The organism is Telmatospirillum siberiense (genome assembly GCF_002845745.1).
Taxonomy (GTDB): Bacteria; Pseudomonadota; Alphaproteobacteria; order Rhodospirillales; family Magnetospirillaceae; genus Telmatospirillum; species Telmatospirillum siberiense.
In genome coordinates this window covers 57672-173014 of sequence record NZ_PIUM01000003.1, presented here as the reverse complement: position 1 = coordinate 173014, position 115343 = coordinate 57672, and the positions used below count along the sequence as shown (strand labels likewise).

Genomic DNA, 115343 nt, shown 5'->3' with positions numbered 1-115343 from the left:
CCGCCGTCGCCGAATTGATCACCGGGTCGATCAGCAGGGCCTGCAGGGCCAGTTCCTTCGAGGCGTGGATGGCGGCCTCGACGGCCAATTGCTGGACGCCGGCCTGTATCGACAGCAGGTTGGCGATGGGCTGGGGCAACGGCCCCAGGGAGATGGGGTGGATGCCGGCGGCGTCGGCCATGACGGGGACCTCCACCGCCACGTCGGCCGGCAGGTTGGGGATCACTCCCTGATTGCGCACGATGCCGGCTTCGATGAAACGCTTCCGGTTGTGCAGGATCGCTTCGATGACGGCGACCGCGCGCTCGCCCCAGGACGGCGTCAGCCAATCCTCGGGGATGGTCCGGCTGCCGTCGATGACGCCGTCCATCAGATCCTTCAGGATACCGCGTCCGCGTTCGTCCTCGGTGAAATCGAAACCATGTTCGCCGGCTTCCCAGCCATAGGGCAGGAATTCGCCGGTATGGTCGTCGCTGCAGCTCGGCCACAGGCCGAAGGCGCGGAATAGTTTGCGGACCAGGGGCGTGAAGGACGGATCGTGGGTCTTTTCCCTCTCGCGCAGCAGTGGATAAAGGTCCCGGCCGCTTTGGCGGTCGCGGAGGTGCATCACCCACTGGAAATGGTTCAGTCCCGCCCCCCACAGATCGACGTCGGCTTCCGTCATCCCCAGGATCTGGCAGATGAACCAGCGGGCCAGGAACAGGCCGTGGCACAGGCCCAGCGGCCTCACCCGGCTGTATCGGCTCAATCCCAGGACGATGCGGCTTTCGGGATTGGACAGATTGATGAACAGGGCGTCCGGGCACAACGCCTCGACATCGCGGGCGATGTCGAAGATCAGCGGCATGGTGCGGAGCGTGAAGAACAGTCCGCCCGGTCCGCCATTTTCGCCCAGGGTGTGGCGGATGCCGTGCTTTTTGGGAACCTCGAAATCCAGCTTCCACAGGCGGTTGCGCTCGATGGCCACGGAATTGACGACGAAGCCCGCCCCGTCGAGGGCGCTCCGGCGATCGGTGGTCCGTTCGATGATGATGCCCGCTCCGCCGCGCCTGTTCAGCGCCTCGGCCAGATCGCCCGACCGGCGCAGGGCCTCGGCATTGGTGTCGACCAGCGTCAAGGTGCTGCCGGCCAGGTCCCTGGAGGTGAACAGGTCGCGGTACATGCTGAGGCTGAAAGCCGCGCTGCCGGCGCCGATGAAGACGATCTTGGTGACGTTGGGCATGGCGGGTCCTCCTTACGATTTGATGGCCGGCATTGATCCCGCCGCCGCGATGAGGCATGCTCCGGCCTTTCATCGAATGGGCGGTCATGAGCGGCAAAAGAGTATATCTCTACGACAGCACCTTGCGCGACGGGGCGCAGACTCAGGGCGTGGATTTCAGCACTGCCGACAAGACCGCCATCGCCCATGAACTGGACCGCCTGGGCATCGATTATATCGAAGGCGGCTGGCCGGGGGCCAATCCCACCGACGACGCCTTTTTCGCCGAGGCGCCGGTCCTGACCCGGGCCAGGCTGACCGCCTTCGGCATGACGCGCCGCGCCGGCCGCTCGGCGGCGAACGATCCGGGATTGCAGGCCCTGCTGGTGCCTTCGGCCAGGGTCGTCACCATGGTCGGCAAGACCTGGGATTTCCAGGTATCCGTGGCGCTCGGCATCACCTTGCCGGAAAATTTGAAAATGATCGCCGATTCGGTGGCGCATATCCGCCCCCGCGTGGACGAGGTGATCTTCGACGCCGAACATTTCTTCGATGGCTACAAGGCCAATCCGGATTACGCGCTGTCCTGCGTCCGGACGGCCTATGAGGCCGGCGTCCGCTGGGTGGTGTTGTGCGACACCAACGGCGGCATTCTGCCCCACGAGGTCGAGGCGATCGTCGAGGCCGTTACCCTGGTCGTGCCGGGCAGCCATCTCGGTATTCATTGCCACAACGATTCCGACAATGCCGTGGCCAATTCCCTGGCCGCCGTGCGGGCCGGGGTCCGGCAGGTGCAGGGAACCCTGAACGGTCTCGGCGAACGTTGCGGCAACGCCAATCTGGTTTCCATCATTCCCAATCTGATTCTCAAGATGGGATTCGAGACCGGTGTCTCGGCCAGCGATCTCACCACGCTGACCCATGTCTCCCGCGCGCTCGACGAGCGTCTGAACCGGGCACCCGACCGTCATGCCCCTTACGTCGGAGAATCTGCTTTCGCCCACAAGGGCGGCCTGCATGTCTCGGCGGTGGAGAAGGATCCCCGCTGCTACGAGCACATCGCTCCCGAACTGGTCGGCAACCGCCGCCATATCGTGGTTTCCGATCAGGCCGGCCGCTCCAACATCCTGGCCCGTTTCCGCGAGATCGGTTTCGACATCGACCCCGACGACGCCAAGATCGGCGGCCTGATCGAGGAGGTGAAGCGGCGCGAGTACAACGGCTATGCCTATGACGGGGCCGAGGCCAGCTTCGAGCTGCTGGCCCGCCGGGTGCTGGAGGGGTTGCCCGAACGCTTCCGCGTGCACAGTTTCCGCGTCATCGACGAGCGCCGCTGGAACAGCCGGAACGAACTGATCACCTTGTCCGAGGCGACCATCAAGGTCGAGGTGGACGGTGAAAGCCTGATGACGGTGGCCGAGGGGAATGGCCCGGTCAGCGCCCTGGATGCGGCGCTGCGCAAGGTTCTGATCCCGGTTTTTCCGCAACTGGCCGATCTGCGGCTGGTCGACTACAAGGTGCGCATCCTGGATCCCAAGGCGGCCACCGCCGCGGTGACCCGGGTGATGATCGAAAGCGCCGACGGCCATGGCGAGCGTTGGGCGACGGTCGGCGTTTCCGCCAACGTCATCGACGCCTCCTTCAACGCCTTGCATGACAGCATCACTTATAAACTGCTGCGCGACGGCGCCCGGCAGGGATGAAAAGATGAAATTGACAGAGGTTCAGCCGACGGCCGAGAAGCCGGCGGTCATTCTGGTACGCCCGCAACTGGCCGAGAATGTCGGCACCACCACCCGGGCCATGTTGAATTGCGGCCTGACCGAGTTGCGCCTGGTGGCGCCCAGGGAAAATTGGTTGGACGAACGGGCCATCGCCGCGTCCTCGGGCGCCGATGCCCTTTTGCGCGCGGCACGGCGGTTCGACACTACCGCCGAGGCGATCGCCGATCTGCACCGCGTCTATGCCACGACGGGGCGCAACCGGTTCATGGTCAAGCCGGTGGTCACGCCGCGCCAGGCCGCGCAGGAACTGCGCGGGCATATCGCGGAGGGCTTGCGGTGCGGCGTGCTGTTCGGTCCGGAACGCACCGGACTGGAAAACGACGATGTCGCGCTGGCCGACACGGTGATCACCGTGCCGCTCAATCCGGATTATTGCTCCCTCAACCTCGCCCAATCGGTGCTGGTGATCGCCTATGAATGGTTCCAGGCCGGCTCTCCGGCCGAGCCGAAGGGCATGACCAAGGGGGCGACGCCGGTGGCGTTGAAGGAGGATCTGGTCGGCGTCTTCGAGCATCTGGAACGCGAGCTCGACGATTGCGGTTTCTTCCGCGTCGCCGAAAAACGGCCGGTGATGGTGCGCAATATCCGCAATATGCTGGGTCGCGCCGACCTGACCCAGCAGGAAGTGCGAACGCTGCACGGCATCATCCACGAACTGGTGACGTGGCGCGGAAAAAAGGGCGAGGAACAGTCATCATGAGCGTGCCGCCGATCCAGCCACCCAAGTTCGACGCTTATTTCCAGCAATGTTTCGAACAATTGCTGGTCTGGCGCCGCGATGTCCGGCATTTCCGGCGCGATCCCGTGGACGGGGCGCTGATCGAGCGTCTGATCGCCATGGCCTGTCTGGCGCCGTCGGTCGGCAACAGTCAGCCCTGGCGTTTCGTCCGGGTGACCGAGGCGGAGCGGCGGGTGGCGGTGCGCGCCGACTTCGCCGCCTGCAATTCCGAAGCGCTTTACAATTACCATGGCGAACGGGCGAAACTTTACGCCAGCCTCAAACTGGCCGGTCTGGACGATGCCCCGGAGCATCTGGCGGTGTTTTGCGATCACGGGGCGGAGACCGGACACGGGCTGGGCAGCCGGACCATGCCGGAAACCAAGAATTTCTCGGTGGTGGCCGCCGTCTATACGCTGTGGCTGGCCGCGCGGATCCACGGGCTCGGCGTCGGCTGGGTCTCCATTCTGGATCCCGAGCGGATCAGGGCCATTCTCGACGTTCCCGCCGAGTGGTCGCTGGTCGCCTATCTGTGCATCGGCAAGCCGGTCGAGGAAAGCGACGAGCCGGAATTGGTGCGTCTCGGTTGGCAGGAGCGCGAAGCCTTCGAGAAGGTGATGTTCAGGCGCTAGGGGTAAAATAGTGGCACCGGCCTCCGTGCCCATAAGCGCTAGCTTAACCCTCGCCCGCTTTGCGGGAGAGGGTGGCCGCTCTAGCGGCCGGGTGAGGGGGGCTTAGCGTCTGCGCGACATAAAGACCTGTTTGTTTCCGCACGCTTTTTCCGCGCTCCCGCGCGTAAGTCCCCTCACCCAGCTCGCTTCGCTCGTCCCCTCTCCCGCAAAGCGGGCGAGGGGATATTTTTCTTAATCCGAGCGCTTATGGGCCTCCGTGCCGGTGTTCCGGCGAAAGGCGGACCCTTTCCGGCTCCCGCCGGAACACCGGCACGGAGGCCGGTGCCACCGAAGGATTGCTTGGTCCTTGGTTAAACCGCCCGGGGGTGAACGCCCCGGCAGGTTTCCTTGGCCGCCAATTCCCGGGCGGTGGCCGCCAGGGCCCGGCCGGCATCCTCCATCTGGGTGATGGCCATGTCCATCATCGATGCCGCCAGGGGGGCCTGATCGTGAAGCGCCCGGCGCCACCGGCGGAGTTCCGCGACATGCCGGTCGTTGTGTTCGATCCAGTGGGGAAGAAGAACCTTCAATTTGTCTGCGACGCCGGGTTCGTTCATCGCGCACCTCTCGTCCTTTTTTGTTTTTTTCCACGCCGGGGCGGCGGCCAAGCGGTTTCCCGGCGGCCGTCGGCGACGGCCAGCGGGGGGATTCCAACCCACGGTTTAACCCAGAGTAGCACTCTCGTCCGTTCGGGGTGCGTTATTCAGGCGGGCTTTGTTCGTTTTTCTTTGACTCCTCGCCCGCAGTTTGCATAATCCGCCCCTTCTTCCGAGAATGCGGGCCGGTAGCCAATCCGTTCCCCGCCCCGATGCCTTGCGGCGATCTTCGGGGACTATCGGGACAACAATGATGGACATGATCGAACCATGAGCAAGCGTATCGAAGCCAAATTCAAGATCAACCGCCGTCTCGGCGTCAATCTGTGGGGCCGTTCCAAGAGCCCGCTCAACAAGGGTCACGAGAACCCTCCCGGCCAGCATGGCCAGCGCCGCAAGAAGCCGTCCGACTTCGGCACCCAGCTGATGGCCAAGCAGAAGCTGAAGGGCTATTACGGCAACATCGGCGAGAAGCAGTTCCGCAAGCTCTATGACGAGGCCGTGCGCCGCCGTGGCGACACCTCGGAGAACCTGATCGAACTGCTGGAGCGTCGCCTGGACGCCGTCGTCTATCGCATGAAATTCGCGCCCACCCCCTTCGCCGCCCGGCAGATCGTCAATCACGGGCATGTGCGGGTCAATGGCAAGAAGGTCAACATCGCCTCCTACCAGATCAAGGACAACGACATCGTCTCGGTGCGTGAAAAGTCCCGGGACATGGCTTTGATCCTTGAGGCCGCCCAGTCCGGCGAGCGCGATATTCCCGAATATCTGAACGTCGACCACAAAGAGATGAAGGGGACTTTCGTCCGCGCCCCCAAGCTGGCCGATGTGCCTTATCCGGTGCAGATGGAACCCAATCTGGTGATCGAGTTCTACTCCCGCTGATCCTCTTCCCGGAGGTCAGGACCAAACGAAAAGCCCGGCGGGTCTCCCGCCGGGCTTTTTGCTGGTTTAAGGCGACAGACCCCGGGATCTGTGGACAATTGGCGATTGGCCGGATGTCGTTCGTCCTCTTGATCGTTCCGGTACGCTCCGGCTTTTGATGAACCACCAAGACACCAAGTCACCAAGGCGTCTTTCGGATCCACCGACGGCGGCCAATCCGCGCCGCAGGCATTCGCCCGACAGCCGATGACGGGACGGGAAAATGCCAGTGGCACACTCCGCCACCTTGGTGTCTTGGTGCCTTGGTGGTTCTTCAAAATATCAGGGGGTTCCTTTCATGCCATTGGGGAACCAGAGGCAACGAGAGTAGCCTCAAGGCGCCCCCCATCAAGGGGCATGACCACAATTCAATGGGTTGGAGCCCTAGTAAATCATCGATTCGATGGCGAGCAGGTCGTCGTCGAGATCGCGGGCCTTTCTCCGCCCGATCAGCCTGGAGGCAGCGACGTCGGCAGACGCATAGGCCTCCTGCGAGGCGAATTGAGTGGCCGAGATGCTGCGATGGGCGGCCCGGACGGCGATTTCGACCGCCGACGGGATCATCTCGTCGCCCACATAACGGACCGACTCCTCGACCTCCTGGACGGCCGCCAACGAAATTTTACGTCCCTGGTCGCGAATGGTCTGGGTGACGGCGGTTACCGCCCGTTCGGTCAATCGTTCGGCGACGCCGTCGATCATCGCGGATAAATCCATTTGCGCGACGGCTTCCGCCGCCGATCTGGCCACCACCGTCGTCATTTTTTCGATGATCATTTCGACGGCTGCCCTTGCTGCGATTTCCGTCGCCATTCGGACGGCTTTTCGCATTCCGGCCTCGGTCGCCAGCTTGGCCCCGGCGGCGGTTCGCCGGGTGGCTTTCGCCGAGACCTTCGCGGTGATTTCAGTGGCGGCTTTGGTGACGATTTGGGCTGACGTCCGGGCGGATGTTTCCGCCGCTATGTGAGTTGCTACGCGCATTGACGTCATATCGTCATCTCCCCCCAGCAAGATCGATGGATACAAGAAGGAGAGCCTAGCATCGATCAAATCAACTTGTCGATATGGTGCTTGGAGTTGTTTTAAAAAGTAATTTTTCTAGGTGCTCTTGGGTTTATTTTCATATTTATGCATAAACAGTCAATTTTATACTATATATAGATGTCTTTCGACTGGTTCTCTTCGGCTTGACACATAATATGGTATGTTTTGATTCGGTGGGGACTGGCCTGCGGAGGGCGTGCGGCTTTGTAAGCTCCAAACGAATCGCCCCGGGCACAATATCTTTGGCCCGGGGCGAGGGATGGTGCCGTTCCGGCGAGGCGATCGCCGGCAGACCGGTTGTTTAGGACAGAAGGCCTTTGTCCTTGAGCAGGGTGGACAATTCGCCCGAGGCCGCCATTTCACGGACGATGTCACAGCCGCCGACGAATTCGCCCTTGACGTAGAGCTGCGGAATGGTTGGCCAATTGGTGAACTGTTTGACGCCTTCGCGGAGGCTGGGATCGACGAGGATGTCGATGCCTTTGAACTTCACGCCGATGTCGCTCAGGATCTGCACGACGGCGGCGGAAAAACCGCATTGGGGGAACATCGGGGTTCCCTTCATATAGAGCACGACGGGATTTTCATCGAGGTCCTGCTGGATACGATCGAAGACTGGATTTCCGCTCATGTCAGGTCAATTCCTTGGGATGGGTATTTAGAAACGAATGCATCTGCCTTGGCCATATGGCGCCGCTTCCGCCGCTTGTCAACGGTTGGCGGCGCCTCCAATGGGAAGGGTGTAGAGCGCCAGACCGGCCCAGATGAAGGCGAAGGTCACGGCGTGAATGCGGGTGAAGGTTTCTCCGAACGCGAGGACGGCGACGGCCATCTGAATGGTCGGATTGAGATATTGCAGCACCCCGAGCGTCGAAAACTTCAAACGACGGGCTCCGTAGGCGAAGAGCACCAGGGGGACGGCGGTGAGCGGTCCGGCGAAGGCGAGAAGCAGGGTAATCGGGGCGGGGCCGGAGAAGAAGGCGCCGCCGTCGGGGCGCAGCGCCAGATAGGCCAGGCAGAAGGGGGTCAGGAGCAGCGTTTCGACGGCAAGGCCCACGAGGGCGTCGACCGCGACGACCTTGCGCAGCAGGGCGTAGCCGACGAACGACAGGGGAAAGGCGATGACCAGCCAGGGGATCTTGCCGATGCCGGAGGCGAGGACGGCGACGCCGGCGCAGACTAAGGCGATGGCCATGCCTTGCCGGCGGTTCAAGCGTTCCTTCAAGACGACCGCGCCGAGGAAGACCGCACACAGGGGATAGAGGAAATTGCCGAGGCTGCTGTCCAACGTATGGCCGTTGCTCACCGCCCAGATGAAACAGGCCCAATTGAAGGAAATGCACAAGGCGGATGCGGCGAGCCCTCCCAAGCGCCTGGGATCGAGGAAAACCTGTGCGAGTTCCTTGCCCTTGCCGCTGGAAAACACCAGGGCGAGGGTCAGCAACGCGCTCCAACTGATCCGATGGGCGAGGACCTCAAGGGGGGGGACGGCTGAAAGAATCTTGAAATAGAGCGGAAAGAGGCCCCAGGCCGTATAGGCGATGGCGGCCGCCAAGCCGCCTTTCCGGCTTTCGGTCCAGGGATGGGCTAGAATGTCGGCGCATCCTCCGGGGCCGCCGTCTGCAGGGCGAGGGCGTGCAGATCTCCGCCCATCTTGCCGCGCAGGGCCGCATAGACCATCTGATGCTGCTGGACGCGGCTTTTGCCACGGAATGCGGGGGAGACCACCAGCGCGGCGTAATGGTCGCCATCACCGCGCAGATCCTCGATGGTGACCTCCGCGTCGGGCAGGCCGTCCTTGATCAGAGCGGTGATTTCAGCGGCGTCCATGGCCATGGTGGTCATCCCCTTCGCAAATGTCGCGTTACGCTTCCCCGCCGCTCTCCGCCGTCGCCGCCATGAAGTCCGGCAGCCAGGCCTCGTTCAGCCGTTTCAGCTCTGCAACGGAGATGGCGCCCGAGCCGTTCAGAGTCAAGTCTCCGCCACCGGTCGTTCCGATGACGCGGGCGGAAATCTCGGCGCGCTGGGCGGCCTCCAGAATGGCGGCCACCAGGGAGGAGGGGGCCGTCAACACGTAGCGGCCCTGGTCTTCGCCAAAGCACCAGGCGTGCAGCGGCACGCCTTGCGGCGCGGTGACGGTGGCGCCGATCCCGGAGGCCATGGCCATCTCGGCGACGGCCACCAGAAGCCCGCCATCCGACACATCATGAACGGCGGTAACCTCGCCTTCGCCGATCAGCCGGCGGACGAATTCGCCTTCCCGCTTTTCACGGTGCAGGGCCACCGGCGGCGGAGCGCCATCCTCGCGGCCGCACAGTTCGCGCAGATAGAGCGAGGAGCCCAGCCATCCCTTGGTCTCGCCGAGGACGAAAATGCTCTCACCGGCTTCCTTGAAGGGTAGCGAGGCGATCTTCGCCACATCCTCGATCAGGCCGACGGCGCCGATGGCGGGGGTCGGCAGAATGGCCACGCCATTGGTCTCGTTGTAGAGCGAGACATTGCCCGAAACGACCGGGAAATCCAGGGAACGGCAGGCCTCGCCCATGCCTTGGATGGCTTCGACGATCTGGCCCATGATCTCCGGTTTTTCGGGGTTGCCGAAATTCAGATTGTCGGTGACGGCGAGCGGCCGGGCGCCGACCGCCGACAGATTGCGATAGGCTTCGGCCACCGCTTGGCGTCCCCCCTCGCGCGGGTCGGCCAGGCAGTAGCGCGGCGTGCAGTCGGTGACCAGCGCCAGTGCCTTTTTCGTGCCATGCACGCGCACCACTCCGGCGTCGCCGCCCGGCCGCTGCACGGTGTCGTTCATCACCATGTGGTCGTATTGCTCGTAGATCCAGCGCTTGGAAGCCAGATCGGGGCTTGAAAGCAGAACCTTGAGGGCGTCGATCGGCGGATGGGCCGGGACGCTCGCCGGATCGAGAACCGGGCGTTTGGTCCCCGGCACCCAGGGCCGGTCATATTCGGGGCTGGCCTTGGCCAGCGGGTCGATCGGCAGGTCCGCGACCACCTCGCCATGATGTTTCAGCACCATGCGCCCGTTGTCGGTCAAATGGCCGATGACGGCGAAATCCAGCTCCCATTTCTCGAAGATGGCCCGCGCCTTGCCCTCAAGTCCGGGTTTGAGGACCATCAGCATGCGCTCCTGGCTTTCGGAGAGCATGATCTCGTAGGGCGTCATCCCGACTTCGCGGATCGGCACGGCGTCGAGATCCATCTCGATGCCGAGCCCACCCTTCGATGCCATCTCGAAGGAAGAGGAGGTAAGGCCGGCGGCGCCCATGTCCTGGATGGCGACGATCGAATCGGTGGCCATCAGTTCCAGGCAGGCTTCGATCAGCAGTTTTTCGGTGAAGGGGTCGCCGACCTGGACGGTGGGACGCTTTTCTTCCGAATCCTCGGAGAATTCGGCCGAGGCCATGGTGGCCCCATGGATGCCGTCGCGCCCGGTCTTCGATCCGACATAGACCACCGGATTGCCGATGCCGGCAGCCGCGGAATAGAAAATGCGGTCGGTCTGGGCCAGGCCCACGGTCATCGCATTGACCAGGATATTGCCGTTGTAGGAGGCGTGGAAATTGGTCTCTCCGCCCACCGTCGGGACGCCCACGCAATTGCCGTAGCCGCCGACGCCGGCAACCACGCCCGACACCAGATGCCGGGTCTTCGGATGGCTGGGATCGCCGAAGCGGAGCGCGTTCAGATTGGCGATGGGCCGGGCACCCATGGTGAAGACGTCGCGCAGAATTCCGCCGACGCCGGTAGCCGCGCCCTGATAGGGCTCGATGAAGCTCGGATGATTGTGGCTTTCCATCTTGAAGATGGCGGCCTGTCCGTCGCCGATGTCGATGACGCCGGCGTTCTCGCCGGGACCGCAGATCACCCAGGGGGCCGTGGTCGGCAGCGTCTTCAGCCACTTCTTCGAGCTTTTATAGGAACAGTGCTCGGACCACATCACCGAGAAAATGCCGAGTTCGGTGATGTTGGGGTCGCGTCCCATGATATCTTGCACCTGCCGATATTCATCGTCGGTCAGGCCGTGGGCTTTGATCACATCCGGTGTGATGGGCGATAGGGTGCTGCTGCTCACGACAATGCCTCCACCAGGCCTTCGAACATCGGTTTTCCGTCGGTACCGCCCAACAGGTCTTCGGCCAGGCGTTCGGGGTGCGGCATCAGGCCCAGCACCCGCCGGTTCTCGTTGAAGATGCCGGCGATGTTGCGGGCCGCGCCGTTGGGGTTGGCGTCCAGGCTCGCTCCGCCGCCCTGCGTCACATAGCGGAAGGCGACGCGTCCCTCGCCCTCCAGGCGATCGAGGGTGGCGGTGTCGGCGAAATAGTTTCCCTCGGCATGGGCGATGGGGAGCCGCACGACGGAGCCGGTTTCATATTTCCGGGTGAAGGGGCTGTCCGACGTTTCGACGCGCAGAAAAACGTCCTTGCAGATGAATTTCAGTCCGGCGTTGCGGATCAGCGCCCCCGGGAGCAAGCCGGTTTCGGTCAGGATCTGAAAGCCGTTGCAGATGCCCAGCACCGGTGTGCCGCTCTCCGCCTTGGCTTTGACCTCCCGCATGATCGGCGAATGCGCCGCCATGGCCCCGCAGCGCAGATAGTCTCCGTAGGAGAACCCGCCCGGCACCACCACCAGATCGACCGGGGGCAGTTCGGTGTCGCGGTGCCAGACCATGATGGGGGGATGATTCATTGCGGCTTCAAGGGCCACCGCGACATCGCGGTCGCAGTTGGAGCCGGGGAAGACGATGACGGCGGCTTTCAAGGACTTCATCCTTCCGATGAGGAGGTGAGGGGCATTGTTTAATACGATAGCTCGAATCTTGCCAGGGGGATTGAGTGTTGTGGAAGTGTCGAATCTTCTCTTCAATCCCGCAAGCGGCGGACGGATGTCCGCCGCCCGGCGTCTGAGGGGCAAGAATTTAAACCAGGGCAAGCGGGTTCACCCGATTGCCCTGCTGCGGACGGGGCCCGCGCAATGCGCCGGCCCGGCAATCATCACATTTGTACCGAAGGCGATTGCGGAGGCGCGCTTCCTTCCCTAAAGTCACCAGCCATCATTTAAATCAGCCTGAGGACGTAATGCGTCTGTCCGCCTATTTCCTGCCGACCCTTAAAGAGAACCCCACCGAAGCCCAGATCGTGTCGCATCGGCTGATGCTGCGCGCGGGCATGATTCGCCAGACGGCGGCCGGCATCTACACATGGCTGCCGCTGGGCTGGCGCGTGTTGCAGAAGGTCGAGCAGATCGTCCGCGAGGAACAGGATCGCGCCGGCGCGCAGGAATTGCTGATGCCGACCATCCAGGCCGCCGAGCTGTGGAAGGAATCGGGGCGTTACGACGACTACGGCAAGGAGATGCTGCGCATCACCGACCGCCATGATCGCGAGATGCTTTTCGGTCCGACCAACGAAGAAATGATCACCGCCATCTTCCGCGACAATGTGAAGAGCTATCGCGAGCTGCCGAAGATCCTTTACCATATTCAATGGAAGTTCCGCGACGAGGTGCGTCCGCGTTTCGGCGTCATGCGCGGCCGCGAATTCCTGATGAAGGATGCTTATTCCTTCGATCTCGATCCGGCCGCGGCGCGCCGTTCCTATAATCGGATGTTCATCGCCTATATGAAGACCTTCGCCCGCATGGGCCTGAAGGCGATTCCGATGCGAGCCGATACCGGCCCGATCGGCGGCGATCTCTCCCACGAATTCCATATCCTGGCCGAGACCGGCGAGAGCGCGGTGTTCGTTCACCGGGACTTCATCGAAAGCGACTGGCAGAACCGCGACGTCGATTACGATGGCGACCTCCAGCCGCTGGTCGACGAACTGACCGGAAAATACGCGGTGACCGAGGAGAAGCACGATCCGGCCGCCGCCGCGGCCCTGGGCGATGCCCTGGTCAGCGCGCGCGGCATCGAGGTCGGCCATATCTTCAATTTCGGCACCAAATATTCCAAGGCGATGAACGCCGTGGTGGTCGGTCCCGGCGGCGAGCCGGTTACCGTCGAAATGGGGTCCTACGGTGTCGGCGTCTCGCGTCTGGTCGGTGCGCTGATCGAGGCCTTCCACGACGACGCCGGCATCATCTGGCCGGAGGCGGTGGCGCCGTTCAAGGTGGGGCTGATCAATCTCAAGAAGAACGAGCCGCACTGTGACGCGGCCTGCGAAACCCTCTACAGGGCCCTGGGCGGCGAGGTGCTCTACGATGATCGTGACGAGCGGGCCGGCGTGAAGTTCGCCGACATGGATCTGATCGGTCTGCCCTGGCAGATCATCGTCGGTCCCAAGGGCATCGCCCGGGGCATCGTCGAGCTGAAGAGCCGCAAGACCGGCGAGCGGCAGGAACTTCCCCTGGAGGCGGTGATCGAGCGTTTCCGTGCGTAAGGGCCATTCGTCATGATTTTCGGCGCATTCGAACGGATGGTGGCGGCGCGTTATCTGCGCGCCCGTCGCCGCGAGGGTTTCATCTCGATCATCGCCTGGTTTTCCCTGTTGGGCATCGCGCTGGGCGTCGCCACGCTGATCATCGTGATGTCGGTGATGAACGGTTTCCGTGCCGAATTGATGGGGCGGATCCTCGGTCTCAACGGGCATGTCGGGGTTTACGCGCCGGTCGGCGGGATGACCGGCTTCGACGATCTGGCCGCGAAGATTCGTGAAATTCCCGGGGTTACCGCCGTCACGCCGATGATCGAGGGACAGGTGATGGTCACCTCGCCGGCCGGAGGCGCCGCCGGCGCCCTGGTTCGGGGCGTGCGCCCCGCCGATCTTCTGGCGAAGGGCGCCGTCATCAACGGTATCCGATCGGGCGATCCGAAGGCTTTCGGGGGCGACAATGCGGTGATCATCGGCACCCGGCTGGCGGAAAAACTGGGCCTTAATGTCGGTGACGCCATTACCGTGATCTCGCCGAAAGGCAATGTGACGGCCTTTGGAACCGTGCCCCGCCTCAGGGCCTACAAGATCGTCGCCACCTTTAACGTCGGCATGTACGAATATGATTCGAGTTTCGTCTTCATGCCCCTGGAGGCGGCCCAGATCTATTTCATGCAGCCCGATCGGGTCAGCGACCTGCAGGTGATGCTCAACAACCCCGATCAGGTGCGCGATGTGGTCGACGTCATCGGCAACGTTACCGGCGGGCGCCTGCGCGTCTATGACTGGCAGCAGGCCAACGCCGGATTTTTCAACGCCATCCAGGTCGAACGGAACGTGATGTTCCTGATCCTGACGCTGATCATTCTGGTGGCCGCCTTCAACATCATTTCCAGCCTGATCATGCTGGTCAAGGACAAGGGCCGTGACATCGCCATCCTGCGAACCATGGGGGCGACGCGCGGAATGATCATGCGCATCTTTTTCATTTCCGGCGCCAGCGTCGGCGTCATCGGGACCTTGGGCGGCGTCGCCCTGGGGTTGGCTTTCGCCCTCAATATCGAGAAAATCCGGCAATTTCTGCAAACCTTGACCGGCCGCGAGCTGTTTTCGGCGGAAATCTATTTTTTGAGCCAACTGCCGGCCAAGGTTGATTTCGCCGAAGTCCTGACCGTGGTGGGGATGGCGCTCCTTCTATCTTTTGCCGCCACCATCTATCCCTCCTGGCGGGCGGCCCGGCTCGATCCGGTGGAGGCGTTGCGTTATGAGTGAGCCCGTCCTCGCTCTCCAGGGGCTGACCCGCAGTTTCCGCCAGGGGCGTGACGCGTTGAAGGTCCTCGACGATGCCGGCCTGGTTTTGGGGGCCGGCGAAATCATCGCCCTGGTCGGGCCGTCGGGCGCCGGAAAATCGACCCTGTTGCAGATCGCCGGCCTGCTGGAATATCCGGATGCCGGCGAGGTTCGCATCGACGGCGAGGATTGCGGCAAGTTGTCTGACGACCGGCGTACGGCCATCCGCCGGCGGAAGGTGGGCTTCGTTTATCAATACCACCATCTGTTGCCGGAGTTCTCGGCCCTGGAGAACATCGTGCTGCCGCAGATGATCGCCGGAACGCCGCGCGCCAAGGCGGCCGTACGCGGGCGGGAACTGCTCGACCGCATGGGGCTTCTGCCCCGTGCCGACCATCGCCCCGGTCAATTGTCGGGGGGCGAGCAGCAGCGTGTCGCCATCGCCCGCGCCCTGGCCAACGCGCCCAGTCTGCTGCTGGCCGACGAACCCACCGGCAATCTCGACCCGAATACCGCCGAGATCGTTTTCGACGAGCTGCTGCGTCTGGTCCGCGGCGCCGGTCTCGGCGCCCTTATCGCCACGCACAATCCGGAACTGGCGCGGCGGATGGATCGCATGGTGACCCTGCGCGCCGGCCGCATCGAAACCGCCTGAGGGGTGGCTTTAATCAGCATCATCGTCATCTTCCCGCTTTCGCGGGAATGACGATGATGCTGATTTAACGTTTTCTGCTCTAAAAATCCGGAATTACCTCCGCTTCGGCATTTCGCAGGGACGCTTCCGCCACTTTCACCGGCTCGGCGAAGGAAAAGATCTTCCGCAGGTTTTGCAGCCGAATGATTTGTCCGCGGGATAATTCCGTATGGGCCGGGAAAATCACATGGCCGTTGGCGAGGCGGATATCGGAAAGGATCAGATGGCCTGCGCGTAGCGAGGCCAAGGGAAGCTCCACGAGCGCCGGGGCCTGTCCCGAGGCCAGGGCTTTCAGACAGCTTCTTACCCTGATGAGCAGCGCCGGATCATATTGGGCTTTGCGTTTGTCGAGACTGGCGAGGACTTCCGCGGTCAGCGGGCCTCCATCGGCGGCGACGGCCAGATCCTTGAGAATTTTCAGAATGCGCGCGTCGAGGGGAATGGCGTCGCCCTTCGGGCCGTCCGACGGAAAGCCGCTGCCGTCATAGCCGCGGTCCTGCAAGAGGACGATTTCAGCCACTTTCGACAAGCGGGGAATGTTTCTCAGGAGATCGCGGGCGATTTCCGGGGCCCTCTCGATGATCGATTCCTCCACTTCGCTCAAGACACCCCGCTGGCGCTTCTTGGTGACCAGGTCGGGGGGCAGCGCGACATGGCCGATGGCCACCAGGGAGGCGGCCACCTCCAACTGCCAGCGCTGTGGCATGTTGAAGTTCTTTTGCAGCGTGCGAATCCACTCCCGCAGCCGAGTGGCCAGTCCATAGGCGATCGGATCATTGAGGGACATCAGGTCGGTCAGCATCTTGATGCTTCCCGTGACCGTCTTTTCCAGCAGTTCCCGTTCGGCGATGACCAGGCGGTATTGGTCTCTGGCCGCTTCGAGCCCGTCGCCCAGTTGGTCGAGTGGATAGGGTTTGGTGTAGAAGCGGAAAATCTGTCCGCGATTGATCGAATCGATGGCGGTTTGCTGGTCGGCATTGCCGGTCAGCATCAGGCGGACCGTATCGGGAGAAAGCTCGCGGATACGCTCCAACGTCTCGATACCGTCGATTCCCGGCATGCGCATGTCGCAGATGACCACCGCGAAAGGTGTGTGCTGGTCGAGAGAATCCTGCACCGCGGCGATGGCGTCCTTGCCGTTCTGCGCCGTCGTAATGTCGAAACGGTCACCCAATTGGCGGCGAAACGCCGAGAGCAGGTGATGATCGTCATCAACCACGAGGATGGGTTCGTTCATCATTTCGCCTCTCCATTGGTGCGGGTCGAAAGTTCCTGCCAGATGGCGATACGATCGAGTTTCCGGCAGGATTGCAGGTAATCGGCATCAGGTTTTGCGACGTCGCGCACTCCCGGTGCCAGCCAGGGCAGGGGGGGGCCGAGCGCGCGCGCCGCGTGCAAGGCGGTCAGCAGCGGGTTTTCCCGGTCTCCGCTGGTTTTCGGGCGTCCCGACAGGGCGATGGCCTCGACGACCGTTTCGGAAAATCCCCAGAGCCCTAGCAGATAGGCCCCCATCAGTGTATGGCTTGCCCCGAAGGCCTCTTGTTCGAGATCCTCAAGGGGCGTCTCCGGACCGGTTTTCGCCATCAGGGCGCGGTAGGGTTCGGTGTGGGCGTCGAGCAGTATCAGCATGCCGAGACAGCTCAGCATGCCCGCGCAATAGGCCATTTTGGCCGTCGGCGGATCGGCTCCCTCCGTTTCGGCGATCGCCTCGCATAGCCGGGCCAACCTGAGACTGTGACTGTTCAGGCTCGCCATCATGGAGTTCGTGCGCGGATCGGCGGCGCCGAACTGCCGGAAGATGCCGATGCGCAGGACAAGGGCCTGCACCGTTTCCAGGCCAAGGGTACGGACCGCCTGCAAGGGCGTGGTGATCCTGGCGCCGACGGAAAAAAAGGCGGAGTTCGTCAATTTCAGAAGTTCGGCGGTCATGGCGATATCCTGGGCGACGATATCGGCCACCGCGCGGATCGAGGAATTGGGCGAACGCAGTTCCTCGGCGATCTTTACATAGGGTTCCGGCAAGCTGGGCAGATTGGTGATGCCGCCCAGCGCCTTGTGCAATCCCTCGGACGTCATGATCCGGCGCAAAGTCAAGGGGCGGGCGATGGCCGCGGCCAGAGTCTGGGAATCGCAGGGCTTGGCGAGATAGGCGTGGGCCGGTCCCACGGTGCGCAGGACCGAACTCGCGTCGGCATAACCTGAGAGGATGATGCGGACCGTCTCCGGATGCCGTTGGCGGACGATTTCCAGAAGCTGGGCGCCGTCCATTTCCGGCATGCGCATGTCGGAGACGATGACATCGGCGGGATGTTCCGTCATCAGGGCGACGGCCTCTTCTCCGCTGGCGCAGAAGGTCATCTCCCAATCGTGGGGGGCGCCGCTCATGGCCCGTCGCAAGCCGTTGAGGACGTGTGGTTCGTCATCGACGAAAATGATCCGGATCGTTTCGCTCATTCCGTCTCGTCCTCCGGCTGCGGATCCTCCCCGCCGATCGGCAGGGAAACGACGAATTCGGCGCCGCCTTCGGCCCTGTTGACGACGCTGATGGTGCCGCCATGTTTGGCGACCACCACATCGCGGCAGATGGCCAGTCCCTGGCCGGTGCCCTTTCCCACCTCCTTGGTGGTGAAGAAGGGATCGAAAATCTTGTCGCGGATGTTCTCCGGGATGCCCGTGCCGTTGTCCGCCACGCGAATTTCGATGTGGTCTTCGGTATGGCTGGTGCTGATGGTGATGCGGCCGGGCAGCGGTTTGCCCGAAGCCTCGATGGCATGGGCCGCGTTGACGATGAGATTGAGAAAGACCTGATTCATCTCACCGGCATGGCAAACCACCATGGGCAGTGACGAATCGAGATTTCGTTCGATCTCGGCCGCATGTTTCCATTCGTTACGCGAGACGATCATGGTGCTCTCCAGAGCCTTGTTGATGTCCGTCGTCGTCTTCGTGCTGGTTCCGGGGTGGGAAAATTCCTTCATCGACAACACGATGCGGGCGATCTGGGCCACGCCTTCCAGGGATTCCCGGATGGCGTCCTGAGTCTCGGCCGTCAGGGAAGGGATCTTCGCGGAAGAGAAGGTCTTGTCGAAACGTGATGCGGCGTCCGCGGCGTCGTTATTGTTGCGGACTTGTTCGGCGAGTTCCCTGCCCGTTTCGGCAAGGTCGGCGAATTTGGCAAAGGATTTTCCCACATAGCGCAGATTGTCGCCGACATATTGAACCGGAGTATTGATCTCGTGGGCGATTCCGGCGGCCAGTTGGCCGACGCTGGCCATGCGGGAGGATTGGATGGCTTCGCGTTGCGCCTGCTTCAGGGCTTCGATGTCCCGGAAGGATATGATGGCGGCATGCTTTCCTTCGGCGTAAGGCAGAAGTGAACAGGCATAAGCGACCGAGAGACCGTGTCCGGAACTGGTGACGAACTGGGCGTCGTCGTCACGGAGCATGATGTTTTCGGAGATCACCTTCTGCCAGGGTGAGCCTTCGAAGGCAATGTCCCGGCTCCGTTCGCGCAGGTGGAAGATTTCGTCCAGGGGGTAGCCCTCGATGTCACCCTCCGCCGTTTCCCACTGCAGGAGGCGCAAAGCCGAGGGATTGGCGAAAATGACATGGCCGTTGCGGTCGACGCCGATCACGCCTTCGAAGAGACTGTCGGTGATCCGTTTGTGCCGTTCGCGCGATGCCCGCAAGGCTTCCTCAAATCGGCGGCGGACCTCCATTTCCTGTGTCAGTTCGGCTGTCCGCTCGGCCACCTGGCGTTCCAGTTCGTGCTGCTGCTCCGCCAGGCTGCGTTCATATTGGATGCGCAATGTCGCGTCGCGGAACAACATGACCGCACCGACATGCGAACTGCCTTCCATGATCGGAGCCACGAGATAATCGACGGGCAGGGAGCTGCCATCGGGGCGGAAGAAGGTGTCGGCTCCGACTTGCCGCGAAGTCCCCTCGCGGCAGGCGGTGATGATCGGCGTGTTTTCGATCTGGCAGAGGAGGGAGCCGTTTTCCGGGGGCAGGACCAGGGTATCGAACGGGCGGCCGTTCATGGCGTCGGGATCTATGCCGAGAATCGTTCCCGCCGTTCGATTGGCGAAGGTTACGCTGCCCAGACGGTCGAGGCCGACGATGCCTTCGCCGGCCGAATCGAGGATCAGTTCATAGCGCCGCCTCAGATCCTCCAGTTCCTCCTCCCGGCGTTTGAGATCGGTAATGTCCGTGCGCACGCCGATGGTGCCGCCGTCGCTGGTCCGGTATTCCCGATTTTGAATCCATCGGCCATTGCTCATATGAACGACGGCGGGCGTGCCCGACGCTTCGCGATGCTGCTTGAGACGGTCCTTTTTCCATTCGGTGAAGGAAAGGCCGTCGGTATCGAAAATCTGAGATTGGCCGCCGGCGTCGAGAAGCCTTTCATAGGTCATGCCTGGAACGGGGGGCATGTTCGGCTTGCCGAAGACCCGCTTATATTCCTTGTTGCAGATGACCAGTTGATCCTCCGCGTCGAAAACGGCGATGGCGTCGACGACGCTCTCAATGGCATCGGCCATCTGCTGATAGGCGAGATTGGCCCGGCGTTCGGCCAGCATTTCCCGCGTGATGTCGGCGCCGATTCCGCGATATCCCAGGAACAGGCCTTCGTCTCCGAAGATGGGGATGCCGCTCAGGCGGATAAATTTCGAATCCCTGGCTTCGCCTTCCGGGCCGACATGAAAGATCAGGTCGCGGAAAGGTTTGCGTTCCGCCACATCGCGCCGGTGCGCCTTGGCGATTTCCTCGTGATCGTCGAGGCCCAGGTCGAAATAACTGAGACCGACGACTTCGGCGGCCTTGACGCCCAGGATGACGCCGATGCGTTCCGAGACGAAAGTGAGTTGGTAGTCGGCGTCGGTTTCCCAGAACCAGTCCGAGGCCGAGCCGGCGAGATCGCGGAACCGCCGCTCGCTGTCCCGGAGATCCCGTTCTATTTTCTTGCGATCGGTGATATCGCGCAGAAAGGCGACATAACGGATCCGTTCGTCCTCGGACGCTTCTCCGACGGTCAATTCCGCCGAGAAAACTTCTCCATTCTTGCGTTTCGCGGTTATTTCCCGAGGGCGTTCAGCCAGTTTCTGGGCGGTTTTAGGCAGAAGATGCTCCAGGTGGAGAGCCATGCGCGGAGCATCCTCATCCGTCATCAGGAGGCTGATCTCCCGGCCCAGAACCTCTTCGGCGGCATAACCGAATGTCTGTTCCGCCGCCTTGTTGAAGGTTTCGACGCGTCCCCGCTCGTCGACGATGATGATGGCTTCGCCGACGGTGCCGACGATGACATTGAACCGGGATTCGGCTTCCTGGCGGATCCGTTCGTTCAGGTTTCCGATTTCCTTCAACGCCGCGGCGCGCTCTTCCGCCGTTCGTAACAGAGCCCGCTCCCTGCCGGTACCGATCAGAACGGAGGCACTGATCAGACTCGTGAAGAGAATGCCGGCCAAGAGCACGTACCAGGCCATGTTTTCCCGATATTGCACGAAAAAGGCCTCGGTGGGCGCTATCTGCAATAGCCAGTGGCGTTCTCCGACGTGGAGCGGCTTCTGCGCGACGAGAGCGACGGTGTTATGGAGGAGGCCGAAGGAGGGAAGCCGATAAGGGGCCGGCTGGCTTTCGCTATTGGTCCCGAGGATACTTGGGCTGTCCGGTCCGGCCTCGTCGTCGAGGAGCCAATAATTCACGCGCGACGTTTCGATATTGCCGAAGGCGTTGGCGATCAGATCCGAGGCCCGGAAGACGCCGAACGCAACTCCCCGGAGGGCTTCGCGTCGTTCCTCCACCGTTTCAGTGGGAGAGCCGTTGCGATAGACTGGCAGGAAAGCCAGAATTCCATCGCTTCCGGTGACCAGGGCAATTCGTTCGGTGAAAACCAGGTTTCCGGTATCCCTGGCCTTTTCCAGCGCGGCGCGCCGACTGGGATTGGAGACGAGATCAAATCCTATCGCCGCTTTGTTCTGAGCCTCGGGGACGGTGAAGGTGACGGGAAAATATTCGGTCCGCCGGGGCGCCGGGATCCACTTGCCATCGGCCATTTGTTTGATGGCGACGGTATCGGCGCGGCCGTTGGCGCCCGTTTCGTATCGTTCGCGTTCGTCTTCGGCGATCCGTGGTGCCCAATTCAGCGCCTGAATACCGGGCACGCGCTGGCGGATCAGCAGGGTGAAGTCGGTAAATGCGCTTCGGTCGAGTTGGGGATTGACGGCGGCCAATCCCTGGGCCGACGCCACCGCATCGGCATAAAGGGAGACGCTTTTTTCCAAACCTCCCGTCAAATTCCTGGCCAGGTCATCCAGGTCCTGCCGATAGCTTTCCCGTTCGCGAATGGTGGCATATCCCACCAACAGGAGAGTGGCCGTGAAGGCTATCCCGAGACTGAGGCTGATGGGCCTCCGCCTGCCCATCCAATGGGTGCACTCCGGGCTGCGCCAGGCGAGGATGAGAGGGGTGAACAGCACGACGCCCAGCGTGCCGCCCGCCCAACTGCTCAAGGCATGAAAAACCAACCCTTCCTTGACCGCCGCATCGCCTATCATGAGCGGTAGGCAGGCCACCGTCGTGCCGGCCAATGCCGCGACGGCGCCGCCCAGTCCGAAAAAAGCGAGAACGTTTTTCTCGGTGTCGAGGGCATTGGGAAAATGGCCGAACCGCCTTACCAGAAATGCGCCCAGATAGCCTTGCAGCAATATCGCTCCCGCATCGGCCAGGAGTGTCCCCTGAAAACCGATGGAGGACCTTTCGGGCCCGAGGGTCGGCGAGGTGCAAAGATCGAGGAGGATGGAGCCCAGCGCGATACCGGGCCAGGCTTTCCGGCCAAAGAGCAGGGCGCCGGCCAGGGCGATGCCCGACGGCGGCCATATCAGGGGCGCATCCGTCGGCAATGCGGTCAAGGCGTGTCCGAGATAACCCGTGACGACGAAAAGAGCGGCGATCATCAGGCTGTCGCCGAACCAGGAGTCCCATGCCGATCTTCGCGCCTTATCGACGGAAACAGCGGATTTTGAAGTGCATACTTCGGCCATGGCGAGGTCCAAGCCGTTGAAACGCTATGCTGTGGGCGGCGACCTCCACCTTGGTTTTGGGATGGGGAAGGCCGATATTTTATTCAACCTTAGATACCATAAGAGCCATTGGAGAAACCGTGTATCCCTATTTGGGGACTTCGTGCCTTTCGGGTGAGGGAAAAGTCGATCATTCTGGGGTATGATGAATCGTTGGGAGTGCCTGTGGGTATCGCTTTTCGCGCCGCGCGGGCCGCAGCGGTGAGTTGCTGCGGGATTTCCGGCGTTTCGAATAGTCTTTTATCAGGTTTGGCCCAGGCTTGACCGGAGGGCGAAGGGGGGCCGTTTGAGTCTGTCTGCGAGGCTGCCGCTCAAAGATTTAAGGCCATTCCGCTCGGGTGGCGTTCCCTCGTCCAGCCGGTGGGTATTGATCATCGGTTGTGTATTCATTGCCCTGTTGCTTGGGGTGGCCGGTTCCATCATCTATATCCAGCGCCAGCAAGCCATTGAGGAATGGCGGGTCAATATGCTGAACCTGTCGCATCTGATGGCGGAACACGCCGAACAGACTGTCAGGGCGGCCGATCTGGTGCTGAAGTCTGTGTCCGATCGCCTGGCCGGTCTTGGTGTCGAGGACGACGCCGGGTTGCGCAAGGTGTTGGCCACTCGTTCCAGCTACGACATGCTGCGGGACAGCATCAGCGGCGTGCCGCAGATCGATGTGTTGTCGATCGCCGCCGCCAATGGCGATCTGATCAATTTCACACGCTTCTTTCCGCCTCCCTCCGTCAATTTCACCGACCGGGATTACTTCCATGTGCTGACCTCCGAACCGGAGCGTCTAGTTTATTTGAGTAGTGCAGTTAAAAATAAAGTAACAAACCAATGGTCTTTTTATCTTACAAAAAGAATAACTTCCAAAAATGGAAGGATGATAGGGATAATAATTATTGGATTTTCGAGTGATTTTTTTAGAAATTATTACGAATCTATTAATATAAGTGATTTCAGCGCGGCCGCTCTTTACCGGCAGGATGGTGCTCTGTTGGCCCGTTTTCCCGAGATTGACGGCGTGTTGGGAACCATCATTCCGAACCATCCGGCGTTGGTCGCGTTACGAAGCGGTTATCAGACGCGAATCACCTCCGAGCCGCGTCCCGTCGACCAGTCCGACCGCCGTTGGCGGATCGTCGCCGCCAGCGCGGTGCCGGGCTATCCGTTGGCCATTGTGACGGGCGCCACCTCCGACCTGGTTCTCGCCTCCTGGAAGAGCCGCGCGATGACCTTGGCCGTCGGCGCTCTTCTGCTGTCCGCGGCCTCGGCTGGCTTGATGATGTGGATCGCCTGGCTCGTTGCCAGGCGCGACGTGGTGGCGGCCGAACTCCGGCTCGCCCGTGATGCCGCTGAGCATGCCAACCGGGTGAAGTCCGAATTCCTGGCCATGATGAGCCATGAAATCCGAACCCCGATGAATGGTATTCTGGGGATGAGCGGTTTGCTGCTCGATACGGAATTGTCGGGCGAGCAGCGTCACCTCGCCGAGACGGTGAGGATATCGTCCGAAGCCTTGTTGACCATTTTGAACGATGTTCTCGACTTTTCCCGGCTGGAGGCCGGCCGGATGGAGCTTGAACGCTTTCCATTCGAAATCGAGCCGATGATATCGGGTGTCATCGATATTTTTCGCCCTCGCCTGGTGGAAAAGGACGTGGTTCTCAGATACCGGGTCGGCCCGGGGGCATCCGGCTTTTTCATGGGTGATCCGAACCGTTTGCGGCAGGTGTTGCTCAATCTGATCAGTAACGCGGTGAAGTTCACCGAGCGGGGATCCGTCGAGGTGACGGCCGACGTGACGGCCCGGAACGGAGAAGTGTGGTTCGAGGCCTGCGTGGAGGATTCCGGCATTGGAATTCCGGAAGCCGTGCTCCCCCTGTTGTTCAACAAGTTCACCCAGGCCGATTCGTCGACGGCTCGCCGCTACGGCGGTAGCGGTCTGGGGCTGGCGATCAGTCAGCACATTGTCGAATTGATGGGGGGCGGGATCGGGGTCGATAGCGTGGAGGGGCGGGGAAGCCGTTTCCGCTTCGAGGTGCCGCTTTCCTACTGTCCCGAGGAGGTCGCGGCGGCGCTCGGTCGGCAGGCTTCGCCGGCGGCGGAAGGTCTCGTCTCCGAACATAAACCATCACGTCGCCTGCGCATTCTTTTGATCGAGGATAACAAGATCAATCAGCAGGTCGCCGTCGGCTTTCTGACCAAGCTGGGGCAGGAGGTCGATGTCGCCGACGATGGTTCGCGCGGCATTTCGATGCTGAAGGACCAGCATTACGATCTGATCTTCATGGACTTGCAGATGCCCGGGATGGACGGTTTGGCCGCCACTCGGGAAATCAGGCGGTTACCCGCACCGTTCGGTCAGGTTCCCATCATCGCCATGACGGCGGACGCCATGGTCGGCGATCGCGCCAAATGTCTGGCGGGGGGCATGAACGATTACATTTCCAAACCTTTGAAATACGGCGGTCTGGCGGCGCTGCTCGATGGCTGGATCTCGCGGCTCGGGGGGCAGAGGACGTGGTTCGCGGGGGAGGGGGCCTCTCCGCCGCCGGTAGATGACGCCGGTGGTGGAATGGCGGACGTGGCTCTGATCGATCGGGAGGCCGGTGCCGTTCTGGTCGACGCCCTTGGGCGGGATGGGCTCCTGGCCATGCTCGATCTTTTCGGCAAGGACATGAAGGGGCGGTTTGCCGAGATCGATGCGGCACTCGCCGTCGGCGATGCGTCCGGCGCGGCGAGGGGAGGGCATTATTTGAAGGGCGCCGCCGCCAATCTCGGCTTGCTCCGGCTCGCCGGGATGTTGTCGGTCTTTGAAACCACTCTGCGGAACGGCGGTGCCGGTGCCGCCGAGGCGCGCAGGTCCCTGGAAGAGGTGGCGGCGCAAAGCCTGGCCGCGGCGCGGACGTTCCTGTCCTGATCGCTGCGGGAGGGGCGGCCCATGCGCCTCCTCCCGGGGTTTATCTGCGGAAATTTCAACGCGGCTGGGGCGGCGCTTCGAGACGGGCTCCGTCCGGTTGAGGGTGAAGCTCGACCTTTCTGTCATGATGTTCGGCGATGCCCGGACGGTGGCCGATGCTGACGATGGTGAGGTCGGGCAGCCTCTGGCGCAACCGGGTGTAGAGCATCTGTTCCAACGTCGTGTCGAGGGAGGCCGTCGCCTCGTCGAGGAACACCCAATCGGGGCGCTTCAGCAAGATACGGGCGAAGGCGACCCGTTGCTGTTCGCCCGGCGACAGGACGAGGGACCAGTTCTGGTCCTCGTCCAGCCGTTCGGTGAACGGCTCCAGGCCGCAATCGATCAGTGCCTGTCGCTTGCTCTCGTCGCTGCTGTCCGTGGTCGGTTCCGGATAGCTGAGGACGTCGGCGAAGGTGCCCTGCGGCATATAGGGCTTTTGGGGCAGGAACATCAGTTTGGCACCGGCCGGAACATGGATCGTCCCCGATCCGAAAGGCCATAAGCCGGCCAGGGCGCGGAACAGCGTGGACTTGCCGCTGCCCGACGGGCCGGTGATCAGGACCGCCTCGCCGGCCTTCACCGTCAGGGAGGCGCTGGTGATCAATGGTTTGCCGTTCGGCAGTTGGAGGCCCAGCTTGTCGACGTCCAATGCCGCCACCCGTCCCTCCGTCCGGGTGATCGTGGGCGATTCCTCGGCGGCGATGGCGGTGTGCATGGCGTGATGGAAGGTGACCAGACGATCGACCACGGCGCGCCATTCGGCAATGTTGGAGTAGGAGGTGATGATGAAGGAAAGGGCGTCCTGCACCTGGCCGAAGGCCGAGGCGATCTGCATCAGTCCGCCCAGGGTGATGGCCTTGCTGAAATAGCGGGGCGCCGCCACGACGAAGGGGAAGATGATGGCGATCTGGGCATAACCGGACGTCCACCATGTCAGGGTCTTCTGGCGGCGCATCAAGGCCCACCAATTCTTGATCACCGGGACGAAGGTCTTGTGGAAATTGTCGTGCTCTCTCGCCTCGCCGCCGTAAAGCGCCACGGCTTCGGCGTTTTCACGGAAGCGCACCAGGCTGAAACGGAAGTCGGCTTCGAAACGCTGCTGGCTGAAATTGAGCCCGACCAGGGGCAGGCCGATGCGGTTGATCAGCCAGGTGCCGACCAGGGCATAGAGGATGGCGGCCCAAAGCATGTAGCCGGGGATATTGATCTGATGGCCGGACAACATGAAGCTCAAGGGGCCGGACAGTTGCCACAGAATGGCGAGGAAGGAGAACAGGGTCACCACCGAGCTCAGCAGTCCGAGGGCCAGGCTCAAGGTCAGTTGGACGAACAACGCGAGATCCTGGGCGATGCGCTGATCGGGGTTGTCGGTGGCGCTGCCGGTCAACTGCAGGCGGAAATAGGCGTGATGGTCCAGCCAGCGGGTGACGAAACGCTCGGTCAGCCAGCTTCTCCAGCGGATCTGGAGCATCTGGTTGAGATAGAGCCGGTAGACGGCGACGGCGATGAAGATGGCGGCCAGCCAACTGAAGCGGAAAAGCTGGTGGAGGGCCTCCTGCTCGTTGAGGTCCTGTAAGGCCGTGTAGAACAGGTTGTTCCATTCGTTGAAGACGACATTGATATAAACGGCGCCGAGGTTGAGGGCGATGATCGCCGCCAGCAGGCCGCGCGCCGCCCATCGTTCCTCCGAGGACCAGTAGGGGCGGGTCAGCGCCCAGAAGTCGCGCCAGGGGAAACGCTTCTTTTCGGTCATGGATGGCTCCGGGTTGGAATGGCGGCGGGGTGAGGGATCATCAAAACTGTCGAGTCCGATTGATAGCAGGCCCTGCGCGGTATCGCGAGTTAAGGAAAGTTAATACCGGTTGTTTTTTGCATTTGTAGCTGCTTCCGGTGATCTGAACGGATCTCAATCACCGGGCGGGGTGCCCCTGCATCCCATGGCTGACGTCGAGCCTTAAAAAAAGCCGGGATTCGGAAATATTTCATGGCGCCTTGGCGTCCGGGCGGTTTTCTGAAATCCTGATCTCACGGGAGCGATGGGGATAAGCCTCATCGTCCGAATTCGACCTTCGACGAGAGTTCCTTAGTCCATGCCCCATGCCGATTTTGTTCATCTCCGCGTCCATACCGCCTATTCGCTGGCCGAGGGGGCGATCAAGATCAAGCCTCTGGTGAAGCTCTGCGAGAAGATGCATATGCCGGCGGTGGCCATGACCGATACCGGCAATCTGTTCGGCGCGATGGAATTCTCCAATTACTGCGCCGACGCCGGCATTCAACCGATCATCGGCGTGCAACTGCATGTCCGGCGCGAGAGCGAGGTGGCGAAAGGGTTCGGCGGCGGGCGGGACCAGGGGCGGACGCCGGAGCCTGATCAGCTTGTCCTGCTGGTGCAGAATGAAACCGGCTATGCCAATGTGCTGAAGCTCGTCTCCAAGGCGTTTCTGGAAACCGACGGCGGTGAGACGCCGCAGGTCGATATGACTGACGTGACGGCGCATGCCGAAGGATTGCTGGCGCTGTCGGGCGGACCGCGCGGCGCCGTCGGCCGGTTGCTCGGGGAAGGCCAGCCGGACAAGGCCGAGGCGGCCCTGGTCCGTCTCGAGGCGGCGTTTCCCGGCCGTCTCTATATCGAATTGCAGCGCCACGGCCTGGCGCTGGAGGAGGCCATCGAGCCGGGCCTTATCGGTCTGGCGGACAGTCACGAACTTCCGCTGGTCGCCACCAACGAGCCGTTTTTCACCGATGGCGGCATGTATGAGGCGCATGATGCGCTGCTTTGCATCGCCGAGGGCGCTTACGTCAGTCAGGACGAGCGGCGGCGCCTGACGGTGGAGCACCGCTTCAAGTCGGCCGAGGAAATGCGGACCCTGTTCGCCGATCTTCCCGAAGCCGTCGATAACACCGTGGTGGTGGCCAGGCGTTGCGCCTTCATGGTGAAGAAGCGCAAGCCTCTGCTTCCGCCGTTCCATATCCCCGGCATGACCGAGGTCGAGGTGCTTCGCAAGATGAGCACCGAGGGGCTCGAACGTCGTCTGGAAGCCCACGTCTTCACCCCGGACATGGATGAGCAGGAACGCGAGCGGGTCGCCAAGCCCTATCACGAGCGCATGGAATATGAACTGGGCATCATCATTCAGATGGGGTTCCCCGGTTACTTCCTGATCGTGGCCGATTTCATTCAGTGGTCGAAGGCCAACGGCGTGCCGGTCGGACCGGGCCGCGGTTCGGGCGCCGGTTCGGTGGTCGCCTGGGCGTTGACCATCACCGATCTCGATCCCTTGCGCTGGGGACTGCTGTTCGAGCGCTTCCTCAATCCCGAACGCGTCTCCATGCCCGACTTCGACGTCGATTTTTGCCAGGATAATCGCGAAAAGACGATCCACTACGTCCAGAACAAGTACGGCTACGACCATGTCGCGCAGATCATCACCTTTGGTAAGCTGCAGGCGCGCGCGGTTCTGCGCGACGTCGGCCGCGTGCTACAGATGCCCTATGGTCAGGTCGACCGGCTTTGCAAGCTGGTGCCCAACAATCCCGCCGATCCGGTGACCCTGGAAGAGGCCATCGAGAGGGAACCGCTGCTGAAGGAGATGCAGCAAAGCGACGAGCAGGTGGCCCATCTGCTCGATATCGGCATGAAGCTGGAAGGGCTCTACCGTCACGCCTCGACCCATGCCGCCGGCGTGGTGATCGGCGACCGGCCGCTCGATCAACTGGTGCCTCTCTATCGAGATCCGCGTTCCGACATGCCGGTGACCCAGTACAACATGAAATGGGTCGAATCCACCGGGTTGATCAAGTTCGACTTCCTGGGGCTGAAGACCCTGACCGTGCTGCATCGCTGCGTCGACATCATCCGCCGGACGACAGGCGACGAGATCGACCTCACGGCCATTCCCCTGGACGATACCTCGACCTACGAGATGCTGGCCCGTGGCGAGACGGTGGGCGTGTTCCAGTTGGAAAGTTCGGGCATGCGCGACGTGCTGCGCAAAATGAAGGCCGACCGTTTCGAGGACATCATCGCCGTGGTGGCGCTCTACCGTCCGGGGCCGATGGACAACATTCCCCACTACATCGCGGTCAAACAGGGCCTGGAGCCGCCCGATTACCTGCATCCCCGCCTGGAAAAGATCCTCAAGGAAACCCACGGGATCATGATCTACCAGGAACAGGTCATGCAGATCGCCCAGGAATTGTCCGGTTATACCCTGGGCGGCGCCGACCTTCTGCGCCGCGCCATGGGTAAGAAGATCCAGGCTGAGATGGATGCCCAGCGCAAACTGTTCGTCGACGGCGCCATGGCCCGGGAGGTCGACAAGACCAAGGCGTCCGAGATTTTCGACCAGGTCAACAAATTCGCCGGCTACGGCTTCAACAAGTCGCATGCCGCCGCCTACGCTTTGGTGGCCTATCAGACGGCTTGGCTGAAAGCCAATTATCCGGTGGCCTTCATCGCCGCCTCGATGACCTACGACATGCACAACACGGACAAGCTCAACGTTTTCCGCCAAGAGCTGGACCGTTTGAAGATCAAATTATTGCCGCCCGACATTAACAAATCCGGACCCGATTTCTGGGCCGAGACCGTCGGCGAGGGCGAATGGGCGGTGCGTTATGCCCTGGCCGCGCTGAAAAACGTCGGCACCGCCGCCATGGAGGCCCTGGCGGCGGAACGCAAGGCGCACGGTCCCTTCCGCGACCTTGGCGATTTCGCGCGGCGGATCGACGCCAAGGCGATCAACAAGCGCCAGATGGAAAATCTCGTGAAAGCCGGGGCCCTGGACAGTTTGAGCCGCAACCGCGGCCAGTTGTTCGAGGGCATCGAGGTGGTGCTGCGCGAAGCCCAATCCGCCGCCGGGGACAGGGAGACCGGCCAATCGAGCCTGTTCGGCGGCGCCGCCACGCCGACCAAGCTGGTTCTGCCCAATCGGCCGGATTGGGCGCCCGTCGATAAGCTTCAGCAGGAGTTCGACGCCATCGGCTTTTATCTTTCGGCCCATCCGATGGACGCTTATGGCAAAAGTCTGACGCGTCTCGGCGTGCTGAAGTCCAACGAGCTCGTGCGTCATCTGTCGGCGGGGGGCAAAAGCCGCGTCAAGCTGGCCGGGACCCTGAACGCCAAGCAGGAGCGCGTTTCCAGCCGGGGCAGCCGTTATGCGTTCCTGAGCCTGTCCGATGCCGCGGGCCTTTTCGAGGTGATGGTGTTTTCCGAATTGCTGGCCACCACCCGCGATCTTTTGGAAAACAACACGCCGCTTCTGGTGACCGTCGAGGCCCGGTTGGAGGATGAACAATTGCGGATGACCGCCCAGCAGATCGAAAGCCTCGATCAGGCGGCGGCGAAGGCCGCGGCCGGTCTCAAGATCTTCATCCGGGACGAGGCGCCGCTCGATACGTTGAAAACCCTGGTTGCCAAGGAGGCGCGGGGGCGCGGGCGCATCGTTCTGGTGGCACAGACCGAGGAGCGCGAGGTGGAGGCTTGGTTGAGCGGCTCTTACGCCCTGTCGCCGTCGTTGATCGGCGCGGTCAAGACGATTCCGGGCGTTGTCGAGGTGCAGGAGCTTTAGGACCCGTCGCGAAGGCGGTCTATCCGTCTACTACTCGAACATGTGATTTTAAATGACATGTTCGAGTAGGTTTTTTGTGACGCCTTCGCCTCCGGCTTCGGCCATGCTCTAAGCCCGAGCGGCCATTGAGGCCGCGGCCAAGAACGCGGATGCGTGCGCTAAGGCCAAGGGCTTAAACAAATCTTAGCGTGATGCAGATTTAAGGCACATCTAGTGGCACCTTTCATTTGAAACGCGCCACTACCCAATCAGCAGGGTATGGTGATCGTCTTGACCCGCCCCTCTCTGCTGGGTGGTCTGATAGGCGGTGGCCGCATGGGTGGAAATGTCCTGTCGGGCGGTCGGGCTGGAGGAGGCGTTGGCATTCTGGTCGGGCGGGGTGGCGGATGTTGTCCCTCCAACCGTCGATGCGGCATCGCTGTTTCCCGTGGTGTCCGCCGAGGACGATGCTGCCGGTGACGTGATGACCGTGGCCGGGCTGGCCGTGGTGCTGACGCCGGTGGAAGCGGGATCGGCTGACGTATCGGTGTTCGAGCTGTCGGCTGTTCCGCCGTCGCCCGGCATAACCAGGGTTTGCACGAACGAGGCTGCGGACTGCGCTTGGCCGGGAAGGGGCGTGCCAAAATAGTCGATCGGCGGAAAGCTGTCGTTCGCGTCGCTGATCGGCAGGGTCACCACCTGCGAGGTCGGCGGAACGGTTTGTCCCGGAAGGACCTGGACCACCGTCCGCAAACCGCCTGGGGTGGGTATGAGCGTGCCCACGTTGGCCATTTGCTGATAAATAGGGCCTTCGCCCCTCCTTCGCCACGGCTGGCTGACGGGATGAACAAAACCTACGCTTTTATACTACACCTTTTCCCTTTCCATTTGGTTAATTGCGGAGGCCGTCGCGGCTGGAGCGTTTAAGGGAAAACTCAGATCGAAGCGGGTTCCGCTGCCTGGTTTGGTGGTGACGCGCAAGGTGCCGTCCGCCAGCCCGGTAACCAGATTAAAGCCCAAGGCCTGATGCCCCTTGCAAAATGGCGCGCCAGGGGATATGTACCGCCCACAAATCCGCACGCGGGAAGCGCGGATGGCCTTGCGGCCGTTCGCTCCGGTGCTGGTCCAGCTTAACATACGATAAGCCGGCCCGGCGATGTCCCGCGGAGGTTTAACCGGAGAAGCAAAGGAATTCTCTCATGGCACTGCCGACGTACTCCATGCGTCAGCTCATCGAAGCTGGCGTTCATTTCGGTCATAACACCCGCCGCTGGAACCCGAAGATGTCGTCCTATCTCTTCGGCATTCGCAATGGCATTCACATCATCGATCTGCAGCAGACCGTTCCCTTGTTGCATCGTGGCATGCAGGCCGTGCGCGACGTCGTCGCCGGCGGCGGCCGCGTTCTGTTCGTCGGAACCAAGCGCGCCGCCGCGGAGATCGTCGCGGAGTCGGCCAAGCGTTGCGGCCAGTATTATGTGAACCATCGTTGGCTGGGCGGCATGCTGACCAACTGGAAGACCATCTCCCAGTCGATCAAGCGTCTGCGCGAGATCGAAGAGCAGATGGCTTCGGGCAATGTGCAGGGCCTGACCAAGAAGGAGCAGCTCAACCTCTCCCGCGAGCAGGACAAGCTTGAGCGCGCGCTGGGCGGCATCAAGGAAATGGGTGGCCTGCCGGACATTCTGTTCATCATCGACACCAACAAGGAAGGTCTGGCGGTTCAGGAAGCCAACAAACTGGGCATTCCGGTGGTGGCGATCCTCGATTCCAATTCCGATCCCCATGGCATCACCTATCCGATCCCCGGCAACGACGATGCGCTGCGGGCCATCCAGACCTACTGCGACATGATTGGCGGCGCCGTCCTGGACGGCATCCAGGCCGAAATGTCCCGGTCCGGCGTCGATCTCGGCGCATCTGCGGAAGCTCCGGTCGAAGAGATCGCCGAGGTGGTCGAGGAAGCTCCGGTGGTTGTGGAATCCGCGCCCGCGCCGGTCGAGGAACAGCCCGGCGCCTGAGGCCCTGGTCGCCGGACGATGCCGGCGGCTTGATCACTTTTGCGAATGGCGGCGGCAGCAGTCGCCGCCATTTGTTTCGTTTTGTCGTTTAGATTCAGATGGAAGAGGATACCATGGCCGAGATTTCCGCCTCGCTTGTGAAGGAACTGCGCGAGAAGACTGGCGCCGGCATGATGGACTGCAAGAAGGCCTTGACCGAGACCGCCGCAGATATTGAGGCCGCTGTCGATTGGTTGCGTAAAAAGGGTTTGGCCGCCGCGGCCAAAAAGGCTGGTCGCATTGCCGCCGAAGGTTTGGTGGCCGTGGTCTCCGAGGGCTCCAAGGGTGCCCTGGTCGAGGTCAATGCCGAGACCGATTTCGTCGCCCGCAACGAGCAGTTCCGGGGATTTGTAAAGTCCGTGGCCGACCTCGCCCTGTCGACCGGCGACGACGTCGATGCTTTGAAGGCCGGCAAACTGCCGGACGGAAAGACCATCGAGGAAGAACTGACGGCCCTCATCGCCACTGTCGGCGAAAACATGAATTTCCGTCGCGCCAAGACCTTGTCCGTGAGCCATGGCGTGGTCGCCAGCTATATGCACAGCGCCACCGTTCCGGGCCTGGGCAAGATCGGCGTGCTGGTGGCTCTCGAATCGTCGGGCGACGCCGCGAAGCTGACCGAGGTCGGCAAGCAGATCGCCATGCATGTGGCTGCTGCCAATCCGCAGTTCCTGTCCGTCGACGCGGTGGATTCCGCTTCGCTGGAGCGCGAGCGCGCCGTGTTGAGCGAGCAGGCCGCTGCGTCGGGTAAGCCCCCGGCCGTCATCGAGAAGATGGTCGATGGCCGCATTCGCAAATACTACGAAGAGGTCGTCCTGCTGGAGCAGGTCTTCGTCATCGACGGCGAAACCAAGATCAGCAAGGTGGTTGAGAACGCCGCCAAGAGCCTGGGCGTTCCCGTCAAACTGGCCGGTTTCGCCCGTTTCGCCCTGGGCGAGGGAATCGAGAAGGAGCAGAAGGACTTCGCGGCCGAAGTCGCGGCCCAACTCGGTCACTGAGCTTATACTTCCTATGGCGCAAGCGGCGCCGGGAGAGCCTGTCGCGTCCAGAAAGGACGCGACAGCGGCGGGGAATGGTGTATCATCCCTGCCTGCTGGTGGCCTGCCCACCTGCATCCGGCGCTGTTCGTCACCCCTTTTCAAAATTCCTGGATCAGAGGCTCAACAATGCCTGATGCGCCCAAGTTTCGCCGTGTGCTAATCAAGCTTTCGGGCGAAGGTCTCATGGGCGATCGTGAATATGGTCTCGACGGAGTCACGTTGAGCCGTATCGCCGGTGAAATTCGCAGTGTCGTCGATCACGGCGTGCAAGTCTGCCTGGTGATCGGCGGAGGCAACATTTTCCGCGGCGTCTCCGGCGCCTCCAAGGGAATGGAACGGACCAGCGCCGACTACATGGGCATGCTGGCCACCGTCATCAACTCTCTAGCGATGCAGAACGCCCTGGAGCGTGTCGGTTTGCAGACGCGCGTGCAGTCGGCCATTCCCATGGCCATGATCTGCGAGCCCTATATTCGCCGCCGCGCCATCCGGCACATGGAGAAGGGCCGCGTCGTCATTTTCGCGGCCGGTACCGGTAATCCGTTCTTTACCACCGATACCGCCGCGGCGCTCCGCGCCGTCGAGATGAACTGCGATGTGCTGGTGAAGGCTACGCAAGTCGATGGCGTCTATTCCGCCGACCCCCACAAGGTCAAGGACGCGGTCCGCTATGATCGTCTGACTTTCATGGATGTGCTGGCCAACGAGCTCCAGGTGATGGATGCGACCGCCATTGCGCTGTGTCGCGAAAACGACCTGCCCATTCTCGTCTTCAATCTGCATGAAGGCGGAGCATTCGCCAAAGTGGTGGCCGGCGACGGACGGTTTACCATTATCGAAGAAGGAAACTGACTCGTGTCCGTAACTAGCTATGCCGAACTTAAAAGTGACATCAAGCGCCGCATGGACAGCGCGGTCGAGGTTCTGAAGAAGGAATTCGGCGGTCTCCGGACGGGGCGCGCGTCGACCAGTCTGCTCGATCCCATCGTTGTCGATGCCTATGGCAGCTCCATGCCGCTCAATCAGGTCGGCAACATCAATGTGCCGGAGCCCCGCATGATCACCGTGCAGGTCTGGGACAAGGGCATGGTGAAGGCCGTCGAGAAGGCCATCCGTGATGCCGGCTTGGGCCTCAATCCGCAGGCTGACGGGCAGTCCGTCCGCGTGCCGATTCCTCCGCTCAACGAGGAGCGCCGCGTCGAGTTGCAGAAGATTGCCGGCAAATACGCCGAACAGGCCCGGGTTTCCGTGCGCAATGTGCGTCGCGACGGAATGGATGCCCTAAAAAAGCTCGAAAAGGACGGTGTCATCTCGCAAGACGAGCAGCGCTCCCACGAGAAGGAAGTCCAGTCGATCACGGACGAGACCATCAAACGGATCGACGAGGCGCTGGCTCATAAGGAAAAAGAAATCATTCAGGTTTGATCTTGATGGAAGCCCTTCAGACCCAGTCCGGTTCCCCTGTGCCGCCATTGCATGTCGCCATTATCATGGACGGCAATGGTCGCTGGGCCAAATCGCGCGGTCTACCGCGCACCGCCGGCCACCGCCGTGGCGCCGAAGCGGTGCGCGAGGCGGTGAAGGCCGCCGCCGATTTGGGCGTCTCCTATCTCACCTTGTTTGGTTTCTCATCGGAGAACTGGAAGCGGCCGCAAGGCGAGGTCAGTGATCTAATGGGCCTTCTGCGCATTTATTTGCGCAGCGAAATCAAGGAGCTGCATGCAAGTGGCGTTCGCCTTTGCGTGGTCGGAGAACGCCAGCAATTCGCTCCCGATATCGTGCGCCTGATCGAGGACGCCGAAAAAAAGACGGCGGCCAATACGAAATTCACCCTGGTCCTGGCGCTCAATTACGGCGGCCGTCAGGAACTCGTGCGAGCGGCGCGCCGGTTTGCCGAGGACGTGGCCGCCGGACGGTGTGATCCCGCCGAACTTGATGAGCAAGCCTTCGCTGGCAAGCTTTTCACTGCCGGCATCCCCGACCCCGATCTTCTGATCCGCACCAGCGGTGAAAAACGTATCAGCAATTTTCTGCTGTGGCAGTCGGCCTACGCCGAAATGGTTTTTCTTGATGTCCTGTGGCCCGATTTCTCGCGAACGGACCTCGAAGCGGCGATGCAGGAATACCAAAGGCGTGAGCGCCGCTACGGCACCGTAGGCTGAGAGCTCTTGCTGCGCCAACGCATTCTCTCCGCCCTGGTCATGGCGCCGATTGCCATCGCCGCCGTCTGGTTCGGCTCATGGGCCTTCGCCGCTCTGGCGGCGTTGGCCGGCGGATTGCTGGCATGGGAGTGGGCGCGTCTTTGCCGTGGCTATTTCGGCGTGGCCGGCGTATTGCTGGCGGTGATGGCCGTTCTGGTCGCTGTACTGGGGCGGTCCCATCCTTTTGACGCCCTGGCGGTGATTGCTGTTGCTCTGTTCGCTGTGCCTCTGGCCGATCGGACGAAAGGCCGGATGAGAATTTGGATGATCGCGGGCGTCCTTTACATCGGTTTTCCTTGTCTCGCCTTGGTCTGGCTGCGTGAGCAGGGGCGTGAGACATTGTTTTGGCTGCTGTTTCTGGTTTGGGCGACGGATATCGGCGCCTACGCGGCCGGACGAGCCATCGGCGGTCCCAAACTGTTGCCGCGTGTCAGTCCGAAAAAGACATGGGCGGGATTGTTCGGCGGTATGCTCTCGGCCGCTCTCGTCGGTGCCGTAACCGGCTTGGGTGTGGGTGATTCTCCGGTAGTGCTGGCGGGTCTCTCGGGGGGGCTGGCCATCGTCGCACAGGCCGGCGACCTGGCGGAGTCATGGGTTAAAAGGCGTTTCGGGGTCAAGGACTCGAGTGCCATCATCCCCGGACATGGTGGCGTGCTCGATCGCCTGGACGGATTGCTGACCACCGCTCCCGTGGTGGCCGTGATCTGCTTGACGTTCGGCGGAGGACTCCCCCTATGGCGGTGAGAATGAAATGAGCAGTGAAAAAAGAAGTGTCACCATCCTGGGCTCCACCGGTTCGGTGGGCTGCAATACGGTGGATTTGATCGAGCGCGAGCCCGATCGTTTCGTCGTCGAGGCACTGGTCGCCAATCGCAATGTGGCGAAGTTGGCCGAGCAAGCCAAGCTGCTGCGGCCTCGTCTGGTCGTGGTAGCCCAGGAAAACGCCTATCTTCCCTTGAAGGAAGCCCTGGCCGGCAGCAACATCGAAGTCGCGGCCGGTCGTGCTGCCGTGGTGGAGGCTGCCGCCCGTCCCGCCGATTGGGTGATGTCGGCGATCGTCGGGGCCGCCGGTCTGGAGCCCACCCTGGCCGCCATTCGGCGAGGAGCCATGGTGGGGTTGGCCAACAAGGAAACCCTGGTTTGCGCCGGGACGCTGGTAATGGGCGAGGTCGAGCGCCATGGCGCCACCCTGATTCCCGTCGATTCCGAGCATTCGGCGATTTTCCAGGTGCTCGACACCACACAACGTGATCGCATCGACAAGATCATCCTGACGGCTTCGGGCGGACCATTCCGCCGGTTCAGCTCCGAGCAGATGGCGTCGGTCACGCCGGAACAGGCCGTAGCCCATCCAAACTGGGATATGGGCGCCAAGATCTCGGTGGATTCGGCGTCGATGATGAATAAGGGGCTCGAACTGATCGAGGCCTATCATTTGTTCGGATTGCCGGAGGATCGCATCGATATTCTGGTGCATCCCCAGTCGGTGGTCCACAGCATGGTGTCCTATATCGACGGCTCGGTTCTCGCTCAGTTGGGAACCCCCGACATGCGGACGCCGATCTCGCTCGCCCTGGGGTGGCCGAAGCGCATGGCCACGCCCGGAAAGAGGCTTGACCTGGGGCAGGTGGGGACCTTGACGTTCGAGGCTCCGGATCCAGAACGGTTTCCCGCTCTGCGTCTGGCTCGTGACGTGTTGCGCAAGGGCGGTGCCGCCCCCACCATTCTGAACGCCGCCAATGAAGTGGCGGTGCAGGCGTTCCTGGATCGCAAGATCGGTTTTCTCGACATCGTCCGGCTGGTCGAGCAGGCTGTTTCCGCCCTGGGCGACGCTCCGCTGAACGTGCTCGCCGATGTGCTCGCCTGCGATGCGCAGGCGAGGGAGGTCGCCAGGGGTTTGGTGGCCGGACTTTCGCGATAGGCCTCGAATATATGATGCATCTGCTCACCGGCCTTTGGGACTACGTCGTCATCTTCCTGGTGATTTTGACGGTCGTCGTCTTTGTTCATGAACTGGGGCACTTCCTGGTCGCCCGTTGGAATGGCGTCAAGGTCGAGGTGTTCTCCATCGGTTTCGGCCCCGAGTTGTTCGGCTTCACCGCCAAGTCGGGGACGCGTTGGAAGTTCAGTCTTCTGCCGCTCGGCGGTTATGTGAAGATGTTCGGCGATGCCGACGCTGCCAGCACACCCGATCTCGCGACCTATTTGCCCCCCGAGGAACAGGCTTACGCGTTCCGCTACAAGAAGGTCTATCAGCGGGCCGCGATCGTCGTCGCCGGGCCTTTGTCCAATTTCGTCTTCGGTATCGTGGTGTTGGCCGGCATGTTCATGATCTATGGCCAGCCGCGGACCGCGCCGGTCATCGGTCAGGTGCAGGCCGACAGTGCCGCCGCGGAGGCCGGTCTGTTGGCCGGGGATCGCGTGCGGGAAGCCAATGGCCAAAGCGTCGAACGGTTTCAGGATCTGCAGCGTATCGTTCGTCTGACCGTCGGTGAGCCCGTTGCGCTGGTGATCGAGCGCGCCGGACAAAGCATGATGATCACCGCGCGTCCACGGGTAACCGAGGTGAAGGACGTTTTCGGAAATGCCCACAAAACTCCGGTTTTGGGGATCGTCGCCGATCAGAACAGCACCGAAGTGGTTCACTATAATCCTCCTCAAGCATTGTGGGCGGCGACCCGGGAGACGGGGGAAATGGTCTCCTCGACCTTGATCGGGTTGGGGCAGATGGTTTCCGGCCAGCGGGAAACCGATGAGTTGGGCGGGCCTTTGCGAATTGCGAAAGGTGCCGGCCAGGCAGCTCAGCTTGGGGTTGGAAGTGTCGTCTTCTACACGATCTTGTTGTCGATCAATCTCGGCTTGATCAATTTGTTCCCCGTTCCTCTGCTCGACGGCGGGCATCTGTTGTTCTATGGTATCGAGGCCCTGCAGGGTCGGCCGCTCGGGCCGAGGGCGCAAGAATATGGTTTCCGCATTGGCTTGATTCTGGTATTCGCCTTGATGTTGTTTGCTACCCGCAACGATTTGATCGATTTGCGGGTGTGGGAATTCATTAAAGGTCTCGTATCCTGACGGCCGTTGGTCTCTGAGAGGGTATTTTGCGCGGTTTGCTACGCTTTTTGATTAACTGTGCGGTTGTTATCGTCCTCCTCACCGCCGGTTCGTCGGCATATGCCCAGGCTGGCGGATCCGTCCACCAGATCATGGTGCAGGGCAACCAACGTGTCGAAGAGGAAACGGTCCGCTCCTATATGGCGCTGGCGGCAGGTGACAGCTTCGACGAAACGAAGATCGATAAATCCTTGAAAAGCCTGTTCGCCACCGGTCTGTTTGCCGATGTGTCGATCCGGCGCGAGGGTGACGGGCTGGTGGTGAGGGTGGTCGAAAATCCGATCATCAACCGCTTGGCCTTCGAGGGAAACAAGCGCGTCAAAAGCGAACAGCTGCAAACGGAAGTGCAGTTGAAAACGCGAAGCGTCTACACCCGAACCAAGGTGCAGGCCGACGTCAAGCGCATCCTCGACATCTATCGCCGCAATGGCCGGTTCGCCGCGACGGTCGATCCGAAGATCATCGAGTTGCCGCAGAACCGCGTCGATCTGGTTTTCGAGATCAACGAAGGGCCGCCGACTTATGTTCGCCGCATCAATTTCGTCGGCAACAAGATCTATACGGATAATGCGCTGCGCGAGAATTTGCAGACGAAGGAGGAACGCTGGTATCGTTTCCTCACGTCCGACGATACCTATGATCCGGACCGGGTGAACTACGACCGCGAACTGCTGCGCCGTTTCTATTTGAAGAATGGCTATGCCGATTTCCGGGTGGTCTCGACCGTGGCGGAACTGAGCCCCGACCGCGAGAGCTTCTTCATCACCTATACGTTGGAGGAGGGGCTGCGCTATAAGCTGGGTAAGATCAGCGTCAAGAGCGCCATCAAGGATCTGAAGGCAGAGGAACTCGAACCGGTGGTCCAGAATCTGGAGACCGGGGACTGGTACAATGCCGACGAGGTCGAATCGACCATCCAGGCCCTGACCGACGCCGTCGGAACCAAGGGCTATGCCTTCGTCGATGTCAGGCCGGTGCTCAATCGTCATCGCGAAGACCACACCATTGATATTCTGTTCGATGTGCAGGAAGGTCCGCGCGTGTTCGTCGAGCGCGTCGACATCCAGGGCAACGTGCGCACCTTGGATAAGGTGATACGCCGCGAGTTCCGTCTGGTCGAGGGTGACGCCTTCAACACGGCGAAGCTGCGCCGGTCGCGCGAACGCATCAAGGATCTCAACTTCTTCGACAAGGCCGAGGTGACCAACGTTCCGTCGGATACGGCTCCTGACAGGACGGTGATCAAGGTGGATGTCACCGAGAAATCGACCGGTGAGCTGTCCTTCGGTGTCGGTTGGTCAAGCGCGGTCGGAGCCTTGCTCAATGTGGGCGCCACCGAACGCAATCTTCTGGGACGCGGTCAGACTCTCAGCATCAACGCCCAATTGGCGCAAAAGCAGACGTCGGTCAGTCTTGGTTTCACGGAGCCCTATTTCCTTGATCGCCATCTGGCCGCCGGTTTCGATCTCTTTGCCGTCACCAACAGCAACCAGACCTACGTTACCTATGACGTGAAGACGGTTGGCTTCGATCTCCGGACCGGCTGGGCCTACAACGAATATTTGAGCCATAGCTGGAAATACACCGGCAGCATGACCACGGTTGACAATATTCAGGACGGCTCGTCCCAGTACATCTACCAACAGAAGGGGACCAGTACCCTGTCCTCGGTCGGCCATACCCTGCTTTATGATCGCCGCGACAGCAAAATCGATCCGACGTCCGGTTATTACCTGCGCGGCGGAAACGAGTTTGCCGGTGTTGGTGGAACCGAGCGTTTCGTCCGCAACAGTGTCGGCGCCGGCCAGTATTTCAAACTGGACGACCAGACCGTGCTGATGCTGTCGCTCACCGCCGGCGAGATGTTCAGTTGGGATGGGTCGACGATCCGGATCAACGAGCGTTATTACCTGGGTGGCGATACTTTGCGCGGCTTCCGTGACGCCGGCGTAAGCCCCCGCGATGCTTCGACCAACGACGCCATCGGTGGTATGTGGGATGCCGTGCAAACCACGGAAGTCCGGTTCCCGCTGGGCCTGCCGAAGGAATTGGCCGTACAGGGCAAGTTGTTCGCCGACGTCGGTACCATCGGTCCGACCGATTCCAATATCGCCAAGAGCGGCGTAAATGAAACCAGTGCTCCGCGTGCGTCGATCGGCACTGGTGTGGTTTGGCGTTCCCCGATGGGGCCGATCAATATTGATCTTGGTTTGCCGGTACTCAAGCAGTCGCACGATCAGATGCAGATATTCCGGCTTAATTTCGGTACGAGGTTCTAAAGATGTTCGTTTCGTCGATGTCTCGACTGTTTGTTTGCGGCGGATTGGTTGCCGCTTTGGTGGGGGTCTCTCAATCACCGGCGTTCGCCCAGGCGGCGGACGGCGGAGCTGCGGCTCCCGCCCCCGCCACGGCTCCCGTCGCGGCCGCCATGCCATCGCCGGTGATCGCCATCATCGACGTCGATCAAATTCTGCAGGAGTCCATGGCGGCCAAGGGTGTTCGCGGCCAGGCCGACAAATACCAGCAGACCTTCCAGAACGAGATGAGCAAGGAAGAGGCGACCTTGCGCAGCACGCAGCAGGATATCGATCAGCAGCGTAAGACCTTGTCGCAGGACGCCTTTGCCGAGAAGGCCCGCGCCTTCGATGCCAGCGTCGCCGAGTTTCAGCGTAAAGGCTTGGCCCGTCGCAAGGCTTTCGACAAATCGTTCAACACGGCGATGGGACAGGTCCAGCAGGCCATGCTCGAGGCGACCCAGCAGATTGCCTCCCGTCATGGCGCCACGGTGGTTCTGCCGCGCAGTCAGGTGGTGCTGTTCGATGACAAGATGAACATCACCAAGGAAATCATCGGGGCGATGGATAAGAAATTGCCGCACGTTGATTTCCCTGCGCCGAAGGTGGAGGCCGAGAGCGGTCCCACGGGCAGCGGCAAGAAGTCTCAGTAAGCAATGGCCGATCCTCGCTTTTTCGCCAAGGTGGGGCCTTTCACCTTGGCGGAGCTGGCCCAGCGGTGCGGCGCCGAATTGGCCGCAGGGGCGGATCCGGGGAAGACGGTGGTTGATGTGGCGCCGCTTGATGCCGCAGGCGGTGATCATATTTCGTTTCTCGACAATAAAAAGTATGTCGAGGCGTTCACCGTCAGTCGGGCCGGCGCCTGTCTGGTCCATCCCAGCATGGCGTCGAAGGCGCCCGCCGGAATGGCCTTGTTGCTGTCTTCCGATCCTTATCGCGCCTATGCCATGGTGGCGGCCGCCTTCTATCCGCCACCGGTGGTGGAGCCCGGAGTCGCCCCGGGGGCGCATGTCGATTCGACTGCGGTTCTGGGCGCGGGCGTGCGCGTCGAGGCGGGCGCGGTTATCGGAGCCCGGGCTGAAATCGGCGCGGGCAGCCTGATCGGTCCCAATGCGGTGATCGGTGCCGGCGTCGTCTTGGGTGAGAACTGTATCATCGGGGCGAATGCGACCGTCAGTCACGCCATCGTCGGTCGTCGGGTCAATATCTATCCCGGCGTCAGGATCGGTCAGGACGGTTTCGGCTTTTCCATGGGGGCGGCTGGGCATTTGAAGGTGCCTCAGCTCGGTCGGGTTCTCATCGAGGACGACGTCGAAATCGGCGCCAATGCGACCATCGATCGCGGGGCCGGGCCGGACACCGTCATCGGTGCAGGAAGTAAGATTGATAATCTGGTCCAAATCGGGCACAACGTGCGACTCGGACGTGGGTGTGTCCTCGTTGCGTTGGTTGGCATTTCCGGAAGCGCGCGCCTCGACGACTTCGTCGTCGTTGGCGGGCAGGTGGGAATCGCCGGCCATTTGCACATCGGCGCCGGGGTGCAAATCGCCGCTCAAAGCGGGGTCATGCGCGATATTGAGAAAGGGCAGACCGTCGGCGGTGCCCCTGCCGTGCCTATGACGGAATGGCTTCGGCAATGCGCCGTTCTGGGTCAATTGGCCCGCAAGAAGGGTCGATAGTGGGATGAGCGGGATGGATACCGTGGAAAATCGAACCACCAAGGAAATCGATATCAACCGGGTCATGCAAATGATCCCGCATCGCTATCCTTTTCTGATGGTCGACAAAGTGATCAATGTGATCCCGGATCATTCGGCGACCGGGATCAAGAACGTGACCGCCTCGGAGCCCCACTTTCAGGGTCATTTTCCGCAACGTCCGATCATGCCGGGCGTGCTGATCATCGAATCGATGGCGCAAACGGCGGCGGTTCTGGTGGTTGAAACGCTGGGGCCGCGGGCCGAAGGAAAGCTCGTCTACTTCATGTCGGTTGATAACGCGCGGTTCCGCAAGCCAGTGGTTCCCGGCGATACCCTTTACGTCCATGTCGAGAAGGAGCGTAGCCGCGGCAATGTTTGGCGTTTCCGCGGAGAAGCGAGGGTCGATGGCAATCTGATGGCCGAAGCGACCTATGCCGCGATGATAATGGATAGCTAGATGGCCAGCATTCATCCCACTGCCATCGTCGCCTCCGGCGCCCGTATTGCCGAGAGCGCCGAGATCGGACCTTATTGTGTGATCGGCGGACAGGTCGAGATCGGCCCGGAGGTGCGTCTGGTCTCCCATGTTGTGGTCGACGGCATCACCAGCATCGGCGAGGGGACCGTGGTCTATCCCTTCTCCTCGCTCGGCCACCGTCCGCAGGATCTGAAATATAAAGGCGAACCCAGCCGTTTGGTGATCGGCAAGCACAATCAGATTCGCGAAAACGTCACGATGAATCCCGGTACGGAAGGTGGCGGGATGGTGACCTCGGTGGGCGACAGCGGCCTGTTCATGGTCGGCGCCCATGTCGCCCATGACTGCCAGGTCGGCAACGGCGTCATTTTCGCCAACAATGCGACGTTGGGCGGACATGTGCAGGTCGGTGATTTTGTCGTCCTTGGCGGTCTGTCCGCCGTCCATCAGTTCGTTCGCATCGGTCGCCATGTGATGGTGGGCGGCATGTCGGGTGTCGAGAACGACATTATTCCCTATGCGACGGTGACCGGTAACCGGGCCCATCTGTCCGGTCTCAATCTGATCGGCCTGAAGCGTCGGGGCTATTCGCGCGAGGATATCCACGCGCTCCGAAATGCCTATCGCCTGCTGTTCGCGCCCGAAGGAACCTTGGCCGAGCGCATCGAGGAGGTGTCCAGCCAGTTCCGAGGCGTGGCGCCGGTTTTGGAAATCCTTGATTTCATGACCGTCGATAGCTCGCGCGCCATCTGCCAACCGAAGTCCGAGGCGGCCGTCTGAGAGCGGCCAAGCCGGCGTTAAGGGCCTTGTGATACATAGAGGCGAGGTCCTTAAGCCCCAGGCGGCGTGAAAACGTCTTAAACCTTAGGGCCTTGGGGGCGTACTTGCCGCTTCTGCTGGTCTTGCGGCGAAAAACGGTATGGGACATGGCTGCTAAACTCGGCATCATCGCGGGTGGGGGGACTTTACCGGCCCGTTTGGCGGCGCGGGCCATGGAGGACGGGCGCGAGGTCTTTATTCTCGCCATCACCGGCCATGCCCGGGCGGAGACGCTGGAAAATCTTCCGCAGGCCTGGATTCGTATGGGCGAAGCCGGGCGTGGCATCGAAATCCTTCATCAAGAGGGTGTTGTGGATCTCGTCATGGCGGGACCGGTACGCCGGCCGAGCTTGCGCGATTTGCGTCCCGATTGGCGAACCACCCGGTTTTTCGCGCGGCTGGGTTTGCGTGCCCTGGGCGACGACGGTTTGTTGAAGACCATCATCGGTGAGTTGGAAGACGAGGGATTTCACGTCATCGGTTTGCACGACATTCTGGGCGATGCCCTGGCGGACGCCGGTGTGTGGGGGGCCGTCATGCCTGATGACCAAGCCCGGGCCGATATCTCGCATGGCCTGAAGGTCGCTCGCGGGCTGGGCGAGCTGGATGTCGGCCAGTCCGTGGTGGTCCAGCAGGGTATCGTGCTGGGGGTCGAGGCGGTCGAAGGAACCGATGCCTTGTTGCGACGCGTCGGGGAGCTTCGCCGGGCCGGTGGCGGCGGGGTTCTGGTCAAAATCAGCAAACCCGGGCAGGAGCGGCGGGTGGATCTGCCGACCATCGGCATCCAGACGGTGAGGAACTCCGCCGCCGCCGGTTTGGTGGGGATCGCCGTCGAGGCCGGATCGACGGTCGTCGTCGATCGCGACGGAGTGATTGACGCCGCCGACGCCGCCGGGCTGTTCGTCTGCGGCATGACGGCGGGCGGGGAATGAACGATCCGCTGATTTATTTGATCGCCGGCGAGCCGTCCGGAGACCTTCTGGCCGCACGGTTGATGGTGGCGCTCAAAGAGATGACCGGCGGACGAGTCCGTTTCGCCGGTATCGGCGGCGAGGCCATGCGGGAACAGGGGATGGAAAGCCTTTTTCCGCAAGCCGATCTGGCGGTGATGGGACTGGCGGAGGTATTGCCGCGGATTCCCAAAATCCTCCGTCGTCTCAACCAGACCCTGGCCGATATCGCCGAACGGAACCCGGCGGCGGTGGTTACCGTCGACAGTTGGGGGTTCACCGGACGCGTAGCCAAGCGGCTGCGGGCGGGCGGATCGAGCGTTCCGCGTATTCATTACGTGGCGCCCATGGTCTGGGCTTGGAAGGAAAAGCGCAACCTGCAATTGGCCGGACGGGTCGATTTGCTTCTGTGCCTGCTGCCCGAAGAGCCGGCCTATTTCACCAAAGTGGGGCTGCGCGCGGTGCATGTCGGTCACGCCGTTCTTGAAAGCGGCGCCGGGCATGGAAACGGGGCGGCATTCCGGGAACGTCATGGAATAGCGCCCGAGACCCCTTTACTATGCGTACTTCCCGGCAGCCGGCGCTCCGAGACATCGCGTCTGCTGCCGGTTTTTACCGAGACGGTGGCCCTTCTGGCGGCGCACAGGCCGGAGTTGCAGGTCGTGGTCCCCACCGTCGATACGGTGGCCGAGGAGGTGCGCCGGGCCGTCTGGCCGGTGCCCGCGCTCGTGGTGCGCGGAGCGGGGGAGCGTTATGATGCCTTCGCCGCCTGCCAGGCGGCCCTGGCGGCATCGGGAACCGTGGCTTTGGAATTGGCCTTGGCCCGGTTGCCGATGGTGATCGGTTATCGTCTGAATCGCCTGACCGCCATGATCGCCCGTCGTTTGATCAAGATACCCTTTGTCTGTCTGATCAACTTGCTGGCGGGCCGCATGGTGGTTCCCGAGTTGCTTCTGGACGACTGTCGTTCCGACCGGCTGGCCTTTCATCTGACCGGCCTGCTGGATGATCCGGCCGTGCGTCAGGCCCAATTGGACGGGGCCGCGGAGGCGTTGGAACGTCTTGGCCTGGGCGGAGATACGCCCAGCCGCCGGGCGGCTTCGGAAATTCTCTCTGTGATCAAGAAGAAAGGGCCCGCCTCATGACCGCTCCCGCTTTTCGCATGCTCCATACGATGATCCGCGTGCGCGATCTCGATAAATCCATCGATTTCTACGCCCGTCTCCTCGGGATGCGGGTGTTGCGGCGTAACGATTACCCCGACGGCAAGTTCACTTTGGCCTTCGTCGGTTACGGCGATGAGGACAACAACACGGTGATCGAACTGACCCACAATTGGGATCAGCCCGCGCCTTATGAAATCGGCAGCGGTTTCGGTCATCTCGCCCTCGGCGTGCCGGATATTTATAAGACGTGTGAAGTCTTGGCTGCGAATGGCGCCAAGATCACCAGGGCGCCGGGGCCGATGAAGCATGGAACCACCGTCATCGCCTTCATCGAGGATCCCGACGGTTACAAGATCGAACTGATCGAAAAGAAGTAAGGTTTGGGGCGAAAGTATCGCCCTAAACCCTTCAAGCCTTCAGGCTTGCCTCTTTGACGTCTTCGCGGCCCTTAGCGTCTGGCAAAAAACCAGAGGGCCGTGAGGACGACAACGGCGAGGCTCCGTAATCCCCAGACCATCCACGACTTTTTCGGGGCCGGATTGTCATTGGCCGCGACGAAGCGAAAAGATGGGGACAACGGGGCTGCGCGATGGGCGCGGCCCCGTTCCGAACGTGGCGGATATTCCTGGATCTCACCCACGGGCATGCAGCGGGACATAGTCCCGCAAGGTGGAGCCGGTATAAAGCTGGCGCGGCCGGCCGATCTTCTGGCTGGGATCGCCCACCATCTCGTTCCACTGAGCGACCCAGCCGACGGTGCGGGCCACGGCGAACAGCACCGTGAACATGCTGACCGGGATGCCCATGGCGCGGAAGATGATGCCCGAATAGAAGTCGACGTTCGGATAAAGCTTCTTGTCGACGAAATAGGGGTCTTCCAGCGCGATCCGTTCCAGTTCCATGGCAAGGTCGAGGAGGGGTTCGTCACGCACGCCCAGTTCATCGAGAACTTCGTGACAGGTCCGTTCCATCACCTTGGCGCGGGGGTCGTAGTTCTTGTAGACGCGGTGGCCGAAACCCATCAGGCGGAACGGATCGTTCTTGTCCTTGGCGCGGTCGATGAACTCGGGGATGCGCTCCTTGTGGCCGATCTGGGTCAACATCTGCAGGACGGCCTCGTTGGCGCCGCCATGGGCGGGACCCCACAGCGAGGCGATGCCGGCGGCGATGCAGGCGAAGGGATTGGCTCCCGACGATCCGGCCAGGCGGACCGTCGAGGTCGACGCGTTCTGTTCGTGGTCGGCGTGCAGGATGAGGATGCGCTCCATGGCGCGGGCCAGCACCGGGTTCACCTTGTATTCCTCGCAAGGCGTGGCGAACATCATGTGCAGGAAGTTTTCGGCATAGGACAGATTGTTGCGCGGATAGATGAAGGGCTCGCCGCGGGAATATTTGTAGGCCCAGGCGGCGATGGTCGGCATCTTGGCGATCAACCGGTCGCTGGCGACCATGCGCTGATGCGGGTCGGCGATGTCCAGGCTGTCATGATAGAAGGCCGAGAGCGCGCCGACGACGCCGCACATGACGGCCATCGGATGGGCGTCGCGCCGGAAACCGCGGTAGAACGAGGCGATCTGCTCGTGAACCATCGTATGATTGCGAATATCGCCTTCGAACTTCTTCTTTTGCGCGGCACTCGGCAGTTCGCCCTGCAGCAGCAGGTAACAAACCTCAAGATAATCCGAATGTTCGGCCAATTGGTCGATCGGATAGCCGCGGTGCATCAGCACGCCGGCGTCGCCATCGATGTAGGTGATTTTCGATTCGCAGGAACCGGTGGAGGTGAACCCCGGGTCGTAAGTGAAAAATCCGGTTTCGCCGTAAAGGGATCGGATGTCGATCACCTTCGGGCCGATGCTGCCGGGAAGAAGAGGGAGCTCGTATTTTCGGCCACTGGTGTTGTCGACCAAAGTGACCGTTTCTTTCAACGTGGCGTCCGAAGACTTTACGTTCTGAGTCATGTCGAGCATCCCTTCCTTTTCTTTGAATTGTGAAGCGCGCACCTGCATATAGCGGTCGCGATAGTTATTTATTTCTCCAACCTCTCATAGCACATCCTTGATACGGGCCAGGCTTTCCTCCCGACCAAGAATTCGCATGACTTCGAAGATTGGCGGAGAGACGGTCGATCCGGTCAGGGCGGCCCGCAGCGGTTGCGCGATCTGCCCCAACTTCAATCCCTGCTCCTCGGCAAATCGCCGTGCCTCCTCCTCCAAAGTATCCTGCCGCCAGTTTTGCTGCGCCGCAAGAATTTGTGCGAAGCGGGCGAGGGTATCCCGACCGCCGGCATCCAACAGTTTGGCGGCCTTGTCGTCCAGTGCAAGGGGGCGCGTGCGCAAATAAAAGGCTGCGCTTTCAGTCAGCTCGACCAGAGTCTTGGCGCGCTCCTTCAAACCGCCCATGGCTTGACGCAGCAGATCGGCGTGGCCCGGGTCCACGTCTTGTCCGGTCAATGCGGTCAGTCTGGGGGTGATCAGTTCGACCAGACGCTCGTCGCTGGCCTGGCGCAGATAATGGCCGTTGAGATTGCCCAGCTTGACCATGTCGAAGCGGGACGGGGAGCGGCCAATTCCCGCCAGATCGAACCATTCCATGGCCTGTTCCGTCGAGATGATCTCGTCGTCGCCATGTCCCCATCCGAGGCGCAGCAGATAATTGCGCAGGGCTTCCGGCAGATATCCCATGTCTCGATAGGCCTCGGCCCCCAGGGCGCCGTGGCGCTTGGACAGCTTGGCGCCGTCCGGTCCATGGATCAGGGGAATGTGGGCGAACTCGGGGATATCCCATCCGCAGGCGCGATAAAGCTGAATCTGGCGGAAGGTGTTGGTCAGATGGTCGTCGCCGCGGATCACGTGGGAGACCGACATGTCATGGTCGTCGACCACCACCGAGAGCATATAGGTGGGGGTACCGTCGGCGCGCAGAAGCACCATGTCGTCCAACTGTTCGTTGGCGACGCGGACCTCGCCTTGAACCTTGTCCTGAACCACGGTTTCACCGCTGCGCGGCGCCTTCAGGCGAACGACCGGGGGGACACCCGCCGGCGCCTCGGACGGGTCCTTGTCCCGCCAGCGGCCGTCATAGCGCATGGGAAGGCCTTTCGCCTTCTGTTCGGCGCGCATGGCTTCCAGTTCGGCGGGAGAACAGTAGCAGTGGTAAGCCTTGCCCTCGTCCAAAAGCTGATTGGCCACCTCGGCGTGACGGGCGGCGCGGGAAAATTGGAAGACGGGTTCGGCGTCCCAATCCAGCCCCAGCCATTGCAGACCGTCGAAAATGGCGTCGACGGCGGCCTGGGTAGAGCGGGCGCGATCGGTATCTTCGATGCGCAGCAGGAACTTGCCGCCGTTATGACGGGCGAACAGCCAGTTGAACAGCGCGGTGCGGGCCCCCCCGATATGCAGGAAACCGGTGGGCGATGGAGCGAAGCGTGTGACGACGGGCATAATAATTCAAAAAACCTCTTAATCCGGCGGTTCTGCCGGCGCATGTCTGTAGCATATTCCTATCGCGGTTGCAGCATGGGCTTTGCATCTTGTTCGATCCTTATCCCTTAAGATAACTGAAGTTATTTCGTCCTCTATAGCTATCCGATGCCGTCGGGGCGGGTCGATTGGGGGATGACCGATGGCGAGGAATGAGGCATCTTCCCTGACGTGATCCTTAGATCTGTTCCAATCGGGTTGGCGAGAGATGACGAATTGCGATATCGGACATTCGGTTTGCGCCCATGATTGCCCCAGTACCTGCGCGCTCGACGTCGAGCTGCTTTCCGAGGGGCGGGTCGGGCGACTTCATGGCGCGGAGGGGCATCCCTATCTCGAAGGCGTGATCTGCGCCAAGGTGGCCCGCTATGCCGAACGTGTGCACAATCCCGATCGGCTGAAGACTCCGCTGCGGCGAAGCGGTCCAAAAGGCAGCGGGCAGTTCGTCCCGATCGGTTGGGACGAGGCGCTGGACCTGGTCGCCGAACAGTTCCGCGAAAAAGCCGAGCGCTTCGGTCCCGAGACGGTTTGGCCCTATCAATATGCGGGGACCATGGGGCTGGTGCAGCGTAACGGGATCAAGCGTCTGCGCCATGTCATGGGCTATTCCGACATGCTGGAGACCTTTTGCGTCGCCATCGCCAATGCCGGCTGGCTGGCAGGAAGCGGAGTGCGGCGGGGAATAGACGCCCGCGAAATGGCGGAATCGGAACTGGTCGTCGTTTGGGGGGGCAATCCCGTCCATACCCAGGTCCATGTGATGAACTGGATCCAAAAAGCCCGGCGTGCCAACGGCGCCAAATTGGTGGTGATTGATCCCTATCGGACCCCGACGGCGGATAAGGCCGATCTGCACCTGGCCTTGCGGCCGGGCACCGATGCCGCCCTGGCCTGTGCCGTGATGCATGTCCTGTTTGCCGAAGGGTTGGCCGATCGCGGCTACCTGGCCCGATATACCGATCGTCCGGACGAATTGGAGGCCCATCTTGCGGCCCGCGGTCCCCGATGGGCTTCCGCCATCACCGGCCTGTCGGAAGAGCAGATCGTCACCTTCGCCCGGCTTTACGGCTCGACCAAAAGGAGCTTCCTGCGCATCGGTTACGGATTCACCCGTCAGCGCAATGGAGCGGTGGCCATGCATGCGGTCTCCTGCCTGCCGGCGGTGACCGGCGCCTGGGCGCATCGCGGCGGCGGCGCCCTGTTCGGGCATGGTGAGATCTACGGACTGGACGTGACGCTTCTGCAAGGATTGGATGCCCGCAGGCCGGATGTCCGGGTTCTCGACATGTCGCGCATCGGCCCGGTTCTCACCAACGACCCCAAGGATCTTGCCGGCGGAAGTCCGGTCACCGCCATGCTGGTGCAGAACACCAATCCGGCCGCGGTCGCGCCGGACAGCGCCACGGTGCGGCGCGGGCTATCGCGCGAGGATCTGTTCCTGTGCGTCCATGAACAGGTGATGACCGAAACCGCCCTGATGGCCGACGTGGTGCTTCCCGCGACGACGTTCCTCGAACATGACGACATCTACCAGTCCTCGGGGCACAGTTTCTTACAGGTCGCCCGCGCCGTCATTCCTCCGGTGGGCGACTGCCGGACCAACCATTTCGTCATCTGCGAATTGGCCCGGCGTCTGGGAGCCAGGCATCCGGGTTTCGAGATGACCGAATGGGAATTGATCGAGGCAACGTTGAAGGCCTCGGGAAAGCCTCCCGCCGAGCAAATCCTTCGGCGGCGCGGATTCGACTGCATTCAGGATTTCGAGACCTCCCACTTCCTGACCGGGTTCGGCCACGCCGATGGACGTTTCCATTTCTCCGCCGACTGGGCGGCGCGCGGTCCGGCGCACGAGGGAATGCCGCGATTCCCGGATCAGTTGGAGGTCATCGACCGGGTCACCGACGAAAAGCCGTTTCGGCTGATCGCCGCGCCGGCCCGGCATTTTCTCAACTCGACCTTCACCGAAACGGAAACCTCCCGCCGTCTGCAAAAGCGGCCGACGATCCTGGTTCACGCGAAGATTTGCCAACGGCTGGGCCTGACCGAAGGCACCCTGGTGCAGATTGGCAACGAGCAGGGACGGGTTTTCCTGCATATCCAGCCCGTCGAGGGTTTGGACGAGCGGACGCTGGTGGTGGAAAGCATCTGGCCGGCCAGCGCCTTCGTCGGCGGCGCCGGGATCAATACCCTGGTCAGCGCCGAAGCCGCTTTTCCGGCGGGGGGCGCGGCTTTCCACGATACGGCCGTGTGGCTGAAGGTCGCCTGAACTCGGCGCCGCTCGGGCTCTTAGGATAATCTCATCAGGTGGCAAGCCGCCTGATGGCCCGGGGCGACCGTTCGCAGCGCCGGATTGTCGATGCGGCAGCGCTGCTCGGCATAAGGGCAGCGGGTGTGGAAACGGCATCCGGGCGGCGGCGCGATGGGACTGGGCAGATCGCCTTCGATCTTCAGCGCGTCATCGGCCGACGGCGGGGGATTCCCCGGAATCGCCTGTAGCAAGGCCCTTGTATAGGGATGGGATGGATGGCGCCACAGACTGTCCCGATCGGCGATTTCGACGATCTGACCGAGATACATTACCGCCACCCGGTCGGAAAGATATTCCACCACCGACAGATCATGGCTGATGAACAGAAAGGCTATGTCCGACTGGCGTTGCAGTTCCACCAGAAGATTGAGGATTTGCGCCTGCACCGATACGTCGAGGGCGGAAACCGGTTCATCCAGAACCACCAGTCGAGGGTCAAGCGCCAGGGCCCTGGCGATCCCCAGGCGCTGGCGCTGGCCGCCCGAGAATTCATGGGGATAGCGCTGCGCCGCGTCGGCCGGCAGCCCCACTTTGTCCAGCAGGTCACCGACATGTCGTCGCCGTTCCGCGCGGTCGCCGACGCCATGAATGACAAGCGGCTCGGTCAGCAGTTCGGCCACGGTCCAGCGGGGGGCGAGGGACGAATAAGGGTCCTGGAACACCATCTGCACCTGGCGGCGCACCCCTCGCAATTGCCGCCGTGACAAATGGGTGATGTCGGATCCGGCCAGGCTGATGCTGCCGGCCCGGGGCTCCACCAGCCGTAGAATGGCGCGCGCCAGGGTCGATTTTCCGCAACCGGATTCGCCGACAAGTCCCAGGATCTCTCCCGCTTTCAAGTCGAAGGAAACGCCATCCACCGCATGCACCGGTCCCTCCGCCGTGTCGAACCGCACGGACAGGTCCCGGACGGACAGCAGGGGGTCAGGAGTTGCCAATTCTGCGGATGGCGGGTTCGCGGTCATGAATACCTTCGCTATGGTGGCAGGCGATCCGGCCGCCGGCCTGGTCGATGGATGTCGGGACGGTGCTCCGGCACAGGTCGTCGGCGAACGCGCAGCGGGGGGAGAAGGCGCAGCCGACGGGCATGGCGCCCAGGCCGGGCACCGTGCCGGGGATCTCCATCAGGCGTTCCCGCCGGCCGGAGCCGCCGAGACCGGGGCGGGCGGCAATCAGGCCGCGGGTATAGGGATGCAGGGGATCGGCAAACAGGTCGGCGGCGGTCCGTTCCTCCACCACGCGTCCGGCATACATCACCATGACCCGGTCGGCGTGTTGCCCGACCAGGCCCAGGTCATGGGTGATGAACAGGACGGCGGTGCCGTTTTCCCGCTTCAGCGTGCCGATCAGATCGAGGATCTGCGCCTGGATGGTGACGTCGAGGGCTGTGGTCGGTTCGTCGGCGATCAGAACCGCCGGCGAGCAGGCCAAGGCCATGGCGATCATCACTCGCTGCCGCAGGCCGCCCGACAAGCGGTGCGGATATTCGGCGAAGCGCCGTTCGGCATCGGGAATGCGGACCTTCTCCATCAAGGCGACGGCCCGCGCGCGGGCCGCCCGGCGGCCGCCCCCCTCATGCTCGGTGATGACCTCCATGATCTGTTCCCCGACGGTGAGCACCGGATTGAGCGCGGTCATCGGTTCCTGAAAAATCATGGCGATGCGCGAGCCCCTGAGGGAACGCAAGGTCGGTTCGTCGAGCGTCAGAAGATTGCGGCCTTCGAGAAAAATGCCGTTTCCCTCCATCACCGCCGGCGGCTCCAGCAAACCCAGCAGGGCCAGGGCCGTCAGCGATTTTCCGCAGCCCGATTCGCCGACCAGGGCCAGGGTTTCCCCGGCCTTCAGGGAAAAGGACAAATCGCGGACGGCCGCCAGCCGTCCCCGCGGCGTGGCGAAAGAGATGGAAAGATTCTTGACGTCGAGCAGGCTCATCGCCTTTGCCCCTTGCGGTTGAGCGCGTCATTGAGACCGTCGCCCAGCAGATTGAGCGCCAGGACCGCCGCGAGAATGGCGATGCCGGGGATGGTGGCGACGTACCAGTCGGTGCGGATGACCTCCCGTCCGGCGCCGACCATGCCTCCCCAACTGACCACATTGGGGTCGCCCAATCCCAGGAAGGCCAGCGACGATTCGCTCAGGATGGCGCTGGCCACCAGGATGGACGCCGACACGACGATCGGCGCGAGGACATTGGGCAGGATGTGAAGAAGGATGATGCGCGCGTCCGAGGCCCCAAGGGAAATGGAGGCCTCCACCAGTTCGCTGTGGCGGAGTTTCAGGACCTCGGCGCGGACCAGTCGGGCCAGACCGGGCCAGGCGGTGATTCCGATGGCGCCGGTGATGGTGGCGATGGAAGGCTGCAGGATGGCGACGATGGCCAGAGAAAACAGGAAGGGCGGGATGGTCTGGAACAATTCGGTCAGCCGCATCAGGCCGGCGTCGATGCGACCGCCGTAATAGCCGGACAGGGCGCCGATTCCTATTCCGATGACGAGCGACACCAGGGCGGCGACGACGCCGATGAGCAGCGAAATGCGGGCGCCGTGGAAGATGCCGGCGGCGAGATCGCGTCCCAGCATGTCGGACCCCAACGGAAAGGCGGCGTCGGTTCCGGGATGCAGGAAGGGAGCGGCCACCATGTCGAGAGGGTCGTCGGGATAAAGGGGATGGGCCAGTACCGCCATCGCCAGGATCGCGGCCATCAGGACCAGTCCGCAAAGGGCGGACGGGCGGCGCAGCAGCCGGCGCAACAGGGCGAAGCGGGGATGGCTGCCGGTGCCGTCCGCGGACAGGATCAGGCTGTCGGGGAATGCCATTCAGGACAACTCTATGCGGGGATCGAGCAGCGTATAGATGAGATCGACCGCCAGATTTACAAACACCACGACCAGCGAGGAACAGAACAGGATGCCCAGCAACAAGGCGAGATCGCGGTGAAACAACGCTTCAAAAGCGAGGCGGCCGAGGCCGGGCCAGGAAAACACCGTTTCCACCAGAACGGCGCCGCCGAGAATCGAGCTCAATTGGACGCCCAGGGTGGTGACGACCGGCAGCAGCGCGTTGCGCAGGACGTGGCGGGTGGCGATCCGCCAGGGGCGCACGCCTTTCGCGCGGGCCGTGCGTACGAAGTCGAGGTGGTAAACTTCCAGCATGGAGGCCCGCACCAGGCGGGTATAGATGGCCAGATAGAAAAGTCCGAGGGTGACCGCCGGCAGGACCAGATGGCGGGCGACGTCGCCCGCCAGGGCCCAGCCCCGGTATCCCGCCTCGATGCTGGTCATGCCGCCGATGGGCAGCCAGTCGAGCGCCACGGAAAAGACCATCACCAGCATCACGCCCACCCAGAAAACCGGTGTCGCATAGAACAGCAGCGCCAGGGTGGAGATCACCGTGTCCGCGATCTTTCCGGCGCGGCGGGCGGCCATGAATCCAAGGACGCATCCCAGGCTTACCGCCAGGGCGGTGGAGCTTCCCATCAGCAGGAGGGTGGCGGGCAGGCGTTGGCGCATCAGTTCGGCCACCGGCATGCCTTCGCGGAAGGAATAGCCGAGGTCGAGGGTCAGGAGATGCCCGACATAGCGCAGGAATTGAAGGTAAAGCGGCTGGTCGATGCCGAACTGCTGGCGCAGGGCCGCCATATATTCGGCCGTCGCCGCGCCGGACTCGCCCGCCATCACCTCCGCCGCATCGCCGGGGGCGAGGTGCAGCAGGAAGAAATTGATGGTGGCGATCCCGAGCACGACGATGCCGATCTGCCAAAGACTGCGTCGAAGATAGCGTCGCACGGGAATGTCTAGCCCTTCGCCTTGCCGTCGAACCAGGCGTTCTTCAGGGTGGAGTAAGTCTGGTCGCCTTGACTGACGATATCCCTGAGATTGGCGGCATGGACCGAGAAGAACTGCATCTCGAGCAGCGGCAATGTCGGCAGCTCGGTCAGCACGATCTGCTGGAAACGCTTGAAGTCGGCGACGCGGGCCTCGGGGTTGCCCTCCACCGCGGCGGCCTGGATCAGCCCATCCACCTCGGCATTGCGGTATCCGGACCCGTTGGTCCAGGGGGTCTGCGTTCCCAGCCAACCCGACCAATAGGCGCGCACGACGCCGATCTGGGGATCCGGGAAGGCCGAATTCCACGAGAGCGACAGGTCGAAGTCCCGATCGCCGTAAATTCTTTTGATGAAGGCGGCGGTATCCTGGGAGCGGATGGTCACTTCGACGCCGATTTTGTGCAAGGCCTGCTTGATGAATTCGGCGGTGCGCCGGTAATCGTCGCCGTAAGGCAGATAGTCGTGGGTGATGGCGAAACGCGTACCGTCGGCTCCGCGCTTGAACCCGGCTTCATCGAGCAGTGCCTCGGCCTTCTTGGGATCGAAGGCATATTGCGGCACGGTGGAATCATGGAAAGTCGCCACAGCCGAGGGAACCGGGCTGATGGCCGGCTTTCCGAAGCCGAACCAAACGATCCTGGCCATGGCGTTGCGGTCTATCGCATGGGCCAAAGCCTGGCGAACCCGCTGATGCTTGAGATACTGGTTCTCGACATTGAAATCGAGATAGAGCAGCGGCGAAATCCAGTCATAGCCGCGCCGGTCGATCTTGACGTTCGGCAATTGCGAGAAGCGTTCGACATCGCGCAAGGGAATGGCATTGAAGGGCGCGTACTGGATCTCGCCCTTTTCGACGGCGGCGGCGCGGGCGGCGGGATCGGGAATGATGCGGAACAGGATGCGGTCGAGATAGGGCTTGCCGCTATCCCAATAGTCGGGATTGCGTTCCAGCAGGACATATTCGCCGCGCTTCCATTCCTTGAAGACGAAGGCGCCGGTACCCACCGGTTTGTTGTTGTAGGGACTGCCGAGGATGTCGGTGCCTTCGTAGAGATGACGCGGCAGGATCGGCGCGCCGACGCCGTTCAGCACGGAAAAAATGGGCAGGGACGGCTTGCTGAACTTCAAGACGACGGTGAAGTCGTCGGGCGTTTCCACCGCGCTCACATTTTCGAACAAGGCCTTGTTGCGCGGATGGATCGTCTTCCAGATGTTTTCCAGGGACCATTTCACGTCGGCCGAGGTGAAGGGCTTTCCGTCATGCCATTTGACCCCGTGACGCAGGTGGAAGGTGACCGTCTTGCCGTCGCGGGCCAGATCCCAACTGGTGGCCAGGCAGGGCTGCGGCTTCAGATCGAAATCGTAGTAGACGAGACCATCGAAGATGTTGCCCGCCACCGTCTGGGTCGGCTGGGCCATGTTGTTGGTGGGGGAAAGCGTGACCGGCTCCGGTTGCAGGATGACGCTCAGCGTTCCTCCGGCTTGCGGCTTGTCTTCCGCCCACACCGGCTTGTCCGACCGGATGAAAAGGGCGATGGCCGAACTGGCGGCCAGAAAATGCCGGCGGGAGAGAGTTCTCATTGAGCTTGCTCCAGAGTTTCGGGGGGCTTCTTCGACGAAAAGAGCTGTCGGGCGGGCCGCAGATTGTTTGCGGATGGCCGGCATGGCACCGTCAAATATTACATTTTATATTAGTAATATACACTATGATATACGTGCTGAATTGGATCGGTCAATTCGTTTGGCCGTTCGAGTGTCGTATTTCAAGAGCGACTCTTTGGGCGTGTTTCCTTTTTGGAGATGACTGGAAACGAAAAATCGGTCATCTTCCGAATCCTCGGGTGGTTGCTGCGCGGGCGAAGACCATGGAAGAGGGGGGATCCGGGGGTATCACGGCACTCCTGCAGGCCGAACGCGAGCGCTGGATTCTCTGGTCGCCGGTGGCCCTGGGAAGTGGAATAGCGCTCTATTTCGCGCTGCCTTGCGAACCCTGGCGCTGGGTCGGGCCGCTTTTGCTGGGGCTATGCCTGTCGACGGGTATTGCCGTCAGGCGCCGCCCGCCCTGGCTGCCGGCGTTGGCTTTCGTTTTCGCACTGGCCGGCCTTGGCTTCACCCTGGCCGGCGAGCGAAGCCGCGCCGTGGCGGCACCGGTACTGTCCCATCCGACGCAGGCTATCTCCATCGTGGCGCGGATCACCGAGGTGGAGCCCCTGGAACAGGGCGTGCACCGGTTCGTCCTCGATCGGGTGACTTGGCCGGAACTCCGGGGGACGGGGCCGCTTCCGGTCAGGCTCCGCGTTCGTTTGCGCGAAAGCGGAGGGGAATGGCGTCCCGGTCAGAGAGTGGCCCTGCGCGTCGTCTTGATGCCTCCGCCGGCGCCGGCCTCGCCGGGGGCGTACGATTTCTCCAGACAGGCCTGGTTCCTGGGCATCGGTGCCGTCGGCTACGCGGCCGGGCCGCCCCGCTTGCTGCCGGATGCCGATCAGGGAGAGGGATGGGAGCGGATCCGGTTGTTCATCGCCGGTGTTCGGCGGGATTTGACCGAACGTATCGTCGCCGCCGTGGAAAACGGCGGTCTGGCGCGTGGCGTCGGCTGGGTGGCGGCGGCGCTGATCACCGCCGAGCGGGGGCCGGTGTCGCCGGATCTGCTGCAAGCCTATCGCGATGCCGGATTGGCCCATATCCTGGTTATCGCCGGCATGCATATGAGCATGGTGGCCGGTCTCGTCTTCATGGCGATACGGGGTGGTCTGGCGATGATTCCCTGGATAGCGCTGCGCTATCCCATCAAGAAATGGACGGCGGGCGGGGCGCTTCTGATCACCTTCTGCTACCTGATCATTTCCGGCGCTCCGGTGCCCACGCAGCGGGCCTTCATGATGAACGGCATCGTTCTCGTGGCCATTCTGTTCGATCGCGAGGCGATTTCCCTGCGCTCGATCACCTGGGCGGCGCTGCTGATCCTGCTGTTGCGGCCCGAGGCGTTGATGGGGGCCAGCTTCCAGATGTCCTTCGCCGCCGTCTACGGGCTCATCGCCGGCTATGAGGCGATCGGCCCCGCTTTCGGACGCTGGCGGGCCCGCCATCGGGGCCGCTGGAGCACGCCGTTCTTCTATGTCGCGGGTATCCTGCTGACCACGCAGATCGCCGGAACCGCGACGGCCTTCTATACGATCTTCCATTTCAACAGATACGCCACCTACGGATTGCTGGGCAATTTTCTGGCCGTGCCCGTGGTCGGCTTCTGGGTGATGCCGGCGGCGCTTCTGGCCTTTTGCCTGATGCCTTTCGGACTCGACGCATGGGCATGGTGGTTGATGGGCAGGGGCATCGTGGCCGTCAGCGATATCGCCCAATGGGTTTCCGCCTTGCCCGGGGCCAGCGTCGATCTGCCCGCCATGCCCGTCTCGGCGCTGGTGCTTTTCACCCTGGGCGGCTTCTGGCTGCTGCTCTGGCGGCGGCGCTGGCGACTGTGGGGATTGGCCGGAATGGCCGCCGCGATCGCGCTCTATGCGTTGCATCGGCCGCCCGACGTGCTGATCGCTCCCTCAGGACTGATGATGGCGGGACGGGATGGCGACGGCAGGTTGCTTTTCTCAAGGACGCGGAGCGAGAAGATGCTTCGCGAGACCTGGGTCAGACAGGCCGGTCAGGGAACCGCCGCCGTCTTCTGGCGGGATGGTTCGAAAAACGTGATGACCTGCGACGGGACGGGCTGCGTCTACCGCCGAGAGGCTCATCTGTTGGCATTTCTGTCGCGCCCCGAGAGGTTGCCGGGGGCCGATTGCCGGGGGGGCGAGGTGGTGATCGTGGCGGCACCGGTTGCGCGTGACGTCTGTCCCGGCGGCGGGCGGCTTATCGACGGGGACGCCTTGCGAAGGGGTGGGACGCATGCGTTCTGGTTGGACGCGGAGGGCTGGCGTATCGAGACCGTCGACGACTGGCAGGGGGCGCGTCCCTGGAACCACATCCGGACGCCGATTGGCGGTGAGGATGCTTCTGCTGCCGCATCTTTTGATTAGAGCGCGTTGCGTTTAGATTGAATCGCGCTCGTTAGCCGGAGCGGCGTTTGAGCAATTGAAAAAACGGAGTTTTTTCAGCGTCACGCAAGCCCGGAGCAGTTCAAGCGAAGCGCAAACTGCTCTGGTTCCGTGGAGGTCGGGGAGGATCAGGATTGGGAGGAAAGGGGATGCCTCTTGCCGAAATAATAGGGCTCCACCCCCAGTTCCTTGCCGATATGCTGAATGATGAAAGTGAGCAGGGGCATGGTCACCGGACAGAATTCCATGTGCGAGCCCGTCGTGCTGATCGCCACGACCCGGCAGGAGGCGTCGACAGCGTCAAAGGGGTTCGCGGCCGAGGACAGGGTGATGCCGACCAGTTCGCCGATGGCGAAGGGCGTACCCTGCAGGCACAGGCCGCCGGGAGAGATGTCCCGGACGGGATAAGACGAACCTTCGGGGACCAAGACCAACAGATCACGGCCGAAATGACGACGATGCCGTCGTCGCTCTATGGGCGCGGTCACAATGTGCAATCCTCAAGATGCGACGTGCCGAATTCTTTATAATCGGCTTTGTCACAACAAAAGATTAAACCATGTGTCCGCTTGTCACAAACGATCAAACTGGCCAAGTTTGCCCTTAGACGATGACGTTATCGGAAAAGTCTTTGTCCTCCGTCGAGGGCGCGTCTTTTTTCACTCAATATCGGCGCAACAGCCCAACCAGGCGTCCTTGGACACGCACGCGATCGGGACCAAAGATGCGCGTTTCGTATCTTTGGTTGGCCGGTTCCAGGGCGATGGAGGCGCCTTTGCGGCGCAGCCGTTTCAGGGTGGCTTCGTTCTCATCGACCAGGGCCACGACGATCGAACCGTTATCGGCCGTATCGCAACGGTGGAGGATGACCACGTCACCGTCGAGAATGCCCGCTTCGATCATCGAATCGCCTTCCACCGTCAGGGCATAATGGTCGCCGCTTCCCAGCAGGGTGGATGGAACGCTGATGGTGTTGGAATTATCGCGCAGCGCCTCGATCGGCGTGCCGGCGGCGATTTTTCCATAAAGCGGCAGATCGATGGCGTCGGCCGCCGTTCCGACGGAAGCGCCCGCCAGGGTGGTCTTGAAATCGCCGCGGATGACATTGGGGGAGAACTTCGGCGGTGGCGCGGAGGATGGCTTTTCCGGGGTGTCGCCAAAATTCTCGGGTAGCTTCAACACTTCGATGGCCCGCGCACGATGCGGCAGGCGGCGGATGAAGCCCCGTTCCTCCAGGCCGGTGATCAACCGGTGGATTCCTGATTTTGATTTAAGATCAAGGGCCTCCTTCATTTCGTCGAAGGAGGGGGATACGCCATTGGCCTTCAGTCGCTGATCGATGAAAATAAGCAGCTCATATTGTTTTCGCGTCAGCATCGCACCCTCCGGCCGGCGGGAACCACAAAATATGGAACAAATCCGCAACAAGTTATCTTGTTCTAGTTTAGTTCCCTCTTTCCGTCAAGAGTCCGTTGCCGCAAATATGTCATGGGATGTCCGCCTGAATCAGGCTTCGTCGGCCTGAAAAACGCCTGATTTTCCGCCCGATTTATGAAACAGTCGGATGCCTTCGATGCGCATGGTGCGGTCCGCCGCCTTGCACATGTCGTAGACGGTGAGGGCTGCGACCGACACGGCGGTCAACGCTTCCATCTCGACACCGGTGCGTCCGGTCAATTTGCAGGTGGCGGTGATGTCGACGGCCGATCGTTCGGGGTCGCAAGACAACTCGACGGTGACGTTCGACAGGGCCAGGGGATGGCAGAGCGGGATCAGGTCCGGGGTCCGTTTGGCGCCCATGATGCCGGCCAACTGGGCGACGGCGAGAACGTCGCCCTTTTTCACGCCGCCCCGTTCGATCAAGGCCAAGGTCGCGGGCGCCATGACGATCGAACCCTTGGCGACGGCAACCCTCTCGGTTTCCGCCTTGGCCCCGACATCGACCATGCGCGCATTGCCCTGCCCGTCGAAATGGGTGAGTTCGTTCGCCATGATCAGGCCGCCACCGGGTCGGCCAGCAGGGTTCGCGTGGCCTCGGTGACGTCGGCCAGGCGCATCAGGCTTTCGCCGATCAGGAAGCGCCGGGCCCCGGCCCGGGCCATGCGGGCGAGGTCTGCGGGGGTTTTCAGGCCGCTTTCGCAGACCAGCACCCGGTCGGCGGGCAGTTTTTTTGCCAGACGTTCCGTGGTGGCGATATCGGTGGTCATCGTCTTGAGATTTCGGTTGTTGACGCCGATCAGCGGGGAGCGCAGCGAAAGGGCCCGTTCCATCTCGGCCTCGTCATGGACTTCGATCAGCACGTCCATGCCGAGATCATGGGCCGAATGTTCCAGTTCACCGGCCTGGGCATCGGACAGGCAGGCCATGATGAGCAGAATGCAGTCGGCGCCCAGCGCGCGCGACTCCGCGATTTGCCAGGGGTCGATCATGAAGTCCTTGCGCAGCGCCGGCAAATCGACGGCTTGCCGGGCCGCCACGAGATAATCGTCGTTGCCCTGGAAGTAGGGGGCGTCCGTCAGGACGGAAAGGCAGGATGCCCCGCCCGCGGCATAGGCCTTGGCGAGCGTCGGCGGATCGAAGTCGGGGCGGATCAGCCCGGCCGACGGGGAGGCCTTCTTGATTTCCGCGATCAGCCCGTAACCGGTCGCCGCGGCACGGGTCAGCGCCGCCGCGAATCCCCGAGGGGCCGACTGGGCGGCGGCAAGGTCGCGAAGGTCACCGATCGAGCGCCGCTGTTTGGCGGTTTCCAGATGGCGTTTCTTGTTGGCGCAGATGGTGGCCAGGATGTCGCTCACGAGACGACCTCCCGATTGCTGATGGCAATCAGCCGGTCCAGCGTCATTCGCACGTGGCCCTCGTCGATCGCCCGCGCCGCTTCCGAGACGCCCGTCGTAAGGTCTGGTGCTTTTCCGGCGACGACCAGCGCCGCCGCCGCGTTCAGCAGGACGATGTCGCGATAAGGCCCCTGTTCTCCGGCTATCAGGCGGGTTAGCGCCGCCGCGTTGACCTCGGCGTCGCCGCCCTTCAGGTCCTCCGGTCGCGCCGTCGGCAGTCCGGCGTCGGCCGGGGTGATCTCGAAACGGCGAAGCTTGCCTTCGTTCCATTCGGCAACGTGGCTGGGGCCCGTGGTGGTCAATTCGTCAAGGCCGTCCGTTCCATGCACCACCCAGGCCCGTTCGGCGCCGAGGCGGCCCAGGACTTCGGCGAGGGGTTCGACCCAGCGCTCGGCGAAGACTCCGACGACCTGGCGTTTGGTGCCCGCCGGATTGGACAATGGCCCCAGCAGATTGAAGATGGTCCGGGTGCCGAGTTCGACGCGCGGGCCGGCGACATGGCGCATGGCGGAATGGTGCCGGGGGGCCATCAGGAAGCCGATGCCATTCTGCCAGAGGCTTTCGCGCACCAGGCTCAAGTCCGCGTCGATTTTGACGCCCAGGGCCGCCAGCACATCGGCCGACCCGGATTTGGACGACAGGGCGCGATTGCCATGTTTGGCCACCGGCACGCCGCAGGCGGCGACCACCAGGGCGGCGGCCGTCGAGATATTGTAGGTGCCCGAGGCATCGCCGCCGGTGCCGCAGGTGTCGATGGCCCCCGGGGGTGCTTCCAAGGTGGCGGCCTTCGACCGCATGGCCCTGGTGGCCCCGGTGATTTCGGGAACAGTTTCTCCCCTGACCCGGAGCGCCATCAGGAAGCCGCCGATCTGCGCGGGGGTGGCGTCGCCCGACATGATGACGTCGAAGGCCGCCGTTGCCTCTTCCTCCGAGAGCCTTTCCGAGTTGGCAACCCGGGCCAGCAGAGATTTCATGAGGTCGTTGCTGCTCATTGCGCGGCATGTCCGGTGCGGCACCGCGCCAGGGCGAGGAAGTTTTCCAACATGCGATGTCCGTGTTGCGAGGCGATGCTTTCCGGATGGAATTGCACGCCGTGAATGTTCAATTCCTTATGCGCCAGAGCCATGATCAGGCCATCTTCCGTCCAGGCGGTAACCTCCAGACAGGAGGGAAGGCTTTGTCTGTCGACCAACAGGGAGTGGTAGCGCGTCGCCTCGAAGGGCGAAGGCAGACCGTTGAACAGACCGCTGCCCAGGTGATGGATGGCGCTGGTCTTGCCATGCACCGGCTGCGGCGCGCGGATCACTTTGCCGCCGAAGGCTTGTCCGATCGCCTGATGTCCGAGGCAGACGCCGAGCAGGGGAAGCTTGCCGGCGCAATGGGCGATGAGATCCAGGCAGATTCCGGCGTGAGCCGGATCGCAGGGGCCGGGCGAGATGACGATGCCCTCGGGGCCCATCGCCATGATCTCGGCCACGGTGCGCGCATCGTTGCGCACCACCTGAACCTCGGCGCCCAGTTCCCCCAGATAATGCCAGAGGTTGTAGGTAAAGCTGTCGTAGTTGTCGATGAGCACGAACATAAGGAAATCCGTAAAAAGCTGACCGGGAAGAATGCTACCCCAGGGTAGCCAGCGTCAACAGCGGTTCATGCCGTTCCGGGACAAGCCGGGCGGACCTGATCGGCTTTGGCCACGAGGGAGCGAGCTTGGATTCCCTGTGTCGGGCTTATCGCTGAGCGAGTTTTGCGGGTGGGGCCGTCGATATGATGATTGCGTTTTTCGTTGTCGTTAGTCTTCCGCCAGAAAAAGTGCCATTTCCGAGGCGAAGCCCCAATGCTTGGGCGTCACTATCCAAGCCGACGCCCTCAGAATAACCCTACTTTTTACGTCAATTTAAAATCCGTTTTGATCCCCATATAATTTTCGATCACTATCGTTAATCATAAAAAGCAAGGAACATCGGGATGAAGCGTATTACCGGCCACCTTTATTTCTGGGTGTTGATCGCCATTTTCATCGGCGCCACCCTGGGTTTTGTCGTTCCTGATTTCGCGGTCAGTCTGAAACCCCTGGGTGATGGTTTCATCGGTTTGGTGAAGATGCTGATCGCGCCGGTGATCTTCTGCACCGTGGTACTGGGTATCGCCGGTGCCGGTGACATGAAGAAGGTGGGCCGGGTCGGCGGAAAGGCGCTTCTCTATTTCGAGGTCGTCTCGACCTTTGCGCTGTGCATCGGCCTCGTCATCATGAACGTGCTTCGTCCCGGTGACGGCTTCCACGTCAATCCGGCGACGCTGGACGCCAAGGCGGTGAGCAATTACGCCAAGCTGGCGCAGGAGCAGAGCTCCGTCGACTTCATCTTGCATATCATTCCGAAAACCATGGTCGATGCCTTCACCGGCGGCGGCGATCTGTTGCAAGTGCTGTTGATCGCCATCCTGTTCGGCTACGCGATGACCCACATGGGCAAGGCCGGCAAGGGCGTGCATGCCTTCATCGAGGAGTGCTCGCATATCTTCTTCGCCATGATGAACACCATCATGAAGCTGGCGCCAATTGGCGCGGGTGGGGCGATGGCCTTCACCATCGGGAAGTATGGCATCAAGGCTCTGATGCCGCTGGCGGCCCTGATGGGCAGCTTCTATCTGACCTGCCTGCTCTTCGTTCTGATCGTGCTTGGCACCATTGCGGCCTATACCGGCTTCTCCATCCTGAAGTTCATCGCCTATATCAAGGAGGAACTGCTGACCGTGCTCGGCACCTCCTCGTCGGAATCCGCTCTGGTTCCGCTGATGCGCAAGCTCGAACAACTGGGCTGTTCCAAGTCGGTGGTCGGACTGGTCGTGCCATCGGGATATTCCTTCAATCTGGATGGCACCAACATTTATCTGACGATGGCCTCGCTGTTCGTCGCCCAGGCCCTTGATATCGAGCTTACTCTTGGTCAGCAATTGACCATCCTGGGCGTCGCGATGCTGACCTCGAAGGGGGCATCGGGCGTCACTGGGGCTGGCTTCATTACCCTGGCCGCCACCTTAGCCGTGGTGCCGTCCATTCCCGTGGCCGGCCTGGCCCTGATCCTCGGCATCGACCGTTTCATGTCGGAAGCCCGGGCGCTCACTAATTTCGTCGGCAACGGCGTGGCGGCGATCGTCGTTTCGAAGTGGGAAAAGGAACTGAACGCCGAAACGCTGAAGCGCGAGTTGGCCAACGGTTACCAGGCCAATCCCGGCACGACCGCGGCATGATGTCGAGCCGGAAAGGTCCAGGGGACAAAATGGCCGTCCTTGGGTTCTGGACCCGCTTGGCGTTTGCGTTGATCGTCGCCCTGCTCGCCGTTCCGACGGCGGGCAGGGCCGCCGATGGCGCCGTGGTGACGGTGACGGGGCTGGTCGACAAGGTCAATCGCCCGCCATTCGACGCCTTCACCGATGGCTTCTTCGCCCATTATGGGGTTGCCTTCGACAAGGCGCATGCGTTCTCGGGGCGGGATCTGGCCCGCCTGGGCATGCGGACGATCGTGCTTTCCTATCCGAATTGGTCAAAGCCCGTCACCTTTCGCGGGCCGCGCCTGTCCGCCGTTTTGCGGGCGGCGGGGGCGCGGGGACATAAAATCTCCGTCCAGGCGCTCGATGGTTATTTCGCCGAGTTTCCCTGGGCTTTCAGCGAAAATGACAAGGTGATTCTGGCTATCGAAGTGGATGGCCGTCCGCTTGACATCGGGGGCAGGGGGCCCGCCTGGTTGGTGTTTCCGCCCGCCTTGCAGGCCGGAGAGGGCAAGGAGGATGATGCCGGTCTGGTCTGGGGAGCGTTTCATATCAAGATCGAATGACTGGGGAGGAATAACCGTCACGGGGCCTGATGAGCGGTTTTTCGCGATTTCGACAACCGCCGATGGGAACATCTTCGGCTGACCGGTGCCACCGACGCTTGACGGCGGAGGTGAGGGCACCACACATTAAGACCATGAATGAAATATCCCCTCTTCCGGCGGGCGGCGTTCAGCCGTCACCGGCAGCCATCGTTGATCTGTCGATCACCGGAATGACCTGCGCCTCCTGTACCGCCCGCGTCGAAAAGGTTCTGACCCGTTTGCCCGGCGTGTTGAAGGCCGAGGTCAATCTGGCCACCGAAAAGGCGCGGGTCAGTCTCGGCGAGGGGGAAACCGGAGCGCCGCAGCTGGTGGCGGCGGTGGAGAAGGCCGGATACGGCGCTCACGTCGTCACCTCCGAGGACAGCCCCGCCGCCGATGACGAGAGGGCGGCGGTTCGGGCGCGTCGCGATCTGGCGCTGGTCTGCCTGTCCGCCCTGTTCACCCTGCCGCTGGTCGGGCAAATGGTTTTCGATCTGGCGGGCGGCCACGCCATGCTGCCGCCTCTTCTGCAATTGGCCCTGGCCATTCCGGTCCAGTTCGTCATCGGTGCGCGCTTCTATGTCGGCGCCTGGAAGGCATTGCGCAACGGCACCGGCAACATGGACCTTCTGGTGGCCCTGGGAACCTCGGCGGCGTTCGGATTGTCGGCATCGCAGGTGATCGTCGGCGGCAATGACGGCGGACATATGGGGCCGCCCCTCTATTTTGAAGCCTCGACGGTGGTCGTGACGCTGGTGCTGCTCGGCAAGTGGCTGGAGAGCCGTGCCAAACGCAGCGCCGCCGCGGCCATCCGCGGACTGATGGCCTTGCGTCCGGAATGGGCGACGGTGGAACGGGACGGCCGGCTGGTCAAGATCGCGGCGGAAGACGTGCGCTCCGGCGAGATCGTCGTGCTGCGGGCGGGAGAGCGCGCCCCGGTGGATGGCGTGGTAACCGAAGGCGACAGCCAAATGGACGAGTCCCTGCTGACCGGCGAGAGTCTGCCGGTGGACAAGGGGCGGGGCGACGAAATCGTGGCGGGCGCGATCAACGGCGAAGGTCTGCTGCGCGTCAAGGCGACGGCGGTGGGGGCCGAATCCACCGTGGCCCGCATCATCCGTCTGGTCGAAGGGGCACAGGCCAGCAAGGCGCCGGTCCAGCGTCTGGTCGATCGCATCGCCGCGATCTTCGTGCCCGTGGTGATCGCCCTGGCGGCGCTGACTTTCGCCGGCTGGAGTTATCTCGGCGGCGGGGATCAGCAGGCGGCCATCGTCGCGGCCATCTCCGTTCTCGTCATCGCCTGTCCCTGCGCCCTGGGGCTGGCGACGCCCACGGCGATCATGGTGGGAACCGGTGTCGCGGCGAAGGCGGGCATTCTGATCAAGGATGCCGAGGCGCTGGAGCGAGCCCACGATGTCACCGCCATCGTTTTCGACAAGACCGGTACGCTGACCGAGGGGCGCCCCTCGGTCAGCGACATCGTCGCCGTCGATGGCGATAGGACGCGTCTGCTCACCTTGGCGGCTTCCGCCCAGCAGGGTAGCGAACATCCCCTGGCCCGCGCCGTTCTGGAGGCCGCCGAGGCCGAGGGTATTGCGCTGCTTCCTCTGGGCAGCTTTCGCGCCCTGCCGGGGCGCGGCCTGCAAGCGGAGGTCGCCGACCGTTCGCTGTTGGTCGGCAGTCAAAGGCTGATGCGTCAGTCCGAGTTGGACCTGCAAGGTCTGGAGGAGCGGGCGGTCGACCTCGAAATATCCGGCCGGACGGTGATGTGGCTTGCCGACCAGGAAAGGGTTCTCGGCCTGATCGCCGTCGCCGACAGGGTTCGGCCGTCGGCGGCTGGCGCCGTGAAGAGACTGCGGGCGCTGGGTGTCAGAACGGTCATGCTGACCGGCGACAATCGTCGTACGGCGGAAGGGGTGGGCGAGGCCTTGGGGCTCGATGAGATCCACGCCGAATTGATGCCCGAGGACAAGGTTTCCCAGATTCAGCGGTTGCGTGCCGACGGCAAGGTAGTGGCGATGGTCGGCGACGGTGTCAATGACGCCCCGGCACTGGCGGCGGCCGATATCGGCATCGCCATGGGAACCGGCACGGACATCGCCATGCATAGTGCCGGCATCACCCTGATGCGCGGAGATCCGGCGCTTTTGCCGGCGGCGCTGTCCATCTCGCGGGCCACCTACAATAAGATCCGGCAAAATCTGTTCTGGGCCTTCGTCTACAATGTCGTGGCCATTCCTTTGGCGGCGTTTGGATTGTTGAGTCCGGCGCTGGCCGGTGGGGCCATGGCTTTTTCCAGCGTCAGCGTGGTGTCGAACAGTTTGCTGCTGCGCCGTTGGCGGCCGTGAGCCCGGTCGAAGAAGGAGTATTTTAAGATTGGATCGGTTCGGCGGCTTCGCGGATAGGCTGCGCGCCTGGAAAGAAGCCCAAGGTCAAGGAGCCTTCGTCCCGTTGGTCGTCGAATGGCTTTTCCGTCGCAGGATAGCCATCGGCTTTGCTTTGATTTTCTGTCTGGGCTTGGGTCTCGGCTTTTCGGCCGGCCGCCTGCCCTCGGGGCCATCCGCTCCGGAGGCAGCCCGCGAGGCCGTGGACAAGGGGGAGGGCGAAGCGGCGACGGCGGATCCCCAGCCTACCGAAACCAGTCCCCATACCGTCGTCGAAGATGAGCCCTTCGGCCCCGCCCTGCCCGAGGGGCAGGTTGCCACCCTGCCGCCGGCTTCGGTGGCTCCGTCTCGCCTTCCGGCCCGAGAGAATCCCGATTGGCTGAAATACGCGGTACCAGCGGTCGGTACCGGCGGACGGCCGATGATCGCCGTGATCATCGACGACATGGGCTTGGACAAGAGACGATCCGAGAAGGTCATGCAGTTGCCGGGGCCGCTGACCATCTCCTTCATGTCCTATGCCCAGGAATTGCCTCGGCAAACGGGGGAGGCCCGCGCGCACGGCCATGAATTGATGATGCATGTGCCGATGGAGCCGTTGGCGGAGGGAATCGACGCCGGGCCCGGCGCATTGTCCGTCAATCTGTCGCCCGAGGAATTGAAGAGGCGGGTCGAGGAGGACCTTGACCGCTTTACCGGCTATGTCGGCATCAATAATCATATGGGCAGCAAATTTACCGCCTTCGCGCCCGGCATGCAGGTGGTGATGGAGGAATTGCAGCGTCGCGGCCTGTTGTTCATCGACAGTCTGACCACCGATCACAGCGTCGGGTTGACGCTGGCCCAGCAGTTGGGCGTGCCGACGGCGGCGCGCAATGTCTTTCTCGACAATGCCGGAGATGTCGGCGCGATTGACGCCCAGTTGGCGAAGCTGGAAGATTTGGCCCGTAAGAAGGGCAACGCCATCGCGATAGGTCATCCACGCGACGGCACCATCCAGGCCTTGGCGGCTTGGCTGCCGACCCTGCGTGCGAAGGGGTTGGTGCTGGTGCCGGTGAGCGAGGTGGTGAGGGAGCGTCGAATGCCGGTTGCGGCCGGCCGTGAAACCCGGGCGGAGGTTCCGTCCGCCGAACCCCGCCGGACGCGCTGACGTCCGGCGCATGGAGAGAGTGATATGGTCAAGACGTACAAAGTATCCGGCATGACCTGCGGCGGCTGTGCCCGTTCCGTGGAGCAGGCGATCAAGACGGTAGCGCCGTCGGCGCAGGTCAGCGTCGATCTGGCTGCCGGAAAAGTCAGTGTCGAAGGCGTGGCCGACGATGGCGTCGTGGCCAAGGCTGTCGACGATGCCGGTTTCGATTACGAAGGTCTTGCCTGAGGCCTCTGCCTCAAGCGCCCTGCCTGCTTGAGAAACGAACCGCCTCCTCGGCGGCGCGGAGCAGGGCGCGGGCTTTGTTCCAGCATTCCTGATGTTCGGACTGGGGTACCGAATCGGCGACGATGCCGGCACCGGCCTGGACGATCATGGTCCCATCCTTGACCAGGGCGGTTCTGAGCGCGATACAACTGTCCATGGTGCCGTTGGCGGCGAAATAGCCGATGCAGCCGGCGTAGAAGCTGCGCCGGTCGGGTTCCAGTTCATCGATGATTTCCATCGCCCGGACCTTCGGCGCGCCCGAGACGGTTCCGGCGGGAAAACCGGCGAACAAGGCGTCCATGGCGTCGTGGTCGGCGGCAAGCTTGCCCTCCACGTTCGAAACGATATGCATGACGTGGGAATAGAGTTCGATCCGCATCTTCTCGGTGACCTTCACCGTGCCGATCTCGGCGACCCGGCCGACGTCGTTACGGCCCAGGTCAAGCAGCATCAGATGTTCGGCCAGCTCCTTGGGGTCTGCCAGCAGATCGGCGGCGAGGGACTGATCCTCGGCAGTATCGGCACCGCGCTTGCGCGTTCCGGCGATCGGCCGGATGGTCACCATGCCGTCGCGCAGGCGGACCAGGATTTCGGGACTGGATCCGACCAGGGAAAATCCACCGAAATCGAGGAAGAACAGGAACGGGCTGGGGTTGGTCCTGCGCAGCGCCCGATAAAGCGAAAAGGGCGGTAGGCGGAACGGCACGCTCAGGCGTTGGGACAGCACCACCTGGAAGATGTCGCCGGCCAGGATGTATTCCTTGGCCTTGTCGACCATCCGGCAATAGTCCTCGGCCGTCATGTTGGCCGTGGCGTCCGGCTGGGCTTCCTGATCGACCAGGGCGTCCCTGCCATAGGGCAGGGAACGTTCGAGGTCGGCGGCGGTGTCGGCGAGGCGCTCGCAGGCTTGGCCATAGGCACTGCGGGCATTGACGCCGGGTTGGGGCCGAACCGGAGTGACGACGGTGACCGAATCGTCGACATTGTCGAAAATGGCCATCACGGTTGGACGCAAGAAGATGCCGTCGGGGATGCCGATGCCGTCCGGATTGCCATCCGGCAGGCGCTCGGCCAAGCGGACCATGTCATAGCCCATGTAACCGACCAATCCGGCGGCCATCGGCGGCAGGTGGTCGGGGAGATCGATCCGAGATTCGGCGACGACGGCGCGCAAGGACGCCAGTGCCCCCTTGGCGGCGCCGATCGGACAGGGTTGGAAGTCCTGATCGTCGAAGCGGGCCTGCCGGTTGATCTCGGCCTTGTCGCCGTGGCAACGCCAGATCAGGTCGGGTTTCAGCCCGAGAATCGAATAACGTTCGCGCTGCGTGCCGCCGGCCACCGATTCCAGCAGGAAGCTGTTGGGGCGGCCATCCGCCAGTTTCAGCATGGCCGAAACCGGGGTTTCCAGGTCGGCGACCAGCTTGGTCCAGATCACCTGGGGCCGGCCGGCGTCATAATCGGCCTGAAACGTCTCGAATGCGACGGGCGTCTTCATTTCTGGAACTGTGCCTCAATGGCTCCATTGTTGACATGCACGCCGATATCCGCACGCAAAGCCGTCAGATATTGCTGCATGACGTCGTTAGCCAGGGTCTGGCTCAATTGATCGCGGGCCTTGCTGAATTGGTCGGGTTGGGCTTTCGGATCGGCGGCGATGATCTGCGTCAGGCGGGCGACCAGGGTGCCGCCTTGCGTCGTCACCACGCTGACCCCGCCGGTCTTCTGCTGCTTGAACATTTCGGCGGCCAGCAGCGGCGGCACGCTTTGCTTCTCCTCGCTGGCGCGAAGGAAGGGCTTGGTGGTCTCCACTTTGAAGGAGCCAGCCACCGCGGCCAGGGATTCGCCATTTTTCAGACGTTCGGCGGCGGCCTCGGCCTGGTGGCGGGCCGCCTGTTCCCTCTGATCCTGCGTCCAGGCCGTCAGTACCTGGTCCTTCACCAGATCAAAGGGCTTCAGGGCGGGGGGGGCGACATTGTCCACATGCAGGACGAAATAACCGCTGCCGTCGTCGAGCTGGGTGACTTCGGTGGTCGTGCCTTGGGCGGTCTGGAAAACCTTGGCGAGGAATCCGGGAATCAACGGAACGCCGGGGGCCGGCTTGCCGTCGGGGCCATTGCCCTTTTCGTCGATCGCCGTGGCCTTGATCGGCTTCAAATTGAGGGTGTTCGCCGCCTCTTCGACGCCGGCGCCCGATCCGATGGCATCCTCGACCTTGGTCGAAAGGGCATAGAGACGGTTGGTTGCCTCATCCTTCACCAGGTCCTGGACGATCTGGCTCTTCACATCGGCAAGCGGACGGGACTTGCCCGCCACCACCTGGGTGATTCGCAATACATGCCAGCCGAGGGGCGATTCGACGGGGCCGGCGACGCCAGGGCCGGGGGTGCCGAAAGCGGCATCGGCAAGGGTCGGCAGAGGCAGGTTCTTGCGGTCGACCCAACCAAGATCGGACACCTCCACGCCCGCCGCCTTGGCGGCGGCGGTGAAATCCTGTCCCTGCTTGACCGAGGCCGCGAAGGCTTTGGCTTTTTCCGCATTTTCGAACAGGACCTGCTGGATGTTCCTGGTTTCCGGGGTCTGGAACTCGGCCTGACGGATCTGGTAGGACTTCTCGATGTCGGCATCGGAGAACTTGATATCGCCGGCCACATCGGCGGTCCGGACGACCAGGGCGGTGATGCCGCGCAGTTCGGGGGACATGAACAGGGCCGAGTGGCTTTGGTGATACTGGCCCAAGGTCGCGTCGTCGGGCTTCGCCGGCGCCGGCATCTTGTCGGCGGGGATGGTAATAATTTCAGCGACGCGGCTTTCCTGGCGGTAGCGGTAGAGCGGATCGGCCATCAGGCTGGGCGCCTTCAGGCCGCTCGCCACCATTTGGCCGATCTGTTCACGGGCGATGTCGCCCTTTTCCATGGCGATGAACTGCCGTTCGGTCAGGCCGGCGCGGACCAGGGCGCGCTGGTAGACGTTTTTGTCGAAGACATGCAGTTCGTTCTGGAACGCCGGAATTTCGGCGATGATGCGCCGCAGTGTGTTTTCGTCGACGCCGAGGCCGAGGTTGGCGGCCGCCTGGTCGACGAGCGTGCGGTTGACGATCTGTTCGACGGTCCGCTGCAAGAGGCCGAACTGCCGCGCCTGCTCGGACGTCAATTTGCCGCCGAAGACAGAGGAGAGCCGCTCGGTGTCGCGGCGGAACTCCTCGGCCACTTCGGCGGCGGGAATGGTTTGTTTGCCGACGGTGATCGCCGGCTGCTGATCGGCGCGTTCGCGCACCACGTCGCCGATACCCCAGATGCCGAAACTTAAGATCAGCAAGGCGAAGAGAATCTTGATGAACCAGGATTGCGAAGCTTTGCGGAACGAATCGAGCATCGGGTCTCTACTTGAAAACGGGATAGGAACAGACGGGAGGCGCATCATAGAAGGGGTGTCGGGGCTGGGCAACGCTGAAAAGGAAACAGGAGCGCACTGGGTCTTCACCGCGTCCTTCCGGAGCCCCGCGCAAAAGGGGGCGACCTTGACAATTTCCCGGAGTGGACTAAGCTTATTTAAGCGAACAAATGTTCGCATTCCGATCAAATGTTTTCCTGCGGGATCGGACAACCCGGCGTCAAAAAAAGCCGGAACAACAAAAGATGCCCCTTCGGCGTGGCCGCAACGGGCAGGGAAGGAGCCGTCAATGCATATCGGATTTCGGGGTGGTTTCTTCGCGGCGACGTTTCGACGGACAGGCGTGGTGGTTCGCTGAAGGGTCTCGTGCCCTTGACGTATCCGGGAAGCGTTTGGTCAATTATCGGCTATATAGCGAACAAAAATTCGTATTCCGATCATTGGCGGAGAGAGCAAGGTGACAGTGTCGACTGAAAACAACCCAAAGAACGTCGTGAATTCGGTGGTGAAGGCCTTTGCCGTCCTGCGCGCGTTCGATGCCGATCTTCCCGAACTGACCATTTCCGAGGTGGCGGCGCGGGCGTCTCTCGACCGTGGCACGGCATTCCGGATGATTCATACGCTTTGCCTGTTGGGTTACGTGACATCGGTTCCGCACTCGCGGCGCTTTCGGTTGACACTCAAATGTCTGGAACTCGGATATACGCCACTGGCCCGCGCCGATCTGAAAATTCTGGCCCGGCCGCTGCTTGCGGAACTGGTTCCCGACGTCGCCGATGCGGCGTCCCTCGGCATGCTGGATGGCGAATCCGTTGTTTATGTCGAACGGGTGCAGGCGGGTTTTCCCCAGACCTTCGACCGACGTGTCGGCAGCCGGACGGGAGCCTATGCGGCGGCCCTCGGGCACGCCATGCTGGCCTATCTTCCCGAGGAACAGCAAAAGGCCGTCTTGTCGCAAAGCGAGCTGGTCAAGCTCTCCGAGCGCACCCTGACCGACGTCGGGCAACTCCTCGATCGCCTGCGGCAGGTGCGCGGGCAAGGCTATGCCGTATCGGATGGCGAGAATGCTTACGGGCTGCGAACCGTTGCCGCGGCCATTCTCGACAGCTCGGCTTTTCCGGTGGCTGGAATCAGCGCCACCATCCGGGCCGAGCGGATGGGGCTGGAAGAGTTCGTCGCAACGGTGACGCCCCACGTCCAAAAGGTCGCGGCCGAGTTGAGTCGGGCTGTCGCTCTGTCTTTCGGAACAATTGCTCAGCGGGGAGCCATCAGTTAGCCGATGGGCCGAGGGATTTTTGTGAAATTTATTTGATTAATTAAAGTATAGGTAAAAATAAAAATCGTAATTGTTGTGTCTGTAAGGCGGGCAAGAGATCCGTTTCAGATTTTCGTTGGAGACGCGTCATGAATGACTTCAATAGTGTGGATACGGCAATCATCGTTGCGATGATTGTTGTCTATATCCTTGGAACGTCTTGGCTGACAATCAGGCTGCGCAGCAAGACCAACGAGCAGTTCATGACGGCGGCGCGGGCCATGCCGCCGGTGGTCGTCGGTGTTCTGCTGATGTCCGAGTTCATTGGGGCCAAGTCGACTGTCGGCACCGCGCAGGAAGCCTTCTCCGCCGGTCTTGCCGCCGGCTGGTCGGTGGTCGGCGCCTCCATCGGATTCGTGCTGTTCGGATTGTTCTTCGTCCGCAAGATCTACAGTTCCGGCGAATATACGATTTCGGCCGCCATCAACCAGAAATACGGCAAATCGACGATGGTCGCGGTGTCGCTGATCATGATTTACGCGCTGTTTCTGGTGAACGTCGGCAATTACATCAGCGGCGCCGCCGCATTGTCCACCGTTCTCAAGCTCAATCAGCCATTGGCGATGGCGATCATCGGTGTCGTCAGCACCTTCTATTTCACCTTCGGCGGATTGAAGGGCGTGGCCTATGTCACGCTGCTCCACAGCGCCATGAAGATCATCGGTATCGGATTGATCCTGGGCGTGGCATTGACAATGACCGGAGGGATCAAGCCCATGGTGGACAACCTGCCGGACTATTACTTCAGTTTTGACGGCAAGATCGGTTTCACGACCGTCGTCGCCTGGGTCATCGGCACCACCGGCGCCATCTTCTCCACGCAATTCATCATTCAGGCGATTTCCTCCAACCGGACGGCCAACGGGGCCCGGCGTTCCACCCTGGTGGCCGCCGTCCTCTGCTTTCCCATCGGCATTGCGCTGGGTCTGATCGGCGTCGCCGCCCGTTATCTGTTTCCGACGATGAAAAGCATCTATGCGCTTCCGGTATTTTTGCAGCACATGCCCAGCCTGATGGCCGGAGTCGTGGCCACCTCCCTGGTCGCTTCGGTCTTCGTCAGCGTCAGCACGGTCGCCCTCGCCATCGCATCCCTGATCATTCGCGATTTCTACGAGCCCTACTTCAATCCGACGCCGGAACGGAAATTCAAGGTCACCAGGCTGTTGTCCGTCGTCATCGGATTGGCGCCGCTCGTCTGCGTCTTCCTGGTGCCTGAAATCCTCAAGCTGTCCTTCTTCACACGGGCCATCCGGCTGTCGATTTCCGTGGTCGCGCTGGTCGGGTTCTATTCCCCCTTCTTCAAAAGCACCCGTGGCGCCACCTTCGGGTTGCTCGGTTCGGCCGTGTTGACCACCTTGTGGTACGCCTTCGACAACCCCTATGGGATCGACAATATGTACATCGCCCTGGTTTCCCCCCTGGTGGTGATGATCATCGAACGGATCTGCGTCCACCTGGTCGGTGCTGCGGTTCCCGACACGAAGCCGTCCTCTTCGGTGTGAAGGTGCCCCTTGGCCAAACGTCCCGCAATTCAGTCTCAAGGTGTCGCCATGACAGACCTTTCCGTAATAAACGAGCTTCCGATGGATGGCGTGGTCCGCGTCAATCCGGTCGATGCCGCCCGATCCGAAGCTTATCTGCCGTCGCCTTGCGTGCAAAACCACGCGGCCAATCTGACGGTATTGCCGAACGGTGATCTCGCCTGCGTCTGGTTCGGGGGAACGCAGGAGGGAATTGCCGATATCTCCGTCTACTTTTCACGCTTGCGGCGTGGAGGGGACAAATGGTCTCCGGCGGTTCGCCTTTCGGATGACCAGACCCGCTCGGAACAGAATCCCGTGTTGTTTCCCGCACCTGACGGACGGTTGTGGCTGCTCTACACGGCCCAAATTTCCGGGCGGCAGGATACGGCGCTCGTCCGCTATCGCGTCTCGTCGGACAATGGCGAAACCTGGGGGCCGGTATCTTCCCTGTTCGACGAACCGGGGATCTTCATCCGTCAGCCGATCGTCGTTCTGGACAATGGCGATTGGCTTCTGCCGATTTTCCACTGCCGGACGCAGCCCGGAGAGAAATGGGTGGGCGACGACGACAATAGCGCCGTCCGCGTCTCGTCGGATCGTGGGGCGAGTTGGACCGAATATGAAGTGCCGAACAGCGTCGGTTGCGTTCACATGAATATCGTGAAGCGCGACGATGGGGGACTGGTCGCCCTGTTTCGCAGCCGATGGGCCGACAATATCTATTTCAGTCGGTCTATCGACGGTGGCCGGAGTTGGGAAAACCCCAAGCCCCTGTCGATTTCCAACAACAATTCGTCGATTCAGGTGACGGCGCTGGCCAACGGGCATCTGGCACTCGTCTGCAATCCGGTGAGTTCCGCAGCGGCGACCGAGCGACGGACATCCCTTTATGATGAGATCGAGGACAATGCCGCGTTGGAAACCGCGACCGCCTCCATTCAACGCGCGAGAACGGCGTTCTGGGGGACGCCGCGCGCGCCCCTCAGCCTGGCGATTTCCCTGGATGGGGGGCGCAGTTGGCCGATGTTGCGGGATCTTGAAACCGGCGACGGTTATTGCATGACCAACAATTCCCAGGAAAAGGCCAATCGCGAACTGTCCTATCCGTCGGTCAAGCAAACCCCCGATGGGCGGATTCACGTCGCTTTCACCTATCATCGGCAGGCCATCAAATATATTTGCCTGGATGAATCCTGGGTGACGCCATGATCAGGTGCCGCCACCCGGTTCCCTGCCATTCCGTGACACAAGCCGGAGAAACGCGATGATTTTCGGAAACATGAATTCCGCCCCGGAGATGCTGGCCTGGCTCCCCGCCGGTTTGCGGACGGCGGTGTCGTATCTGATGGGGGGCGACTTCGATACCCGGCCGGCCGGACGTTACGATCTGGCGGGCGATGACATCTTCGTCCTGGTGCAGGACGTCACCACCAAACCGAAATTGGAACAGAAGCCCGAGGTTCACCGGAGATATATCGACGTGCAATTCGTCGTGAAGGGCCGGGAGGCGATCGGTGTCGCCGTCGATACGGGCAAAAACAAGGTCCGGGAAGACCTGTTGACGGAACGCGACGTGCTCTTCTACGAGGCTATGGATGATGAATCGACGCTGGTGCTGAAGCCGGGCAATTTCGTTATCCTGTTCCCGTCGGATGTGCACCGTCCGGTTTGTCAGGTGGATGGTCCCGAGGCCGTTCGGAAAGTGGTCGTCAAAGTCAAAGTCGACGGGTAAAACAAGCGTTTTCTTGGACTTATGGACTATGACCCGGAGAGGGTGTGGTTATATGGAACCTCAGCGCTTTCTGTGGTAGAGGTCACGGCGGGCCCATCATAATGGGAATAAATGAGAGGAATCTTATCATGGCGCGTCGTCCGCTGATCGCCGGAAACTGGAAAATGAACGGCCTGAAGGCCGATGGGGAAGCGTTGGCAAAAGCGCTTGCCGCGAAGCTCAAAGCGTCTCCTCCGGCCGTGGATATGCTCGTCTGTCCGCCGGCCACGCTGGTGGACCGCGTGGCTCAGGCGGTGGCGGGCAGCGCCCTGGCCGTCGGCGGTCAGGATTGTCACGCCGAGAAAAGCGGCGCTCATACCGGTGATGTCGCCGCCGTCATGTTGAAGGATCTGGGGGCCAGTCACGTTATCGTCGGCCATTCCGAGCGGCGTGCCGATCACGGCGAGACCAGCGCGGACGTGCGGGCCAAGGCCGCCGCCGCTCACGCGGCCGGTTTGGTGGCGATCATCTGCCTGGGCGAGACCGAGGCCGAGCGTGACGGCGGACGGACGCTTGCGGTGGTGGAGTCGCAGTTTGCCGAGTCCCTGCCGGAAGGTGCCTCGCCCGACAACACGGTCATCGCCTACGAGCCGGTTTGGGCCATCGGGACGGGACGGACTCCTACCCTGGCCGAGGTGGCCGAAGTGCATCGGACCATCCGGGATCTGGCGGCAAAAGCGCTGGGTAAGGACGCCGCAGGGCGTTTGCGCATTCTTTACGGCGGTTCGATGAAGCCTTCGAACGCCAAGGAATTGCTGGCGCTCGAGGATGTCGACGGCGGTCTGATCGGTGGCGCCAGCCTCAAGGTCGAGGATTTCTGGGCAATCGCGCAAAGCGCGTAACGGCTTCGGGACGCGAATAGAAAAAAGGCCGCCGAAACGGATGTTTCGGCGGCCTTACTCATAAGTTGATTCGTTACTTCTTGTTTTCGGCAAGCGCTGCCTGCGCCGCCTTGTGGCTGGCGCGTTGCGCGGCGGCGATGTTGTCGTGCTTCAGGGTCGGCAGGATGCAGAGGATCGCCAGGCCGCAGCCGACGATCATCAGAATGAACCCGCCGTTCCAACCGAACCAGTCGACGGTGTAGCCGACCAGGGCCGTCGCCGCCACGGATCCACCCAGATAACCGAAGAGTCCGGTGAAGCCGGCGGCGGTGCCTGCCGCCTTCTTCGGAGCCAGTTCCAGGGCATGCAGACCGATCAGCATCACCGGGCCGTAGATCAAGAAGCCGACGGCGATCAGAGCGGCGATATCGATGCCGGGATTGCCCGGAGGATTCAGCCAATAGACCACCAGGGCGACGGTCACCAGGATCATGAACAAGATACCGACGATGCCTCGGCGGCTCTGGAAGAAGCGGTCGGAAATCCAGCCGCACAGAATTGTTCCCGGAATACCGGCCCATTCATAGAGGAAGTATGCCCAGGAGGACTTGTCGACGGTGAAGTGCTTGACCTCTTTCAGATAGGTCGGAGCCCAGGACAGAACGCCATAGCGGATCAGATAGACGAAAATGTTGGCGAAGGCGATGTACCACAGGAGTTTGTTTTTAAGGACATATTTGACAAAGATTTCCTTTGTCGAAAATTCCTTTTCGTGTTCCGCGCTATAGTCCTCGGGGTAGTCGTTCTTATATTCTTCGATCGGCGGCAGACCTGTAGATTGGGGGGTATCGCGCAATGTCAGGACGGCGAACATGGCGACGCCGACGGCGACAGCGGCTGGTACGTAGAAGGCGGCATGCCAGTCGTTGAACCAGCCGAGGCCCAGAAGGAAGAGGGGGCCGATCAGGCCGCCACCGACGTTATGGGCGACGTTCCACACCGAAACGATGCTGCCGCGTTCCTTCTTCGACCACCAATGAACCATGACGCGTCCGCAGGGCGGCCAACCCATGCCCTGGAACCAGCCATTGAGGAACAGCATGGCGAACATGATGGCGATGCTCGATGTCGCCCATGGCACCAACCCCATGGCCAGGCTGACGCCGGCCGACATCAGCAAGCCGAGCGCCAGGAAGAAACGAGGATTGGAACGGTCGGAAACTCCCCCCATCAGGAATTTCGAGATACCGTAGGCGATCGAAACGCCGGACAGGGCAAAGCCCAAATCCCCTCGTGAATATCCCTGTTCAACGAGATAGGGCATGGCGAGGTTGAAGTTCAACCTCACAAGATAAAAGCCGGCATACCCAAAAAATATTCCAAAGAATATTTGCCATCGTAGACGTTTGTACGTCGGGTCAATGGCTTCCTCGGCCATGCGTGGTTTGTGCGGAGCGGCTTTTAGAAAAGTTAACATGATTGTTTCCCCATTATATTTGTATAGTGTTGTTTTATTGTGATTTTTTCTGTGTCTCTTTGTTTGTGGATGTTTCGTGCGCTTACAGCGCTTCGGCGAGGCGCTGATCGAGCAGCGCCTTTTCCGAGGCCCGGCGGGCGGAGTCCCAGCCCAACTCGGAGGCCATGATGGCGAGGATGCGGGGGGCGGCGTGGATGGCGGCCTGTCTGTCGACCAGGGCCAGCGTCATGCGGCGGATCAAGACGTCGGCGGCGCGAATGGCTTGTTCTCGGCGGACGGCGTAGACCACTTCCGCTTCCAGGAAGGGATGGGCTGGGTGCAGTCTGGTCGCCCATCCTCCGGTAGTCAGGGCGGCGACGACCGGAGCCTGGTCTCCGTAGGCGTGATTCAAGTGATCCGCCACGTCCGCGTCGAGCGCGAAGTCGCGGGCCAGTGCGGCATCGCCGAGAGGATCATATTTGTCGGCGCCCCACAGCGGCATGTCATGCGTGCGGCACGGGCGTGCGTGGGTCAGTCGGGCCGTGGCGATCGCGCGGTCGATGGCTTGTTCGCTCATCAGGCGATAGGTCGTCCACTTCCCGCCGGCGATGGTGACCAGACCGGAGTTGCTTTCGATGATGACGTGATCGCGGGCCAACCGGGATGTGTCGCCCGCTTTGGGATCGAACACCAGCGGACGGATGCCGGCCCATGCCGACAGAACATCTTTTTCGCTGGCGTCCATATTGAAATAGCGGCGGACGTAATCGAGCAGATAGGCGATATCGGCCGGGGATGGACGGGGGTGATCGGTGATTTTCGCCTCTTCATCGGTGGTGCCGATCAAGGCATGGCCTTGCCAGGGCAGGATGAAAAGGACGCGACCGTCATCGGTCCTGGGAATAAGCAGACCGGTTTTCGGCGGAACGAAACGTTTGTCGAGGACGATATGAATGCCCGAGCTGACTTTCAGGATCGGCGGAGCGGAAGGGTCCTCCATGCGGCGGACGCCGTCGGCGAAGGGGCCGGTGGCGTTGATCACCGCGCGGGCGTGGATGTCCCACTGCCGGCCGGTCAGGCTGTCCTTGACGGTGGCGCCGGCGATTCGTCCGTCGGGAGCGTGCAATAAGGTCGTGGCCTCGACATGGTTGGCCAGCAGCGCGCCCTCTCGTTGAGCCGTCATCACCAGGGAAAGCGCCATGCGGGCGTCGGTGAACTGCCCATCATAATAGATGACGCCGGCCTTCAATCCGTCGGCTTTCAGCATGGGAAAGCGGCGGAGGGCTTCCTTGCGGCTGATCAGTCTGGAGTGTCCGATGTTCATTCGCCCGGACAGGAGATCGTAGAGTTTTAGGCCGATGAAAACGTAAGGGACCTGGAGCCAGGAATAGAGCGGTGTGACCAGTGGCAGGCGGTTGCTGAGGTGTGGCGCGTTGCGCAGCAGGGCGCCGCGTTCGTGCAGGGCCTCGCGGACGAGATTGTATTGCGCCTTGTCGAGCCGTTTGATCGCCGCTTCCAGATAGCGCACGCCGCCGTGGACGAGCTTGGTGCTCCGGCTGCTGGTGCCTTCGGCGAAATCGTAGCGTTCGATGAGGGCTGTCTTCAGGCCGCGAGTCGCCGCGTCCAAGGCGATTCCGCATCCCGTGGCGCCACCGCCGATGACCAGCAGATCGAAAGTATCCCCGGACTGTAGCTTTTCGAGAGTTTGTTCCCTCATGACGGTCGCCCCGCTCTTTTGGTCCGCACCTTATAGCCATGATAGATTGACGATTTTCAGAATTCGAACATATCACACATGGTTTCGGTCAAAAACGAAAAAAAAAGAAAATATGAACGTCTGAAAATATGTAATAAATATATAGTTTACTCGTTATAGTTGTGTTTTTTGATGGGTTTATAAGGAAAATATAGTGGAAAAATATGGACTTATTTTGATTCTGACAGAGCTGTTCGCTTGCGTTAATATGATGGTGTGATGTGACGTTCGTTATGGGATCCCACGATGCGTGATTTACCGAAGCCGCCCTCTCTGCCGACCGCGGTAGCCGCTCTGCCGCCGGGACTGAATCGCCGTCAGGCGAACATTGTCCAGACGGCGCAGGCGGACGGCTTCGTCAGTATCGACGGATTGGCGGCGGCTCTCGCCGTTACTCCGCAAACCATTCGGCGCGACATCAACATGCTGTGCGAGATGGGATTGCTGCATCGCTATCATGGCGGAGCCAGCCTGCCCAGCAGCGCGCGGAATATCGACTATCAATCCCGGCGGGGGCTGATGCAGGAGGAAAAGGAGCGCATCGGCCGTCTGGTCGCCCAGCATATTCCGGACGGCGCTTCTCTGTTCCTCAACATCGGAACCACCACGGAGGCGGTGGCCCGCGCGCTCCTCGGGCACCGGGGCTTGCGGATCATCACCAACAACATCAATGTCGCGGTGCAATTGAGCCAGGGGCAGGATTTCGAAATCACCATCGCCGGCGGTCGTTTGCGCCAGGATCTGGCCGTGGTCGGCGAAGCAACCGTCGAATTCATTAATCAGTTCAAGGTGGACTTCGGCATCATCGGTATTTCCGGCATTGATCCGGACGGCACGCTGCTCGACTTCGATTATCGGGAAGTCAAGGTGGCGCAGGCGATCATCGCCAATGCCCGTCAGATCTTCCTGGCGACGGATCACACGAAATTCGGCCGGCCGGCGATGGTCAAGCTCGGCCATATTTCGGTCCTCGACGCCCTGTTCATCGACCGCCCTCCGGCCCAACCCTTCCTCGATATCCTGGCCGAGGAACATGTCTGCCTGCATGTGGTCGATCCGGCGGCGCCATCGCTCGCTTGAGCCCGCGCGCCCCCAAGTCCCGATGCCGTATCCTTATCGGGACTTGGTATTCGTCCAATCTTTCGCGATGACCTCGATTGCCTGAAGCAATCGGCGGAAATCGTCACCGCCGATGGCGCCGATGCAGCCGATGCGGAAGGTATCCGCCTGGCTCAGTTTGCCGGGGTAGATCAGAAATCCCTCAGCGGCCAGCGCCTGATAGAACGCCGGAAAATGGAAGCCCGCGGTGGTGGGATAATGGAAGGTGGCGATGATCGGCGCCTGATCGGCGGGCGATAGGAAGAGCCGGAACCCCAACCGTTCCATTCCCCGGGCGAGGATATCGAAATTTTCCCGGTAGCGTCGAAGGCGGGCTTCGGGCCCTCCCTCCGTTTCCAATTGACGCAGCGCCGCCAGAAGGGCCGCCGCCACCTGGACCGGCGGGGTAAAGCGCCATTGCCCGTTTTTTTCGAACCCCTGCCATTGCTCGTAGAGGTCAAGGCTGAGAGAAGGGTTGTTTCCTTGGGCGGCTCGCAACGCCGTTTTCTCGACGATCGCAAATCCCAGGCCGGGGGCGCCTTCCAGGCATTTGTTGCTCGATGCCATGACCGCCGTGACGGGGGTGCGTCCGATATCGATCTTCAAGGCGCCGAAACTGCTCATCGCGTCGACCAGGAAGGCCTTGCCGTGACGGGCGGTGATGGCGGCGATGGCGCCCAGCGGGTTTTCCAGGCCGGTGGTCGTTTCGCAATGGACCAGGGCGACGTGGGTGATGTCCGGTGTTTCGCGCAACGTCTGTTCAAGAAGATCCGGTTCCACCGCCTGGTTTTCCGGCCAGCGTAACGCCAGGGCACGGCGTCCCAGGCGTTGGGCGATGGTCAGGATCCGTTCGCCGTAGGCGCCGTTGATCAGGACCAGCAGCTTGTCATTGGGGCCGAGCAGCGTCCCGATCGCGGCTTCGACGATGAAGGTGCCGCTTCCCTGCAGGGGGACCGCCACATGGCGGTCTCCTCCGCCGGCCACGGCGAGAAGCCGCTGGCGGATTTCAGCGGTCATGGCGATGAAGGAGTCATCGCGCGAGCCCCAATCGCGCAGCATGGCCTGACGGGTTTCGAGACGGGTGGTCAGCGGCCCGGGAGTGAGCAGAATGGGAACCACCCGGGTCATCTGGGCAGCCCCTCAAGGCGGTTCTGGCGAACGATCAGCCGCCACAACCTCCACCCGGTCAAAATCATTACCAGTGAGGCGCCGATGGCGGCGCCGACCAGAACGGGGGCCAGCCAATTCAACCACGCCAGAGGCCCGAACAGATAAAGCAGGTCGTCTGGGTCGAATCCGAAGGCGCCGGTGTAGGCTTTCACGTCGCCGCCCAGCCTCTGTTCCAGGGCTTCCGACCAATAGCCGCAGAAGAACAGGGCGACGCCGGAAATCAAGCCCAGGGGAATCGACCAGTCGCCCAGGAGATCGGAATTGCGCATTCCTATCCCGATGGCGACGAAAAAGACGGGATTGACGATATTGTCGACCAGGCAATCGAAGGCCCGGCCCTCGGGAGTGGCCATGTTGCCGATACGGGCCAATTCACCGTCGGCGCGGTCCATGAAGGCTGAAAACAGCCAAAGCCACCCCCCCCACCAGGTCCACTCAAGGGTTCCCGGCAACAACGCCGCGCACGCCAGCAAGCCGCTGATCAACCGGACCCAGGTCAGATGATTGGGTGTGACCCCGGTGCCGATGAGCGGCCGCACCAAGGGGCGCGCCAGCTTATGTGTCCATGATCCACCACTCATGCCGTTTTCTCCGGAGATATGTCGTCTTGAGGTGACGCGCCGGCCTTGCCGGCCAGATTGCGTCCCTCGATCCAATGCCAGGCCACGAGACCGGGCACGCCCAAAATAATTTCGCGAACCCTTTTCAGCATCGACAGTTCCAGGGCGGCCTGCTGCTCGATGCCCAGCAGGGCGCAGATCAGCACAAGGCCCCCCTCCTGGACGCCCAGGGCGCCGGGAATGGCAAATCCCAGGGCGCGGAAAGCCTGGCCCAGGCTCTCGACGATCAGACTCTCCCGCCAGCCGACCGGGACTCCGACTACATGGAAGGCGGCCCAGACCTCGGCCCCGCCCAGAAGCCAGGACAGAAAATGGAACCCGGTTCCCAGGCACAGCCGGCGCGGTGATTTATAGAGCGCCACGATGTCCTGATGCAGTCCGGCGACGTCCTTCAGGCCCTTCCAGTTCTGTTTCTCGGCCAAGCGGAGCAGTCCGCGTTCCAACCAGGAGAACAGGCCAAAGCGCTGGACGCAGATGAAAAGGGCGAGCACGCCCAGGGCCACCGATGTTCCGACGATGGTCCAACGGACGATCTGCATGTCCTGGACGCCGATGAGCAGCAGGCCCAGGCCCAGCAGGGTGAATGCCACCTGGCTCAGCATCTCGAGCGTCAGGTCGACTGTCACGCCGGCTCCGGCGGCGCTTAAGGAAACGCCCCGCAGGGCCATCAGGCGCGCGGCGACGAATTCTCCACCGATCTGGGCGACCGGCAGCAGCGCGTTCACTCCCTCGCGGATCAGGCGCAGGCCGAGGAAGGAGAGCGGCGAGGGAGTGGCCGGCGAGATCACGACGGAACGCCAGGCTTGGCCCGAACAGATCATTTGGGGGACGTGCAGGGCGAGGACCAGAACGATCCCCCATCCGGCGGCAAGGATCGCTCGGCCGATGTCGGCTGCTCCGCTCATCATCACCAGGGCGGCGGCGATACCCAGCCCGACGAGCGTGGCGATAATGGCCGACAGTTTCATGACCGTGCCGATCCTTCCGCCAAGAAAGCCTTGAACCGCATGGCGACGTCGGCCGGTCCGATGGTGGGGCGGCCGAGCTTGCTCAGGGAGCCCGGGGTGATGCGGATATGGATCAGGGCGGGGCCGCTATTTTCCCGGGCCTGCCGCAGGGCATGGGCGAAGCCGTCCAGCGTTCGGCAACCTGCGGCGTAACGGTAGCCGCAGGCCAGTGCCACCTGGGCGAAATCCACCGATGCCGAGACCGTGGCCTGTCCCCCGGTTGAATCATGGACGCCATTATCGAGAACGACGTGAAGTAGATTGGCCGGTGCATAGGCGCCGATGGTGGCGAGGTTGCCCATCTTCATCAGCAGGGCGCCGTCGCCGTCGAACACCACAACCTTCTTGCCGGTGTTAAGGGCGACGCCCAGTCCCATGGCGCTGGCGCCGCCCATCGAACCGACCTGGTAGAGATGCTGCGGTCTGTCGGCCAGAGTGAACAGTTCCCGACCGCATTTGCCCGTGGTGGCAATGACCGCCGTTTCCTCGTCGGTCGTGGCAAGGAAACGCTCAAGGACGGCCAGACGCGTCGGCAGGGGACCCTCGGCCGCATCGTCGAAGCGTTTTCCCAAAGGGGGCGCGGCTCGCGGCCCGGTTCGCAGATCTTCCTCGGCGACGCTGCCTTTCGCCATCACCAGCGCATAAGGCAGGTGACGCGCCGCCATCCGTTCGGTTGCCACGGCCAGCACCGGGCCGAGATCCTCGGTGGTTGCGGGGAAGGGGGCCTGTTCCAGGCCGATCAGGGTCAGCAGGTCCTGTGTAATCTGGCCCATGACGGCATGTTGGGGCTCATCCGGAATTCCCGGCTGCCCGCGCCATGTGGTGACGAACAGCGTCGGAATGCGGAAGGGGGCATTGAGGGATGTCAAGGGATTGACCGCATTGCCCAGGCCGGAATTCTGGCACATCACCACTGTACGCCGGCCCGCCAGCCAGGCGCCGGCGGCGATCGCCACGGCCTCGCCTTCACTGGTCGCTCCGACATAGGCCAAAGACCGATCGTTGAGCACCCCGTTGATCAACGGAGTCAGGAAACTGCAGGGTACGCCGGTATAAAAATCGAAGCCTTGCCGGCCCGCCTCGGTAATGAATTGACTTGCCGTAATCATCGGTTCCGTCCCAGAGGTGGAAAGTCCAACGGATGGTTTCCTTAACCTTCCGTTGGACTTTCACCATGATTCAATCAGTTGGTGGGCCAGTTCATCCAGGTTCCTAGATGAAATTCATAGCATCGCCGACGTCGCTCAGAGTATCGACGTCAAGCCAGTGCGCCAGAATATAGTGAATGACCACGTGGTGCTTGGCGCCCAACCGGGAGAGCAGAAGGGGCATATCCGCGTCGTCGAGCAACCCCTCCTTCTCCAGCAGGGCGATTTCCTCGCGGAGCCAGGCGGTCCCTTGCTGTGAAAAGCGGGCGAGACCGATCCATTCTCCGGCGATGTCCTCCGGCGCGATATCGGAGGACATCTCGATCAGATGAGCCGGCTCGTCGTCCAGATAACGCCCCGAGAACCTGAGGTCGGCCCGCACCAGATCGCGAATTCTGCCCGGCGGTTTCATTTTCGCGCCGAGCGCGTCGACGGCCAGGACAATGTCGCCTTGGGCGGCCATCACGCCATCCAGGATATAATCGCGGAACAGAATGTCGCCGTACACGACGATGGCTTCCCCGTCGATCCGGTCGATGGCGCGGCTCAACGAATAGGCTTCCCCGGTTTCGGCGTACCGGTCGTTGTCGACGGTCTGGACGCCGGGAAGCTGCACCGTTTCCTTGCCATAGCCGAGAACCACCGAAATTTCGCGAATTCCGGCGTTGGAAAGGGTATCGGTCAGATGGCGCAGCAAAGGCTGCCCCCGAATGTCGACCATGCATTTGGGACGTTGTCCGGTCAGTTCGCCCAGATCGCCCCCGGTCGCGGCCAGGATGACCGCCTTGGCCGTCGCCCGTGCCGGAAGATAGCGTTTTTCCGCCGCTTCCAGTTCGGCATTGCCGACCAGACGGAAGATGTCCTTGACGCTGGCCACCCGGCCTTCGATGTCGGTCAGGGACTGTGTCTCGAAAATCCGTCGGCTGGTTTCGCGCATGGCGGTGATGGAGGCGCGCAGATTGTGATTGGCCCAGATGATGTTGGAGAGCCCCGCTTCGAGCAGCACCTCGGTCGGCGTGCCGTAATACATGGTCGGCACGATCACCAGGGGGCAGCGCCGTTCCCAATGCTTGGCGAAGGTCAGGATTTCACTGGCCGACGAAAGTTTGGAATGGATCAGAATGGCGTCGGCCCCCGCGGCCCGATAGGCTTCGGCCCGGTGGAGCGCTTCGTCCATGCCATGGCCGGAGATCAGGGCTTCGACCCGGGCGACCAGCACGAAATCATCGTCGGGCTGGCTGTCCTTGCCCGCCTTGATCCGCCCGCAGAATTCGTCGACGTCGGCCAGGGGTTGGCGTTCGCCGATGAAAGAGTTTGTTTTGGGGAACAGCTTGTCCTCGATGCAGACCCCGGCTATTCCCCGTTGGCCGAGTTTTTTCACCAGCCGGCGGACATTATTGAAATTTCCATAACCGGTGTCGCCGTCCACGAGGATCGGCAGGCGGGTCGAATCCGCCATGAATTCAAGAACGTCGAGGACCTGCGTCCAGGATGCCTCATTGCTGTCGCGCAGGCCGAGAGAGGCCGAAATGGTCAGGCCCGAGGCCCAAAGTCCGCGAAAGCCCGCCTCCTCGACGATTTTCGCCGAAAGCCCGTTATGAGCCTCCATCAGGAAGAGCGGGCGGTCAGAGCAGATGTTCTCGCGCAGATCGGCCGATCTGCTGTTCAATTTTCGTGGCGTGATGGATGCCGTGTCCAAATCTTTTTCCCTCGATCATCCTGTCGCTCGATCCGACAGTCGTTCGTTGTTGACAATGCGGCATCGGTCGGTTGGTTGATGCCCACCCAGGCCAAGGAGGTATCCCCTCAGCGCGATCGCCCCCGCCCCCCGGTTTCTCGACCATAGAAAATATCGAAACAGTTCGGTATCGTTTTTTTTAGAAATTATTCACAAAGGTAATTCGAAAAAACAATGTTCCCGCAGGGGAGGTGGGAGATGTTTCCTGTGCGGGAGGGGGGATCCGCCACGAGCTTGCTTCGAAGAGAAGGGACGTGGAACTAAGGATATATTCTTGGTTTCTATTTCCCGTTGATTAGAAGGGGGTGATGTTTGCAACAGTGTCGTCTTTCAGTGTAACATTTTTGTCATATGAAAACCAAAATAAATTGGTGAGAAATGCATGCTGAATATATGGCTATGCAATGTCTTTTGGGAAGGTGCTATAAGAAAAATGTGGTTTTGAACTGAGATGGCCGCCTGCCCTAAGCGGATATGATCTCATGTATATACGATAAGCGTAAAAATGTATTTGTCCACGGTTTATATGTCTGTAAATTGACTGCCTGGACATGGTGAGTACATCGTGTCGGTGAAGCGTTTTCTGGTGTGGGTGAATGCTGGAATCTACAACTTTTGCTTGTAAAAAATCCGTGGCGGCAATTCTGCTTGTCGCCGGTGTCGGGCGCCGGCTGGGGCAGGCCGAGGATCTTCCCAAGGTTCTTTTGGAATTCGGCGGGCAGACCCTGTTGGAACGGCATTTGAAGGCCTTGCGCCTGGGGGGGGTGGGAACCGTATCCCTGACGGTCGGTCATCGCGAGGACGCCATCCGTCGCGAAGTCGGAAAATTGGGGGGGGGCGGACGAGTGCGTTTCGTGACGAATTCCCGCTATCGCGAGGGAAGTCTCGTCTCGCTGTGGGCGCAGCGTGATTTGTTGCGGAGCGACGAGCCGGTGCTGCTGATGGATGGGGACGTCCTCTACGACCAGGCCATCATGTCCCGGCTTTTGACGGCGGACGGCGAGAACATCCTGCTGGTCGATCGCAACATCGAACCGGGTGACGAACCGGTCAAGATTTGTTTTCGGGGTGAGCGCATCGTCGATTTTCGGAAGAAACCCGAACATGCCCACGACTGGCACGGCGAGTCGGTTGGATTTTTCCGGTTTTCGCCGGCAATGGCGGCGGCCTTGGCGGACCGCTGCGAAGACTATGTCGATCGGGGTGAAACCGGTGTCGAATATGAGGAGGCCATTCGCGACCTGATCCTGAGCGAACCTCACCGTTTCCGGGCTGTTGACGTCAGCGATCTGGCATGGACGGAGATCGATTTTGCCGCCGACGTCGCGCGTGCCCGCCAGACTGTCCTCCCACAATTGGCCGGATGAGGCGCTGGTGAGACCGTCTGTTGTTACAGGTCCTCTCGCTGGGGAACAATTGGCGGCTTTCGGTGCCGCCGGATGGCTGTTGGCGCCGGCATTTTTCGATGGCACCGCCATGGCGGAAATATCGGATTGGATTGACGACTTGTCGGCGCGACCCGAAGTCCCCGGCGCGCACTGGGTCTATCATCAGCCGAGTCTGCTCGACCCGGAACAAAAGCTGGTCCAGCGGATCGAGAATTTCTGTCCTCATCATCAGGGCTTCGAGACCTTGGCCCGGCATTCGCTCTTATCGCGTGCCGTATCCCAGCTTCTGAAGGGGCCCTCGGTCCTTTTCAAGGAGAAGATCAATTTCAAGGAGCCGGGCGGGGCCGGCTTCGAGTTGCATCAGGACCAGCAGGCCGGATGGTCCCGCTATGCACCGTTGTTCGTGACGGCGATGGTCTGCGTCGATCCGGCGACGATTAAGAATGGATGCCTGGAGGTGGCTTGCGGCCTTGGCCGCCTGGATCGGCTGATTGCCGACGAATGGCGACCGATCAGCGAAGAGGAGGCCGGCGGCTTCTCCACGCGTCCCTTCCCGACAAACCCGGGTGACGTGATCTTTTTCGATAGTTTTGTGCCGCACGCTTCGCAGGCCAACACCACGCAGTCCCCTCGGCGCATGCTGTTCTTCACCTACAATGGCCTGACTCACGGCGATCAAAGGGACGCCTATCACGTGGCGAAACGCGCGAGTTTTCCACCTGATGTCGAACGGGCTGCTGGCGCCGAATACAAGTTTCGGGTCTGATGCCGGCGCTTCTAAAGCGGGACTCTGCCGCCCGAATTGCGCGGTCGTCGTGCTGGGGGCAGCGTTACCCGGCGTATGGCGGCTTTCCATCCATCCAGTAAGGCGGCTCGGCGATTGGCGGGCAGGAGGGGGTGAAAGACATGCTCCGCATGCCGGGCGGCTGCGATGTCTTCCAGGCCGCCCAACAGCCCGCTTTGCAGTCCGGCCAGACAGGCTGCGCCGATCGCCGTCGACTCGATCGCCGACGGGCGCGCGACCGGGATACCCAGCAGATCGGCGAGGAACTGCATCAGCCAGGAATTGCCGGCCATCCCGCCGTCGACGCGCAATTCGGTGATCGGTTGGGCGGCGTCGGCCAACATGGCGGTCAGCAAATCGTTGGTTTGGTAGCAGACGGCCTCCAGGGCGGCGCGGACGATCTCGGCGATGCCCGTCGTCCGGGTCAGGCCGAAGATGGCACCGCGCGCATCCGGATCCCAATAGGGCGCGCCGAGACCGGTGAAGGCCGGCACGAAGTAGATCCCCGCGTTGCTGCCCAGGCTGGCGGCCAGCTCTTCGGTTTGTCCCGCCGATTGGATGAGATGAAGACTGTCCCGCAGCCATTGGATCGTCGCTCCGGCGACGAAGATGCCGCCTTCCAGCGCATAGGTGGGGACTCCCTCCAAACGATAGGCCAGCGTGGTAAGCAAATGGTGCCGGGAAACCACCGGTGTCGTGCCGGTATTCATCACCATGAAGCAACCCGTCCCGTAGGTGCTTTTCACCATGCCCGGCGAAAAACATGCCTGGCCGACGGTGGCCGCCTGTTGATCTCCGGCCATGCCGCCGATGGTCAGGACGTTCGGGAACAGGCGCTGGGCGGTTTGACCGAAATCGGCGGCATTATCGCGGACGTCGGGCAGCAGAGCCGCCGGAATATCGAACAGATCGAGCAATTCCTCGTCCCACCGCTGGCGATGAATGTCGAACAGCATGGTCCGCGCCGCGTTGGTGGCATCCGTAGCATGCACCGCGCCACCGGTCAGGCGCCAGAGCAGGAAGCAGTCGATCGTGCCGAAGGCCAGGTCACCCTTTCGGGCGGCCTCGCGGGCAAAGGGAACATTGTCGAGCAGCCAGGCGATCTTGCTCGCGGAAAAATAGGGGTCGAGCGGCAGGCCGGTACGATTTTGGACCAGGGGATTCTGCCCCGCGTCGATGAGTGTCCGGCAGCGCCGCGCCGTCCGCCGATCCTGCCAGACGATGGCCGGGGCGATCGGCCGGCCGGTGGCCCGCTCCCATATAATCGTCGTTTCGCGTTGATTGGCGATTCCGATCGTGGCGACCCGCCAGCCCCGTGCGGCGGCAATAGACAGGAGTTCGCGGCAGAGATCGACCACCGATTGCCAAATTTCCTCCGGGTCGTTTTCAACCCAGCCATCGGCCGGAAAATGCTGGGTCACGTCGCGTTGCGCCGTGGCCACGATGCCGCCTTGCGGGTTGAACAAAATGGTCCGCGTGCAAGTGGTGCCCTGATCGATGGCGAGAATGCAATCCATCACCGTTCCTCTCCGTCCTTTTTTGGGCGGATGGTATGGCTGATTGGCGGAGAGAGCAAGGCGCCCTGACAATGACCAGGACAATCGCTTGAACGTTCGCGGCGGATCATCAATCATGAGCGGATGACGAGAACCGCAGCCCCTATCCTGATTGGCCTGTTCGCCTTTCTTTTCCTGCCGCTGTCCAGCGTCAGGGCCGCCGAATCCGAGGTGTGGACGGCGTTCAAGGCCCGTTTCATTTCGGCCGAGGGCCGGGTTGTCGATACCGGCAACGGAAATATTTCCCATAGCGAGGGGCAGGGCTATGCCATGCTGGCCGCCGTCGCCTTTGACGATCCGTCGACATTCCGGCTGCTGAGGGGCTGGACCTATTCCCATCTGGGACACCGGCCGGACGGTCTGTTCTCATGGCGCTGGTCTCCCAGCGACGGCGGTTCGGTTACCGATGAAAACAACGCGACGGACGGCGATCTTCTTATCGCCTGGGCGCTGGCCCGTGCCGCCGAGCGCTGGGGGGACGCCGCATTTCGTGCCGACGCATCCAAGTTGGCCGCTGCGGTTCTGACAAGCGTGGTCCGCACCGTCGGCGGGGTGACGGTGCTGCTTCCTGGTGTCGACGGTTTTGTCCATGACGACCGGCTCGTCCTCAATCCGTCCTATTGGATTTTTCCCGCGTTCACCGAACTCGACAAGGTGATGCCGTCTCCGGAATGGTCGGCGTTGCGGTCGAGCGGCCTCGTCTTGCTGGAAGCCGCGCGGTTTGGTCGGCGGCAATTGCCGTCCGACTGGATTCAACTGTCGACGTCAGCCCCCTCATCCTTACCGCTCGCCCGGCGGCTGGCTCCAGCTCAAGATACTCCTCCGACGTTTGGGTACGACGCCATCCGCGTGCCGCTTTATCTGGTTTGGGGGAAGGAGGGGCGTTCCAGTGTTCTTGACGCGTTTCTCCGCTATTGGGGCGGCTTCGCATCCGTCGCCGGTATCCCGGCAAAAATCGATGTGGAAACCGGAACCGTCACCTCATACTCCCTATCCCGTGGGGGGCAGGCGATCGTTGCCTTGGTCGAGGACAAGGACACAACCTCGGGAGACCGGGCAATTCGCGTGGACGATGATTATTATTCGTCCGTCCTCTTTCTGATGACGCAGGTTGCCGCCATCGACCTGGGGCGTGCCAAGTACTGAGCTAATGGATGATCATGGCGTCGGCGGTAAACACGTAGCCAGTCCCGTAGACCATTTTTATGGGCAACTCGGTATCGCCTTCCTCTTTGATCTTGCGCCGCAACCGGCGCACCAGGGCGTCGAGATTTCTGTCGTCCTGGCGATTCAGGGGGCGCCGCAACGCCTGCGTCAACTCGTCACGGCTGCAGAGATGACCCGCCTTGCGGATCAGCGTTTCGACGAAATACATTTCCGAACCTGTCAGCTTGATCGGCGTCCCGCCGGGAGGGGTCAGGCGCCAAGTGCCCAGGTTCAGCGCCCAGCAGTCTGATTTTTCTTCCGGCTCGTCCAGCATGGCCCGCATGCGGCGCAACAGGCTTCTGACATTCGCCTCGATTTCGCGCAGGCCGACGGGCTTGACCAGATAGATGTCGGCTCCGCTTTCCAATCCCTTGATCCGGTCTTCGGGAGAGTCGTGCGCAGATACCATGATGATGCCGCAGTTCAGATCGAACATCTTGCGAATTTCGGAAGCTAAAATAAATCCGGTGGCACAGTTTGCTCCTTTATCAAGGACGATTACGTCTGGTTTCGGATCTTTCAGGATATCCTGTAGGTTTATACCAAAATCAACGCCAACAACACTAAACCCTTTGGCGGCCAGATAGTCTGATAGATCGACACGAAACTCTATATCGTCATCAATGACGATGATTCTGTTCATGAGACCCTCGAGAGTTATTTCTTGTTTTATTTTATTATGGTTCTGTCCGAAACGATCGGTGTGATCCCGATTTCCGTCTTCGGATTGGATTTAACACCAATGGTTGCAGTGTGGGGCATTCCATAAGGGCGTTCAGGCAGGAGCATGGCTGTTCCATGCCCGCGGATCGGCAGCCCCGTCGGTCGCAGTCAAAGCGGTGAGAAAAAATGACGGCGGCATTGAAGTCGAGCATCGAGGCACGAGCCCTAACGGATTCCGGAACATGGGAAAATTTTACTATGATTGCACGAGTTAGCTGTATTTATCAAGAATGGAAAGAGGTTTCTTATCCGAATGCGGAATCTTTTGTATAAATAGTAAAGTAAATTCTAGGTTGTGCTGGATAAGTGTTCGGTTTCGTATGGTTGCAGTACACATTCTGTATGATGATATAATGTTATGAAAATGATTAAATATTAACAAATATATTTTTTGTTTAAATATTCAAACATATTATTAATATTTAAATGTATTCAAGTGTGTCTAATGTCGCATTCTAATGAATCTTCCTATCTTCCGAATGGCGTTTGAATCCAAGTTTTCCGCCAGTTTGCGGAAATTTCGTCAGAATTAGTTTAATTTTGATACAAAATATAATTTTGTGTTAATTCATATGTGTGCTTATCTGTTTAGAACGTTTTTAGTCGCTGGTGGGTGGCTGTTAAACTTCTTTGTGGATTAAATGTATACTATTCTTCCCTATTTAGTTGTGGATTTTTTGATGGTGCATATAAAGTATTAGTTATGAATATTCGTAATGTTTTTGCTGTTAATGGGGGTTTGTTTTGTGTTTTTTTCTAATTATTTAGTGATTTAACCTATTATTCATTTGAAACTGTGGGTGTGCGCTTATGGTTGATTTCAGGAATGACAGTCCGCGAGAGCCCCGCCAGGACATAGCCAATCTTCTTGAGGCCATTGGCGAGGCCGCTTTCCCGTATCGGGAATTGCGCAGAACACCCGTCGGTGATGAAGCGGCGGCACGGTGGCCGCTGATCCAGTCTCTTGCTCGGGAGGTCATCCGGCCGACCGCTGTAGCCCCGGACAATTCCGCGCAGAAGAGCGATTTGGCGGCTTCCTCGCCTGTCGGTGAGCCGTTGCCGGCGTTGAAGGGTTTCAGTGACTCTCCTCTCTTCTCCTCTTTTTCCCGTTGGGGAAAAGAGCCGACGGGAGCGGAGCATTCGAAGGACGCGCAATCCGCTACGCTTGCGGCGGAATTACGAAACCTGCTGCGCAAGCAATGGGAGGCCGAACGGGAAAAGGCGGCGAATGGTACGGGCGCCGTCTCCTTTGATGAGGCCAATCCATGCCGATCGTAGTTGTCGCATCGGCGAAAGGAGGCGTCGGCAAAACGACGATCGCGGCCAATTTGGCTGTCGCTTTTCGTTCGATGGGATGGGAGGTTCTGGCCGTCGATCTCGATCCGCAGAACAGCCTGCATCTGCATTTTGGTCTTGACCTGCAGGAGCAGGGACTGGGGCCATCGCTGATGTCTAAAAGCGACTGGCGGACCGCCTTGAAAGACGCCCCGCACGGTATCCAGATTCTTCCTTTCGGCATGATGCCCGAGCGGCATCTGGCCCTCACCGAACGTCTGTTCCGCAGAAGAGCGTCCGAATTCGTCGATTATCTGGGCGACTTGGCCAAGCGGCCGGACCACATGGTGGTGGTCGATACCAGCCCGGGCCAGAGTTCCTATTGCGAGAAGGTGCTCGATGTCGCCGATCTCAAATTGACCGTGCTGTTGGCCGACGCGGCATCCTTTGCTGTTTCCGGTATGCACGAGGAGGTCGTCGAGGAGCGTCGTGCCGCAGGAGGTAGGCCGTTGTTCGGCCACTACGTCATCAACCAATATTACCCCAATCGACAGCTCAGCCGTGACGTCCATGCCGTCTTCGAGCAACGCTTCGGCAAGAGCAACGTCAACCGGGTGCATGTCGATCAGGGGGTCGCCGACGCCCTGGCCTACAGGCAGACGGTTCTCTTTCATGATCCCCGCTGCCGGGCGACGCAGGACATCCTGTCTCTTGCCCTGGCCGTCGATCGTCTGGTCGATCCTCATGGCGAAAAGACAGGCGCCAGCGCGGGCGAGGTGGTGCGATGACGCATCCATATCGGGGGGGCGGAGGTTTCCTGTTCCGCATCGCTTTCGTCATCGGCATCGTGTTGTCGGTTCTGGTTGTCCTCTCGCCGCTCGACGTGGAAAACCAGACGATATTCGCAGCCGCGAGCTGCAGCGCCCTTTTTCTGCTGCGGATGAAAACCAGTCGACTGGCGACTTTGGCGCTGGTCTATCTGTCGGTCTGCGTGTCCTGCCGTTACATCCTGTGGCGCGCAACCGATACGCTGGTTTTCACGTCTGCGCTGGAAGCCGTTCTCGGCTATGCGCTGTTCGCCGCCGAATTGCACAACCTCTACACGCTGGTGGTCGGCTACCTCTTCATGTCCTGGGGCCTCGACCGCCGGCCCGTCCCTTTGCCAGATGATTACGCCTCGTGGCCGTCCGTCGACGTCTTCATCCCGACCTACAACGAGTCTCTGGAGATTGTCAGGCGTACCGTGATCGCCGCGCTGCAAATGGATTATCCGGCCAACAAAATGGCCATCCATATCCTCGACGACGGGAGGCGCGAGGAATTCAAGACGTTCGCCCGCTCCATCGGCGCCCATTACATCTGCCGGCCGGACAATAAGCACGCCAAGGCCGGGAATCTCAATCATGCCCTGACGGTCACCCATGGCGATCTGGTGGCGGTTTTCGATTGCGACCATGTGCCGACCCGGGCATTTCTGCAGATGACCGTCGGCTGGTTCCTCAAGGATACGAAGCTCGCCCTGGTCCAGACACCGCATCATTTCTATTCGCGTGATCCCTTCCAGCGCAACGCGGCCGGAGGCGATCAGGCGCCGGAAGAGGGGTTGTTGTTCTACGGCTTGATGCAGGCCGGGCGTGATCTCTGGAATTCGGTGTTGTTCTGCGGATCCTGCGCCCTTCTGAAGCGCTCCGCTCTCAATGAGGTCGGCGGTTTCGCTGTGGAAACAGTGGTGGAGGACGCCCATACCACCATCCGTCTCGCCGCTGCCGGCTACAACACCGCCTATTTGCGAATTCCCCTGGCCAGCGGTCTGGCGACGGAACGTTTGCGAGGACATATCGGTCAGCGCATCCGCTGGGGGCGGGGCATGATGCAGGTGATCCGTCTGGACAATCCCCTGTTCAAACGGGGATTGCGTCTCATGCAGCGCTTTTCCCTGTTTTCCGCCGCAACCTATTTCACCTTCCCGCTGCCGCGGCTGATTTTCCTTTTGGCGCCGCTCGCCTATCTGATCTTCGGGGTCAACATCGTGCGTTCGGGGGTCTATCTGATCGCGGCCTATGCCGTGCCGCATATCCTCCATTCGATCATCACCAACTCCCGCCTTCAGCAGCAGTTCCGCCATTCCTTCTGGAACGAGGTTCACGAAACGACGCTGGCTTTTCATCTGCTGCTGCCGACCATTCTTCCGTTGATCAATCCGCGCGCCGGCAAGTTCAACGTGACCGACAAGGGCGGTTTGATTTTCGATGATTTCTTCGATGCCCGGACCATGACGCCCCATCTGGTGCTGTTCGGTCTGCTGGTGTTGGGGATGGCCTGTGGTGTCGCGAGGTTCGTTCTGGGCTTCGACACCGACAATCCCGGCGTCATCGTAATGAACATGGTCTGGGGCGCCATCAATCTCATGCTGATCGGGGCGGTTCTGGCCGTTGGTCGGGAAAAGCGGCAAATCCGCAAGCATGTCCGTATGGCCCGCCAGCTTCCGGTGGTGGTCTATCTGCCCGAGGGGCAAACCGTCGCCGCCGTGACCCAGGATATATCCTCGGGCGGAGTAAGCGTGGTGGTTTCGGACACGTCGCGGTTTCATCCCGGCGACGAAATAGGACTGGTCTTTCCCGACCAGTTCAAGGAAATCTATTTTTCCTCGCGCATCGCCGCCGTCGAGCGCAACACCATCCGTTTCGAGCTCAGGGATCTGACACAGGAACAGGAAGGTGAGCTCGTCCGACTGGTGTTCGGCCGGGCCGACGCCTGGCTGGACTGGGACAAGCTCGAGGTCGACCGGCCGATGGGATCGGCTTTGTCCATCCTGCGTATTTCGGCCAGCAATCTGCATTTCCCCCGCCGGCACCGTCGGAGACCGGAGACGGAGGTGACGGCCGCGGCGACGGAGGAGCCCGTCGGGAGACGTCGGGAAAGCGCCTTTGCTCCGCTGGTGGCCCTGGTCCTGGGCTGCGCCGTCGGGACGGCGCTCATGATGAGGTCCTTGCCGGTTGACGCCCAGGAGGTGGCTGCTCCCGCTGCGCTGTCGATGCCGGCCGCACTCGATGCCACCGTCTCCGATGGGGGCAATGGCGCCGCCGGCGAAGCGGGATCGGGACGGCGTCACGAACTGATGCGGCTGTCCGATTTCGGATTGTCCGATCCCGTCGAGCTGCGGTCCACCAAAAGCCAGACAGACATTCCCTTTTCCATTCGCCGTGATCTGGTGGTGCAGGGAGCGATGCTCCATCTGGACTACAGCTATTCTCCGGACCTGCTGGCGGAAAGCAGTTCGCTGGCGGTGACGGTGAACGACGAGGTCATCGGAAGTCTGCCGTTGACCAAGGAGGGGGCCAAGGGATCGAGCATCGATCTGCTGGTGCCACCCCTGCTCATCACTGAACATAATGTGCTGCGTTTTTCCTTTGTCGGACATTACGCGCACACATGCGAGGACCCCTTGAGCCCATCATTGTGGGCGCAGGTCAGTCCCAGCAGTTCTCTCGATTTGCAAACCGAGACGCTGTCGTTGCGCAACAATCTTGCAATTCTGCCGCGGCCGTTTTTCGATCCGGACGAGGCCCGCGGTGTCGGTGTGACCTTTGTCTTTGCCCGCAAGCCTTCCAATGCGGCGTTGCAGGCGGCGGGCGTGGTGGCGTCGTGGATGGGGTCGCTCGCAGCTTATCGTGGGGCGCGTTTCAATGCCGTGCTCAACGGGCTGGCGCCCGGCAACAATGTCGTCTTCGCGACCGGAAGCGAGGCTCAGGCCCTGTTGGGTGTTCGTCAGATCGACGGACCGACGCTGTCGATCATGCCCAATCCGGTTGACCCCGACGGTAAACTGCTCCTGGTTCTCGGGCGGGACGGCAACGAACTCGCAACGGCCGCCGCAGGTCTTGTCCTGCACCACGAGTCCTTCAAGGGCAGTACCGCCCTGGTCGCTCCGGTGGAGTTGCCCTTGCGTCAGCCTTATGACGCACCACGATGGATCCCGACCTCCCAGCCGGTCCGTCTGGGAGACATCATGGACCGGCACAATCTGGAACTCACCGGCTTGTTGGGTGGTGTTGTTCGGGCCAATTTTCGTTCGTCGCCAGATCTCTTCAACTGGGGAAACTATACCGTACCGCTTCTGCTGCACTACACGCACGATCAGAGCAACTGGTTGGACGAAAAGAAATCTTATCTCAACGTCTTGTTAAACGGCAGTTTCGTGCGGTCAATCCCTCTGTGGTCGTCGGCGCGCTGGTTGCAGGACATGGTGGGCAATGGTGCGGCGCTGACCACTTCGCGCATCGATCTACAACCGTTCCTGTTCACGGGACGGAACCAGATTCTGTTCAATTTCATCTATGCCCCGGTCAGTGCGGGAAGTTGCCAGATCGCCCTGCCGACGGAGGTGCATGCGAGCATCGATCCGGACTCGACCATCGACTTTTCCGGGATCCCCCATTTCACCCAACTGCCCAACCTGTCCTTTACCGTCAATTCCGGCTTTCCCTTCACCCGTTACGCGGACCTCGCCGAGACCGCCGTCGTCATGCCGGAGAATCCCACCGCCAGCGAGATCGAAGTGTTGATGACGCTTTTCGGGCTATTCGGCGATTCCACCGGCTATCCGGCTTTGCGAGCCACCGTCGTCAAGCCGGACCAGGTCTCGGCGGTGTCGCAAAAGGATCTGATCCTGATCGGCCACGGGTCGTCCTACATGAGCGAGCCCCGCTTCGTATCGGCCCTTGGCCTGGCGCTGGATGACCGCAGCCTGCGGCTTGTCGAGCCGACGGCGGTGCGCCATGTGCTTAACCGGCTGATCGACATCCTGTGGCGCGATCCCTCCCTGCGCCAATCCGATGCCAAGATCGTCGCCCACGCCCTGGCCGACCACGGCGCCGATGTCGCCGCCATGGCCGGCGCTGAATCGCCCTTCGCCCCCCATCGCTCCCTGGTCGCCATCATGGCCCCGGACGAGAGCAGGCTAAGGCTGGTGACCGAGGCGCTTCAATCCCGGCAGCTGCTGCCGCTCATTCAGGAAAATCTGGCCGTCTTCTCCGGTCGGCAGGTCGAAAGTTTCCGCACCGGTGGCACCTACACCACCGGTAGGTTGCCGGCATTCACCTGGTTCCGCTGGCAGTTGGCCGATCACCTGATCGCCGTCATCATCGGCCTGATCGCCGTCGTAGCCCTGCTTTCCTGCCTTACCTACCGTTACCTGACTGCGCTCGCCCGGACGCGCATGGTCGACTTCGAATCGCCGTCGCGGAGGCCCCAATGAGTTATCGTCGTTTCCTGGCCGCATCGATGGTGGCCGCCGCTTCGTTGATCGGCGTGGTCGCAAATGCCCAGTCGCAGCAAAGCGCGGGAGACGACCTGACGCCGGCGCAGCGGCGTCTGGTCGAACAGGCGCGTTACTGGCAGACGCGGGAGAAAACGGAACTGGCGATCGAGGCGTGGTCCCGCCTGCTGGATAGCAGTCGAGACAACTCGCAGGCGCTTTATAATCTTGGACTGCTCGAGGTTTCCCGCAGTCGGGTGGCCGCCGCCCAGCACTATCTCGATCAACTGCGGATGTCCAATCCCGGCAGTCCGCTGGTCGAGGATCTGGCGCAGACGATCAAGCGCGGCCCGATCGATCAGGCGATGATCGATCGGGCCCGATATTCGGCGCAGCGGGGTGAGGTGGAGCGGGCGGTCGAATTCTACCGATCCGCTTTCGGTCGCGCCCGGCCGCCGGCCAATCTCGCCCTCGAATATTATCAGACGCTGGTCGGAACCAAAGTGGGGTGGGCCGAGGCGAAGACGGGGCTGGAGCAATTGGTCGCCGACGCTCCTTCCGATAGCCGGGCCCGGCTGGCGCTCGCCCAGGCACTGACCTATCGTGACGACACCCGTCGCGACGGCATCAGCCGCCTGGCCGTCCTGAGCCGTGATGCCGCGCTCTCCCGGCAGGCAGGTGACGCCTGGAGGCAGGCGCTGCTATGGTTGAGCGCCACACCCGACGACATCGCGCTCTACCGTGATTACCTCTCCCGGGTCGGGCATGACCCGGCGATCGAGCAGAAGCAGGCCGACATCTCCAACCCCAAAAGCGAGGTGGACCCCCGCAGCCGGGCCAGACGTGAAGCCTTCGAGATTCTGCAGCGGGGGGATTTCGCGGTGGCCGCCGAGAGTTTCGAGCATTTGCTCAAGGCGAACCCCGATGATGGGGATGCGCTGGGTGGGCTTGGGGTCATCCGCTTGCGTCAGAACCGCTTCAGCGATGCCTGGGCGCTTCTCGACAAGGCGACCAAAGCGGCTCCTGATCGCGCCGGGCAATGGCAGCAGGCTCTGCAAAGTGCCGCCTACTGGAGTCTGGTCGACGCCGCCAAAGCCGCCCGGGCTCGCGGACGCTTCGCCGAAGCGCAGGAAAAAGCCCAGCAGGCCTTGGGATTCGCTTCCAGGGACGAGGTTACCGCCCTGTCCATTCTGGGGGATGTCCTGATTTCGCAGAACCATCCGGTGGAGGCCGAGAAGGTGTTCCGCACCATTCTCGAACGGAAACCGGACGCCATCGAGGGAATCGGTGGCATGGTGACGGCCATGCGCCGCGAAGGGCGCAACGCCGAAGCTCAACATTATCTCGACGGTCTGCCGCCGATCATCGCCCGCCGGTTCGCCGAGGTGGCCAAGCCCACCGGCAAGCCGGTGAACAATGCCTTGCGTGACGAGGCCTTGGCTGCTGCCCGCAGCGGCGATGACGCCAAGGCCCTGCAAGCCTTCGAGCGGGCTCTGGCCGCGGCTCCCGCCGATCCGTGGTTGCGCCTCGATTATGCCCGCTTTCTCAAGCGGCAAGGCCAGGACAAGCCGGCGCGGGACGTCATCGACGCGATGCTGGGCAACCATCCCGGCTACGAGGCCCAGTATGCCGGCGCCATTTTCTATGACGAGGTCGGCGAGGCCGAGCGTGCGGCGGCATTGCTCCAGCAGGTTCCCTCCAAGCAGCTGCCGTCGACGGCGGGGGCCCTGCGGCAACGGCTTGTCGTCAAGCAGCAGACCGCCGAGGCCGTTCGTCAGGCCCGGGCCGGCGACGCGATCGGTGCCCGCCAACGCCTCCGGCGTCTGGCTGAGAGCGCTTCCACGGTGGAGAGCGTGTCCGCCATTGCTTCGGCTTATTATGACATCGGCGCCAAGGACGAGGCTTTGGCCATCGCTCGCGGTCAATTGGCGCCGGTGGCCGGCACGTCGGGCACGGCCGCCCTGGCCTATGCCTCCCTGTTGGACAAGATGGGGCAGGATGCCGAGGCTCTCGATCAGCTTGTCGCCGCCGAGCGGTTGGGCGGCCTGAGTGACGAGGATCGGAAGTCCATGACCTCCTTGCGGACCGGTCTTGCGATTCGGCAGGCGGATGCTCTGCGTTCGCGTGGCCGTCTGGCGGATGCCTACGACCGGCTTTCGCGGGAACTGTCGACGGGGTCGAACGATTCCGGGTTGCTTTTGGCGCTTGCCCGTCTATACGAGGCCGGGAGCCGGCCACGCGACGCCGAAGGCATCTTCAGTCGGGTGCTGGCCCAGGATCCGCAGAACCGTCAGGCCCTGGCCGGAATGGCGCGCTGTGCGCTCGCCCGGAACGACTATACCCAGGCGGCCAAGCGTCTTGATCAGGCTTTCGCCGTGCATCCTGACGATCCCAATCTCTACGTCATGGCGGCGCAGGTTTACCGCCAGCGCGGTGACGACAGCAAGGCGATGACCATGCTTGAGCGGGCACGGTCCCTGGCCAAGAACGGGACGCTCGACCCGCAGATCCAGACGCCGCCGTCATCCGAGGGCGGTGGGGCTCTGCCCAATAACCCATTCGTCAACCGCAGCAGTCGTGCCGACGAATGGGGGCCGGCGATCCTGGTGGCGATGAACGATGGTGCCGTCATGAGCGATGCCGATCCCTATGCGGGGTGGGCGCCGTTGCTGCGGGCCGGGAACATTGCCGGCGGCGTCCAGGTGGCGCAAGCCGATCTTGTCGGTGATCGTTCGACAGCTTCTTCCAGTCGGATCGACAATCCATTCGGCCTGCCGGCAGTACCCTGGCCGGCGCCGCCGCGCCTTTCCGAGAGCGACACGGCGCCGCCGTCAGAGACATCGCCACTGGCATATCCCGCCGTCCGGGCTCCTGCGCCGGTGAAAAAAGCCGCGCCCGCGCAGCCCGCGCGCAAGACTGTGGAGGCGCAGGCCTCGGCCATTCCCACGCCTCTGTTCCCCGCCGTGCCGTTGCGTATCGATACGGCGGCGACGGCTCGGGCGGTTATCCCGGTTCCGCAATTGCGCTTGGACACGGATCAGGGGGGCAACCAACAGGTTGCCGATGCCGCACCGTCGGCCGAACTGCTCCAGGATATCGACCGGCAGATCGATGATCTGCGCGGCAAGGTGGTTCCCGTCGTCGAGGGAAATTTCAACTATCGCCACCGCGAGGGGGAAACAGGCTTTTCCAGGCTCGACGAAATGGGAGCGACGGTCCGCCATGAGCAGCCGGTGGGGGGCGGCCGCCTGGGGCTTCAGGCTGCCGCGGTCGACCTCAACTCGGGATCGTCCAGTACGGACAGCAATACGTTGCGACGTCTGGGGTCCAACGCCACCGTGGCGGCCGGGGCGATGAAAAACGCCAGTTCCGGACAGCAGAGCGGTGCCGTGGCCGGCATCGACTATCAGTGGGACAACCTGAAAATGGATGTCGGTAGCACGCCGATGGGGTTTCTGACCCACAATCTGGTGGGTGGGGCCAGCTGGGCACCGTCGTTCGCCAACCGGGCCGTAACCGTGACAATGGAGGGACTGCGCCGATCCGTGACCGACAGTCTGCTGTCCTATGCGGGTATTCGGGATCCGCAGACCGGCAAGATCTTCGGCGGTGTCGTCGAAACCGGCGGCAAAGTGATGGTCTCGCACGATAACGGCAAGGCCGGTGTCTACGGTGGAAGCGGCTATTCGGTGCTCAACGGCCAAAATGTCGAGGCGAACCGCAAGCTTTCCGCCAGCGCCGGCGTTTATTTCCGACCGATCAAGCAGGACGGGAAGGAATTCAAGTTTGGTGTTGATCTGTCCACGGAGTTCTTCGAGAGGAACGTCAGCTACTATACCTGGGGGCATGGGGGATATTTCAGTCCGCAGCGCTATGTCCAGCTATCAACTCCGGTCGAGTATAAGAACAAGTGGGGTGAGCTTTCCTATGACCTGACCGGAGCTTTGGGGATCCAGTCCTATTCGCGGAATGCCGTTGCCTATTTCCCGACTTCGAGCACGTTGCAGAGCAACGCCGATGCCCAGGCCAATGGACTTGCCACCTCCTATGCCGCTGAAAGTGTTACCGGTCTTGGTTATAATCTGGGAGCTCGCGCCGAATATCCGCTGACGCCGACGTTGAAGCTGGGGGGGCGTATCAGTGTCAGCAATGCTCATGACTACAACGAACAGTCGGTGTTGATTTTCCTGCGCCAGAGTTTTGGGAACGACTAGTCATCTTTTCCTTTCGGCTCGGGCAAATGCCGCGCCAAAAGAGATAATGACGGGATGGGATGATGGTGGAGTTGGATTTCTGGTCGGAAAGAATAAGAAGTCAACGAGGGAATAAAGACCAATGACGCAACCAAATGGTTCGATTGAGTCGGCGATCGACGCGGTGATGGCGCTGCGTGCCGGCATCATTCCCATTCCCCGCAGCATCAGGCTGCGGGAGGCCATGGCGCAGATGCCGGGTATGATACCAACTCTCGGTGATCGGAACCGATCACCGAGCCCTCAATCGCCGGACGGGTTTCTCCGAAACCCCGGGCTTCGCGCCAACGATGGCGCGGGCCCTCAATGGGCCAGACCGAGTCTCGATGAGTCATCCTCATCGAGACTCGGCATGACTTCCGTAGCGGCGCTGCGGCGGTCATGGGCGTCGGCCGGTCCGTGGCTGGTCTCGATCATCGGGATCTTGTTTGTCGGAGTATATCTGTTCGACGGCCAATTCCCCTTCGTTTCCCACGCCGGCTCGTCGGTTCCCGTCAGGGGTTTGGAACGCAGTCTGCCGGCGGTTCCCGCCGTGACCGAGGCCGCTCCGCTGCTCGTCGAGCCTGTGTCGATGCCTCCGGCCATCTCGCTGCCGCAGCCGATTACGCTGCCGCCGATCGGGGTCGAAGCCGCGGAGACGGCGACCAATCCGTCGCCCCTACGGTTTCCCGAAGACGGTGTGGCGAGGGCCGAACCGTCTTCGCGGCCGATTCCCGATCCGGCGGCTCAACTGGCTCTTGCCCTCAATCTGCTCGAAGACCAGAGCCAGCCGTCGAATGCTGCCAAGGCCGTCGGCCTATTGCGCGGGGCGGCCGAGGCCGGATTGGCCGACGCCCAGTTTCATCTGGGGTACGCCTACCGGCGCGGTATCGGCGCGAGTCCTGATCCGGTGGAGGCGGCGGGTTGGTACCGCCGAGCGGCGGAGCAGCGTCATTGGCTTGCCGCCTACCATCTGGCGGTTTCCTATGCCGAAGGGGCGGGGGTTCCTCAAAATTTCGAGACTGCCGCCGAGTGGTTTCGCAAAGCCGCGGACGGCGGGGTCGTCGCTGCCCAGTTCAATTTTGCGACCCTGTGCCTGCAAGGTAACGGGGTGCCGCGCGATCCCTATCTCGCCTTGAAATATTACAGTCTCGCAGCCAATGCGGGCGACGCTGAGGCCAGGACCCAGGCGGCGGCGATCACGCAGGCCTTGCGCCAAAGCGCCGAATCCCGCCGACCGCCAGTCGCCGGCCAGTGATCACTGGCCGGCCACCCCCGTCTCGCCGACCGCCGATTGAAGATAGTTCTCCTGGCCCAGCTTGCCGATCAGGTCGATCTGCGTTTCGTAGAAATCGATCCGTTCCTCGGTTTCCTCCAGAAGCTCGGTCAGCAGGTCGCGGCTGACGAAGTCCTGGGCTTCCTCGGCCTTGGCGATGGTGGTGACCAGTTCGGTCCGGGCGGACGTTTCGCGGGTGAGATCATTTTTGAGGATTTCCGGCACATCCTCGCCGATCAGCAATTTGCCCAGATCCTGAAGATTGGGCAGCCCTTCCAGGAACAAGATCCGTTCGATCAGTTCGTCGGCTTCCTTCATCAAAGCGATGGAGGCATGGTATTCCGTTTTGCCGAGGCCGGCGAAGCCCCAGTTTTTCAGCATGCGGGCGTGCAGGAAATATTGGTTGATGCCGGTAAGATAATGGCGCAGCACCTTGTTCAGGTGTCCATTGATACCCTTGGCTGCCTTCATCGTCGCGCTCCGTGGCCAATTTCAGGGCGGAAAACAGTTGTGAGTTTCCGGTCCCTTGATCTTCAGGCGGGACCGCTTCCCGCTGCGGATTGCAGATAGTTCTGAAGGCCGATTTTGGCGATCAGTCCAAGCTGCTGTTCAAGCCAGTAGGTGTGGTCTTCCTCGGTGTCCTCGAGAAGCTTGACCAGAATCCGCCGCGTTTCGAAATCCTCTTCGCCTTCACAAAGCCGGATAGCTTTCTTCAATGCGGCAATAACCTGGTTTTCGTAAGCGAGGTCGGCCTTGAGCATGTCGGGGACGGTGCTGCCGACGGAAAGGGGGAGGCGGGCGGCGACGTCCGGCGTTCCCTCAAGGAAAAGGATCCGGTGGATCAGCGTCGCCGCATGTTCCAATTCCTCGACGCGTTCGTGCTCGGCACGCTCGTAAAGTCGGGAGAAACCCCAGTTTTCATACATGCGGGAATGGATGAAATATTGGTCGGCGGCGGTCAACTCGCCGGTGAGCAACGAATTGAGCTCCTGGATGACCGATTTTTTGCCCTGCATCGGTGACCCTTCCTGCAAATGACAATAAGCCAGCCTGCTCTGGAACGATAAAAAAGTCGATGAGTTTGTTGGTATTACAGAAGATCATGCGATGAAGTTAAGAAACGCTCGCATTTGACCGGGCGAGGGCGTATGTTACGAATCGTTCGCAACTAATGGGCCGGCGGGTGGATGGACCCGGCATGGGCCCGGCCGTGGAGATCTTCTCTGCCATGTATATTTGCGTCTGCAATGCCCTGACCGAAAGCGACATCCGGTCCGCCGAAACGGCGGGCGCCGCCACGCATGGCGAGGTTTTTCGCCATTTCGGCGTGAGACCTCAATGCGGTCGCTGCTTTTCCTCCATGCGCGGCATGATGGGGTGCAGCGGGGCATGCGGCGAACGCCGCCATGCCGATGATGCTGTTGCCGTCACCCGGATGACCCGCCGCGACGGCCGCTAACAACCCACCCTCCATCCTTCGAACAAATTGCCTGCTTGCCTTAGGCCGCCAGGGCGAATAAAAAGGCGCCAATCTATCGATCCTCGGCTGCGTGGCCGAGGTGCTTTTTTTTGGTGGTCGCATGCTGCATGTTCTTCTCGTCATCCATCTGCTCATTGCCATCGGTCTGGTCGGCGTCATCCTTCTGCAGCGTAGCGAGGGCGGAGCGCTTGGTATCGGCGGTGGCGGCGGCGTGATGACGGGCCGTGCGGCCGGCAATCTGCTGACACGGACCACGGCGATCCTGGCGACGGGCTTCTTCGTGACCAGTCTGGCCCTGGCGCTGATCGCCAATTCGCGCAGTCAGCCCAGTTCCATCATGGATACCGCGCCGGCACCGACGGCACCCGCCGCTCCGGCGGCGCCTACGGCGCCACTCAGCCGGTAATCCCGGCTAATCCCGCCAGAGAGGCCTCAGCGATGACGCCTCTCTCTTTTTTTGACGATAACGGCATCACGCCCCTCTTGGGCGTGGCCGACCTCTGGTGTATTGTAACGGCCCATGACGCGCTTCATCTTCATCACCGGCGGCGTGGTTTCCTCCCTCGGCAAGGGTTTGGCGTCCGCGGCATTGGCGTCGCTCCTGCAGACCCGCGGCTTTAAGGTTCGTCTTCGCAAGCTGGATCCCTATCTGAATGTGGACCCTGGGACCATGAGTCCCTATCAGCATGGCGAAGTGTATGTGACCGACGACGGGGCGGAGACCGACCTGGATCTCGGACATTACGAACGCTTTACCGGCGTAGCTTCCCGCCGTTCGGACAACATCACCACCGGACGCCTTTACTCCAATGTGATCGCCAGGGAGCGCAAGGGTGACTATCTGGGGGCGACCATCCAGGTCATTCCCCATGTCACCGACGCCATCAAGGAATTCATCCTTTCCGATCTCACCGACGAGGATTTCGTTCTCTGTGAAATCGGCGGAACGGTCGGCGATATCGAAAGCCTGCCGTTCCTGGAGGCCATTCGGCAGCTGGGGAACGAGTTGGGGCGCGAAGGCACGATGTTCGTGCATCTGACCCTGTTGCCCTATATCCCCTCGGCCGGCGAACTGAAGACCAAACCGACGCAGCACTCGGTCAAGGAGTTGCTGTCGGTGGGAATTCAGCCCGATCTGCTGCTGTGCCGCTCGGATCGCGACATTCCCAGCAGCGAGCGCCGCAAGATCGCGCTGTTTTGCAACGTCCGCGAGGAAGCGGTCATCCCCGGGCTCGACGTCGATACCATTTATCAGGTGCCGGTGAGCTATCACGAGCAGGGATTCGACGACCAGGTCTGTAAGCATTTTGGTCTTTCAGGCGCGCCGCCGGCCGATCTGAGCCGCTGGAATAAGATCGTCGATCGCATCCGCATGCCGGAAGGCGAGGTGACCATTGCCGTCGTCGGCAAATACACCAGCCTGCTTGACAGCTATAAATCACTGGGCGAGGCGCTCCAGCACGGCGGTATCGCCAACAATGTCAAGGTCCGCCTGAACTGGATCGACAGCCAGATCTTCGAAAGCGAAGAGGCGATCCACGAGCTTGAGGACGTCCATGGCATCCTGGTGCCGGGCGGTTTCGGCGAACGTGGCGTTTCCGGAAAGATCGCGGCGGTCAAGTTCGCCCGCGAGCATCGCGTACCTTATTTCGGTATCTGTTTCGGCATGCAGATGGCGGTGATCGAGGCGGCGCGCAATCTGGCCGGCCTGTCGCATGCCAGTTCGACCGAATTCGGCCCCTGCGACGAGCCGGTGGTCGGCTTGATGACCGAATGGTTGCGCGGCAATCAACTGGTGCATCGCGCGGCCGGAGACGATCTGGGCGGCACCATGCGGCTTGGCGCCTACGGTTGCCATCTGCAGCCGGGAACCAAGGTCGCCGACATTTATGGCGCGGCTGTCATCAGCGAACGCCATCGGCACCGTTACGAAGTGAACATCGATTACAAGGAACGCCTGGAGCAGACCGGCATGGTGTTTTCGGGCATGTCGCCCGACGGCGTGTTGCCCGAGATCGTCGAACGTCCGGATCATCCCTGGTTCATCGGCGTGCAGTTCCATCCCGAACTGAAATCCAAGCCGTTCGATCCGCATCCTTTGTTCACCTCCTTCATTCAGGCCGCCATTCGCCAATCGCGTCTGGTCTAGGCGAAAGTCCGCATGACAGAAGCACGACACATCACCATCGGCTCGCTTACCCTCGGTAATGATCTGCCTTTCGTGCTGATCGCCGGCCCCTGTCAGATGGAAAGCCGTTCCCATGCGCTGGAAACGGCGCTGGCTCTCAAGGATATGTGCGACAAGGAGGGGGTCGGGCTGATCTATAAGACCTCCTTCGACAAGGCCAACCGCACCAGCGTGGCCGGTCAGCGCGGCGTCGGTTTGGAGGCGGCATTGCCGGTTTTCGCGGAAATCCGCGAAAGCCTCGGCATTCCGGTGTTGACCGACGTGCATAACGCCGGGCAGTGCGCTCCCGTCGCCGAGGCTGTCGACGTCTTGCAGATTCCCGCCTTCCTGTGCCGGCAGACCGATCTTCTGCTGGCGGCCGGTGCCACCGGCCGGGCGATCAACGTCAAGAAAGGCCAGTTTCTCGCTCCCTGGGACATGGTCAATGTCGCCAAGAAGATCGAGAGCACCGGCAACGATCGCGTGATGCTGTGCGAGCGTGGCGCCAGTTTCGGCTACAACACCCTGGTCACCGACATGCGCAGCTTGCCGATCATGGCCAGAACCGGCTGTCCGGTGGTGTTCGACGCGACCCATTCGGTGCAGCAACCGGGAGGCCAGGGCAGCAGTTCCGGCGGTCAGCGGGAGTTCGCGCCCGTCCTGGCGCGGGCCGCCGTATCCATCGGTGTCGCCGCCGTTTTCGCCGAAGCTCACGAGAACCCCGATTGCGCACCGTCCGACGGGCCCAACATGATTCCGCTGGCCGAGATGCCTGAATTCATCGCCACCCTGGCTGCCTTCGATCGTTTGTCCAAAGCCAGGCCACTTCATAGTCTTTGATATTTTTTCCAGAGGAGACTGCAGCCGATGTCTGCGATTACCGATATCCATGCGCGTGAAATCCTCGATTCGCGCGGCAATCCCACCGTCGAAGTCGATGTCATCCTTGAGTCTGGCGCATTTGGTCGGGCCGCTGTACCGTCAGGTGCCTCGACCGGCGCCCATGAAGCGGTCGAACTGCGTGACGGCGACAAGAAGCGCTATGGCGGAAAGGGCGTTCTGAAGGCCGTCGAAGGGGTTAACGGCGAAATCTACGATGCTCTGGCTGGCTTCGACGCCGAAGACCAGTTGCATGTCGATCGGACGATGATCGAACTGGACGGCACGCCGAACAAGGCCCGCCTGGGCGCCAATGCCATCCTCGGTGTTTCCCTGGCCGTGGCCAAGGCTGCCGCCGAAGAGGCCGGTCTGCAGCTTTATCGTTATGTCGGCGGCACCTTCGCCCACACCCTGCCGGTCCCGATGATGAACATCATCAACGGTGGCGCGCACGCCGACAATCCCATCGACATCCAGGAATTCATGATTCAGCCCGTCGGGGCGGCCAATGTCGCCGACGCGGTGCGGATCGGCTCGGAAGTGTTCCAGGCACTGAAGAAGGCTCTGAAGGACGCCGGCCACAACACCAACGTCGGTGACGAGGGTGGTTTCGCCCCCAATCTGAAGAGCACGGAAGCTGCGCTGGATTTCGTTTTGAAGGCCGTCGAGGCTGCCGGCTACAAGCCGGGCGACGACGTCTGCCTGGCGGTCGACGCCGCGTCGACCGAATTCTTCAAGGATGGCAAATATGTCCTGGCTGGCGAGAAGAAGACGCTCGACAGCAAGGCCTTCGTCAAATACTGGTCGAAGCTGGTCGCCAACTATCCGATCATCTCCATCGAAGACGGCATGGCCGAGGACGATTGGGAAGGCTGGAAGCTGCTGACCGACGCCCTGGGGGAAAAGGTGCAGTTGGTCGGCGACGATCTGTTCGTCACCAATCCGCAGCGTCTGGCCCGCGGCATCGAGCAGGGCATCGGCAACTCGATCCTGGTCAAGGTCAACCAGATCGGCACCCTGTCCGAAACCCTGGAAGCCGTCGAGATGGCGCATAAGGCCGGCTACACCGCCGTCCTGTCGCACCGTTCGGGCGAGACCGAGGACGCCACCATCGCCGATCTGGCGGTGGCGACCAATGCCGGCCAGATCAAGACGGGCTCGCTGTCGCGTTCCGATCGTCTGGCCAAGTACAACCAGTTGATCCGCATCGAAGAGGAATTGGGCCCGATCGCTCAATTCGCCGGCCGCAGCATTCTGCGCCGTAAATAAGACCGGTCCCGGTATCGGGACGCCACTCACAAGACAGACTTTACGGAAAAAGGGATCGCTTCGGCGGTCCCTTTTTTTCGCAACGGCGCCTCAGGCGCATTCAAGCGATTGCCTCGCAGCAATCCCGTTGTCAGATACACAAAATCCTGTATTTTGTATACATGTTGGATGCCAAGGTATCCTGGCCGGGCCGTCTTCGTCGTTCGAACGGTGCCGTCCCGTGACCGAATTTTAGGAGTCTGCTGATGGTGCAAAGCTTGGATACCGGGACCGCCCCGCGATCCTGGAACAAACGCGGGCAAGACAAGGCTCGGCGCCTGGCCGCCGTCGCCCCCTGGCTTTCCGGCAAGGTTCTGCCGTCCTCCCGGATCGTCGAGGCGCTGGAAGTGCTGGTCCATTCCGGGGATCGCGTGGCGCTGGAAGGCAACAACCAGAAGCAGGCCGATTTCCTGTCGCGCTCGCTGGCCGAGGTCGATGCCAGGAAGATCCATGATTTGCATCTTCTGATTTCCAGCATCAGCCGGCGCGAACATCTGACCCTGTTCGAAAAAGGCATCGCCAGAAAGGTCGATTTCGCCTTCGCCGGGCCGCAAAGCCTGCGCGTCGCCCAGCTTCTTGAGGATCGGAAGCTGGAGATCGGGGCCATCTACACCTATGTCGAACTCTATGCCCGGATGTTCGTCGACCTGACCCCGAACATCGCCCTCGTCTGCGCCGAAAAGGCCGACGCCCAGGGCAATCTTTATACCGGGCCGAACACCGAGGATACGCCGACCATCGTCGAGGCCACCGCCTTCCGGCAGGGCATCGTCATCGCCCAGGTCAACGAGTTGACCGATGAACTGCCGCGCGTCGACATTCCCGGCAGCTGGATCGATCTGGTGGTGGTGGCCGACCGCCCATTCGCCATCGAACCGCTGTTCACCCGCGATCCCCGGATTATCAACGAGCTGCAGATTCTGATGGGCATGATGGTGATCCGCGGCATCTACGAACGCCACGGCGTCACCTCGCTCAACCATGGCATCGGTTTCGACACCGCCGCCATCGAACTGTTGCTGCCGACCTACGGCGCGTCCCTGGGCCTCAAGGGCAAGATCTGCCGCAACTGGACCCTGAACCCCCATCCGACGCTGATTCCCGCCATCGAAAGCGGCTGGGTCGAAAGCGTCCATTGCTTCGGCAGCGAGGTCGGGATGGAGGACTATATCCGGGCGCGGCCCGACGTCTTCTTTACCGGCCATGACGGCAGCCTGCGGTCCAATCGCGTGTTGTGCCAGTTGGCCGGCCAATATGGCGTCGATCTGTTCATCGGTTCGACCTTGCAGATGGATCCCGACGGCAATTCCTCGACCGTCACCATGGGCCGTCTGGCCGGCTTCGGCGGCGCGCCCAACATGGGACACGATCCCAAGGGCCGGCGTCACAGCACGCCCGCCTGGTTGAGTCTGATCACCGCCGATTCCGAGGTGGTTCGCGGTCGCAAGCTGGTGGTCCAGTTGGCCGAGACCTATCAGAAAGGCGGCGAACCGGTGATCGTCGAGTCCCTGGACGCCGTGCAGGTGGGCAAGAACGCCAACATGCCGGTTGCCCCGGTGATGATCTATGGCGACGACGTCAGCCATGTGGTGACCGAGGAAGGCATCGCCTATTTGTTCAAGGCCGACGGCATCGAGGAACGCCGGGCCGCCATCGCCGCCGTGGCCGGCGCCACGCCGGTCGGCCTGAAGGCGAATCCCCGCAAGACCGAGGATTTGCGCCAACGCGGCATCGTCGCCTACCCCGAGGACATGGGCGTGCGGCGCGGCGATGCCAAGCGCTCCCTGCTGGCCGCCCGCAGCATCGAAGAGTTGTCGGCCTGGTCGGGCGGGCTTTACCAGCCGCCGGCCCGCTTCCGGACCTGGTGAGGCGGCGATGCCCCCCAAGAGCGAATTCTCTCCCTGGAGATGACAGCAATGGAAACATTCACATTCGACTATCCAGCGGACCAGAAAGCCACGGCGCGCGCCCATGTCGGCGTGGTCGGGTCCGGGGATCTGGAGGTTCTGCTGGAGCCTTCGCCGGATCAGACGGCGCATGTGCGCATCAATACCAGCGTCGATGGCTATGGCCAGGTCTGGAAGAACGTTTTGGACCGCTTCTTCACCCGCTTCCGCAAGGCGGTCCGCATCGAGAT

The 115343-nt window shown here is 61.7% G+C and carries 94 protein-coding genes (2 of these 94 cut by a window edge); 53 read left to right on the top strand and 41 right to left on the bottom strand.

Features of this window, described 5'->3' with window-relative positions; genetic code table 11:
• Window positions 1–1222, bottom strand: partial view of a family 4 glycosyl hydrolase gene (locus CWS72_RS04440; protein WP_101249358.1) — the 5' portion only. Its footprint begins 62 nt before the window's first position; 1222 of the gene's 1284 nt are visible here — the first part of the coding sequence; it begins with the start codon at window positions 1220–1222; the stop codon falls past the left edge of the window.
• Between the two features lie 86 nt (window positions 1223–1308).
• Here CWS72_RS04440 and cimA point away from each other — a divergent pair, with 86 nt between their 5' ends.
• Genes cimA through bluB form a run of 3 tightly spaced genes read left to right on the top strand, consistent with a single transcriptional unit; the run spans window position 1309 to window position 4335 of the window.
• Window positions 1309–2904, top strand: coding sequence for a citramalate synthase (gene cimA, locus CWS72_RS04435; RefSeq protein ID WP_101249486.1), 1596 nt, complete (start codon window positions 1309–1311; stop codon window positions 2902–2904).
• A 4-nt stretch (window positions 2905–2908) separates the two neighbouring features.
• Window positions 2909–3685: an RNA methyltransferase gene (locus CWS72_RS04430; protein ID WP_101249357.1), complete on the top strand. Its 777-nt coding sequence runs from the start codon at window positions 2909–2911 to the stop codon at window positions 3683–3685.
• A complete protein-coding gene (gene bluB, locus CWS72_RS04425) occupies window positions 3682–4335 on the top strand; it encodes a 5,6-dimethylbenzimidazole synthase (protein WP_101249356.1) in 654 nt (217 codons plus the stop codon). The genes CWS72_RS04430 and bluB overlap by 4 nt, the downstream gene beginning before the upstream one ends.
• Before the next feature lie 350 nt (window positions 4336–4685).
• On the opposite strand, the gene CWS72_RS04420 is transcribed toward bluB, so the two are convergent.
• On the bottom strand, window positions 4686–4931 hold the full coding sequence (locus tag CWS72_RS04420) for a DUF8180 domain-containing protein (protein ID WP_101249355.1): 246 nt from the start codon (window positions 4929–4931) through the stop codon (window positions 4686–4688).
• A gap of 309 nt (window positions 4932–5240) precedes the next feature.
• Between CWS72_RS04420 and rpsD the strand changes: the two genes are divergently transcribed.
• On the top strand, window positions 5241–5858 hold the full coding sequence (gene rpsD, locus CWS72_RS04415) for a 30S ribosomal protein S4 (RefSeq protein WP_101249354.1): 618 nt from the start codon (window positions 5241–5243) through the stop codon (window positions 5856–5858).
• A 423-nt stretch (window positions 5859–6281) separates the two neighbouring features.
• On the opposite strand, the gene CWS72_RS04410 is transcribed toward rpsD, so the two are convergent.
• The 6 genes from CWS72_RS04410 to purQ form a co-directional block, all read right to left on the bottom strand.
• Window positions 6282–6878: a hypothetical protein gene (locus CWS72_RS04410; protein ID WP_146002617.1), complete on the bottom strand. Its 597-nt coding sequence runs from the start codon at window positions 6876–6878 to the stop codon at window positions 6282–6284.
• A 364-nt stretch (window positions 6879–7242) separates the two neighbouring features.
• A complete protein-coding gene (gene grxD, locus CWS72_RS04400) occupies window positions 7243–7572 on the bottom strand; it encodes a Grx4 family monothiol glutaredoxin (protein ID WP_101249351.1) in 330 nt (109 codons plus the stop codon).
• A gap of 78 nt (window positions 7573–7650) precedes the next feature.
• Window positions 7651–8496: an EamA family transporter RarD gene (gene rarD, locus CWS72_RS04395; RefSeq protein WP_199175541.1), complete on the bottom strand. Its 846-nt coding sequence runs from the start codon at window positions 8494–8496 to the stop codon at window positions 7651–7653.
• A 32-nt stretch (window positions 8497–8528) separates the two neighbouring features.
• A complete protein-coding gene (locus tag CWS72_RS04390; protein WP_101249485.1) occupies window positions 8529–8777 on the bottom strand; it encodes a BolA family protein in 249 nt (82 codons plus the stop codon).
• 28 nt (window positions 8778–8805) lie between these two features.
• Complete coding sequence (gene purL / locus CWS72_RS04385) at window positions 8806–11037, bottom strand: phosphoribosylformylglycinamidine synthase subunit PurL (protein WP_101249349.1); 2232 nt, start codon at window positions 11035–11037, stop codon at window positions 8806–8808.
• A complete protein-coding gene (purQ, locus tag CWS72_RS04380) occupies window positions 11028–11717 on the bottom strand; it encodes a phosphoribosylformylglycinamidine synthase subunit PurQ (RefSeq protein WP_101249484.1) in 690 nt (229 codons plus the stop codon). Before purQ ends, purL begins: the two co-directional genes overlap by 10 nt.
• A 317-nt stretch (window positions 11718–12034) precedes the next feature.
• Between purQ and proS the strand changes: the two genes are divergently transcribed.
• The 3 genes from proS to CWS72_RS04365 are packed head-to-tail and all read left to right on the top strand — an operon-like array spanning window position 12035 to window position 15275.
• On the top strand, window positions 12035–13339 hold the full coding sequence (gene proS / locus CWS72_RS04375) for a proline--tRNA ligase (protein WP_101249348.1): 1305 nt from the start codon (window positions 12035–12037) through the stop codon (window positions 13337–13339).
• 12 nt (window positions 13340–13351) lie between these two features.
• Complete coding sequence (locus tag CWS72_RS04370; RefSeq protein ID WP_101249347.1) at window positions 13352–14602, top strand: lipoprotein-releasing ABC transporter permease subunit; 1251 nt, start codon at window positions 13352–13354, stop codon at window positions 14600–14602.
• Entirely contained in the window at window positions 14595–15275 is a 681-nt protein-coding gene (locus tag CWS72_RS04365) for an ABC transporter ATP-binding protein (protein ID WP_101249346.1), read from the top strand. The genes CWS72_RS04370 and CWS72_RS04365 overlap by 8 nt, the downstream gene beginning before the upstream one ends.
• Window positions 15276–15354: 79 nt before the next feature.
• Here the strand turns inward: CWS72_RS04365 and CWS72_RS04360 are convergent, their stop codons facing one another.
• From CWS72_RS04360 to CWS72_RS27665, 4 genes are all read right to left on the bottom strand, one after another.
• Window positions 15355–16554, bottom strand: coding sequence for an HD domain-containing phosphohydrolase (locus CWS72_RS04360; protein ID WP_241911572.1), 1200 nt, complete (start codon window positions 16552–16554; stop codon window positions 15355–15357).
• Window positions 16551–17768: a response regulator gene (locus tag CWS72_RS04355; RefSeq protein WP_101249345.1), complete on the bottom strand. Its 1218-nt coding sequence runs from the start codon at window positions 17766–17768 to the stop codon at window positions 16551–16553. Before CWS72_RS04355 ends, CWS72_RS04360 begins: the two co-directional genes overlap by 4 nt.
• Entirely contained in the window at window positions 17765–22357 is a 4593-nt protein-coding gene (locus CWS72_RS04350) for a PAS domain S-box protein (protein WP_101249344.1), read from the bottom strand. The genes CWS72_RS04355 and CWS72_RS04350 overlap by 4 nt, the downstream gene beginning before the upstream one ends.
• Before the next feature lie 358 nt (window positions 22358–22715).
• Window positions 22716–23153 carry a hypothetical protein gene (locus CWS72_RS27665; RefSeq protein WP_158240507.1) on the bottom strand — a complete coding sequence of 146 codons (438 nt, stop codon included), beginning with the start codon at window positions 23151–23153 and terminating at the stop codon, window positions 22716–22718.
• Window positions 23154–23381: 228 nt separating this feature from the next.
• On the opposite strand from CWS72_RS27665, the gene CWS72_RS04345 reads away from it, so the two are divergent.
• Window positions 23382–25307: an ATP-binding protein gene (locus tag CWS72_RS04345; RefSeq protein ID WP_158240506.1), complete on the top strand. Its 1926-nt coding sequence runs from the start codon at window positions 23382–23384 to the stop codon at window positions 25305–25307.
• Between the two features lie 55 nt (window positions 25308–25362).
• Here CWS72_RS04345 and CWS72_RS04340 read toward each other — a convergent pair whose 3' ends face one another.
• The gene (locus tag CWS72_RS04340) at window positions 25363–27099 is read right to left on the bottom strand and encodes an ABC transporter ATP-binding protein/permease (protein WP_101249342.1); all 1737 of its coding nucleotides are present in this window, start codon (window positions 27097–27099) and stop codon (window positions 25363–25365) included.
• 337 nt (window positions 27100–27436) lie between these two features.
• Here CWS72_RS04340 and dnaE point away from each other — a divergent pair, with 337 nt between their 5' ends.
• A complete protein-coding gene (dnaE, locus tag CWS72_RS04335; RefSeq protein WP_101249341.1) occupies window positions 27437–30919 on the top strand; it encodes a DNA polymerase III subunit alpha in 3483 nt (1160 codons plus the stop codon).
• A 240-nt stretch (window positions 30920–31159) separates the two neighbouring features.
• Here dnaE and CWS72_RS04330 read toward each other — a convergent pair whose 3' ends face one another.
• Window positions 31160–31690, bottom strand: coding sequence for a RodZ family helix-turn-helix domain-containing protein (locus tag CWS72_RS04330; protein ID WP_101249340.1), 531 nt, complete (start codon window positions 31688–31690; stop codon window positions 31160–31162).
• A gap of 407 nt (window positions 31691–32097) precedes the next feature.
• On the opposite strand from CWS72_RS04330, the gene rpsB reads away from it, so the two are divergent.
• The 16 genes from rpsB (at window position 32098) to gloA (ending at window position 47094) form a co-directional block, all read left to right on the top strand.
• Window positions 32098–32919 (top strand): 30S ribosomal protein S2, encoded by an 822-nt coding sequence (gene rpsB / locus CWS72_RS04325; RefSeq protein ID WP_101249339.1) that lies wholly within the window; start codon window positions 32098–32100, stop codon window positions 32917–32919.
• Window positions 32920–33032: 113 nt separating this feature from the next.
• A complete protein-coding gene (tsf, locus tag CWS72_RS04320; protein WP_101249482.1) occupies window positions 33033–33956 on the top strand; it encodes a translation elongation factor Ts in 924 nt (307 codons plus the stop codon).
• Window positions 33957–34124: 168 nt separating this feature from the next.
• Window positions 34125–34850 carry a UMP kinase gene (gene pyrH, locus CWS72_RS04315; protein WP_101249338.1) on the top strand — a complete coding sequence of 242 codons (726 nt, stop codon included), beginning with the start codon at window positions 34125–34127 and terminating at the stop codon, window positions 34848–34850.
• Window positions 34851–34901: 51 nt separating this feature from the next.
• Entirely contained in the window at window positions 34902–35423 is a 522-nt protein-coding gene (gene frr, locus CWS72_RS04310) for a ribosome recycling factor (RefSeq protein ID WP_101249337.1), read from the top strand.
• A gap of 5 nt (window positions 35424–35428) precedes the next feature.
• Window positions 35429–36160 (top strand): isoprenyl transferase, encoded by a 732-nt coding sequence (locus CWS72_RS04305; protein ID WP_101249481.1) that lies wholly within the window; start codon window positions 35429–35431, stop codon window positions 36158–36160.
• Window positions 36161–36166: 6 nt separating this feature from the next.
• A complete protein-coding gene (locus CWS72_RS04300) occupies window positions 36167–36943 on the top strand; it encodes a phosphatidate cytidylyltransferase (protein ID WP_101249336.1) in 777 nt (258 codons plus the stop codon).
• A 7-nt stretch (window positions 36944–36950) separates the two neighbouring features.
• The gene (locus tag CWS72_RS04295; RefSeq protein WP_101249335.1) at window positions 36951–38120 is read left to right on the top strand and encodes a 1-deoxy-D-xylulose-5-phosphate reductoisomerase; all 1170 of its coding nucleotides are present in this window, start codon (window positions 36951–36953) and stop codon (window positions 38118–38120) included.
• 14 nt (window positions 38121–38134) lie between these two features.
• The gene (gene rseP / locus CWS72_RS04290) at window positions 38135–39271 is read left to right on the top strand and encodes an RIP metalloprotease RseP (protein ID WP_101249480.1); all 1137 of its coding nucleotides are present in this window, start codon (window positions 38135–38137) and stop codon (window positions 39269–39271) included.
• A gap of 26 nt (window positions 39272–39297) precedes the next feature.
• Entirely contained in the window at window positions 39298–41589 is a 2292-nt protein-coding gene (gene bamA / locus CWS72_RS04285) for an outer membrane protein assembly factor BamA (RefSeq protein WP_274540580.1), read from the top strand.
• Window positions 41590–41606: 17 nt separating this feature from the next.
• Complete coding sequence (locus tag CWS72_RS04280) at window positions 41607–42257, top strand: OmpH/Skp family outer membrane protein (RefSeq protein WP_158240505.1); 651 nt, start codon at window positions 41607–41609, stop codon at window positions 42255–42257.
• 3 nt (window positions 42258–42260) lie between these two features.
• Entirely contained in the window at window positions 42261–43283 is a 1023-nt protein-coding gene (gene lpxD / locus CWS72_RS04275) for a UDP-3-O-(3-hydroxymyristoyl)glucosamine N-acyltransferase (protein WP_101249332.1), read from the top strand.
• A gap of 13 nt (window positions 43284–43296) precedes the next feature.
• Window positions 43297–43761, top strand: a complete 465-nt coding sequence (fabZ, locus tag CWS72_RS04270) for a 3-hydroxyacyl-ACP dehydratase FabZ (RefSeq protein ID WP_101249331.1) — start codon at window positions 43297–43299, stop codon at window positions 43759–43761.
• On the top strand, window positions 43762–44562 hold the full coding sequence (gene lpxA, locus CWS72_RS04265) for an acyl-ACP--UDP-N-acetylglucosamine O-acyltransferase (protein ID WP_101249330.1): 801 nt from the start codon (window positions 43762–43764) through the stop codon (window positions 44560–44562).
• 146 nt (window positions 44563–44708) lie between these two features.
• Window positions 44709–45533: an LpxI family protein gene (locus CWS72_RS04260; protein WP_101249329.1), complete on the top strand. Its 825-nt coding sequence runs from the start codon at window positions 44709–44711 to the stop codon at window positions 45531–45533.
• Window positions 45530–46696 (top strand): lipid-A-disaccharide synthase, encoded by a 1167-nt coding sequence (gene lpxB / locus CWS72_RS04255; protein ID WP_101249328.1) that lies wholly within the window; start codon window positions 45530–45532, stop codon window positions 46694–46696. Before CWS72_RS04260 ends, lpxB begins: the two co-directional genes overlap by 4 nt.
• Window positions 46693–47094, top strand: a complete 402-nt coding sequence (gloA, locus tag CWS72_RS04250) for a lactoylglutathione lyase (protein WP_101249327.1) — start codon at window positions 46693–46695, stop codon at window positions 47092–47094. Before lpxB ends, gloA begins: the two co-directional genes overlap by 4 nt.
• A gap of 255 nt (window positions 47095–47349) precedes the next feature.
• Here gloA and gltA read toward each other — a convergent pair whose 3' ends face one another.
• Together gltA and gltX are read right to left on the bottom strand one after the other, a co-directional pair.
• Window positions 47350–48678, bottom strand: coding sequence for a citrate synthase (gene gltA / locus CWS72_RS04245; protein WP_101249479.1), 1329 nt, complete (start codon window positions 48676–48678; stop codon window positions 47350–47352).
• Window positions 48679–48762: 84 nt separating this feature from the next.
• Complete coding sequence (gene gltX, locus CWS72_RS04240) at window positions 48763–50160, bottom strand: glutamate--tRNA ligase (RefSeq protein ID WP_101249326.1); 1398 nt, start codon at window positions 50158–50160, stop codon at window positions 48763–48765.
• Between the two features lie 247 nt (window positions 50161–50407).
• Between gltX and CWS72_RS04235 the strand changes: the two genes are divergently transcribed.
• The gene (locus CWS72_RS04235; RefSeq protein ID WP_101249325.1) at window positions 50408–52465 is read left to right on the top strand and encodes a molybdopterin-dependent oxidoreductase; all 2058 of its coding nucleotides are present in this window, start codon (window positions 50408–50410) and stop codon (window positions 52463–52465) included.
• A gap of 20 nt (window positions 52466–52485) precedes the next feature.
• On the opposite strand, the gene CWS72_RS04230 is transcribed toward CWS72_RS04235, so the two are convergent.
• The 5 genes from CWS72_RS04230 to CWS72_RS04210 are packed head-to-tail and all read right to left on the bottom strand — an operon-like array spanning window position 52486 to window position 57914.
• Entirely contained in the window at window positions 52486–53472 is a 987-nt protein-coding gene (locus CWS72_RS04230; protein ID WP_101249324.1) for an ABC transporter ATP-binding protein, read from the bottom strand.
• The gene (locus CWS72_RS04225; RefSeq protein WP_101249323.1) at window positions 53432–54439 is read right to left on the bottom strand and encodes an ABC transporter ATP-binding protein; all 1008 of its coding nucleotides are present in this window, start codon (window positions 54437–54439) and stop codon (window positions 53432–53434) included. Before CWS72_RS04225 ends, CWS72_RS04230 begins: the two co-directional genes overlap by 41 nt.
• Window positions 54436–55323 (bottom strand): ABC transporter permease, encoded by an 888-nt coding sequence (locus tag CWS72_RS04220; RefSeq protein WP_101249322.1) that lies wholly within the window; start codon window positions 55321–55323, stop codon window positions 54436–54438. The genes CWS72_RS04225 and CWS72_RS04220 overlap by 4 nt, the downstream gene beginning before the upstream one ends.
• Window positions 55324–56292 (bottom strand): ABC transporter permease, encoded by a 969-nt coding sequence (locus CWS72_RS04215; protein WP_101249321.1) that lies wholly within the window; start codon window positions 56290–56292, stop codon window positions 55324–55326.
• An 8-nt stretch (window positions 56293–56300) separates the two neighbouring features.
• Window positions 56301–57914: an ABC transporter substrate-binding protein gene (locus CWS72_RS04210; protein WP_101249320.1), complete on the bottom strand. Its 1614-nt coding sequence runs from the start codon at window positions 57912–57914 to the stop codon at window positions 56301–56303.
• Window positions 57915–58174: 260 nt separating this feature from the next.
• On the opposite strand from CWS72_RS04210, the gene CWS72_RS04205 reads away from it, so the two are divergent.
• A complete protein-coding gene (locus tag CWS72_RS04205) occupies window positions 58175–60355 on the top strand; it encodes a ComEC/Rec2 family competence protein (protein ID WP_158240504.1) in 2181 nt (726 codons plus the stop codon).
• Between the two features lie 146 nt (window positions 60356–60501).
• On the opposite strand, the gene CWS72_RS04200 is transcribed toward CWS72_RS04205, so the two are convergent.
• The 6 genes from CWS72_RS04200 to CWS72_RS04175 form a co-directional block, all read right to left on the bottom strand.
• Complete coding sequence (locus tag CWS72_RS04200) at window positions 60502–60861, bottom strand: PilZ domain-containing protein (RefSeq protein ID WP_158240503.1); 360 nt, start codon at window positions 60859–60861, stop codon at window positions 60502–60504.
• Window positions 60862–61036: 175 nt separating this feature from the next.
• A complete protein-coding gene (gene lexA / locus CWS72_RS04195; protein ID WP_101249317.1) occupies window positions 61037–61750 on the bottom strand; it encodes a transcriptional repressor LexA in 714 nt (237 codons plus the stop codon).
• Between the two features lie 129 nt (window positions 61751–61879).
• The gene (moaC, locus tag CWS72_RS04190) at window positions 61880–62365 is read right to left on the bottom strand and encodes a cyclic pyranopterin monophosphate synthase MoaC (RefSeq protein WP_101249316.1); all 486 of its coding nucleotides are present in this window, start codon (window positions 62363–62365) and stop codon (window positions 61880–61882) included.
• Between the two features lie 2 nt (window positions 62366–62367).
• A complete protein-coding gene (trpC, locus tag CWS72_RS04185; protein ID WP_101249315.1) occupies window positions 62368–63168 on the bottom strand; it encodes an indole-3-glycerol phosphate synthase TrpC in 801 nt (266 codons plus the stop codon).
• A complete protein-coding gene (trpD, locus tag CWS72_RS04180; RefSeq protein ID WP_101249314.1) occupies window positions 63165–64199 on the bottom strand; it encodes an anthranilate phosphoribosyltransferase in 1035 nt (344 codons plus the stop codon). The genes trpC and trpD overlap by 4 nt, the downstream gene beginning before the upstream one ends.
• Window positions 64196–64789, bottom strand: a complete 594-nt coding sequence (locus CWS72_RS04175; RefSeq protein ID WP_101249313.1) for an anthranilate synthase component II — start codon at window positions 64787–64789, stop codon at window positions 64196–64198. Before CWS72_RS04175 ends, trpD begins: the two co-directional genes overlap by 4 nt.
• Before the next feature lie 383 nt (window positions 64790–65172).
• On the opposite strand from CWS72_RS04175, the gene CWS72_RS04170 reads away from it, so the two are divergent.
• From CWS72_RS04170 to CWS72_RS04150, 5 genes are all read left to right on the top strand, one after another.
• Window positions 65173–66456 (top strand): dicarboxylate/amino acid:cation symporter, encoded by a 1284-nt coding sequence (locus CWS72_RS04170; protein WP_101249312.1) that lies wholly within the window; start codon window positions 65173–65175, stop codon window positions 66454–66456.
• A 29-nt stretch (window positions 66457–66485) separates the two neighbouring features.
• Entirely contained in the window at window positions 66486–67040 is a 555-nt protein-coding gene (locus CWS72_RS04165) for a putative pterin-binding protein (RefSeq protein ID WP_146002614.1), read from the top strand.
• Between the two features lie 134 nt (window positions 67041–67174).
• Window positions 67175–69409, top strand: coding sequence for a heavy metal translocating P-type ATPase (locus tag CWS72_RS04160; RefSeq protein WP_199175538.1), 2235 nt, complete (start codon window positions 67175–67177; stop codon window positions 69407–69409).
• A gap of 28 nt (window positions 69410–69437) precedes the next feature.
• Complete coding sequence (locus CWS72_RS04155) at window positions 69438–70595, top strand: divergent polysaccharide deacetylase family protein (RefSeq protein ID WP_101249309.1); 1158 nt, start codon at window positions 69438–69440, stop codon at window positions 70593–70595.
• A gap of 24 nt (window positions 70596–70619) precedes the next feature.
• Window positions 70620–70823 carry a heavy-metal-associated domain-containing protein gene (locus CWS72_RS04150; RefSeq protein WP_101249308.1) on the top strand — a complete coding sequence of 68 codons (204 nt, stop codon included), beginning with the start codon at window positions 70620–70622 and terminating at the stop codon, window positions 70821–70823.
• 10 nt (window positions 70824–70833) lie between these two features.
• On the opposite strand, the gene trpE is transcribed toward CWS72_RS04150, so the two are convergent.
• Window positions 70834–72357: an anthranilate synthase component I gene (gene trpE / locus CWS72_RS04145; RefSeq protein ID WP_101249307.1), complete on the bottom strand. Its 1524-nt coding sequence runs from the start codon at window positions 72355–72357 to the stop codon at window positions 70834–70836.
• Window positions 72354–74234: a SurA N-terminal domain-containing protein gene (locus CWS72_RS04140; protein ID WP_158240502.1), complete on the bottom strand. Its 1881-nt coding sequence runs from the start codon at window positions 74232–74234 to the stop codon at window positions 72354–72356. Before CWS72_RS04140 ends, trpE begins: the two co-directional genes overlap by 4 nt.
• Window positions 74235–74709: 475 nt before the next feature.
• Here CWS72_RS04140 and CWS72_RS04135 point away from each other — a divergent pair, with 475 nt between their 5' ends.
• The 5 genes from CWS72_RS04135 (at window position 74710) to tpiA (ending at window position 79703) form a co-directional block, all read left to right on the top strand.
• Window positions 74710–75528: an IclR family transcriptional regulator gene (locus CWS72_RS04135; protein WP_241911571.1), complete on the top strand. Its 819-nt coding sequence runs from the start codon at window positions 74710–74712 to the stop codon at window positions 75526–75528.
• Between the two features lie 128 nt (window positions 75529–75656).
• The gene (locus tag CWS72_RS04130) at window positions 75657–77069 is read left to right on the top strand and encodes a sodium:solute symporter family protein (protein ID WP_101249304.1); all 1413 of its coding nucleotides are present in this window, start codon (window positions 75657–75659) and stop codon (window positions 77067–77069) included.
• 48 nt (window positions 77070–77117) lie between these two features.
• Complete coding sequence (locus CWS72_RS04125) at window positions 77118–78299, top strand: sialidase family protein (RefSeq protein WP_101249303.1); 1182 nt, start codon at window positions 77118–77120, stop codon at window positions 78297–78299.
• A gap of 55 nt (window positions 78300–78354) precedes the next feature.
• A complete protein-coding gene (locus CWS72_RS04120; RefSeq protein WP_101249302.1) occupies window positions 78355–78822 on the top strand; it encodes a NanQ anomerase/TabA/YiaL family protein in 468 nt (155 codons plus the stop codon).
• Between the two features lie 125 nt (window positions 78823–78947).
• Window positions 78948–79703, top strand: a complete 756-nt coding sequence (gene tpiA / locus CWS72_RS04115; protein ID WP_101249478.1) for a triose-phosphate isomerase — start codon at window positions 78948–78950, stop codon at window positions 79701–79703.
• Window positions 79704–79776: 73 nt separating this feature from the next.
• Here tpiA and glpT read toward each other — a convergent pair whose 3' ends face one another.
• Both glpT and CWS72_RS04105 read right to left on the bottom strand, forming a co-directional pair.
• The gene (gene glpT / locus CWS72_RS04110) at window positions 79777–81159 is read right to left on the bottom strand and encodes a glycerol-3-phosphate transporter (RefSeq protein ID WP_101249301.1); all 1383 of its coding nucleotides are present in this window, start codon (window positions 81157–81159) and stop codon (window positions 79777–79779) included.
• 82 nt (window positions 81160–81241) lie between these two features.
• The gene (locus CWS72_RS04105) at window positions 81242–82855 is read right to left on the bottom strand and encodes an FAD-dependent oxidoreductase (protein WP_101249300.1); all 1614 of its coding nucleotides are present in this window, start codon (window positions 82853–82855) and stop codon (window positions 81242–81244) included.
• A 285-nt stretch (window positions 82856–83140) separates the two neighbouring features.
• Here CWS72_RS04105 and CWS72_RS04100 point away from each other — a divergent pair, with 285 nt between their 5' ends.
• Window positions 83141–83974: a DeoR/GlpR family DNA-binding transcription regulator gene (locus CWS72_RS04100; RefSeq protein WP_101249299.1), complete on the top strand. Its 834-nt coding sequence runs from the start codon at window positions 83141–83143 to the stop codon at window positions 83972–83974.
• A 33-nt stretch (window positions 83975–84007) separates the two neighbouring features.
• On the opposite strand, the gene CWS72_RS04095 is transcribed toward CWS72_RS04100, so the two are convergent.
• The 5 genes from CWS72_RS04095 to aepX all read right to left on the bottom strand — a co-directional run bounded on the left by CWS72_RS04095 (window position 84008) and on the right by aepX (window position 89636).
• Complete coding sequence (locus CWS72_RS04095; protein WP_101249298.1) at window positions 84008–85120, bottom strand: 2-aminoethylphosphonate--pyruvate transaminase; 1113 nt, start codon at window positions 85118–85120, stop codon at window positions 84008–84010.
• Complete coding sequence (locus tag CWS72_RS04090; protein ID WP_101249297.1) at window positions 85117–85743, bottom strand: CDP-alcohol phosphatidyltransferase family protein; 627 nt, start codon at window positions 85741–85743, stop codon at window positions 85117–85119. The genes CWS72_RS04095 and CWS72_RS04090 overlap by 4 nt, the downstream gene beginning before the upstream one ends.
• A complete protein-coding gene (locus CWS72_RS04085) occupies window positions 85740–86750 on the bottom strand; it encodes a lysylphosphatidylglycerol synthase domain-containing protein (RefSeq protein WP_101249296.1) in 1011 nt (336 codons plus the stop codon). Before CWS72_RS04085 ends, CWS72_RS04090 begins: the two co-directional genes overlap by 4 nt.
• Window positions 86747–87898, bottom strand: coding sequence for a phosphonopyruvate decarboxylase (gene aepY / locus CWS72_RS04080; RefSeq protein ID WP_101249295.1), 1152 nt, complete (start codon window positions 87896–87898; stop codon window positions 86747–86749). Before aepY ends, CWS72_RS04085 begins: the two co-directional genes overlap by 4 nt.
• Window positions 87899–88001: 103 nt before the next feature.
• Entirely contained in the window at window positions 88002–89636 is a 1635-nt protein-coding gene (aepX, locus tag CWS72_RS04075; RefSeq protein ID WP_241911570.1) for a phosphoenolpyruvate mutase, read from the bottom strand.
• A 635-nt stretch (window positions 89637–90271) separates the two neighbouring features.
• Between aepX and CWS72_RS04070 the strand changes: the two genes are divergently transcribed.
• Together CWS72_RS04070 and CWS72_RS04065 are read left to right on the top strand one after the other, a co-directional pair.
• A complete protein-coding gene (locus CWS72_RS04070) occupies window positions 90272–91042 on the top strand; it encodes a phosphocholine cytidylyltransferase family protein (protein ID WP_101249294.1) in 771 nt (256 codons plus the stop codon).
• Between the two features lie 49 nt (window positions 91043–91091).
• Window positions 91092–91829 (top strand): phytanoyl-CoA dioxygenase family protein, encoded by a 738-nt coding sequence (locus CWS72_RS04065; protein WP_241911569.1) that lies wholly within the window; start codon window positions 91092–91094, stop codon window positions 91827–91829.
• Window positions 91830–91840: 11 nt separating this feature from the next.
• On the opposite strand, the gene glpK is transcribed toward CWS72_RS04065, so the two are convergent.
• Window positions 91841–93364: a glycerol kinase GlpK gene (gene glpK / locus CWS72_RS04060; protein WP_199175537.1), complete on the bottom strand. Its 1524-nt coding sequence runs from the start codon at window positions 93362–93364 to the stop codon at window positions 91841–91843.
• 123 nt (window positions 93365–93487) lie between these two features.
• On the opposite strand from glpK, the gene CWS72_RS04055 reads away from it, so the two are divergent.
• Window positions 93488–94549: a family 8 glycosyl hydrolase gene (locus CWS72_RS04055; protein WP_101249292.1), complete on the top strand. Its 1062-nt coding sequence runs from the start codon at window positions 93488–93490 to the stop codon at window positions 94547–94549.
• 1 nt (window position 94550) lies between these two features.
• On the opposite strand, the gene CWS72_RS04050 is transcribed toward CWS72_RS04055, so the two are convergent.
• Window positions 94551–95252 (bottom strand): response regulator transcription factor, encoded by a 702-nt coding sequence (locus CWS72_RS04050; RefSeq protein WP_101249291.1) that lies wholly within the window; start codon window positions 95250–95252, stop codon window positions 94551–94553.
• 890 nt (window positions 95253–96142) lie between these two features.
• Here CWS72_RS04050 and bcsR point away from each other — a divergent pair.
• Genes bcsR through CWS72_RS04030 form a run of 4 tightly spaced genes read left to right on the top strand, consistent with a single transcriptional unit; the run spans window position 96143 to window position 106078 of the window.
• Entirely contained in the window at window positions 96143–96610 is a 468-nt protein-coding gene (bcsR, locus tag CWS72_RS04045) for a BcsR/BcsP family cellulose biosynthesis protein (RefSeq protein ID WP_101249290.1), read from the top strand.
• Window positions 96598–97395 (top strand): cellulose biosynthesis protein BcsQ, encoded by a 798-nt coding sequence (gene bcsQ / locus CWS72_RS04040; protein WP_101249289.1) that lies wholly within the window; start codon window positions 96598–96600, stop codon window positions 97393–97395. Before bcsR ends, bcsQ begins: the two co-directional genes overlap by 13 nt.
• Window positions 97392–101864 carry a UDP-forming cellulose synthase catalytic subunit gene (gene bcsA, locus CWS72_RS04035; RefSeq protein WP_101249288.1) on the top strand — a complete coding sequence of 1491 codons (4473 nt, stop codon included), beginning with the start codon at window positions 97392–97394 and terminating at the stop codon, window positions 101862–101864. Before bcsQ ends, bcsA begins: the two co-directional genes overlap by 4 nt.
• Entirely contained in the window at window positions 101861–106078 is a 4218-nt protein-coding gene (locus CWS72_RS04030; protein ID WP_101249287.1) for a cellulose biosynthesis protein BcsC, read from the top strand. The genes bcsA and CWS72_RS04030 overlap by 4 nt, the downstream gene beginning before the upstream one ends.
• Here CWS72_RS04030 and CWS72_RS27660 read toward each other — a convergent pair whose 3' ends face one another.
• A complete protein-coding gene (locus tag CWS72_RS27660) occupies window positions 106079–106303 on the bottom strand; it encodes a hypothetical protein (protein ID WP_158240501.1) in 225 nt (74 codons plus the stop codon).
• Between the two features lie 166 nt (window positions 106304–106469).
• Here CWS72_RS27660 and CWS72_RS04025 point away from each other — a divergent pair, with 166 nt between their 5' ends.
• Entirely contained in the window at window positions 106470–107354 is an 885-nt protein-coding gene (locus tag CWS72_RS04025; RefSeq protein ID WP_158240500.1) for a tetratricopeptide repeat protein, read from the top strand.
• Here the strand turns inward: CWS72_RS04025 and bfr (CWS72_RS04020) are convergent, their stop codons facing one another.
• Both bfr (CWS72_RS04020) and bfr (CWS72_RS04015) read right to left on the bottom strand, forming a co-directional pair.
• The gene (gene bfr, locus CWS72_RS04020) at window positions 107355–107843 is read right to left on the bottom strand and encodes a bacterioferritin (protein WP_101249285.1); all 489 of its coding nucleotides are present in this window, start codon (window positions 107841–107843) and stop codon (window positions 107355–107357) included.
• 62 nt (window positions 107844–107905) lie between these two features.
• Complete coding sequence (gene bfr, locus CWS72_RS04015) at window positions 107906–108388, bottom strand: bacterioferritin (RefSeq protein ID WP_101249284.1); 483 nt, start codon at window positions 108386–108388, stop codon at window positions 107906–107908.
• 182 nt (window positions 108389–108570) lie between these two features.
• Between bfr (CWS72_RS04015) and CWS72_RS04010 the strand changes: the two genes are divergently transcribed.
• The 7 genes from CWS72_RS04010 to CWS72_RS03980 form a co-directional block, all read left to right on the top strand.
• A complete protein-coding gene (locus CWS72_RS04010; RefSeq protein ID WP_241911568.1) occupies window positions 108571–108831 on the top strand; it encodes a (2Fe-2S)-binding protein in 261 nt (86 codons plus the stop codon).
• Window positions 108832–108952: 121 nt separating this feature from the next.
• Window positions 108953–109258, top strand: a complete 306-nt coding sequence (gene secG, locus CWS72_RS04005; protein ID WP_101249283.1) for a preprotein translocase subunit SecG — start codon at window positions 108953–108955, stop codon at window positions 109256–109258.
• 114 nt (window positions 109259–109372) lie between these two features.
• Window positions 109373–111001: a CTP synthase gene (locus tag CWS72_RS04000; RefSeq protein WP_101249282.1), complete on the top strand. Its 1629-nt coding sequence runs from the start codon at window positions 109373–109375 to the stop codon at window positions 110999–111001.
• 12 nt (window positions 111002–111013) lie between these two features.
• Window positions 111014–111859 (top strand): 3-deoxy-8-phosphooctulonate synthase, encoded by an 846-nt coding sequence (gene kdsA / locus CWS72_RS03995; protein ID WP_101249281.1) that lies wholly within the window; start codon window positions 111014–111016, stop codon window positions 111857–111859.
• 27 nt (window positions 111860–111886) lie between these two features.
• The gene (eno, locus tag CWS72_RS03990) at window positions 111887–113167 is read left to right on the top strand and encodes a phosphopyruvate hydratase (protein WP_101249280.1); all 1281 of its coding nucleotides are present in this window, start codon (window positions 111887–111889) and stop codon (window positions 113165–113167) included.
• Between the two features lie 245 nt (window positions 113168–113412).
• The gene (gene mdcA / locus CWS72_RS03985) at window positions 113413–115074 is read left to right on the top strand and encodes a malonate decarboxylase subunit alpha (RefSeq protein ID WP_101249279.1); all 1662 of its coding nucleotides are present in this window, start codon (window positions 113413–113415) and stop codon (window positions 115072–115074) included.
• A gap of 48 nt (window positions 115075–115122) precedes the next feature.
• A protein-coding gene (locus tag CWS72_RS03980; protein WP_101249278.1) for a malonate decarboxylase subunit delta crosses the window boundary here: on the top strand, window positions 115123–115343 show its 5' portion. 73 nt of this gene lie beyond the right edge of the window; the window shows 221 of its 294 coding nt (coding positions 1–221); the start codon lies at window positions 115123–115125; its stop codon lies beyond the right edge, outside the window.

Bases quoted from the DNA above. Each gene is read 5' to 3' on its own strand.
- cimA (WP_101249486.1), top strand. From the start codon at position 1,309: ATGAGCGGCAAAAGAGTATATCTCTACGACAGCACCTTGCGCGACGGG.
- CWS72_RS04430 (WP_101249357.1), top strand. From the start codon at position 2,909: ATGAAATTGACAGAGGTTCAGCCGACGGCCGAGAAGCCGGCGGTCATT.
- bluB (WP_101249356.1), top strand. From the start codon at position 3,682: ATGAGCGTGCCGCCGATCCAGCCACCCAAGTTCGACGCTTATTTCCAG.
- CWS72_RS04420 (WP_101249355.1), bottom strand. From the start codon at position 4,931: ATGAACGAACCCGGCGTCGCAGACAAATTGAAGGTTCTTCTTCCCCAC.
- rpsD (WP_101249354.1), top strand. From the start codon at position 5,241: ATGAGCAAGCGTATCGAAGCCAAATTCAAGATCAACCGCCGTCTCGGC.
- CWS72_RS04410 (WP_146002617.1), bottom strand. From the start codon at position 6,878: ATGCGCGTAGCAACTCACATAGCGGCGGAAACATCCGCCCGGACGTCA.
- grxD (WP_101249351.1), bottom strand. From the start codon at position 7,572: ATGAGCGGAAATCCAGTCTTCGATCGTATCCAGCAGGACCTCGATGAA.
- CWS72_RS04390 (WP_101249485.1), bottom strand. From the start codon at position 8,777: ATGGCCATGGACGCCGCTGAAATCACCGCTCTGATCAAGGACGGCCTG.
- proS (WP_101249348.1), top strand. From the start codon at position 12,035: ATGCGTCTGTCCGCCTATTTCCTGCCGACCCTTAAAGAGAACCCCACC.
- CWS72_RS04370 (WP_101249347.1), top strand. From the start codon at position 13,352: ATGATTTTCGGCGCATTCGAACGGATGGTGGCGGCGCGTTATCTGCGC.
- CWS72_RS04365 (WP_101249346.1), top strand. From the start codon at position 14,595: ATGAGTGAGCCCGTCCTCGCTCTCCAGGGGCTGACCCGCAGTTTCCGC.
- CWS72_RS04360 (WP_241911572.1), bottom strand. From the start codon at position 16,554: ATGATGAACGAACCCATCCTCGTGGTTGATGACGATCATCACCTGCTC.
- CWS72_RS04355 (WP_101249345.1), bottom strand. From the start codon at position 17,768: ATGAGCGAAACGATCCGGATCATTTTCGTCGATGACGAACCACACGTC.
- CWS72_RS04350 (WP_101249344.1), bottom strand. From the start codon at position 22,357: ATGGCCGAAGTATGCACTTCAAAATCCGCTGTTTCCGTCGATAAGGCG.
- CWS72_RS27665 (WP_158240507.1), bottom strand. From the start codon at position 23,153: ATGGAAGTAATCCCGGTCGGTGAAATTGACGGAGGGAGGCGGAAAGAA.
- CWS72_RS04340 (WP_101249342.1), bottom strand. From the start codon at position 27,099: ATGACCGAAAAGAAGCGTTTCCCCTGGCGCGACTTCTGGGCGCTGACC.
- dnaE (WP_101249341.1), top strand. From the start codon at position 27,437: ATGCCCCATGCCGATTTTGTTCATCTCCGCGTCCATACCGCCTATTCG.
- CWS72_RS04330 (WP_101249340.1), bottom strand. From the start codon at position 31,690: ATGGCCAACGTGGGCACGCTCATACCCACCCCAGGCGGTTTGCGGACG.
- rpsB (WP_101249339.1), top strand. From the start codon at position 32,098: ATGGCACTGCCGACGTACTCCATGCGTCAGCTCATCGAAGCTGGCGTT.
- tsf (WP_101249482.1), top strand. From the start codon at position 33,033: ATGGCCGAGATTTCCGCCTCGCTTGTGAAGGAACTGCGCGAGAAGACT.
- pyrH (WP_101249338.1), top strand. From the start codon at position 34,125: ATGCCTGATGCGCCCAAGTTTCGCCGTGTGCTAATCAAGCTTTCGGGC.
- frr (WP_101249337.1), top strand. From the start codon at position 34,902: ATGGACAGCGCGGTCGAGGTTCTGAAGAAGGAATTCGGCGGTCTCCGG.
- CWS72_RS04305 (WP_101249481.1), top strand. From the start codon at position 35,429: ATGGAAGCCCTTCAGACCCAGTCCGGTTCCCCTGTGCCGCCATTGCAT.
- CWS72_RS04295 (WP_101249335.1), top strand. From the start codon at position 36,951: ATGAGCAGTGAAAAAAGAAGTGTCACCATCCTGGGCTCCACCGGTTCG.
- rseP (WP_101249480.1), top strand. From the start codon at position 38,135: ATGCATCTGCTCACCGGCCTTTGGGACTACGTCGTCATCTTCCTGGTG.
- CWS72_RS04280 (WP_158240505.1), top strand. From the start codon at position 41,607: ATGTCTCGACTGTTTGTTTGCGGCGGATTGGTTGCCGCTTTGGTGGGG.
- lpxD (WP_101249332.1), top strand. From the start codon at position 42,261: ATGGCCGATCCTCGCTTTTTCGCCAAGGTGGGGCCTTTCACCTTGGCG.
- fabZ (WP_101249331.1), top strand. From the start codon at position 43,297: ATGGATACCGTGGAAAATCGAACCACCAAGGAAATCGATATCAACCGG.
- lpxA (WP_101249330.1), top strand. From the start codon at position 43,762: ATGGCCAGCATTCATCCCACTGCCATCGTCGCCTCCGGCGCCCGTATT.
- CWS72_RS04260 (WP_101249329.1), top strand. From the start codon at position 44,709: ATGGCTGCTAAACTCGGCATCATCGCGGGTGGGGGGACTTTACCGGCC.
- lpxB (WP_101249328.1), top strand. From the start codon at position 45,530: ATGAACGATCCGCTGATTTATTTGATCGCCGGCGAGCCGTCCGGAGAC.
- gloA (WP_101249327.1), top strand. From the start codon at position 46,693: ATGACCGCTCCCGCTTTTCGCATGCTCCATACGATGATCCGCGTGCGC.
- gltA (WP_101249479.1), bottom strand. From the start codon at position 48,678: ATGACTCAGAACGTAAAGTCTTCGGACGCCACGTTGAAAGAAACGGTC.
- gltX (WP_101249326.1), bottom strand. From the start codon at position 50,160: ATGCCCGTCGTCACACGCTTCGCTCCATCGCCCACCGGTTTCCTGCAT.
- CWS72_RS04235 (WP_101249325.1), top strand. From the start codon at position 50,408: ATGACGAATTGCGATATCGGACATTCGGTTTGCGCCCATGATTGCCCC.
- CWS72_RS04230 (WP_101249324.1), bottom strand. From the start codon at position 53,472: ATGACCGCGAACCCGCCATCCGCAGAATTGGCAACTCCTGACCCCCTG.
- CWS72_RS04225 (WP_101249323.1), bottom strand. From the start codon at position 54,439: ATGAGCCTGCTCGACGTCAAGAATCTTTCCATCTCTTTCGCCACGCCG.
- CWS72_RS04220 (WP_101249322.1), bottom strand. From the start codon at position 55,323: ATGGCATTCCCCGACAGCCTGATCCTGTCCGCGGACGGCACCGGCAGC.
- CWS72_RS04210 (WP_101249320.1), bottom strand. From the start codon at position 57,914: ATGAGAACTCTCTCCCGCCGGCATTTTCTGGCCGCCAGTTCGGCCATC.
- lexA (WP_101249317.1), bottom strand. From the start codon at position 61,750: ATGCTGACGCGAAAACAATATGAGCTGCTTATTTTCATCGATCAGCGA.
- moaC (WP_101249316.1), bottom strand. From the start codon at position 62,365: ATGGCGAACGAACTCACCCATTTCGACGGGCAGGGCAATGCGCGCATG.
- trpD (WP_101249314.1), bottom strand. From the start codon at position 64,199: ATGAGCAGCAACGACCTCATGAAATCTCTGCTGGCCCGGGTTGCCAAC.
- CWS72_RS04175 (WP_101249313.1), bottom strand. From the start codon at position 64,789: ATGTTCGTGCTCATCGACAACTACGACAGCTTTACCTACAACCTCTGG.
- CWS72_RS04170 (WP_101249312.1), top strand. From the start codon at position 65,173: ATGAAGCGTATTACCGGCCACCTTTATTTCTGGGTGTTGATCGCCATT.
- CWS72_RS04165 (WP_146002614.1), top strand. From the start codon at position 66,486: ATGGCCGTCCTTGGGTTCTGGACCCGCTTGGCGTTTGCGTTGATCGTC.
- CWS72_RS04160 (WP_199175538.1), top strand. From the start codon at position 67,175: ATGAATGAAATATCCCCTCTTCCGGCGGGCGGCGTTCAGCCGTCACCG.
- CWS72_RS04150 (WP_101249308.1), top strand. From the start codon at position 70,620: ATGGTCAAGACGTACAAAGTATCCGGCATGACCTGCGGCGGCTGTGCC.
- trpE (WP_101249307.1), bottom strand. From the start codon at position 72,357: ATGAAGACGCCCGTCGCATTCGAGACGTTTCAGGCCGATTATGACGCC.
- CWS72_RS04140 (WP_158240502.1), bottom strand. From the start codon at position 74,234: ATGCTCGATTCGTTCCGCAAAGCTTCGCAATCCTGGTTCATCAAGATT.
- CWS72_RS04130 (WP_101249304.1), top strand. From the start codon at position 75,657: ATGAATGACTTCAATAGTGTGGATACGGCAATCATCGTTGCGATGATT.
- CWS72_RS04125 (WP_101249303.1), top strand. From the start codon at position 77,118: ATGACAGACCTTTCCGTAATAAACGAGCTTCCGATGGATGGCGTGGTC.
- CWS72_RS04120 (WP_101249302.1), top strand. From the start codon at position 78,355: ATGATTTTCGGAAACATGAATTCCGCCCCGGAGATGCTGGCCTGGCTC.
- glpT (WP_101249301.1), bottom strand. From the start codon at position 81,159: ATGTTAACTTTTCTAAAAGCCGCTCCGCACAAACCACGCATGGCCGAG.
- CWS72_RS04105 (WP_101249300.1), bottom strand. From the start codon at position 82,855: ATGAGGGAACAAACTCTCGAAAAGCTACAGTCCGGGGATACTTTCGAT.
- CWS72_RS04100 (WP_101249299.1), top strand. From the start codon at position 83,141: ATGCGTGATTTACCGAAGCCGCCCTCTCTGCCGACCGCGGTAGCCGCT.
- CWS72_RS04095 (WP_101249298.1), bottom strand. From the start codon at position 85,120: ATGACCCGGGTGGTTCCCATTCTGCTCACTCCCGGGCCGCTGACCACC.
- CWS72_RS04090 (WP_101249297.1), bottom strand. From the start codon at position 85,743: ATGAGTGGTGGATCATGGACACATAAGCTGGCGCGCCCCTTGGTGCGG.
- CWS72_RS04085 (WP_101249296.1), bottom strand. From the start codon at position 86,750: ATGAAACTGTCGGCCATTATCGCCACGCTCGTCGGGCTGGGTATCGCC.
- aepY (WP_101249295.1), bottom strand. From the start codon at position 87,898: ATGATTACGGCAAGTCAATTCATTACCGAGGCGGGCCGGCAAGGCTTC.
- CWS72_RS04070 (WP_101249294.1), top strand. From the start codon at position 90,272: ATGCTGGAATCTACAACTTTTGCTTGTAAAAAATCCGTGGCGGCAATT.
- glpK (WP_199175537.1), bottom strand. From the start codon at position 93,364: ATGGATTGCATTCTCGCCATCGATCAGGGCACCACTTGCACGCGGACC.
- CWS72_RS04055 (WP_101249292.1), top strand. From the start codon at position 93,488: ATGACGAGAACCGCAGCCCCTATCCTGATTGGCCTGTTCGCCTTTCTT.
- CWS72_RS04050 (WP_101249291.1), bottom strand. From the start codon at position 95,252: ATGAACAGAATCATCGTCATTGATGACGATATAGAGTTTCGTGTCGAT.
- bcsR (WP_101249290.1), top strand. From the start codon at position 96,143: ATGGTTGATTTCAGGAATGACAGTCCGCGAGAGCCCCGCCAGGACATA.
- bcsQ (WP_101249289.1), top strand. From the start codon at position 96,598: ATGCCGATCGTAGTTGTCGCATCGGCGAAAGGAGGCGTCGGCAAAACG.
- bcsA (WP_101249288.1), top strand. From the start codon at position 97,392: ATGACGCATCCATATCGGGGGGGCGGAGGTTTCCTGTTCCGCATCGCT.
- CWS72_RS04030 (WP_101249287.1), top strand. From the start codon at position 101,861: ATGAGTTATCGTCGTTTCCTGGCCGCATCGATGGTGGCCGCCGCTTCG.
- CWS72_RS27660 (WP_158240501.1), bottom strand. From the start codon at position 106,303: ATGGCCTCCCGCAGCCTGATGCTGCGGGGAATGGGAATGATGCCGGCA.
- CWS72_RS04025 (WP_158240500.1), top strand. From the start codon at position 106,470: ATGACTTCCGTAGCGGCGCTGCGGCGGTCATGGGCGTCGGCCGGTCCG.
- bfr (WP_101249285.1), bottom strand. From the start codon at position 107,843: ATGAAGGCAGCCAAGGGTATCAATGGACACCTGAACAAGGTGCTGCGC.
- bfr (WP_101249284.1), bottom strand. From the start codon at position 108,388: ATGCAGGGCAAAAAATCGGTCATCCAGGAGCTCAATTCGTTGCTCACC.
- CWS72_RS04010 (WP_241911568.1), top strand. From the start codon at position 108,571: ATGGGCCCGGCCGTGGAGATCTTCTCTGCCATGTATATTTGCGTCTGC.
- secG (WP_101249283.1), top strand. From the start codon at position 108,953: ATGCTGCATGTTCTTCTCGTCATCCATCTGCTCATTGCCATCGGTCTG.
- CWS72_RS04000 (WP_101249282.1), top strand. From the start codon at position 109,373: ATGACGCGCTTCATCTTCATCACCGGCGGCGTGGTTTCCTCCCTCGGC.
- kdsA (WP_101249281.1), top strand. From the start codon at position 111,014: ATGACAGAAGCACGACACATCACCATCGGCTCGCTTACCCTCGGTAAT.
- eno (WP_101249280.1), top strand. From the start codon at position 111,887: ATGTCTGCGATTACCGATATCCATGCGCGTGAAATCCTCGATTCGCGC.
- mdcA (WP_101249279.1), top strand. From the start codon at position 113,413: ATGGTGCAAAGCTTGGATACCGGGACCGCCCCGCGATCCTGGAACAAA.